Raw genomic sequence first — 113,926 nt, forward strand, 5'->3', positions numbered from 1 at the left:
CCACGCACCGCCCGACTCGGTCGCTACTCAGCCCGTCCGGCGTTTGAGGACGAGGCCCGTTCCGGGCCGAAGCGGGGGTCTGGGGGCGCAGCCCCCAGGGACGGGACGGGAAGGGGCGGCGGGGCGAGAAACCGGGACCGCACCGGAGCACCCGCCCTGGACCACCTACGTAGGCTTTCCCACGTGAACGCACACTTCAGCTTCGCCCCGGCCACCGGCATCGGCTCCCTCCCCGGAGGCGACGCCAGGGAGGCCGCCAAAACCGCCACCGGATCCTTCGACGACTTCCCGTTCCTGCCCGAGCTCCCCGCCCGCGGCCCCGGCGCGGACATGATCGGCCGGACCGCCGGAATGCTCGTCGAGATGTACGCGCGCGTGGAGCCCAGTGGCTGGCGGCTCGGCGACCACCCGGGACGGGACACCAAGCGAGCCCGGTCGTGGCTCGTCCAAGACCTCGACGCACTGGAGGAGTTCACCCAGGGCTACGAGGGACAGGTGAAGGTGCAGGCCGTCGGCCCCTGGACCCTGGCCGCCGCCCTCGAGCTGAGGAACGGCGAGGCCGTCCTCTCCGACCCCGGCGCCTACCGCGACCTCGCGGGCTCGCTCAACGAGGGCCTGCGGGAGCATCTCGCGGACGTGCGACGCCGCGTGCCCGGCGCCCAGATCGTGCTGCAGCTCGACGAACCTTCCCTCGTCGCCGTACTGCGCGGCCAGGTGAGGACGGCCAGCGGCTACCGCACCTACCGCACCCCCGACCGCCAGGTCGTCGAGGCCACGCTCCGGGACGTCATCGGGGTTCACGGCGGCGGCCCGGTCGTGGTCCACTCGTGCGCACCGGACGTCCCGTTCGCCCTGCTGCGCCGGGCCGGTGCGGCGGCGGTCTCCTTCGACTTCTCGCTCCTCACCGAGCGTGACGACGACACGATCGGTGAGGCGGTGGAGGGCGGCACCCGGCTCTTCGCCGGTGTCGTGCCGGGCACGGACGGCACGTTGTCAGACCCTGCCGGTAGCGTCATGGGTGTCAGGACGTTGTGGCGCAGGCTGGGGCTGCATCCGGGGCTTCTCACGGAGGCGGTCACCGTCACGCCGTCGTGCGGACTCGCGGGGGCGTCCCCCGCGTATGCGCGCGAGGCCCTCGCCCACTGCGTCCGGGCGGCGAGATCCCTCGCAGACAACCCAGAGTAACGGGAGGACAACACGGTGGCCGGCGAAAAGCAAGCGGAGACGACGGTGCCCGCCGAGGCACGGGAGAAGCACGCGCAGCTCGCTGAGCAGATCGAGGAGCACCGCTTCCGGTACTACGTGAAGGACGCTCCGGTCGTCAGCGACGCGGAGTTCGACAAGCTCCTGCGCACCCTGGAGGCGCTGGAGGAGGAGCACCCGGAGCTGCGCACGCCGGACTCGCCGACGCAGAAGGTCGCGGGCGCGTACGAGACGGAGTTCACGGCGGTCCAGCACCGCTCCCGCATGCTCTCGCTCGACAACGCCTTCAGCGACGAGGAGCTCGCCGCCTGGGCCGAGCGCGTCGCAAAGGACGTCGGCGCCCCCGACTACCACCTCCTGTGCGAGCTCAAGGTCGACGGGCTCGCCGTCAACCTGACGTATGAGCACGGCCGGCTCACGCGCGCGGCGACCCGCGGCGACGGCCGCACCGGCGAGGACATCACGCCCAACGTCCGTACGATCTCCGAGATCCCGGAGCGTCTGAAGGGCGACCGCGTTCCGGACCTCGTGGAGATCCGCGGCGAGGTCTACTTCCCGATGGAGAAGTTCGAGGAGCTCAACGCCCGCCTGGTCGAGGCCGGCGACAAGCCGTTCGCCAACCCGCGCAACGCGGCGGCCGGTTCACTGCGCCAGAAGGACCCCCGCGTCACCGCCACCCGCCCCCTCCACATGGTCGTGCACGGCATCGGCGCGCTGGAGGGCTTCGGCGGCATGACCCGTCTCTCCCAGGGCTACGACCTCTTGAAGACCTGGGGTCTGCCCACCTCCCGGCACAACAAGGTGGTCGACGACCTCGACGGCGTACGGCAGTTCATCGAGTACTACGGCGAGAACCGGCACTCCGTGGAGCACGAGATCGACGGAGTCGTCGTCAAGCTCGACGAGATCCCGCTGCAGGGACGGCTGGGCTCCACCTCGCGCGCTCCGCGCTGGGCGATCGCATACAAGTACGCGCCGGAAGAGGTGAACACCAAGCTCATCAACATCCGCGTGGGCGTGGGCCGTACGGGCCGCATCACGCCCTACGCACAGGTCGAACCGGTCACGGTCGCGGGCTCCGAGGTCGAGTTCGCGACCCTGCACAACCAGGACGTCGTCAAGGCCAAGGGCGTCCTCATCGGGGACACGGTGGTGCTGCGCAAGGCCGGTGACGTCATCCCGGAAATCCTCGGCCCGGTCGTCGACCTGCGGGACGGCAGTGAGCGCGAGTTCGTGATGCCGAGCGAGTGCCCCGAGTGCGGTACGGCGCTGCGGCCGATGAAGGAGGGCGACGTGGATCTGCGTTGCCCGAACGCCCGTACCTGCCCCGCCCAGTTGCGCGAACGTCTGTTCTACCTCGCAGGCCGCAAGTCGCTGGACATCGAGCACTTCGGTTACGTCGCCGCTGCCGCCCTCACCAAGCCGCTGGAGCCCGCGGAACCGCCGCTGACGGACGAGGGCGACCTGTTCGACCTCACCATCGAGCAGCTGCTGCCCATCAAGGCGTACGTCCTCGACCAGGACAGCGGCCTGCCCAAGCGCGATCCGAAGACCGGCGAGGAGAAGGTCGCCACCGTCTTCGCCAACCAGCAGGGCGAGCCGAAGAAGAACGCGCTCGCCATGCTGGAGAACATCGCGACCGCGAAGCAGCGTCCGCTCGCCCGCATCCTCACCGGCCTGTCGATCCGTCATGTCGGGCCGGTCGCCGCCGAGGCGCTGGCCCGCGAGTTCCGCTCCGTCGATCGCATCGAGCAGGCCTCCGAGGAGGAGCTCGCGGGCACCGACGGCGTCGGCCCGATCATCGCCAAATCACTCAAAGAGTGGTTTTCCGAGGAGTGGCACCAGGAGATCCTCCGCAAGTGGAAGGCCGCCGGCGTCCGGATGGAGGAGGAGGGCTCGGGCGAGGACGAGGGCCCGCGTCCGCTGGAAGGGCTCACTCTCGTCGTGACCGGCACACTCGAGCGCTTCACCCGGGACGGCGCCAAGGAGGCGTTGCAAAGTCGTGGCGCGAAAGTGACCGGTTCTGTTTCGAAGAAGACGTCTTTCGTCGTTGTGGGTGACAATCCAGGTTCGAAGTACGACAAGGCGATGCAGCTCAAGGTGCCCGTTCTGAACGAGGACGGTTTCGACGTCCTGCTGGAACAGGGCCCGGAGGCGGCGGCCGAAGTCGCGCTTCCGGCTCAGGAGTAGCGAGGAGTAGCGGTTGAAGGCCACCCGATCGGCGCATACCAGATGCATACGGGTGGCCGGGGCGCATTCGGGCAACCGTCGACGACCGGTGCCCGTGGAAGCCTTCTGCGGCCTACTGTTGAGATGTGCGCCTGCCGTGCCCAGTTGCGGTCGGGGCATCCCTTTGCTCTTGAAGAGTCTTCAGGAGCGGCGGGAAGGGTTTTCCAACGCGGCACCGCCGAGGGTGGTCGAGGCGGGGGCCGCGTGGCGTGGGCACCGCCGGCTGTGAGAGGGACGGGAATGGAACCGAGCGAGAGCGCCGCCCCGGACTCACGGCTGCGCCTGCGCCGGATGGTCGGCGCATGGCGGGAGATCCGACGGGTCTGGCGGCCCGCGGAGCGTCCGGGCGCGGAGGGGCGTGCCGCCGGACACTACCCGGCCGGACCCTACACGCAGACCGACGGGGAGGGTGCCACGCAGCACACCGGCGAACGCACGTCCGGACTGCGGGACACCGAGGCGGAGCGGCATCTGTCCTGGCCCACGCTGCCCACGGCGGTCGTCGCGGTGGCCGGGTTCGTCCTGGGCGCCGGCTTCTACCGGGCCTTCACCGACGGCCACGCGCTCTTCCCGTCCGGCACCGTCGGCTGGTCGCTGGCCGTGCTGACCGGCATCATCGTCGGCCACCTGGTCGCGCTCGGCCGCGCCCGCTGGTGGGGCGGCACCGGCTCCGGCGCCGCCCTCACCCTCGCCGTCCTGCTGCTGTACGGCTGGGTGCCCGCCGGAATGGTCAGCCTCACCGTCGTCCTGCTGGTCGGCGTGGCCCGCCGCGGCCGCTGGCGCCAGGGCGTCCTGCACGGCGCGGTGGACATCCTCGGCATCGGCGCCGGAGCCTTGCTGCTGGGCGCGTTCGGCCGGGTGCCGTCCGTCGAGCACCCCTGGGACCCCGAGACCTGGACGTTCTACACCGGCCCCGAGGTGGCGCTCGTCGCCGTCGCCTACCTCACCGTCACCCGCACCCTGGGCTGGTATCTGCACGCCCCCCGCTCCGGCGGACTGCCCACCGTCGCGCGCACCGCCCTGGCCAGACAGGGCCTGGTCGCGGTCGCGCTGCTCGGCATAGCACCCCTGGTCTGCGTGGTCGCCACCGCCAAGCCCATCCTGCTGCCGATGTTCGCCATCCCCCTCATCGCCCTCGACTCCACCCTCTGGATAGCCCGGGCCCGGGCGGAGGAACAGCTGCGCGATCCGCTGACCGGGCTTCCCAACCGCCAGTGGCTGCTGGAGCGCATCTGGACGGCCCTGGACGACGCCGAGCGCATCGGCGCCCGCTCCGCGCTCATGCTGATCGACCTGGACCGCTTCCGGTCGGTCAACGACACGCTGGGGCACCTCGCCGGTGACCGGCTGCTGCTCCAGATAGCCGACCGGCTCCGGCTCGCGCTGCCGCGCGGTGCGGAGGCCGCCCGGCTCGGCGGCGACGAGTTCGCCGTCTTACTGCCGGTCGCCGACTCCACGACCTCCGCGACCAGGGTCGCCCGCGGCCTCGTCGCCGCCCTCAGCTCCCCGCTCGACCTCGACGGCCTCACCCTCGTCCTGGAGGCCAGCGCCGGAGTCGCCGTCTTCCCCGATCACGCCCTCGATGCCGAGGGGCTGCTGCGGCGGGCGGACGTGGCGATGTACCAGGCGAAGCGGGACCGTACGGGCGTCGAGGTCTACGAATCCAAGCGGGACTCCAACACCCCGGACCGGCTCGGACTGCTGGGCGATCTGCGCCGGGCCCTGGACGCGCACGAGGTCCAGCTGCACTACCAGCCCAAGGTCCGCTTCGACGGACAGGTGGCCGGGCTCGAGGCCCTGGTCCGCTGGGTGCATCCCGAGCGCGGCAAGGTCCCGCCGGACGAGTTCATCGCCATCGCCGAGTCGTCCGGCCTGATGCCCCACCTCACGGAGTACGTCCTGGACACGGCCCTCGCCCAGGTCGCCGAGTGGCGCTCCCAGGGGCTGTTCGTCCCGGTGGCGGTCAATGTCTCCCCGCGCGACGTGCACACGCCCGGGTTCGCCGGTTCGGTGGCCGCCCGGCTGGCCCGCCACGGAGTCCCCGCGGGAGCGCTCCAACTGGAGATAACGGAACACGTCCTCCTGGAGGACCCGCAGCGCGCCGCCGACACCCTCGCCGCGCTGACCGGCCACGGCGTGAAGATGTCCCTGGACGACTTCGGCACCGGCTACTCCTCGCTGGTGCACCTGCGTCGGCTCCCCGTCAGCGAGCTGAAGATCGACCGCTCCTTCGTCGCCCGGCTGGCCGTCGACACCGAGGACGCGGAGATCGTGCGCTGCACGGTCGACCTCGCGCACTCGCTGGGCCTGCTCGTCGTCGCCGAGGGCGTCGAGGACGACGAGACCTGGGAGCGGCTGCGGGACATGGGCTGTGACGCCGTACAGGGCTGGCTGGTCGCGGCCGCGATGCCGCCGGAGGAGACGACGGCGTGGCTGCGGGCGCGGGGGTCGCGGGGCTGGCAGCGGCCGCGGGCTGCGTTGCCGGCCGCGGAGTGATTTCCGGGACTTTCCCACCCGCCCACCCGTTCAGCCCGGCCGACAGGTGACCCTCCGCCGCGAGGGTTGACAAGCCATCTGCGGCCACAGGAAGTCGGCGGCAGACGGACGTGCGACGAGCGCTCGCGAAACCGTTTAACGGCCACAGCCCCCCGCCCCATAGGATTGGCCCCAAACCACACACTCTCACCCCAGAGGATCGCTGCATGCCTGGCATCACGCGCGAGGAGGTCGCCCACCTCGCCCGGCTGGCGCGTCTGGAGCTGAAGCCCGAAGAGCTCGAGCACTTCGCGGGACAGCTGGACGACATCATCGGCGCGGTCGCCCGCGTCAGTGAGGTCGCCGACCAAGACGTACCGCCGACCTCGCACCCGCTCCCGCTGACGAACGTCATGCGGGCGGACGAGGTCCGTCCGTCGCTCACCCCCGCGCAGGCGCTCTCCGGCGCCCCGGCCCAGGAGCAGCAGCGTTTCAAGGTGCCGCAGATCCTGGGGGAGGACTAACCGCCATGACGGACAACGTCACCATCATCAAGCTCACGGCCGCCGAGACCGCCGCGAAGATCGCCTCCGGCGAACTCACGGCGGTCGAGGTCACCGAGGCCCACCTGGCCCGTATCGAGGCCGTCGACGAGAAGGTGCATGCCTTCCTGCACGTCGACCGCGAGGGCGCTCTCGCCCAGGCCCGCGCCGTCGACGAGAAGCGGGCCAGGGGGGACCAGCTCGGTCCGCTGGCCGGCGTTCCTCTCGCGCTCAAGGACATCTTCACCACCGAGGGCATCCCGACGACCGTCGGCTCCAAGATCCTCGAGGGCTGGATCCCGCCGTACGACGCGACCGTCACCAAGAAGCTGAAGGCCGCCGACGTCGTCATCCTCGGCAAGACCAACATGGACGAGTTCGCCATGGGGTCCAGCACCGAGAACAGCGCGTACGGCCCGACCGGCAACCCCTGGGACCTCACCAAGATCCCCGGCGGCTCCGGCGGCGGTTCCTCCGCCGCGCTCGCCTCCTTCCAGGCGCCCCTCGCCATCGGCACCGACACCGGCGGCTCCATCCGCCAGCCGGCCGCCGTCACCGGCACGGTCGGCGTGAAGCCGACGTACGGGGCGGTCTCCCGCTACGGCATGGTCGCCTTCTCCTCCTCCCTCGACCAGGGCGGACCCTGCGCCCGTACGGTCCTGGACGCGGCCCTCCTGCACGAGGTCATCGCCGGGCACGACCCGCTGGACTCCACGTCCATCGACGCGCCAGTCCCGCCGGTCGTCGAGGCCGCCCGCAAGGGCAGCGTCGAGGGCATGCGTGTCGGTGTCGTCAAGCAGTTCCGCGGCGAGGGCTACCAGGCCGGCGTCATCCAGCGCTTCGACGAGTCCGTCGCGCTGCTGAAGGAGCTGGGCGCCGAGATCGTCGAGCTGGACTGCCCGTCCTTCGACCTCGCCCTGTCGGCGTACTACCTGATCGCGCCGTCCGAGTGTTCGTCCAACCTCGCCCGCTTCGACGGCCTGCGCTACGGCCTGCGCACCGGCGACGACGGCACGCACTCCGCCGAGGAGGTCACCTCCCTCACCCGCGAGGCGGGCTTCGGCCCCGAGGTCAAGCGCCGCATCATGCTCGGCACGTACGCCCTGTCGAGCGGCTACTACGACGCGTACTACGGCAGCGCCCAGAAGGTTCGTACGCTCATCACCCGCGACTTCGAGAAGGCCTTCGAGCAGGTCGACGTGATCGTCTCCCCGACGACGCCGACCACCGCCTTCCCGATCGGCGAGCGTGCCGACGACCCGATGGCGATGTACCTCGCGGACCTGTGCACCATCCCGACCAACCTGGCGGGCAACGCGGCCATGTCGCTGCCCTGCGGTCTCGCCCCGGAGGACAACCTCCCGGTCGGGCTGCAGATCATCGCCCCGGCGCTCAAGGACGACCGTCTGTACAAGGTCGGCGCCGCCGTCGAGGCCGCCTTCGTGGAAAGGTGGGGTCACCCGTTGATCGAGGAGGCACCGTCGCTGTGAGCGCACTGACCAAGGCCAAGGGCTTCAAGAAGTCCAAGTCCGGTACGTACCTGTCCATCGCCGGGACCGCGTTCGGCGCGATCGGTGTCGCCAAGCGGCTCAAGAAAGCCCGCGCCGACAAGGACACCCTGGTCCTGATCGACGCCACCGTGTCCGCCGTCGCCATCGTCACCGGCCTCGCCATCCTCTACCGCGAGCTGAAGCGGCTGGGCGACGACGACGTCCTGCTGGGCTGAGAGGGAAGTTTCACCGTGACCACCACGATCGACCTGGTGTCGTACGAGGACGCGCTGACGTCGTACGACCCCGTCATGGGCCTCGAGGTCCATGTCGAACTCGGCACCAAGACGAAGATGTTCTGCGGCTGTTCGACCGAGCTGGGCGCCGAGCCCAACTCGCAGACCTGCCCCACCTGCCTCGGCATGCCCGGCTCGCTCCCGGTCGTCAACGCGACCGGCGTCGAGTCCGCGATCAGGATCGGTCTCGCGCTGAACTGCGAGATCGCCGAGTGGTGCCGCTTCGCCCGGAAGAACTACTTCTATCCGGACATGCCGAAGAACTTCCAGACCTCCCAGTACGACGAGCCGATCGCCTTCAACGGCTACCTCGACGTGCAGTTGGAGGACGGCGAGACCTTCCGCGTGGAGATCGAGCGCGCCCACATGGAGGAGGACACCGGCAAGTCCATGCACGTCGGTGGCGCGACGGGCCGTATCCACGGCGCCTCGCACTCGCTGCTCGACTACAACCGCGCCGGCATCCCGCTCATCGAGATCGTCACCAAGCCGATCGAAGGCGCGGGCGAGCGCGCTCCCGAGGTGGCGAAGGCGTACGTCCGTGAGCTGCGCGAGGTCATCAAGGCGCTCGGCGTCTCCGAGGCCCGCATGGAGATGGGCCAGATGCGCTGCGACGTGAACCTGTCGCTGCGCCCGCACGGCCGCGAGAAGTTCGGCACGCGTTCCGAGACGAAGAACGTGAACTCGCTGCGGTCCGTGGAGCGCGCGGCCCGCTTCGAGATCCAGCGGCACGCGGCCGTCCTGAACAGCGGCGGCACGATCATCCAGGAGACGCGGCACTTCCACGAGGACACGGGGTCGACGACCTCGGGCCGCGTGAAGGAGGAGGCCGAGGACTACCGGTACTTCCCGGAGCCGGACCTGGTGCCGGTGGCCCCGACGCGCGAGTGGGTCGAGGAGATCCGCACGTCGCTGCCGGAACTGCCGCTGGTCCGCCGCAACCGCCTGCGCGAGGAGTGGGGCATCAGCGCCACCGAGATGCAGGCCATCCTCAATGCCGGCGCGCTGGAGTCGATCGTCGCCACGATCGAGGCCGGTGCCGACGCGGCTCCCGCCCGCAAGTGGTGGATGGGTGAACTCGCCCGCAGCGCCAACGAGTCGGGCAAGTCGCTGGAGGAGCTGGCCATCACGCCGGAGCAGGTCGCCCGGGTCGCCAAGCTGGTGGCCTCCGGCGATCTGAACGACAAGCTGGCCCGCCAGGTCATCGAAGGGGTCCTCGCGGGCGAAGGCACCCCGGACGAGGTCGTCGACAAGCGCGGTCTGAAGGTCGTCTCCGACGAGGGCGCCCTCACCACCGCCGTCGAGGAGGCCATCGCCGGCAACCCGGGCGTCGCGGACAAGATCCGCGGCGGCAAGGTGGCCGCGGCCGGCGCCCTGGTCGGCGCGGTCATGAAGGCCACGCGCGGCCAGGCGGACGCGGCCCGCGTCAAGGAGCTGATCCTTCAGAAGCTGGGCGTCAGCGAGGGCTGAGACTCACAGCAGTAACCCCTGGGGGGATGCATCGGTTGCGATGCGTCCCCCCAGGCGCGTTTTCGAAAGCGGCGTCCTATGAGCTCACATGCGGCGTCCTACGAGCCGTACGAAGCCCAGCGCGCGTCCCTCGTCCACCCCGCAGCATCTCCGCGCACTGGCGCATTCTCGTCGGGCTTGACCCACAGGTCGGCCGCGGTGACCTGGGCGTCGTACTCCCTGGCCAGGAAGACCGAGGTCAAGGCCCGGCCGCAGCCCAGGTCGAGGACGCGGGCGCTGGGACGCAGCGCGTCCAGGTCAAGGGCGGGCGCGAGCAACGCACCTGCTCAGGCCGGCGGCGAGGGGCCGCGAGAACGGGGAACCCGCGGACGCTGACAGCCGGTCGCCGGGCCCCGCATCCGATTTCCCATCCGGACGCGCTAGGCTCGCCCGCCATGAGCGGACGCGGTGATTCCGAGATACACGACGTCGGAGATCCGGCCGAGGGCGCCCGGCGGGCCCGCTGGACGGCGACCGGCACGGGGGCGCTGCTGGCGCTCGCGGGCCTTGCCGTGTCGACACTCCGCCTGACCGGTTCGGCACCCACGCTCGTCCCGGCCGCCTACGCCTTCGGCGCGGTCGTGTGCGCGCTGGCATCCGTCCTCGGGTCCCGCGGGCGCACCCGCCGGGCCCTGTGGCTGCTGATCGCCGGTGTGATGGTGATGGCGCTGGGCGACCAGTTCGACTGAGGTGACAGAGCTCCCGTTACTGTCCTGTGATCTGCCTCGCACTCTTGTGAATAAACGCACGAACGCGGCAAACGATCACTTTGGCCTGCAAGAGTGGTTCTCACATTGCTCATGCGTTCTTTGCGGGCCGTTCACATCGTGCAGTTCCAAAGATGTCTTAAGAACGACTGTTCCCGGTCAAAGATCCACATATAGCCCCCGGGAGCACGTTCGTGGCAGCCCTCGCACGCTGGTGTGTCCGACGACGCCTCGTCGTCGTTCTCCTGTGGCTCCTCGCCCTCGGCGGAGTCGGCACGGCCGCCGTCGTCGCGGGCTCCGCCTACTCGAACGACTACGAGGTTCCCGGCACCGAGTCGGGCCGCGCCACCCAGTTGCTGCGCGACGGGTTCCCGGACCTCGGTGGTGACAGCGACACCGTTGTGTGGCACACCACGTCCGGCACCGTCCGGGCCGCCGACGTCGAACAGGCCATGACCCGCACCCTGGACCGCATCGAGGCCCTGCCCGGCGTGGCCGCCGTGTCCGGCCCGTACGACGACCAGGGCGCCGCCCGGATCAGCGCCGACGGACACACGGCCTACGCCACCGTGACCTTCGACGACCCGGCCGAGAACATCGACCAGGGCGAGGCCCAGGCCGTCGTCGGCGCCGCCCAGGACGCCGAGACCGACGGGCTCCAGGTGGAACTCGGCGGCAGCGCCATCGCGCTCACCGAGTCGTCCGGCGGGCATCTCGCCGAGGTGGTCGGCGTGGCCGTCGCCGCGGTCGTCCTGTTCCTCGCCTTCGGCTCGCTCGCCGCCTCGCTGCTGCCCATCGCCACCGCACTGGTCAGCGTCGGCACCGCGTACGCCGGGATCGTGCTCCTTGGGCACGTCATGACCGTCGCCGACTTCGCGCCCATGCTCGGGATGCTGATCGGGCTCGGCGTGGGCATCGACTACGCGCTGTTCATCGTCACCAGACACCGGCGCGGGCTCAAACGCGGGCTGTCCGTCACGGAGGCGGTCACCAACGCCGTCGCCACCACCGGACGGGCGGTGGTCTTCGCTGGTGCCACCGTTTGCATCGCCCTGCTGGGGATGCTGATCCTCCGGCTCGGCTTCCTCAACGGCGTCGCGATCGCCGCCTCGCTGACCGTGGTCCTGACGGTCGCGGCCTCCGTGACCCTGCTGCCTGCCCTGCTGTCCCTCATCGGCATGCGCGCCCTCAGCCGGCGAGAGCGGCGCCACCTCGCGGAACACGGGCCCCGGCCCGAGCTGCCGACGGGGCTCGCCGCCCGCTGGTCGGCGTTCGTGGAGCGCCACCCCAAGCTGCTCGGCGCGCTCGCCCTGGCCGTGATCACCGTCCTCGCCCTGCCCACCTTCGGGCTCCACCTGGGCACCTCCGACCAGGGCAACAACCCGCAGGCGTCGACCACACGCCAGGCGTACGACCTCCTCGCTGGGGGCACCTCCCGCTCGAGCGCAGCCGAGAGTGGGGGAGGTTTCGGGCCCGGCGTGAACGGCCCGCTCACCCTCGTCACGCACGTCAAGGGAGCCGAGGACAAGCTCGCCCTCGACAACCTCGACGCCACGATCCGCACCACCGAGGGCGTCGCGTCGGTGACACCGGTGACATACGACACCGGCGGCGACACCGCGTACTTCACGATCGTCCCCGAGTCCTCGCCGCAGTCCCAGAAGACCAGCGACCTCGTCGACCGGCTGCGCACCGAGGTCCTGCCGCGCGCCGAGACCGGCACCGCACTCGACATCCAGGTCGGCGGGGTGACGGCTGGCTACGACGACTTCGCCGACGTCATCGTCGGCAAGCTGCCCGTGTTCGTCGGCGTGGTCATCGGCCTGGGCTGTCTGCTGCTTCTGCTCGCCTTCCGTTCCGTCGGCATCCCGCTGAAGGCCGCCGCGATGAATGTCGCCGCGGTCGCCGCCGCCTTCGGCGTCGTCGTCGCGATCTTCCAGTGGGGCTGGGGCAGCGAACTGCTCGGGCTCGGCCGCGCGGGTCCGATCGAGCCGTTCCTCCCCGTGATCATGGTGTCCGTGCTCTTCGGGCTCTCCATGGACTACCAGGTCTTCCTGGTCAGCCGGATGTACGAGGAGTGGCTGGAGACCGGCGACAACCGGCGGGCCGTCCGCGTCGGCCTCGCCGAGACCAGCCGGGTGATCAACTCCGCCGCGGTCATCATGATCTCCGTCTTTCTCGCCTTCGTCCTCAGCGGTGACCGGGTGATCGCCATGTTCGGCATCGCGCTCGCCGCCGCCGTCGCCCTCGACGCCTTCGTGGTCCGCACGCTGCTGGTGCCGGCCCTGATGCACCTGCTCGGTGGGGCCAACTGGTGGCTGCCGCGCTGGCTGGACCGCCGTATGCCCCGCATCAGCATCGAGCCGCCCGAGTGCCGCTCCGCCCATGAAAGGCTGGCCGCCGTGGCGGACGCCGAGATGGCGGACGTACTGGCGAAGGGGCGGGACCAAGAGGATGTACGCGATATCCCTGGGTGACGACGGAGCCGAACTGCGTCCCCTGGAGCCGTGGCACGCCGAGGAGTTCCTGGCGCATCTGGACCGGGGGCGGGGGTTCATCGGGCAGTTCATCGCCTTCGGCTCCAAGGAGACGGACGTGGAGTCCGCGCGAGCCATGCTCCAGCGGTACGCCGACATGCGCGCCGCCGACACCGCGTCCCTGCACGGCCTGTGGCTGAACGGCCAGCTCGTGGGCGGCGTGCTCTTCCTGAACTTCCGCGCGGACACCGGCAACTGCGAGGTCGGCTGCTGGCTGGAGCCCGCCGGCACCGGACGCGGTCTGGTCACCCGGGCGATGCGGGTGCTCATCGACTTCGCGATCGAGCAGCGCGGCATCCACCGCGTCGAGTGGATCGCCGCCGCGGGCAACACGCCCAGCCTGAACGTGGCCCGGCGGCTGGGGATGACCCTCGAGGGAGTGCGGCGGCAGAGCCACCCCTATGGTGGGGTGCGGCACGACCTCGAGGTGTGGTCCATTCTCGCGCCCGAGTGGCGGGACGCACGCGCGCGTACCGCTCACAGCGATCATTAAGAAACCTCTCAGACAGGATCCGTACGGTGCCGGACATGGGAACCAAGACAGCTGACGAGACCGGTGCCAAGACGGGTGCCGAGGCCACGACCGACGAGGAGAAGACGGGCGCGACCGACCTGACCAAGACCGACGCGGCGACGAAGACCGAGGCCGACGCCGAGGTCGACGCCGACACCGACGACCTGGATGAGGAGTTCGAGCCGGTCGTGGCGGAGGGTCCGACGGGCGTGGGACAGGGTGCCGGTGCCGTCGTCTCTGCCGCGCTCGGTCTCGTCTCGCTCACCGGTGGCTGGATCTCCACCGTCGCCGCCGCCCGCGAGACCCTCATCGGCCAGCTGGGGACCTCGTCCACCGCGAGCGTCGCCACGCAGGTCAAGGAGGTGTACGGCGACGCCTGGAAGACCACCGCGATGTGGGGCGGCCTGTTCGCCCTTGCCGCGCTGATCGTCGGTGCCGTGGTCCTGGTCCGGCCCGCCTTCGGGACGCCCGGCAAGCCGCAGGCCGTGTGGATCAAGTCGGTCGCCTGGGGCGGTGTCGCACTCGGCGTCATCGGCCTGCTCCTGGCCGTCCTGAAGTACACCGACGTCCTGCTGGGACTGCCGTCGGCAAGCTGACACACCACGTGACCCGAGGGGTCTTAGGAACGCCGTGAACGTCTTACGGCCCTCCTAAGGCCCCTCACGCACATCTAAGGCCCCGCCCGCCGCCGAAGATGCGGAACTCTCCCGATGTGGCCGACCCACCTGGGAGACGAAGGTTGAGACATCGCAGCAAGCGAAGCCGAAACCGACCTCTCACCAGGGACACAGGGGACACGCCATGTACGAGTACGAGATCTCCCAGCTCCGTTCCGCCGAACTGATCCGCAAGGCCGAGCAAGAGCGCCTGGCCCGTGAGGCCGTCCGCAGCCGCCGCGCCGCCCGCCGCGAGACAGCGGAGCACGCCGCCGAGGGCGAGGTGCATACCGGCCGTCCCCGCAGGCACCGGTTCCCGCGCACGGCGTGAGCGCCGGGGCGGGGGAGGGCCTCCCCGTAAAAACGGGTGCCGCTCTGTCAGACCCGCGTGCGATGCTCAGGCCCGTGGAGACCAGGTCCGTCAGTCCGGTGTTCGTCGGTCGCATCGATGAGCTGGACACGCTGAACGACGCGCTCGCCCGCGCTGCCGCGGGCGAGCCGCAGGCGTTACTGGTCGGAGGCGAGGCCGGCGTCGGCAAGACCCGCCTCGTCGAGGAGTTCGCCACCGCCGCCTGCCGACGCGGAGCCGTCGTCGCACTGGGCGGCTGCGTCGAGATCGGCGCCGACGGACTGCCGTTCGCCCCCTTCTCCACCGCCCTGCGCGCTCTGCGCCGCGAACTGCCCGACGAACTGGCCGCCGCGGCCGCCGGCCAGGAGGAGGAACTCGCCCGGCTGCTGCCCGAACTCGGCGAGGTGGCCCCCGGCCGGCACGACGAGGAGGGCATGGCCCGCCTCTTCGAACTCACCGCCCGCCTCCTGGAGCGCGTCGCCGCCGACCGCACGGTGGTCGTCGCCCTCGAGGACCTGCACTGGGCCGACGCCTCCACCCGCCACCTCCTCGCCTATCTGTTCCGCACCCTGCGCACCGGCCGCCTCGTCGTCCTCGCCACCTATCGCGCCGACGACATCCACCGCCGCCATCCGCTTCGCCCCCTGCTCGCCGAACTCGACCGGCTGCGCACGGTCCGCCGTATCGAACTCGGCCGCTTCAACCGCACAGAGGTCGGCCGTCAGATAGCCGGCATCCTTGCCCACGAACCCGACCCCGCCCAGGTCGACGACATCTTCGAACGCTCCGACGGCAATGCCTTCTTCGTCGAGGAACTCGCCGTCGCCGCCCATGAGGGCTCCTGCACCGGCCTCACCGACTCCCTGCGCGACCTCCTCCTGGTCCGCGTCGAGGGACTGCCCGAGAGCGCCCAGCGGGTGGTCCGGATCGTCGCCGAGGGCGGCTCCACCGTCGAGTACCGGCTGCTCGCCGCCGTCGCCCGGCTCGCCGAGGACGACCTCATCGAGGCGCTCAGGGCCGCCGTCAACGCCAACATCCTGCTTGCCGCACCCGACGGCGACGGCTACCGCTTCCGCCACTCCCTGGTCCGCGAGGCCGTCGCCGACGACCTGCTGCCCGGCGAACGCTCCCGCCTCAACCGCCGCTACGCCGAGGCCCTCGAGGCCGACCCCACGCTCGTCCCCGCCGGCGAACGTGTGATGCGCCTGGCCAGCTACTGGTACCACGCCCACGTCACGGCCAAGGCCCTGCCCGCGGTCCTCGACGCCTCCGTCACCGCCCGCCGCCGGCACGCCTACTCCGAACAACTGCGGCTCCTGGAACGGGCGATGGAGCTGTGGGACTCCACCCCCGAGGACGTCCGCGCCAAGCTGCGCCCCGCCGACTACACCGAGATCTATCCTCCCTGCGGCTGCGATCCGGCCACCACCCCGCTGCGCTACCTCGACCTGATGGCCGAGGCCGCGGTCGCCGGACGGCTGTGCTCGGAACGGGAACGCGCCCTGATGATCACCAAGCGTGCACTGCGGCTGCTGGAGGACGAGGACGACCCGCTGCGCGCCGCCTGGTTCTGGGTGCAGCGCTCCCGCCTCGTCCAGTCGCAGTCCCGCGGCGACGGCTGGGCCGAACTGGCCACCGCCCAGGACCTCGTACGCGGCCTGCCGCCCTCGGAGGTGCACGCCGAGGTCCTCGCCAACGTCGCCAACTGGTCCATGGTGCACGCCCCCGGCCCTGACGCCTTCACGGCCGCCGAACGCGCCGTGGAGTACGCGCGCATGGTCGGCGTCCGCGAGACCGAGATGAACGCCCGTCTCACACTCGGCGGCCTCATGGTCGAGGCCGGGGACGTCGAGGCGGGGCTCGCCGAGATGCGTGAGGTCAAACAGCGGACGGTCGAGTACGGCATCTCCACCATCGCGGGTCGCGCCTATGTGAACCTGCCCGACGCCCTCGAATCCGTCGGTCGCTCCAAGGAAGCCCTGCCGATCCTGGAGGAGGGGCTCGCCTACTCCCAGAAGTTCGGCCTGCTGGACTCCGAGGCCTGGATCTGGGGGAACTTCGCCGAAACCCTGTACTCCCTGGGTCGTTGGGACGACGCCGCCGAAGCGGGCACCAAGGCCGAACGCGTCGGCCAGAGCGCGAAGCCCCGTGGCTTCCACGCCACCCTCCGCGCCGAACTCGCCCTTGCCCGAGGGGACCTGGCCGCCGCCGCGAGCCATCTGGCCGCCGCCCGCAGGCACTTCGGCAACCACGACCGCGCACCCCAGCACGAACTGCCCCTGGTCCGTATCGCGATCGGCATCGCCGCGGGCGAGGGCCGCCTCCTGGACGCCCGCGCCGAACTCGTACGCGCCATGGACGCCGGCTTCCCGCCCGCCACCCAGCGCTACGTCTGGCGGATGCTGCTCAGCGCGGCCGCCGCGGAGGCCGACGCCCGTGGTCTGTCCGCCGCCGACCCCGGCCGCCCCGAGATCCTCGAACGCATTCGCGCGGCGGCCAAGCCCCTGCCCACCCATGTCCCCGTCTGGCAGGCCTACGAACGCTGGGTCCGCGCCGAGCTGCTGCGCGCCGAGGGCCGCACCGATCCGGCGGACTGGTCCGAGGTGGTCGCCGCCCTCGAGGGTCTGGAACGCCCCTACGACCTCGCCCGCACCCGCCACCGCCTGGCCGAGGCCCTGCTGCTGTCGGGGGAGAGCGGCGACGACCGCGACCGTGCCACGGAACTCCTCCGTCTCGCCCACGCCGTCGCCTCCCACCTCGGCGCTCGCCCGCTCGCCCACTCCGTCACACTCCTCGCCCAACGCGCCCGCCTCCCCCTGAACCGGACCCCGGAGCAGCCGCCCGCCTCCGCGGACCCGGCCGAATCCCTCGGCCTCACCGGCCGGGAACGCGACGTCCTGCGCCTGGTCTCCGCCGGCCGCACCAACCGCCAGATAGCCGAGGCACTCTTCATCTCCCCGAAGACGGCCAGCGTCCACGTCTCGAACATCCTGGCCAAGCTCGGCGTCTCCGGCCGCGGCGAGGCCGCGGCGGTGGCGCATCGGCTGGAACTGTTTCCGTCCGAAACGCCCACGATGCGGACGGCGCCCTGAGGCATACGCTGTAAGAGACACCGGCCGAGGGGGACCCCGTGTTCAACGCTTTCGAGGAACTGTTCGCCCCCGGCCGCAAACACACCCGCGACGAGCAGAACCGGCTGGAGCTCACCCGGGAGGACGTCGGCGACGGCGACCCCGGGCGCGGGCCCATAGACCTCACGTCCGGGAAGGTCGTCGTACGCCCGCCGCAGCCGGACGAGGAAGACTCCGCTGCGGAGGAATGACGGTCAGATCACCTGTATCTCCAGGATCCGGTCGTCGCCCTCCTTCGGGTCACCCCGGCCGTCCGTGTTGCTCGTGACCAGCCACAGCTTGTCGCCGCCCGCCGAGACCACGGTGCGCAGCCGGCCGTACTCGCCTTCGAGGAAGGCCTGCGGGTCCGCCGAGGCCTCCGTGCCCTTCAGGGGGATCCGCCACAGGCGCTGGCCCTTGAGGCCCGCCATCCAGAGGGAACCCTCGGCGTAGGCGACCCCGCTCGGAGAAGCGTCGTCCGTGCGCCACTGGGCTATCGGGTTGTGGAACTTGGAATCGCTCGACTTGCCCTCGGCCTCCGGCCAGCCGTAGTTGTCGCCCGGCTTGATCGCGTTCAGCTCGTCCCAGGTGTCCTGGCCGAACTCGGCGGCGAACAGACGCTGTTTGTCGTCCCAGGCCAGGCCCTGCACATTGCGGTGGCCGTACGAGTACACCGGGGAGTCCGGGAACGGGTTGCCCGGGGCCGGTTCGCCCTCCGGGGTCAGGCGCAGGATCTTGCCGCCCAGGGACTTGGTGTCCTGGGACAGGCCCCTGTCCCCGCTCTCGCCCGTGCCCGCGTACAGCATCTTGTCGGGGCCGAAGGCGATCCGGCCGCCGTTGTGGATGTAGCCCTTGGGGATGCCCTTGAAGATCGTGTCGGGCGCGCCCAGCTGCTCGCCGGACGGCTTCTGCTCGTCGTAGAGCATGCGGACGATGCGGTTGTCGGAGGCCGAGGTGAAGTACGCGTAGACCATGTGGTCCGAGGCGTAGTCCGGGGAGAGCGCGAGGCCCATGAGGCCGCCCTCGCCGGCCGGTGAGACGCCCGGGACCTCGCCCAGCTCGGTCTTCCTGCCCGTCTCCTCGTCGACCCGTGTGATCGTGCCCTCGTCGCGGGAGGAGACCAGCAGGTCGCCGGCCGGGAGCGGGGCGAGGCCCCAGGGGGTGTCCAGGCCCTCGGTGACGGTGCGGACCACCTTGACGGAGCCCTTGGCAGGAGGGGTCTGTTCGGCGGCCTGTTCGGTGGGCGACGACCTCGATGCCGTACTGCTCGGTGCGGCGCTGTCACTGCCGTCCGACGATCCCCCTCCGCCGTCGGAGGAGCAGCCGGCCGTCAGCACGAGCGCGGTCGCGGCCAACGCGGCCGACACAGCTCGACGTTGCACGATCATGGTCCCTTCGACGGAGCGGTCTCGCGGCAGGTTCTACTTGTCATACACCGCTCGCGCCTCACAGGTTCCCGATCACCGCAACCCGATGGGCGGACCGCATGCCAAGACCCCGAGCCCACACCCCGAGCCCACACCCCGAGCCCACACCCCGAGTCCACACCCCGAGCCCACACCCGAGCCAAGGCCCCGAGCCCGGGCCACGGGCCTGGGACCCTCTACTCCCAGGATCCCTGCGCCCGCGGCAGTTCCGCCACCTCCGCCAGGTCCTGTGCCGTCAGGCGCAGGGTCGCCGCCCGTGCGTTGTCCGTCACCCAGCGCTCCTGTTTGGTCCCGGGCACCGGAACCGTGTGGTGGCCCTGCGCCAGTACCCACGCCAGGGCCACCTGGGCCGGAGTGACGTCCTCGCCGTGGCGGCGGGCCACCCGGCGCAGGCCGACCACGATCGGCTGGTTGGCGGCCATCATCTCCGCGGTGAAGCGGGGGTGGCGGGCACGTACGTCGTCCGGTTCGAAACCCTCGCCGGGGGTGAGCGTGCCGGTCAGGAAACCGTTGCCGAGCGGCATCGCCGCCAGGAAGCCGATGCCGTGCGCCTCGCACCACGGCAGCAGCACCTGAGTCGCCTCCGGCGACCACACCGACAGCTCGGCCTGTACGGCGCTCACCGGGAAGACCTGCTGCACCCGCCGCAACTGCCGGATCGTGGCGTCGTACAGCCCGGCCCCGGACCGGCGGCCGCCCCGCGCGCCCATCGCGCACAGCCCCAACGACCGTACCTTTCCGGCCCGGACGAGCTCCGCCATCGCGCCCCAGGTCTCCTCGACGGGCACCTCGGGGTCCGCCCGGTGGAGCTGGTAGAGGTCGATGACGTCCGTCTGCAGGCGCCGCAGCGACGCGTCGCAGGCCCTCTTCACATAGCCGGGGCGGCCGTTGGCCACGATGTGCTGCTCGCCCACCAGCAGGCCGACCTTGGTCGACACGAAGGCGTCCTGACGCCGCTCCTTCAGCACCCGCCCCAGCAGCAGCTCGTTGGTGAACGGGCCGTACATGTCGGCGGTGTCCAGGAGCGTCGAGCCGAGGTCCAGGGCCCTGTGCACGGCCCTGACCGATTCGTCGCCGCGCTGCCGCGAACCGCTGTACGCCCAGCTCATCGGCATGCAGCCGAGTCCGACGGCACCCACCGTGAGCGCCGCCGCGCCGATCGTCCTGCGCTCCACCTGCTCGTGACCCTCCCTGTCCTGGTCCCCCAACCTAACCTCTGCGGTCGGTAGTGCCTGACATAGCCTCCTGACCATGACTGCTGACGTGTGGCTGCCCATCCCGCCGGAAGACATCGAAGGGCTCCCCGAGGGCCCGAACTACCGCTTCTGGGACGGTGCTGAGGACTTTCCCGCGGATCCGGCCGACTGTGCGTACTACGTCGTCCCCTACATGAAGCGCATCGAGGTCGGACTGCGGCCGGTGCCCCGCATGAGCTCGGTGCAGGTCGTGCAGACGTTGTCGGCCGGCACCGACGCGATCGAGCCGGGCCTCAAGTACCTGCCCGCGGGCGTGCGGTTGTGCAACGCGCGCGGGGTGCACGAGGCCAGCACCGCAGAGCTCACTCTCACCCTGATCCTCGCCTCGCTGCGCGGTGTGCCCGACTTCGTCCGGGCCCAGGACAAGGGGGAGTGGCGCGGCGGATTCCGGCCCGCGCTCGCGGACAAGACGGTCCTCATCGTGGGGTACGGATCAATCGGATCAGCGATCGAGGACCGGCTCGTTCCCTTCGAGGTCGCGCGGGTGGCGCGCGTCGCGCGCTCCGAGCGCACCACGGCGCGCGGGCCGGTGCATCCGCTCACCGAACTACCCGCCCTGCTCCCCGAGGCGGACGTCGTCGTCCTCTCCACGCCCCTCACCGAAGCCACCCGCCACCTGGTGAACGCCGACTTCCTCGGACGTATGAAGAAGGGCGCGCTGCTGGTCAACGTGGCCCGCGGCCCGGTCGTCGACACCAAGGCGCTGCTCGCCGAGCTGGAGAGCGGCCGTATCACCGCCGCCCTCGATGTCACCGACCCCGAACCGCTGCCCCCGGGCCACCCCCTGTGGCAGGCGCCGGGCGTGCTCATCAGCCCCCACGTCGGCGGACCGACCTCCGCGTTCCTGCCCCGCGCCAAGCGACTGCTGGTGGACCAGTTGAACCGATTCGTGAACCGGGAGCCTTTGCGCAACGTGGTCCTTACGACAGGCCCAACAGGTGTGTGACGCCCCCGAGATGAGCAGCGCGCGCCCGGCCCGCACGCCGGGTGCAACAGGCGCGTAATCCGTTTCCGGCACCCTCCGCAACCCTCCGGACGCGCTAAGTACTCACATCTCCGCTGGTCGTCACGGAGCGTAGAGGAACTATGTCCCTGAGTGACGAGACTGGTGTATCGTCCCGACAGGGGCTGCGCCGCGCACCGTTCGGCGCCGGGGATGGACATTTCAGACTGTGAGGGGGGCGACGGGCAATGCACGGCCTATGGACGAGCGATCCGACGCGGCGGGGCCGCCGACGGCGACCCTGGCACACGGCTGCGCGCAGACGCGGCCACCACGGCGGCCACGGATGTCACCACGGACAGCACGACGGCCATCAGAGCCATCACCCCCGCAGGCACACCAGCCGCAGGAGGCATGCGCACCCAGCGCACCGGGACCCGAGGGACCCTGGAGCGGCGCGGACCGGGAGGGCCCGGTGAGTTCGCCCCCGCCTTCCACGACCACCCTTGACGGGGCGCTGCGGGCACGGCCCGCGCCGGGAGTGACGCCGACCCGCCCACCGGCCCTCGGCGGCGCGTCGAGCCTGGTCCACCAACTCGTCCTGGCCCTGGTGTGCGCGGGATACGCCGTCGGTTCCGCGCTCGGCTGGAGGTCACGTCAAGTCGCGCTGATCATGGGCGACTTCGGGCTGAGCGCCGCAGCCGGCGCCGCAGCCGTGTCCTGCTTCCTCTACGCCCGCAACCGCCGCATCCGCTTTCGACCCGCGTGGCTGCTCTTCGCCCTCTCCTCGGCGATGGCGGCCGTGGGCAACCTGATCTGGGGGTGGTACGAGGTCGTCCTGGAGCGACCCGTGCCCAGCCCCAGCTACGCCGACCTGTTCTTCCTGTGCTTCGCGCCGCCCGCGATCGTCGGACTGCTGGTGCTCGCCAAGCGGCCGGTGACCAAGGCGGGTTGGGTCTGCCTGGGCCTGGACGCATGGCTGATCGGCGGCTCGCTGCTCACGCTCTCCTGGAGCCTTGCCCTCGCCCAGGCGGCCAAGTCCGAGGGGTCCAGCGTGGCGCACACCGCGCTGTCGCTCGCGTACCCGCTGCTCGACATCGCCCTGATCAGCATGGTGCTGGCTTTGCACTTCCGGCGCTCGGCGGTGAACCGTACGGCGATCAACACCGCGATCGGCGCGCTCGCGCTGACCGTGATGTGCGACGCCCTGTTCACCTCACCGCTGTTGCACCACACCTACCGCTCCGGGCAGCTGCTCGACGCGGGCTGGTTCGCCGGCTCGCTGCTGCTCGCCTACGCCCCCTGGGCCACCCCCCGGCACGCAGAGGCGGACACCGTACGCCGGCACCCGGTCCGGCGCCGTACGGACGTGCACACGCGCGTGGTGCGTGAATACCTGCCCGGACAGCGCACCGGCCCGCACCACCCGCCCGCGAGCCCCGCTCAGGGAGGTGATCACAGCCGGTATCCGGCCGCCCGGCCCATCGCCGGTTCACTGGCCGCCCTCACGCCCTACCTCGCCGCCGCGGTCTGCACGCTCGGGATCCTCTACAACGTCCTGAGCGGCCGTAGCGTCGACCGCGTGGTGCTCCTCACCGGCGGCACCGTAGTGCTCGCCCTCGTGGTCCGCCAGGGCATCATGCTGCTCGACAACATCACCCTCACCCAGGAGCTGGCGCAGAAGGAGAACCACTTCCGCTCCCTGGTGCAGGGCTCCAGCGACGTCATCATGATCGCCGCACCGAACGGCATTCTCCGGTACGTCTCCCCGGCCGCCGCCGGCGTCTACGGACGCCCCGCGGAGGAACTGGTGGGAACCGAACTGGCCGGTCTCATTCACCCGGAGGACCTGGGCTGCGTCGTGCACGAGGTGCGCCGCTTCCTCGCCGCCAGCCCGTCGGAGGAACCCACCACGCGCATCGAATGCCGGTTCCGCTCCGGCGACGGCGGCTGGCTCAACGTGGAGTCCACCGTCAACCGACACCACGGCGGCCTCATCTTCAACAGCCGGGACGTGACCGAAAGGGTGCGTCTGCAGGCGCAGCTCCAGCACAACGCCGAGCACGACCCGCTGACCGACCTGCCCAACCGCGCCCTGTTCACCCGGCGGGTCCAGCAGGCCCTGTCCGGCCGCCGCTCCACCGACCGCGGAGCCGCCCTTCGCGGCACGGCGGTCCTCTTCATCGACCTCGACGGCTTCAAGGCGGTCAACGACACGATCGGGCACCAGGCCGGGGACGAACTGCTCGTCCAGGCCGCCCGCAGACTCCAGGACGCCGTCCGGCAGGGGGACACCGCCTCCCGGCTGGGCGGCGACGAGTTCGCGGCCCTGATCGTCGGGGACGGCGCCCGGGACCGTTCCGCCCGGGAGCGACAGATCCTGGAGCTCGCCGACCGCCTCAGGATCACGCTCTCCCAGCCCTACCTCATCGACGGCAATGACGTCCGCGTCAACGCCTCCATCGGCGTCGCCTTCGCCGAGCCGGGCCTCGGCGCGGGAGAGATCCTGCGCAACGCCGACCTGGCCATGTACCGCGCCAAGGCGGGCGGCAAGGGCCGCGTCGAGCTGTACGCCCCACAGATGCAGCAGGACGTCGTACGCAAGGCGGAGCTGGCCACGCGCCTGCGTGCCGCACTGAACGACGGTGAGTTCACCCTGCTGCACCAACCCGTGGTGTGCCTGGAGGACGGCCGGATCACGTCGGTCGCCGCCCAGGCGCGCTGGCGCTCCTCGCAGGGCGTGCTGTTCACGCCCGCCGAGTTCCTGCGAGTGGCCGAGGACAGCGACAAGGCGGCCGAGCTGGGGCGCTGGGTGCTCGACGAGGCCGTGGAACAGGCAGCCGAGCGCGCCAGGAACGGCCTGGCCGTGCCGGTCGCGGTCCGGATGGGCGCGCGCCGGATGCTGGACCGCTCGATGCCGCTCGGCTCGATCGAGGCCCTGCTGACCCGGCACGGGCTGCCGTCCGGCTCGCTGGTGATCGAGCTGTCCGACATCGACCCCCGGGTCCCGCTGGACGAGCTGGAACGCCGCCTGAGCGCCTTGCGCAGGCTCGGCGTCCGGATCGCCCTGGACGGCTTCGGGAGCGGTTACGCGGCCATCACGGCCCTGCGCAGGCTCCCCGTCGACGTACTGAAGCTCGACCGCGGTCTGGTCGAGGGGGTCGTCGAGTCCGCCCGGCTGCACAAGATCACCAGTGGGCTGCTCCGTATCGGTGGCGATCTCGGGCTGCAGTCCGTGGCCGACGGCGTCGACCTGCCCGAGCAGGTCGTGGCGCTGCGCGCGATGGGGTGCACGCACGGCCAGGGCATGGCGTTCTCCGGCCCGCTGGACGAGCACCGGCTGCGCAGAGCGCTCGGATCCGGCCACTGCCCGGTGCCGCACGGACCTGCGGAGTCGGCGTTCGCGGCCGGCGTGAGAGAGCCGCAGGGGCGCCCCGGAGGTGAACGAACCATGGAAAGGGGCGCGGGCGTTTTCACCAGTGGTGTGCCCGCGGTTCTCGGCGGCGGAACGGCCCTGCGCTCACATGATGAGACTCCCGTCCCACCCACTTGACAGTGAGTGTGCACCGGGGGGAGGGTCTGTGCCATGCGCACCCGAATTCTCGTACTTGGAAAGCGCGTCGGCTGACGCTGGTGACCTCCGGACGGACCCGGAACTCCCAGCGACCGCACCCGGCGCGCTCCCCTCGCTTGCCTCACGGCACGAGGGGTTTTTTGTTGCACAGGGACCAGTCGTACAAATGCCGTACACCGCACGAACTTCGCAAAAACCCTCAGCATCGAGAAGAGAATGCCGATGACCGAGCAGGCCACCGGGGCCCATCATCCGCAGCCGCGGCCCCGTTCCGGAGGACACCAGTCCGCGCCCGAGCACGTCACGGGAGCGCAGTCCCTCATCCGCTCTCTCGAGGAGGTCGGCGCCGAGACGGTATTCGGGATTCCCGGCGGTGCGATCCTCCCGGCGTACGACCCGCTGATGGACTCCACCCGCGTGCGCCACGTTCTGGTCCGGCACGAGCAGGGCGCCGGCCACGCGGCCGAGGGCTACGCCCTGGCCACCGGCAAGGTCGGGGTCTGCATGGCGACGTCCGGCCCCGGCGCGACCAACCTGGTCACGCCGATCGCCAACGCCCACATGGACTCCGTGCCGATGGTCGCGATCACCGGCCAGGTCGCCTCCGCGTCGATCGGTACGGACGCCTTCCAGGAGGCGGACATCGTCGGCATCACCATGCCGATCACCAAGCACAACTTCCTGGTCACCAAGGCCGAGGACATCCCGCGGGTGATCGCCCAGGCGTTCCACATCGCCTCCACCGGCCGCCCGGGCCCGGTCCTGGTCGACATCGCCAAGGACGCCCTCCAGGCGCGGACGACCTTCTCCTGGCCGCCGGTCATGGACCTGCCCGGCTACCGGCCGGTGACCAAGCCGCACGCCAAGCAGATCCGTGAAGCCGCCAAGCTGATCACCGCCGCCAAGCGGCCCGTGCTGTACGTCGGCGGCGGCGTGCTGAAGGCCAATGCCACCGCCGAACTGAAGGTCCTCGCAGAACTCACCGGAGCGCCCGTCACCACCACCCTGATGGCGCTCGGCGCATTCCCCGACAGCCACCCGCTGCACGTGGGAATGCCGGGCATGCACGGTGCGGTCACCGCCGTCACCGCGCTGCAGAAGGCCGACCTGATCGTCGCCCTCGGAGCCCGCTTCGACGACCGCGTCACCGGCAAGCTGGACAGCTTCGCCCCGCACGCCAAGATCGTCCACGCCGACATCGACCCGGCGGAGATCGGCAAGAACCGCGCCGCCGACGTGCCGATCGTCGGGGACGCCCGCGAGGTCATCGCGGACCTGGTCCAGGCCGTCCAGAAGGAGCACAGCGAGGGTCACCAGGGCGACTACAGCGCCTGGTGGAAGGACCTCAACCGCTGGCGAGAGACGTACCCGCTGGGCTACGACCAGCCCGACAACGGCTCGCTGTCCCCGCAGCAGGTCATCGAGCGGATCGGCCAACTCGCCCCCGACGGCACGATCTTCGCCGCGGGCGTGGGCCAGCACCAGATGTGGGCCGCGCACTACGTCCAGTACGAGAAGCCGGCGACCTGGCTGAACTCGGGCGGCGCCGGGACGATGGGCTACGCGGTGCCGGCCGCGATGGGCGCCAAGGCGGGAGCCCCGGACCACACGGTCTGGGCGATCGACGGCGACGGCTGCTTCCAGATGACCAATCAGGAGCTGACCACCTGCGCCCTGAACAACATCCCGATCAAGGTCGCCATCATCAACAACGGCGCCCTCGGGATGGTCCGCCAGTGGCAGACCCTCTTCTACAACCAGAGGTACTCCAACACCGTGCTGCACAGCGGCCCGGAGGCGGACGGCAAGCAGCCGAGCGCCGGCACCCGCGTCCCCGACTTCGTGAAGCTGTCGGAGGCCATGGGCTGCTACGCGATCCGCTGCGAGTCCCCGGACGACCTCGACAAGGTCATCGAAGAGGCGAACTCCATCAACGACCGCCCGGTCGTCGTGGACTTCATCGTCCACGAGGACGCGATGGTGTGGCCGATGGTCGCCGCCGGCACCTCGAACGACGAGATCATGGCCGCTCGGGACGTCCGCCCCGACTTCGGCGACAACGAAGACGACTGAGCGAGGAAGACCAAGAGACATGTCCAAGCACACGCTCTCCGTCCTGGTGGAGAACACGCCCGGCATCCTCGCCCGGATCGCCGCCCTGTTCTCCCGCCGCGGCTTCAACATCGACTCGCTCGCCGTCGGCGTCACCGAGCACCCCGAGATCTCCCGGATCACCATCGTGGTGAACGTGATCGAGGAACTGCCGCTCGAGCAGGTCACCAAGCAGCTCAACAAGCTCGTCAACGTGCTGAAGATCGTCGAACTGGAGGCGGGATCCGCCGTTCAGCGGGAACTCGTTCTGGTGAAGGTGCGCGCCGACAACGAGACGCGCTCCCAGATCGTCGAGATCGTCCAGCTGTTCCGCGCCAAGACGGTCGACGTCTCCCCGGAGGCCGTCACCATCGAGGCCACCGGCAGCAGCGACAAGCTGTCCGCGATGCTGAAGATGCTGGAGCCGTACGGCATCAAGGAGCTCGTCCAGTCCGGCACGATCGCGATCGGCCGCGGTTCGCGTTCGATCACCGACCGGTCGCTGCGCGCCCTGGACCGGTCCGCCTAAGAAGAGGGAACGGGCGGTCGGCGACCACCGACCGCCCGTATACCGAGACCCCGAAACTTCACTTCCGCCCGCCGTCATACGGTGGGACGCAACACCTGCACACAAGGAGAGAACCCAAAGTGGCCGAGCTGTTCTACGACGCCGACGCCGACCTGTCCATCATCCAGGGCCGCAAGGTCGCGGTCATCGGTTACGGCAGCCAGGGCCACGCCCACGCGCTGTCGCTCCGTGACTCGGGTGTCGACGTGCGTGTCGGTCTGCACGAGGGCTCCAAGTCCAAGGCGAAGGCCGAGGAGCAGGGCCTGCGCGTGGTGACCCCGGCCGAGGCCGCCGCCGAGGCCGACGTCATCATGATCCTCGTCCCGGACCCGATCCAGGCCCAGGTCTACGAGGAGTCCATCAAGGACAACCTCAAGGACGGCGACGCCCTCTTCTTCGGCCACGGCCTGAACATCCGCTTCGACTTCATCAAGCCGCCGGCCGGCATCGACGTCTGCATGGTCGCCCCCAAGGGCCCGGGCCACCTGGTGCGCCGCCAGTACGAGGAGGGCCGCGGCGTTCCGTGTATCGCGGCCGTCGAGCAGGACGCGACCGGCAGCGCCTTCGCGCTGGCCCTCTCGTACGCCAAGGGCATCGGCGGCACCCGCGCCGGCGTCATCAAGACGACCTTCACCGAGGAGACCGAGACCGACCTGTTCGGTGAGCAGGTCGTCCTGTGCGGTGGTACCGCGGCGCTGGTCAAGGCCGGTTTCGAGACGCTGACCGAGGCGGGCTACCAGCCGGAGATCGCTTACTTCGAGTGCCTGCACGAGCTGAAGCTGATCGTGGACCTCATGTACGAGGGCGGCCTGGACAAGATGCGCTGGTCGGTCTCCGAGACCGCCGAGTGGGGCGACTACGTCACCGGCCCGCGGATCATCACGGACGCCACCAAGGCCGAGATGAAGAAGGTCCTCGCCGAGATCCAGGACGGCACCTTCGCCCGTGAGTGGATGGCCGAGTACCACGGCGGTCTGAAGAAGTACAACGAGTACAAGCAGCAGGACGCCGAGTCCCTGCTGGAGACCACCGGCAAGGAGCTGCGCAAGCTCATGTCGTGGGTGAACGACGACGAGGCGTAAGCCGTAGGGGCGGGGCCGCGGTGCGATGCGCCGCGGCCCCGCCGCCGAACCACCGGTAACCGCTTGTCCACGGCGTCCAGCCACGGACGAGTGATCCTTCAGTGGAGGCGCAAGATGACCTCCGTCGCGGCACTAGACTGCTGCATTACAAACGCGTCGGGCCCACAGCGTCGTGCGTCTTCCACGCGGCTACCCTCCACCGCCTGCGGCCGTCGGGACGGCCGTCCGCATTGGACCTGTGAGGACTCACGTGAGCTCGAAACCTGTCGTACTCATCGCTGAAGAGCTGTCGCCCGCGACCGTCGACGCCCTGGGCCCGGACTTCGAGATCCGGCACGTCAACGGCGCGGACCGGGCCGAGCTGCTGCCCGCCATCGCCGACGTCGACGCGATCCTGATCCGGTCGGCCACCAAGGTCGACGCCGAGGCCATCGCCGCCGCGAACAAGCTGAAGGTCGTCGCACGAGCCGGCGTCGGCCTGGACAACGTCGACGTCTCCGCCGCCACCAAGGCCGGCGTGATGGTCGTCAACGCCCCCACCTCGAACATCGTGACCGCCGCCGAGCTGGCCTGCGGCCTGCTGCTCGCCACCGCGCGCCACATTCCGCAGGCCAACACCGCGCTGAAGAACGGCGAGTGGAAGCGCAGCAAGTACACGGGTGTCGAGCTCGCGGAGAAGACCCTCGGTGTCGTGGGCCTGGGCCGTATCGGCGCGCTCGTCGCCCAGCGGATGTCGGCCTTCGGCATGAAGGTCGTCGCCTACGACCCCTACGTGCAGCCCGCACGGGCCGCGCAGATGGGCGTCAAGGTGCTGTCGCTGGACGAGCTGCTCGAGGTCGCCGACTTCATCACCGTGCACCTGCCGAAGACCCCCGAGACCCTTGGTCTCATCGGCGACGAGGCGCTGCACAAGGTCAAGCCGTCGGTGCGCATCGTGAACGCCGCGCGCGGCGGGATCGTCGACGAGGAGGCGCTGTACTCGGCGCTCAAGGAGGGCCGCGTCGCCGGCGCCGGCCTGGACGTGTACGCGAAGGAGCCGTGCACGGACTCGCCGCTGTTCGAGCTCGACCAGGTCGTCTGCACCCCGCACCTCGGCGCCTCCACCGACGAGGCGCAGGAGAAGGCCGGAATCGCCGTCGCCAGGTCGGTGCGCCTGGCCCTCGCCGGCGAGCTGGTCCCGGACGCGGTGAACGTCCAGGGCGGTGTCATCGCCGAGGACGTCAAGCCTGGCCTGCCTCTCGCCGAGCGCCTCGGCCGTATCTTCACGGCGCTCGCCGGTGAGGTCGCCGTCCGCCTCGACGTCGAGGTGTACGGCGAGATCACCCAGCACGACGTGAAGGTGCTGGAGCTCAGCGCCCTCAAGGGTGTCTTCGAGGACGTCGTCGACGAGACGGTGTCGTACGTCAACGCCCCGCTGTTCGCGCAGGAGCGCGGTGTCGAGGTGCGCCTGACGACCAGCTCCGAGTCGGCCGACCACCGCAACGTGGTGACCGTGCGCGGCACGCTCGGCAGCGGCGAGGAGGTCGCGGTCTCCGGCACGCTGGCCGGCCCCAAGCACCTGCAGAAGCTCGTCGCGGTCGGCGAGTACGACGTGGACCTGGCGCTCGCCGACCACATGGTCGTTCTGCGGTACGAGGACCGTCCGGGCGTCGTCGGCACCGTCGGCCGTGTCTTCGGCGAGGCCGGCATCAACATCGCCGGCATGCAGGTGTCGCGTGCGGTGGCGGGCGGCGAGGCGCTGGCCGTGCTGACCGTGGACGACACGGTGCCGGCCGGGGTTCTGGCCGAGGTCGAGGCGGAGATCGGCGCGACGTCGGCGCGTGCGGTGAACCTCGTCTGAGGTTGCCGCCGCAGCTGGGGGCTCCGCCCCCACACCCGTTCGCCCTGAACGGGCTCGTCCTCAAACGCCGGACGGGCTGGGAACTGAGCGGTTCTCGTACCGGAGAACGCCGGACGGGCTGAGGTTTCTCAGCCCGTCCGGCGTTTTGTGCGTGAGGTTCCTCAGACCGCCATCTTCTCCGGCTCCTGAGCCACCTCCCGCACCCGAACCCGCCGCAGCGTCACCCCCGCCAGCACCGCCGCCCCGGCGAGGGCGACCGTTCCCGCGATCGACGCCGCCTGCATCCCGCTGGTGAACGCCTCTCGGGCCGCCGTCGCCAGGCCCGGCACCCGGTCGGCCGCGGCGAGCGCCCCGCCCAGCGTCTCGCGGGCCGGAGCCGGGGCCGGGGCCGGCATGTCGTGGCGGTAGATCGCCGTACCGATCGCGCCCAGGACGGCCATGCTCAGAGCACCGCCGAACTCGGTGCCGGTCTCCAGGAGCGACGAGGCCGCGCCCGCCTTCTCGACCGGGGCCGTGCTCATGGCCAGGTCGGTCAGCTGGGACATCACGGCGACGGCGCCGGAGGCCAGGACGCCGCAGGCGGCCAGCAGCAGCCAGAGGGAGTCCGTGTCCACCAGGGCCAGCAGCGCGTAGCCGCCCGCGCTGAGCGCGAAGCCCCCGGCGACGAGGTGGGCGCGGCTCACGCCCCGCTGCGCGAGCAGGGCCGTGAGCGGCCCCGCGACGCCGATGAGCACGGAGGGAAGCAGGCTCCACAGCGCGGCCTCCAGAGCGCTCTTGTCGAGGACCGACTGGAGGTACTGCGTGGTGAAGTAGGCCGACCCCATCATCCCGAAGGCGGAGACGAGGTTGAGGACGACCGCCGGGGTGAAGCCGGGTGTGCGGAACAGGGCCGGCGAGATGAGCGGGGAGGCCGTGGTGCGCTGGCGCTGGACGAACAGCGCGGCGAAGAGCAGGCCGACGGTCACCGACATGACGTACCGCACGTTCCAGCCCTCGGACGGGATCTCCTTCAGGCCGTAGATCACGGGCAGGACCGCCGCCATGGAGAGCGGAACGCTCAGCAGGTCGAAGCGTCCGGGGTTCGGGCTCTTCGACTCGGGGAGCAGGAACGGGCCGAGGACCAGGAGCAGCACCATCGCGGGCAGGTTGACCAGGAAGACCGAGCCCCACCAGAAGTGTTCGACGAGCACACCGCTCATCACCGAGCCGAGCGCGATCCCGGCCGTCATCACGCCGGACCACAGACCGACCGCCTTCGCGCGCTGCGTGGGGTCGGTGAACATCGTGCGGACCAGCGCCATCGTCGACGGCATGAGGGTCGCGCCGCCGATGCCGAGGACCGCACGGGCCGCGATCAGGGTCTCGGCGCTGTTCGCGTACGCCGCCACCAGGGAGGCGGTGCCGAAGGCCGCGGCGCCGATCAGCAGCAGCCGACGGCGGCCGATGCGGTCGCCGAGGGAGCCCATCGTCATCAGCAGGCCGGCCAGCACGAAGCCGTAGATGTCGAAAATCCACAGTTGCTGGGTGCCGCTCGGCTCCAGGTCCGCGCTGATCGCCGGGATGGCGAAGTAGAGCACCGAGACGTCCATGGAGACCAGGAGCAGCGGAAGCATCAGCACGGCGAGGGCGGTCCATTCGCGGCGCCCGGCCAGGGAGCCCGCGGAAGTACTCGTCGAGTTCGTCATGCCGAGGACTGTACGAGCGTATTAAACGCTTGTCTAGTACGGCTGTATAAGTCAGACGTCTAGGACGGTTGTATGGATGGGGGTAGGCTGCTGGACATGGGACACCGTGAGGATCTGCTCGAAGGCGCCAAGCGCTGCCTGCTGCAGAAGGGGTTCGCGCGTACGACGGCGCGCGACATCGTGAAGGAGTCGGGGACGAACCTTGCGTCCATCGGCTACCACTACGGGTCGAAGGACGCGTTGCTGGCTCAGGCGTACGTGTCGCTGGTCGAGGGGATGGGCGATGCCTTCGAGGGGGAGGACCCGGCCGGCCTGACCACGGAGCCCGGCTCTTTCGAACGGTTCCAGGAGGTGTGGTCGAACATCATCGCCACCATGCGGGAGCCCGGTTCGCTCTGGCACCTCAGCATGGAGATCGTGGTCATGGGTGACCAGCTGCCCGAGGTGCGCGATCACCTGGCCCTGGCCCAGCGGGAGGCCGCGCGCGGACTCGTCCCGCTGCTCATGGGCGGCCGCGAGGAGGACGTCTCGGACGAGACGGTGGACACCCTCGGCATGTTCTACGTGACCCTGATGACCGGCCTCATCGCGCAGTGGACCTTCGATCCGAAGACCGCACCCGGCGCGGAGCAGCTCGCCGAGGGGCTGCGCCAGGTGATCGCCGGCGTCACGAAGGGCTGACCTGCCCGTCCCGCATCTCCAGGACTCGGTCCGCGAAGTGCCGCACGACCGCCCGGTCGTGGCAGATGAACAGGTAGCCGAGCCCGAGCTCCTGCTGGAGGTCGGCGAGCAGGTTCAACACGCCGGCCCGCACGGACGGGTCGAGGGCCGACACCGGTTCGTCGAGGACCAGCAGGCGTGGCTCGGAGGCGAGTGCGCGGGCGATGCCGGCGCGCTGACACTGGCCGCCGGAGAGTTCGTGCGGGTGGCGGTCGCCGTAGGAGGGGTCGAGGCCGACCCGGTCGAGGAGTTCGGCCACGCGGGCGGGGCCGGCTTCCGCACTCCAGCGGCCCTGGACCTTCAGCGGTTCCGCGACGGCGTCGCGGATGCGGTGGCGGGGGCTGAGGGAGCCGTACGGATCCTGGAAGACGGGCTGCATGCGCGGGCGCAGCGGCCTAAGTTCGCGTTCGGGGAGTCTCGTCAACTCCCTTCCCTCAAAGTGCACTTCGCCGCTGTCCGGGCGGCGCAGCTGGAGCACGGCCAGCGCGGTGGAGGACTTGCCGCAGCCGGAGGGGCCGTTGAGGGCGAGGGTCTCTCCCGTGTGCAGCGTGAAGGAGACGTGGTCCACCGCCGTGACCTGGCCGTAGCGGACGACGAGGTCGCGGACGTCAAGAAGAGGCATGCGGCTTCTCCAGGAACAACTCGACGGATGGGTACGGCACTTCGGCCGACCGGTGGCAGGCGACCAGCCGTTCGCCCACCGGGCGCGGCTCCGGCTCCTCGTGGTGGCAGGTGTCCGCCGCGAGCGGGCAGCGCGGGGCGAAGGCGCAGCCCGGTGGGAGCGCGCCGGGGGCGGGCGGTGTGCCGGGGAGGGTGGGCAGGCGGGAGCCGCCGGGGGCGTACTTGGGGAGGGATGCCATCAGGCCCGCCGTGTAGGGGGCCGACGGTCGGGTCAACACATCCTGGGCCGGGCCGAGTTCGGTCAGGCGTCCGGCGTACATCACCAGCGCGCGGTCCGCGTGCTGGCGTACGACGTCCAGGTCGTGGGTGACCAGGACGAGCGCCGCCCCGAGCGCCTCGCGCTGCTCGCCGAGCACCCGGAGTACCTGGTCCCGGCGCTCCTCGTCGAGGGCGGTGGTCGGTTCGTCGGCGACGAGGACGTCGGGTTCGTTGATGGTCGCCATGGCGATCACCGCGCGCTGTCGCATGCCGCCGGAGAACTCGTGCGGGTAGGCGCGGGCCTTGCGTGCGGCGTCCGGGATGCCGACGCGGTCGAGCGCGGCGACCGCCCGGGCCCGGGCCTCCTTGCGGGACACGCCGGTCACCGACCGTACGGCGGCGGCGAGTTGGTCGCCCACCCGGTGCACGGGGGAGAGGGCGGAGAGGGCGTCCTGCGGGACGAGGGCGATACGGCGGCCTCGCTGGGCCACGAGGTCGGTCTCGCCGCGCAGCCGGATGCTGCCGCCGGCCGTCGCGCCCGGCGGCAGCATGCCAAGGAGCGCGCGGGCGGTGAGGGACTTCCCCGCGCCGGACTCGCCGACGACGGCGAGGACTTCGCGCGGCCGGACGTCGAAGGACAGACCGCGGACGGCCTCGACGCCGTCGAAGGCGATGCGGAGATCACGTACCGAGAGCAGTGGTTCAGGCTGCAACGAGGGCCTCCTTCTTCTTGACGCGCTTCGTCGTGACCCGCCGGGTGCTGCGACGGCCCTGCGCGTACGCCGCTCCGGACACCGCCAGCCCTGCCAGCAGGGCCAGTGCCACCGCCGGGGCGAGGGCCGCCCACGGGGCGCGTTCCACGTAGGCGCGGGACTCGTCGAGGAGCAGACCCCACTCGGGGGCGGGCGGCTGCGCGCCCAGGCCCAGGAAGCCGAGGGAGGCCAGGGCGAGGGCCATGCCGGGCAGCCGGAGGAGGGCGTGCCGGGCGACGGGCGCGGCCACCGACGGGAGGACGTGCCGGGTGAGGATCCACCACGGGGATGCGCCGATGGCCCGTTGGGCGGTGAGGAAGGAGGACGCCCGGACCTCCTGCACCAGCGCCGCCGCGTGTGCGGCCAGCGGCGGCCAGGAGATCAGCGCGACCGCGAGGGCCGCCCCGCCGGTCCCGGGTCCGGCCGCCGCGGCGACCAGGATGCCGACGATCACCGGGGGCAGCGCGTTGGCGATGTCCGCCGCGCCGGCCGCGACGCCGGGCAGGAAGCCGAGCGCCAGCGCGACCAGCAGGCTCAACAGGCAGACGGCCGCCGCCGTGCCGACCGTCGGGGCCGCGCCGTGCCCGAGCCGGGCCAGCACGTCCCGGCCGAGGCCGTCGGTGCCGAGCGGGTGCGACCAGGAGGGCGCGGCCAGGCGGACGGTCGTGTCCACGGTGTACGGGTCGCGCAGCAGGCCCCGGCCGATCGTCACGGTGAGCACTGTGAGCAGGGTCAACGGGATCGCCGGGTGGGTACGGACCGGCCGCACCGGTGGCAGCGACAGCCCGGCGTCACGCAGAGCCGGGCCCAGCAGCCGACGCCGTACGAGCGCCGCCACCGCGCCCGCGACCAGACCGAGCAGCAGCAGGGCCAGGACCGCGCCCTGGAGCAGCGGCAGGTCCTGCGACTTGGCCGCACCGAGCGCCGTACGGCCGATGCCCGGCACCGCGAACACGGTCTCGACGGCGACCGCGCCGCCCGTCAGCCCCACGGCCACCATCCCGAACTGCGGTACAAGCGGCGGCAGTACGCGCTTGAGGGCGGCCGCCGAGATGCTCCTACGGCTGACTCCGGCCCCCCGCCACAGCTCCACCCACCGCTCGTCCAGCACGGCCGGCAGCGCTTCCGCGACCAGCCGGCCGAGCAGACCGCCCGCCGGGACGCCGAGGGCGAACGCGGGCAGCACCATGTACTCGGGTCCCAGCCAGCCGGACGTCGGCAGCCACCCCAGCCACACCCCGCACACCAGCAACGCGACGGTGGCCAGCAGGAACTCCGGCAGCGCCGCCGCCATCGCGGCCCACGCCCCCGCCGACCCGCGCCCCCGCACCAGCACGGGCGCGACCAGCGCGCACGCCAGCAGCAGCGCGATGGCGAAGGCCGCGCCCATCAGCGCGAGCGACACCTGGAGCCCGGACGTCACGGACGGCAGGACGTCGGTGCCGGAGACCCAGGACGTGCCGAGGTCCCCGCGCAGCAGGTCCGACGCCCAGGTCCCCAGCAGGGAAAGGGGACCCGCGTCCAGCCCGAGATCCTGCCGTACGGAGTCCAGGGCCTCCTTGGTCGGCTCCTGCTCGGCGGAGCGGGCGCGCAGGACCGCCAGGGCCGGGTCCCGGCCGGAGAGCCACGGCAGCAGACCGACGGTTGTCAGGACGGCGAGAAGGGAGAGGGCCCGGGTCGCCCCGGCCGCTCTGGTGCGGAGCTTCACTTGACGTGGGTGTCCGCCGTGACCAGCTCCCGCTCGCGGGGGTCGTGGGCGGCGTCGACGACTCCGGCGGCGTCGCCCTGGATCACCCGCTCGTGCAGCATCGGCACGGCCGCGTCGGTGGCGAGCACGGCGGCCTCGGCCGCGATGACGGCCTTGCGCCGGGCCTCGCCGGCCTGGATGCCGCTCGCCTTCGTCAGGGCCTTGTCCACGGTCGCGTTCGCGAGCTGGGAGATGTTGAAGGAGCCGTCGGAGGCGAAGTCGCTGAAGAGGTATGCGGCCGGGTCACCGGAGTCGAGCACGGTGGCCCGGGAGAGGACGAACGCGTCGAACTCGCCTGCCAGCGCGTCGGATTCGATGTTGGCGTACTCGCGGACGTCCAGCTTCACCTTGAAGCCGGCCTTCTGGAGCTGCTGCTGGAGGACGGCCGCGACCTCGGGGAGTTCGGCACGGTCGGTGAAGGTCCCGATGGTGATGGTCTTCCCGGCCGGGGCGCCCGTCTTGGTGCGGGACACCGGCGTGCGCAGTTCGGCCGCCCACGGCAGCGCGGGCCCCAGCAGCCCTTCGGCCACGTCCGCGCGCCCCTCGTACACGCCCTTCACGATCGACTCGGCGTCGATCGCCGCACGGGCGGCGGCGCGCAGTGAGGCGTCCTTGAAGACGCCGTTCTCGGTGTTCAGGTACAGCGTGTTGGTGCGCGGCATCGGGACCTCGGTGATCAGGTCCTCGTCGAGCAGCGCGGCCTGCGACACGGGCACCGCCTCGACGATGTCGACCTCGCCGCTGCGCAGGGCGGCGGCACGAGCGGTGCTGTCCGGCACGAAACTCACGTCGATTCCGGGGGACTTGGCCTTGTCGCCCCAGTAGTCGTTGTAGCGGTCGAGGGCGGCCGACGAGGTGCCGTTGACCTGGGTCAGCTCGAAGGGGCCGGTGCCGGCGCCGACGGGGCTGACGGTCTTTCCGTCGTACGCCTTCGCCGCGAGGATCGACAACTGCGGCGAGCTGAGCCGCTGTGGGACGAGAGGGTCCTCGCCGCCGGTGGTGACGACGACCGTGTCCGCGCCCTCGGCCTTCGCCGTCAGCTCGACGCCGTCGAGGATGCGCGGCTTGGGGGAGGCGCCGACGGCCTCGGTGAGCGAGCGGACGACGTCCTCGGCGGTGAGGTCCGTACCGTCGTGGAAGGTGACGCCGTCTCTGAGGGTGAAGGTCCAACTCTTCCCCGATCGCGTCCACCTGGTCGCCAGCGCGGGCTCGGCGTCACCGTCCTCGTCCAGCGTCACGAGCGTCTCGGCGGTCGACCAGCGCGACAGCTTGAACGCGTCGTCGGAGAGCGGGGACAGCCCCGAACGCGGAGGCTGCATCATCGCGACCCGTATGCGCTTGCCGCCCCCGGCGTCGTCCGTGGCCGACTCCGCACCGGCGAAGCAGCCGGTGAGCAGGGCGGAGGCGGCCGTGAGGGCGGTGGCGGGGAGCAGGCGGTGGGCGGGCAGGCGCACGGGACCCTCCGGGTAAAGGGGTGGTCAAGAGAGAATGCGCCGACCGTAGCATGATGACAATCGTTTTCAATAATTGCTTCCGGTGACCGCGCGCTGGGCGCGGTCGGGGTACCGGCCTCATGGCGCCGGCCTCGGGGTGCGCCGTCAGCTCCCGGTCGCCGCCGTGCCGGGCAGGGTGCCGGAGCAGGTTGCGCGGCCGAAGGTGCCGGTGGCGGTGGCGCTCTGGACGTGCCGGCCGCGGACGGCGACCGTGCAGCGGGCCTGGCCGCCCTTCTCGCCCGCTGGGTCGCACCGCGTCGAAGATGGCGGACGGCAAGACCACCGACTTCGAGTACCTGGGCCTGTCCAGTGAGATCCTGGACGAGAAGGTCGCCGGTGAGCTGACCAAGTCCTACCAATACAGCCCGTGGGGCGAACGCCTGTCGCAGGTCAAGCACAACAGCGACGGCACGACCGAGGACGGCTACTACGGCTACAACGGCCACACCGACGTCGAGACCCTGACGGACAAGAACGGCGACACGAAGGCGACGTACGGCTACACCGCCTACGGCTCCGACGACACGTCCGAGTTCACCGGCATCGACAAGCCGACGCGGCCGACCCCGCCAAGGAGCAGTACAACCGTTCCTAAACACTGAGCGGGAGCGAGTCCTGTTGCCAGGACTGCTGCTCGGTGGCGCTGCCCCGAACGGTGTTGGGCAGGCTGGTCGCCCGCTTTCGCTCCACTACCGGGCGCAGCGCATCTGGTGCGCGGTCCGGGCGGGTGGGGGCGGGTTTCCTCACGCCTGCGGGTGTCCGGTCGGGCCTGGGCGATCCGATGCCCACCACGATCGCTCTGGTCGGAGTGGGGCGGTGTCGTCCGTCGCCGGATCGGATGCCCGAGGGCGCGTCGCCCGACCGCGATGCTCGCCGCATCGTGCCGGGAAATCTTGCGAGTCGGTGTGGTCAGGGGGTTCTGCCAGTGCTGGGCGCCCCAGCGGCTGGTGTAGGCGGGGTCGACCGCGACGACGGCCACGTTCTGTTCGGCGGCCATCGACACCAGCCGGGCCCTGAGCTTCGCGCCGACAGGCGCTGAGGTGGGCCGCTTCGGTGAGCTTCGGGTCTTCGTCTGTCGCAGCGACGTCCGACACAGTCCGGTGCTCGACATCCAATGAAGCCAACTTCGAACTCCCAGGTCCTCGGGGCTGGTGTGAGTCGATGACCTTGCACTCGTGCTGGCCGCGGCCAGTTGTCTGCTCCGAAGATCGTCTGTCAGCGCGTGACTTCGAGGTTCGTGAGGACGAGCAGAGCCCGCAGTAGCGTGGTCGCGTAACGGGGTGACAGCGCAGTTTGGTGAGGATGCGCCAGACACCTCACGGTGCCAACGTGTCAAGCGACGGCGGCGAGTTCGATGGGGAAGGCGGTGCGTTCGTCGAACAACTCGCGCTTTGCGAGGGGCCACGGCTGGTCCGACGACGACAAGGACGACCGGTACATTCGCCCAGAAGGCCGGAACGAGTACATCGGTGTTCTCGTCCACCCGACGGGCACGCAGTGCAAGGTGTACCTCCACATCTGATGACCGTGAAGCTATTCGTGGACGCCCTGGTGATCGCGTCGGCCGCAGTGGCCCTCGCGCTCGCTCCGCGCGTCCTGGCCCGCCGCCCCGACTCGGTCGGGGCGGCGCGCCGCTCCGTGTCCCCGCTCGTAGCGCTGGCGGTCGTGACGGGCCTGGTCTACGTCAACCAGGTGCTGTTCACGGTGTACGTGCTGCGCGTGCACGCCGGGGACCCGTCGTTCATCGCGCGCTACCTGCCGGCCGGGTGGTTCGACCTGGCCTCGGCGAATCCCGGTCTGCGCCGCCTGGCGGACAGCTTCCCGGCGCCGCAGCTCCTGGCCCCGTCCGTGCTGCGCGTACAGGCCTTCCTCGAACTCCCCTTCGTTCTGCTGGCGTTCGCGACGGTGGTGCGCTGGCTCGACGCCGACCTGTACCGGCGGATCGCCCGCTCCACGCTGCTGCCGCTCGCGTCGGTGTCGTACACGGCCGTGTTCTGCCTGGTCGAATGGGACCTGCGCAATCCGTACACGGTCGATGACCTGGTCGTGCGGGCGGCCTCCGCCGTACTCACACCGCTCGTCCTGGCCCGCTGGGCGGCGCGCGACACCGGAGTGTCCCGGACGCCCGCCTCCGTGGGCGGACTGCTGCTGTTCATCGGCTCGCTGGGCACCCTGGGCGTACTGGTCCTGGTCGTGTACGACACCGCGCTGCTGTACAACCTGGGGCGGTTGGACGACCGTCTGCCGCTCGCGGGGGCGGCTGCTGCCGCACTGACCGGCCTCCGCCTGGCCGCGTCCCGCGTGTCACCCCGTTCCGACGCCGGCCTGACGCTGACGTTCGTAGGGCAGGCCCTGCGCCACGGGCTGGCGCTCTTCTTCGTACCGGCGCTGGTGGTGCGCTACGGAGTCATGTTCGGGTCGCCACTACTGGCGGCGGGGGCCGGCCTGCTGATGGCGGCGGTCGCGTGCGGGTGCGCCTGGCGGGAGGCGCCGGCCGAGACGGAGGGCGCCTCCGACTCGGGGCGCCTCCGTGGCAGCCTCCAGCTCGCGGGGCGGCTCGCCTGCGCCCTCATGGCGGGTGCCGGTGCCGCGTACGCCGTCGCCCGGCTGACTCCCCCGTCGTACTACGAGGTCACGCTGCTGTCAGCGACGGCCACGTTTCTGGTGACGGGAGTCGTGGCGTGCGGGCTCATCGATGCCTGGGTGAGCAGCCCTGCGAGAAAGAGCGGTGCGATGAAGTGATCGATCGACTGGTGAAAGTCACCCACTGGGAGCCGCGTCGGGCGGAGGTGTCCTGGGGTGAGACCGAGGAACGTCTCGGTCTGTCGCTACCCGAGGACTACAAGCGCCTCGCCGCGGTCTTCGGCAAGGGGCGCTTCTCCGACTTCCTGCAGATCCTTTCCGTCGCTCCCGGGGGAGCCTTCGACCTCGCCACCACCTGGCAGAGTCTCAGCACCGACGCTCCTGTTGAGGGTGACGACCCGCTGTACGCGCCGTACAGGATGTACCGGCCCGGCCAGGTGGGGCTGATCCCGTGGGGCTTCGGCCATGGCCACACCCGAGTTCATTCACCGGGTGGTGACGGACCCCGAGTTCGAGCCTTTCTCCGTCGCCGCCCTCGTGCCCGAGCCGTTTTTCGCGCCGGCTCCGGAAATCGCGTCTGAGACGTCTGAGACTCACTCACCGATGCCGGCTTCGAGGATTCACGGTCGCCGGCCTGCCGTTCACCTGCAGGGATAGGATTCGGCCACTACGAGCGTCTCGGAAGGTGCAACGATGGCTGAAGGGCCGATCGACCTGATCCGCCTGGTCGGCGGAGGCAACAGCGTCGTCCTTCGGATCACGGGAAGGGAGACGCGGCGAGGGGCGCGCGTGCCCGACGTGCTGACGGGCGAGTTCGTGGTCGACACGCCGTTCATCAGCGGAACCCTCAATGCCTGGGTGTTTTCTGCTGACTTGTCCGAATGGCAGCAATGTCTCGACGCGCTCGACGCCGGGGAACCGGCCGTCACCTGGCGTGAGGCCGGACGAGGCCCCGCCCTCTCCATCGAACGCGACGAGGCCGAAGAGCGACTCTGCGTCACTGTCAGGGACGATGTGTCGACTCTGACAACAGTGACCGTGACGGTACCTTTCGCCGACTCCTGGTTCGACGACGCCTACGACCGCCTCGAACAGGTCTGGAAGACCTGGCCTCCGACCGAGGACCAGTGAATACCGGCACATGCCAGCACATGGCAGGCTGCCGGCGCAGATCGAAGCGCGTCCTCGGCAGCAGCGGCATGCCTACAGCCGTGCCCCCTTCAACGCCATGTGCAGCAGCAGCCGGTCCTCGCCGTCGTCCAGGTCGAGGCCCGTGAGCTGCTCGACCCGCGACAGCCGGTAGTAGAGCGTCTGGCGGTGGATGCCCAGTTCGGCGGCTGTGCGGCCGGCCTGGCCCGCGCAGTCGAGGTAGACCTCGGCGGTGCGGGCGAGTTCACGGTGGGCGGGGGAGAGGAGGGTGCGTACGGCGGGGTCGTGGGCCGTCTCCGGGGGGAGTGCGGTCAGCAGGCGGTACGGGCCGATGGACGACCATCGCGCGACCGGCCCGAACCGGGGCTCCGCCAGGGCCGCCCGGGCCGCGGCCGACGCCTCTCGCCAGGCCGTGCCCAGCTCCACCAGGCCGGCGCGGGCGGGCGCGATACCGGCCGCCACCCCTGTGTCCCCGCGCGCCGCCTGGCCGTGGGCCTGCTCCAGCAGCCGCCCCGCCGCCGAAGTCGCCGGGGTCAGGACGTCCGCCGAGCGTAGCCGTACCAGCAGGGCGAGACAGTGGGCCGCCGTCCCCCACGGCACCGTGCACAGCGCGGTCGCCCCCGGCACAGTACGGACCGAAGGGGCGTCGTCCGGGTCGGCCGAGGGCCAGGGAGCCACGCACACCACCGTGTGGAGGGTCTCCGCGCGAGGGCCGAGGGCCGTGCGGAGTTCGGCGACGGCCATGTCGCGCTGCCAGTCCCGCTCGGCGGTGAGGACCGCCCGCAGCTCCCTGCTCAGATCCGCCCCGTGCTGCGCCTCGTCCGCGAGCAGCGCGCCGATGCGGGTCGTCACCTCCATGGCCGCGGCCAGTTGCCGATCCGTCGGGCCGGGGTCGTCGTCCAGCAGCCAGACGTAGCCGAGGACGACGCCCCGATGACGTACGGGGAGGCAGATCCGCCCCCGGTACACGCCCGCCTCCGGGGTCGGCGGGATGCGGACCGGGCCGGTCGCGCGGGTGATGCCGAAGCCCTCGAACCAGGTCCGGACCGCGGGCGTCGAGCGGCGGGTCAGGATCGAGCGGGTGCGCACCGGGTCCAGTGCGGAGGCGTCGAGCTCGCCCTCGCTGTCGTACGCGCCGAAGGCGATCAGCTCGAAGTCCCGGTTCTCCAGCGTCGCCGGGGCGCCCAGGAGCTCCGAGATCTCGTCGACCAGCTCCTGGTAGTCACCTTTGGAATCGGACGTCACCCAGGCATTCTCGCGTATGACGGCCGCCTCTTCATACATCTGTCTGAGATCTGCGGGACGGATGCGTGACAGCTGTCGATGGCAGACGATCGGAGGGATCCTTAGGTTTCACGGTGGTTCTCCGTGCCGTTCCCGAATCGTCGGGTATCGGCCTCGTCCGGGTTGGTATGTGGAGGTGCCCCGTGCTGGGTCCCGTGATTCTCGCCGCGTCGCGCAGTGACCGGATCCGACGGCTGATCTCCGCGGCCCCGGTGACCAAGCAGGTCGTCGAGCGCTTCATCCCGGGTGAGACCGTCGACGAGATCGTGCCGATCGTCCGGGAGCTGACGGACAGGGGGCTGGAGCTGACGATGGACGTCGTCGGCGAGGACATCACCACGCCCGAGCAGGCCGCCGCCGCGCGCGACGCCTACCTGGAGCTCGTGGACCGGCTGAAGCCGCTGGAGCTCGGCACCCGCGCCGAGATGTCCGTGAAGCTGTCGATGTTCGGCCAGGCTCTGCCGGGCGGGCACGAGCTCGCGCTCGCGAACGTCCGGCCCGTCGTCGAGGCCGCCGCCGCCATCGGTACGACCGTCACGCTCGACGCGGAGGACCACACCACCCTCGACTCGATGTTCGCCATCCACGAGGAGCTGCGGAAGGACTTCCCGCAGACCGGCTGCGTGATCCAGGCCTACCTCTTCCGCACCGAGGCCGACGCCCGCCGCCTCGCCGCCGCGGGCAGCCGCGTACGGCTGGTGAAGGGCGCGTACAAGGAGCCCGCCGAGGTCGCCCACCAGCACAAACACGAGATCGACAAGGCGTACGTCCGGATCCTGAAGGTCCTGATGGAGGGCGAGGGGTATCCGATGATCGGGTCCCACGACCCGCGCCTCATCTCCATCGCCCAGGAACTCGCACACCGCGCCGGCCGCAAGCTCGACGAGTACGAGTTCCAGATGCTGTACGGCATCCGCGGCCACGAGCACCTGCGGCTCGCGGCGGAGGGCCACCGGATGCGCGTCTACACCGCCTACGGCACCGACTGGTACGGCTACTTCATGCGGCGCCTCGCGGAGAAGCCGGCCAACCTGCGCTTCTTCGCCCGCTCGATGATCACCAAGGGGTAAGCGGTAGCTGTCGCCATCCGGGTTCACCCTGGATGGCGGCAGCTACCGCCCATCGGCCGGCTGAGCCGACCCGTTTCCGAAAGGAGTTACGGAAAACGTGACTCCGCCCCCGTGGGGGCTTCTCACTCGCTCGCCGCAGCGAGTTCGTGACGGTCAAGCCCTGACCGCCGCCCAACATACGCATACGACTTCGGCTCTCCCGGGCTGAAGTCAGGGATTCACCCGGAAGAGGTAGCTCATGGACGCTGTGACCCAGGTCCCCACCCCCGTCAACGAGCCGGTGCACGGCTACGCCCCCGGCTCGCCCGAGCGTGCCCGGCTGGAGGCCAAGCTGAAGGAGCTGGCCGAGAACCCGGTCGACCTGCCCTGCACCATCGGCGGGGAGAAGCGGCTCGGCGGCGGTGAGCGTTTCGACGTCGCGCAGCCGCACAACCACAAGGCCGTTCTCGGCACGTACGGCAACGCGACCCAGCAGGACGCCCAGGACGCCGTCGACGCGGCCCTCGCCGCCGCGCCCGCCTGGCGTGCGATGTCCTTCGACGACCGCGCGGCGATCATCCTGCGCGCCGCCGAGCTGCTGGCCGGCCCCTGGCGCGAGACGCTCGCCGCCTCCACCATGCTCGGCCAGTCCAAGACGGCCCAGCAGGCCGAGATCGACTGTCCCTGCGAGCTGGTCGACTTCTGGCGCTTCAACGTCAAGTACGCCCGTGACCTGCTCGCCGAGCAGCCCCCGGCCAACTCCCCGGGCGTCTGGAACCGCCTCGACCACCGCCCGCTGGAGGGCTTCGTCTACGCGATCACGCCGTTCAACTTCACGGCGATCGCGGGCAACCTGCCGACCGCGCCCGCGCTGATGGGCAACGTGGTGGTGTGGAAGCCGAGCCCGACCCAGACCCACGCGGCCGTTCTCCTCATGCAGCTCCTCGAAGAGGCCGGGCTGCCCAAGGGCGTCATCAACCTGGTCACGGGCGACGGCCTCGCCGTCTCCGATGTGGCGCTGAACCATCCGGAGCTCGCCGGTATCCACTTCACCGGCTCGACCAAGACCTTCCAGCACCTGTGGAAGACGGTCGGAAACAACATCGAGAAGTACCGCGGCTACCCGCGCATCGTCGGCGAGACGGGCGGCAAGGACTTCCTCGTCGCCCATCCGAGCGCCGACCGTGCCGTCCTGAAGACCGCCCTGACCCGCGGCGCCTTCGAGTACCAGGGCCAGAAGTGCTCGGCCACCTCGCGTGCGTACATCCCGGCCTCGATCTGGAACTCCGGCTTCAAGGAGGAGTTCGCGGCCGAGGTCGACGGCATCGCCATGGGTGACGTCACCGATCTGACGAACTTCATCGGCGCCGTCATCGACGAGCGTGCCTTCGCCAAGAACAAGGCCGCGATCGACCGGGCCGAGGCGGACCCGTCCTGCACGATCGTCGCCGGCGGTACGTACGACGACTCGGTCGGCTACTTCGTCCGCCCGACGGTCGTCGAGTGCACGGACCCCGAGAACGAGGTCTTCACGACCGAGTACTTCGGCCCGTTCCTCGCGGTGCACGTCTACGAGGACGACCGGTACGACGCGATGCTTCAGCAGATGGAGTCGGTGTCGGCATACGCCCTGACCGGCTCGGTCATCGCGAACGACCGTGCGGCGGCGGCGTACACGATGGACAAGCTCCGCTACGCGGCCGGCAACTTCTACATCAACGACAAGTCGACCGGCGCCGTCGTCGGCCAGCAGCCCTTCGGCGGCGGCCGCGCCTCCGGGACGAACGACAAGGCCGGCGCCCCGCAGAACCTGATGCGCTGGACGCTGACCCGCTCCATCAAGGAGACGCTGGTCCCGCCGACCGACTACACGTACCCGCACATGGGCTGACACCCGCACACGGTTCGGGCCAGGTCGACGATCTGGCCCGTTCGTGTTCCCGCGGCGCGGCAGAATCTGCACCATGAGGGAGACAGTGACCGCCGACGACGGCGTGCGGCTGTGGGCTTCGCGGTCGGGGCAGGGCACCCCCCTGGTGCTGTGCCACGGCGGACCCGGCCTGTGGGACATGTTCGAGGACGTGGCCGGGATGCTCGACGACCAATCCACGGTGGTGCGTTGGGACCAGCGCGGCTGCGGGCGGTCCGAGCGGTGCGACGGGCCTTGGACGAGCGAGCGGTTCGTGGCGGATCTGGACGCCGTACGACGGCACTTCGGGCTGGAGCGGACCGTGCTGCTCGGCCATTCCTGGGGCGCGCAGCTCGCGTTGAGCTACGCGCTGACCCACCCGGAGCACGTCGCCGCGCTGATCTACGTGAGCGGCACCGGCATCGGCCCGGACGCCGACTGGCACCCCGGGTTCAAGGAGAACTTCCTCGCCCGGCTCGGCGAGCAGCCCGAACGGCTCGCCCGCTGGCAGGAGTTGACCGACCTGCCCCGGCTCTCCGAGGACGAGGAACGGGAGCGCGCGGTCCTCCAGTGGTCGATCGAGTTCGAGGACCGCGAGCAGGCGTCGGAGCACGCCATGCAGATGGCCGATCCCTGGTTCCCGATCAACTCCGGGTGCAACAAGGCCCTGAACGCCGAGCGGAAGCAGACGTGGGGCACGCACGAGCTGTACGCCGCCTGTCAGGCCCTCGACGTGCCCGTGCTGATCGTCGACGGTGAGCGGGACATCCGGCCGCGCTCGGCGGTGGACTCGCTGGAGCGGGCGTTGCCGCGGGTACGGCGGGTGAGGTTGCCAGAGGCCGGGCACCTGCCCTGGGTGGAGGACCCGAAGGGCTTCCGGGCGGCGGTGACCGCGATGCTGTGAGCCACGGAATGCAACCGCGACGCTCTGAGCCACGGAATATTCGACCGCGCTGCTCTGAGCCACGGAAGGCCTCAGTCCGGCATCACCAGCACCAGCCCGCCCTTGACCCCCCCGGCCTCGCCCAGCTCGTGTGCCTCGGCCGCCTCCGCGAACGGGAGGGCCGCGTCCACGTGGAGGCGGATGCGGTCGTCCGCCAGCAGAGCGGCGATCTTCGTCAGGCGGTCGGCCGAGGGCTCCGCCTGCACGATGGCGAAGCGCATCCCGCGGGCCTCCACCTCCTCCGGAGCGAGGCCCAGGTCGCCGGGGACGGCGCAGACCAGCAGGCCCTTGGGGCGCAGGGTGCCCAGCGTGCGCGGGCCGTAGGCGCCGCCGACCAGGTCGAGGGCCACCTCGACGTCATGGACGGCGGTGGTGAAGTCGGTGGCGGTGTCGTCGACGAGCTCGTCGGCGCCGAGGTCACGCAGGAAGGCGTGATCATCGGCGCGGGCGGTGCCGATGACGTACGCGCCCTCCGCCTTGGCCAGCTGGACCGCCGCGTGCCCCACCCCGCCCGCCGCCGCGTGGATCAGTACGCGGGTGCCCGGTCCGACCCGGGCGATGTCGATCAGGGCCTGCCAGGCGGTGAGCATCGCCGTCGGCGCGGCGGCGGCACGGACGTGGTCCAGCGTGGATGGCTTCACCGCGAAGTGACCGGCCGGCGCGGTGACATGGAGGGCGTGACCGCCGCCGTCGACCAGGCCGAACACCTCGTCGCCGGCGCGGAGGCCGACGACCTCCGCGCCGACCTCCTCCACCACGCCGGAGACGTCCCTGCCCAGCGTGAACGGCGGCTCTCCGTACACCGGGGCCGACCCCGAACGGGCCTGCCCGTCCTCCGGGCCGACGCCCGCCGCACGCACCCGGACCAGCACCTCGCCGGCGGCGGGCACGGGACGCGGCCGTTCCTCGAGCGTCAGGACCTCCGGTCCGCCGAAGCGGTGCTGGGTCATCACCTGAGTGCGGGGCTGTGCCGTGGTCATGGGTGGCTCCCTCCCGGACGTGCCGCTACGTCGCGCGGACCGGGGCGGCGGATACGGCCGCTCCCGTCCATCGTGTCTCCGCCGGCCGTCCTCCGACACCCGGCGGTCAGCCCGCCGCCGCCCGCACGAGCATTTTCCCGGTGTTCCCGCCGCCCAGCATCAGCAGGAACGCCTCCACGATCCGCCCGAAGCCGTCCACCACCGTCTCGTCGAGCGTGAGCGCCCCGCTGAGGAGATGCGGTACGGCGAACTCGTACAGCTCTTCCTGTACGTCGGCGTAGTCCCGCACCAGGAAGCCCTCCATCCGGAGGCTCTTCTCGACCATGTCGGCGTGATCGAACAGGGCGGCCGTCGTGCCCGGCGCGTTGTACTGCCCGACCGTGCCGATCCGCACCACCCGCCCGCGCTCCCGCAGCGCACCGATCGCGGCGCCGAGGTGCTCGCCTCCGACGTTGTCGACGAAGACGTCGATGCCGTCGGGAGCTGCCTTGGCGAGCAGGTCGGCGACGGGAGCCGTGTGGTAGTCGAAGGCCTCGTCGTACCCGATCCGCTCCGTCAGGTCGGTCACCTTCCGCGCCGACCCCGCGCTGCCGATCAGCCGGCCCGCGCCGAGCAGCCGGGCGAAGCGGCCGGTCGCCGTGCCGACCCCGCCCGCGGCCGCGGAGACGAAGAGGTCGTCACCCTCGCGCAGTCGGGCGATGCGGGTGAGGCCGACGTAGGCGGTGAGGCCCGTACCGCCCAGGACGCTCAAGTACGCGGACAGCGGCACGCCTTCATGCATGGGCAGGCGTCTGACCTCTTCCGGGTGTACGACGGAGTGGGTGCGCCAGCCCTGACGGTGGAGGACGATCTCGCCCTCCGGCAGGGACAGTTCGCGCGAGGCGACGATCCGGCCGAGGGTGCGGCCCTCCAGCGGGGCATTCAACGCGAAGTCGGCGTCCATCATTTCGCGGTGGTAGGGGTCCACCGACCAGTAGAGGTTCTCGACCAGGGCCGTGCCGGGAGCCGGGTACGGCACCGGGGACTCTACGAAGCGGAAGTGGTCGGGGGTTGGGAAGCCGGTCGGGCGGGCGATCTGGTGCACGGTGAGCGCGATGTGGGTCATGGGAGGGGACGGTAAGCAGGAATGGGGGCGGTGGGCAGACGGTTGCGTTCATGGAACGGGCGGATCCATGAGCCGTCCTCATAGCAGCAGGTGGGGGCCTTCGTGAGCACGGTCGATCTCGCGCCGCAGGAGTTGCGGACCCTGGTGGCGGTGGCCGACGAGGGAGGCTTCTCGGCGGCCGCCGCCCGGCTCGGGTCGACCCAGTCCGCCGTCTCGCACGCCGTGCGCGGCGTCGAATGCAAGCTGGGGGTCGTGCTGTTCGAGCGCGGGCGGTACGGCGCCCGGCCCACCGCGGCCGGCGAGCGGGCCGTCGCCCATGCGCGCCGGGTGCTGCGGATGCTGGAGGTGATGGTCACCGAGACTCGAGCGACGGCCCAGGGCGGCGAGATCGGCGGGCCGCTGCGTATCGCCGCCTTCCGCAGCGCGGCCCTGTACCTGTTGCCGCCCGTGCTGGAACGCCTGGCCTCCCGCCATCCCGGTATCGAGGCGACCGTGACCGTCGTACGGGAGGTCGGCCCCGGGACGGCCGGCGAGGTGGCCGAGGGGCGTGCCGACCTCGGGATCGCCACCATCGGCACCAGTTCGCCGATCCCGCCGGAGCTGATCGGAGACGTACTCCTCGAAGAGCCGTACGCGCTCGTGCACCCGGCCGGACACCCGCACCCGCGCTCGCTGCCTCTGGTCGACTGGCAGGAGAACTGCTCCTCCTACACCCGGCAGTGGTGGGCCGCGCAGGACTGGATCCCCACCGCGACCGTCCGCGCCGAGGACGACGGAGCCGTGCTGTCCATGGTGAGCAGCGGTCTCGGCATGGCGATCATGCCCGCGCTCTCGCTCACCGGAGCCCCGCCCACCACCGCGATCACCGACCTCGGGCCGGAGCGGCCCACCCGCCGGGTCGGATACGTCACCACACCGGAACTCGCCGCCACGGCGGCCGTACGGGCACTCGTCCGGGAACTGCGTACGCGTGCGAAACCGCAGCTCAGCGCGGTGTGAGGCAGGGCACTGTCTCAGATAGTAGGAAGTCCGAGTAATTGTGGAGACAGACGCGCGCTCCTCCCTTAACTTTGTAGGAGCCGAACGTCTCGCTCGACCAAGCGAATGGCGGTCGTGAGCCGGGCCCCGTGCAGGCAACCCCTGCGGCACCGCTCCCCGCCCCATCTGGGGGCACCTCCCACGCCCTTAAGGCAGTGGGGGAGTCTCGCAACCCCTTTGTGCACTCCAGCCGTGCACTCCAGGAACTCGAAGGAGTCGATTTCCCATGGCCGAGACGACCGCCCGCCGCCGAGTCCGTCGTATCTCCCGTACGAGCGAGTCCGACCGCAAGAACGCCGCAGCCGCCCTCCAGCGCGCCCTCGACCGCCGCGACAACGGCGGCTCGACCGGCCACTGAGCCGCAGCTTCGGAGAAGACCCATCAGCCGGGAGCCGCACCCGCACGAGGTGCGGCGCGGTCTAAGAGCTCCGAACAAAAGTGGAGCCCGGCTCGCGGCGTCTGGCACGCACGCTCGCCGCGTTGCCGGAAGCTCCTCGTAGCTCCGCTACGAGGAGCTTCCGGCGCCTTGCGATCGCACGCACCAGACGCCGCGAGCTGATCGGACTCCACTTTTGTTCGGAGCTCTAAGCGCCGCGCCGCACCTCGAAATGGTCGATGCGCTCCCCGCTCTGCGCCAGCGCAGACACCTTGAGGCGCGGCCGCGCCCCGCTCTCCGCCTCCACCGAGAGGAAGGAGAAGCCCCGGTAACGCACCCGCGACCACTCCACGATCTCCTCCTCGGACTGCTTCGACTTGGTCCACTGGAACGTCTCGACGGAGTCGCGGTCCTTGACGTGCCCCTCGTAGCTCTCCTGCACGCCCGACGGAAAGCCGTACAGGTCCTTGCCGCCGCCGCCCGCCGTGACATACACGGTCCCGTCCCGCGTGGGGTCAGTGGACCCGCCGATCGGCACCGGCCTGCCGACCTGGCCGCCCTTGATCGCGTCGGTGCGCTCGTAGACGTGGTTGTGCCCGTTGATCACCAGGTCCACCTGATGCCTGGCGAACAGCGGCAGCCACGCGTCGCGGACCCCGCCGTCGGAGGCGTGCGAGGAGGTCGAGTAGGCGCAGTGGTGGAAGAAGACGACGACGAAGTCCACCGAGGCGTCCGCCCGCAGCTCACCCAGCTTCCGGTCCAGCCAGGCCGTCTGCTTCCCGTCCGTGTAGCCGAAATTGGCGGGAATCTCGTACGACACGTCGTTCGCGTCCAGCGCCACGAAGCCGACGTTGCCGTACGTGAACGCGTACACACCCGGGGCCTTGCGCGGGTCGAAGCCGCTGTCCGGGAGGGACCAGCGGGCCAGTTGGCCGCCGTAGCCGTCCGGCGAGTACCAGGCCTCCATGTCGTGGTTGCCGGTCGTCACCATCCACGGCACGGACCTGGTGACCGGCTCGTTCTGCCTGAGGAACAGGTCCCAGAAAGCGGGGTCGTAGCCGTCGGACTTCTCGCCCCGGCCGTTGACGTCCGCGTAGCAGATGTCGCCGGCGTGGAGGTGGAAGGCGGGGTCCTGGCGCAGCAGCACGTGGTCGTTCGCGGCCGCGGCCTTGCTGACGCCCTGGTCGCCGAACGCGGTGAACACGAACCGCTCCGGGCTCGCCGGGGCCGTGCGGAAGGTGCCGATCGTCTTCCGGCGCTCGGGGGATGCCGGGTCGAAGCCCTCGTGGCCGACGCCGTAGTAGTACGTCGTGCCGGGGCGCAGGCCGTCCAGGGCCGCGTGCAGGTAGTACTGGTCGAGCGCCGGCCGCACGCCCGTCACCCCGGGCGTGTGCAGAGCGCGTACCTCGGCCTCGATCCTGCGGCTCAGGTCGTCGGGCCGGGTGCCGATCCGGACGTACGGCTTCCGCACCGCGAGCGGTACCTGCCAGGAGATCCGCATCCGGGTCCTGGGGTCGGCGCCGAAGGAGAGATGGCGGCCGAAGGGGGCGACGACCGAGCTGTGGACCTTGCCGAGGGGGGAGGCGGTCGCCGACGCGGTCGACGTGGCCGCGGCGCCGGAGCCGGAGGAGCAGCCGGTCAGCAGCCCGCCCGCCACCGCGCCCGCCGTCACCAGCGTGCGGCGCCGGGAGAGCTTGGTGCGCAGGTACTCGTGCTGCTCGGCCATGCTCATCCGGCGCGCGAGGTGCGGGGGAATGCCGAAGTCCGGTGTCTCCATGCAGGTGAACTTCCCAGCGAAGGCCAACACCCGCCCCACCTGCGGGTGAACGACAACCGAAGGGTTGACGCCGTCCCCTGAGTGGGTGTCCGTATCGCGGACGGTCCGTGTCATCCCGTGGGACCAGGAGTACGGTGCCGACATGTCTCGCAGCCTCAATCTCGCAGTGATCCCCGGTGACGGCATCGGGCAGGAAGTCGTGGCCGAAGGCCTGAAGGTCCTCTCCGCCGTCCTCCCGCAGGATGTGAAGCTGGAGACCAAGGAGTACGACTTCGGTGCCAAGCGCTACCACGCCACCGGTGAGACCCTCACCGACGCGGACGCCGAGGCCCTCAAGCAGCACGACGCCATCCTGCTCGGCGCGATCGGCGACCCCTCGGTCCCGTCCGGTGTCCTGGAGCGCGGCTTCCTGCTGAAGCTCCGCTTCCTCTTCGACCACCACGTCAACCTGCGTCCGTCGAAGCTGCTGCCGGGTGTCGCCACCCCGCTGGCCGGCGAGCCGGAGATCGACTTCGTCGTGGTCCGCGAGGGCACCGAGGGTCCGTACACCGGCAACGGCGGCACCATCAGGAAGGGCACCCCGCACGAGGTCGCCACCGAGGTCTCCGTGAACACGGCCTTCGGTGTCGAGCGTGTCGTCCGGGACGCCTTCGCCCGGGCGCAGGCCCGCCCGCGCAAGAAGCTGGCGCTGATCCACAAGAACAACGTGCTGACCTTCGCGGGTCACCTGTGGACCAACATCTTCAACAAGGTGGCCGAGGAGTTCCCCGAGGTCACCACCGAGTACATGCACGTGGACGCGGCGACCATCTACCTGGTCACGCAGCCCGAGCGCTTCGACGTGATCGTCACCGACAACCTCTTCGGCGACATCATCACCGACCTCGCCGCGGCCGTCTCCGGCGGCATCGGCGTCGCCGCGAGCGGGAACATCAACCCCTCCGGCGAATTCCCGTCCATGTTCGAGCCCGTCCACGGCTCGGCCCCGGACATCGCCGGCCAGGGCAAGGCCGACCCCACCGCCACGGTCCTGTCCGTCGCCCTGCTCCTGCGCCACCTCGGCTACGAGTCCGAGGCGGCCCGCATCGAGGACGCGGTCTCCGCCGACCTCGCCGAGCGCACCGGCAAGCCCGCCCGCAGCACCTCGGAGATCGGCGACGCGCTCGCCGTACGAGTAGCCGGCTGACCTGCCGCGCTTCTCCACCCCTCGAAGCCGCCGGGTCACTCACCACCCGGCGGCTTTCGCATGCCCCCGCCGAAGTGCCACCATCATCCCCGGGCAGCATTCACGCCGTTTTTCGTCCATGGCCTCCGTCGCGCGATAATCGAACGCGGAGCCGCGGATTGAGGGAATGCTCGGACGTCCTAGCACTGGCCACTGACAGTACGGGCGTGAGCGCGGCCCGTCACCATCCGACCGGTGCTGCATCCCCCGGGGGGCAACCCCGGACCCCGGCAACAGACGCGGGGTAGCCCAGACGTTCGCCAGGAAGCGAAGGACAGCAACTCATGACGACGCCCACGATCGAGCTGAAGCCCTCGGCCTCGCCACTCTCCGACGCGGAGCGCGAGGCGATTCTGGCCAACCCGGGGTTCGGCCGCCACTTCACCGACCACATGGTGATCATCAAGTGGACGGAGGGGCGCGGCTGGCACGACGGCCAGCTCGTCCCGTACGCGCCGCTCTCCCTCGACCCGGCGACCATGGTCCTGCACTACGCGCAGGAGATCTTCGAGGGGCTCAAGGCCTACCGCCAGCCCGACGGCTCCGTCGCCAGCTTCCGCCCCGAGAAGAACGCCAAGCGCTTCCAGTCCTCCGCCCGCCGCCTCGGCATGCCGGAGCTGCCGGCCGAGACGTTCATCGAGGCGTGCGACGCGCTCGTCCGCCAGGACCAGGCCTGGGTCCCGGCGCACGGCGGTGAGGAGTCCCTCTACCTGCGCCCGTTCATGATCGCGACCGAGGTCGGCCTGGGCGTGAAGCCCGCCAACGAGTACCTCTTCCTGGTCATCGCGTCCCCCGCCGGAGCGTACTTCCCGGGCGGCGTGAAGCCGGTCTCCATCTGGCTCTCCGAGGACCGTGTCCGCGCCGTCCCCGGCGGCATGGGCGACGCGAAGACGGGCGGCAACTACGCGGCCTCCCTGCTCGCCCAGGCCGAAGCGGCGAGCAAGGGCTGCGACCAGGTGTGCTACCTCGACGCGGTCGAGCACAAGTGGGTCGAGGAACTCGGCGGCATGAACCTGTACTTCGTGTACGGAGACAAGATCGTCACCCCGTCGCTGACCGGCTCCATCCTGGAGGGCGTCACCCGTGACTCCCTCCTGACCGTCGCCCGCGACCTCGGCTACGAGTCCGAGGAGGGCCGCGTCTCCATCGACCAGTGGCAGCGCGACGCCGAGAACGGCACCCTCACCGAGGTCTTCGCCTGCGGCACGGCGGCCGTGATCACCCCCGTCGGCACGGTCAAGCGCGCCACCGCCGAGTGGAAGCAGTCCGGCGGCGAGCCCGGCGAGGTCACGCTGAGGCTGCGCCAGGCCCTGCTGGACATCCAGCGCGGGACCGCGGAGGACAAGCACGGCTGGATGCACGAGCTCGGCTGAGGCCGGGGGTGGCTCCGCACCGGTCCAACGACCGTCCGAGCGCCGGTAGTCCGTTCGACGCGTATCGCCTCCCCCGCGCGGGTATCTCCTGATTCCGCGGGGGAGCGCGTTCCCTCCCCGGGTGCGGACCGGACCGGGGAGGGGGATGCACGCGTGAACGGACGATCTCCGATTCCGAGGCTGCGCTGGCTGGCACGGACGTTACGCACGCCCCGGCGCCCCCAGAGCCTCACGGTGCTCGTCCTGCTCGCGGCCTGCGCGGCGCTGCTCCTGCGGAGCAGCACGGACATGGACAACTACGGCGATGCCCTCGCCCTCAACCTCGGCACCGACATGGTCGGGGTCGTCATCACCGTCTTCGTGATCGGCCCGCTCATCTCCCGCGCCCAGGAAGGCCGGGTCCGCGAGCACACCCGGCTCGACTACGAGTGGTTCAGCGCCCAGGTCCACGGTGCCACCTCCAACGTCAAGGTGCTCGACACCTTCTCCAACCTCTTCGGCCCGCAGTTCTCCGAGCGCTTCTACCGCGGCGTCAGGGCGGCCACCGCGCACGGCGCCCGCGTCCAGATCCTGCTCCTGGACCCCGACTCCCTCGCGGTCATCCTGCGCGGCCGCGAACTGGGCGAGCGCAGCGCCGACATCCGCCGCGACATCCTGCGCAACCTCCGCACCCTGCACGACTTCGCGCGCCGCCTCGACCAGAACTCCCGCCAGTTCCTCGAAGTGCGGCTGTGCTCCACCTCTCCCGGCGTGACGCTCTACCGCTGGGACGAGCGCTGTTTGGTGTCCTTCCTCACCGTCGGCCGGCTGTCCGGCGAGGGCGTCCAGCTGGAGGTCGCCGCCCGCTCACCGCTCGGCACCTTCGTCGAGCAGCGGTTCGACGAACTGTGGCTGCAGGGCAAGCCGATGGAACGCTTCACCCATCTGCCGGTCACGCTGGTCGACGCGGCCGCCGTGCGTCGGGAGTTCACCTGCCAGTTCGTGTCCGTCGAGGACTGCCTGTACGTCTCCGGCCCCGACCTCGTCACCTATCTGGCCCGCCACCGCCTGGACGAACTCGCCGCCTACAGCGACGGCTTGAGTATCCCGGGCGCGCACCAGGTGTTCGTGGTGGACGACGAGAGCGAGCTGCACGGGCGGCTCATCCAGCACTTCACGGAGAAGTACGATGCGTCGGCGTCCGCGTTCGTCGAGTTGCGGCCGCCGGTCCTGGTCACGGAATAGAGGGCCCTGCCACACCATGAGTTCAGCGCACCACCCAGCTTTCGACAAGAGCCCCCGCTTCCGCGCCTTCACGCCCCGTGACCTGGACGGACTCCTTGGGCGGGTACGTCTGACGCCCGATCAGCGGCTCGATCTGCGGGCCGTGTCGGCGGTCCTGCCGTTCCGCACGAACTCCTACGTCGTCGACGAGCTGATCGACTGGACGGCCGCGCCCGACGACCCGATCTTCCGGCTGACCTTCCCGCAGGCCGGGATGCTGCCCGCGCCGGAACTGCGCCGGATGGCCGGCCTGCTCGCCGAGGATGCCCCCCGCGCCGACGTGCTGCGGGCGGCGCACGAGATCCGGATGCGACTCAATCCGCACCCCTCGGGCCAGCTCGACGCCAACGTCCCCGTGCACGAGGGCCGGCGCCTGACCGGACTCCAGCACAAATACCCGGAGACGGTGCTGATCTTCCCGCGCCCGGGTCAGACCTGCCACGCCTACTGCACGTACTGCTTCCGCTGGCCCCAGTTCGTCGGCGAGGCCGATCTGCGGATCGCCACCGACGACATCGCCGCGACGACCGCCTACCTCCGCGCCCACCCCGAGGTGACCAGCGCGCTGATCACCGGCGGCGACCCGCTGGTGATGAGCACGGAGGTACTGCGCCGCTACGTCGAACCGCTCCTGGAGATCGACTCGATCCGCTCGATCCGCCTCGGCACCAAGTCGCTGGCCTTCTGGCCGTACCGCTTCGTCTCCGACCGCGATGCCGACGACCTGCTCAGGCTGCTGGAGAAAGTCGTCGCGAGCGGCCGCCACCTCGCGTTGATGGCGCACTTCACACACCCGCAGGAGCTGCGCCCGCCCGTCGTGCGGCAGGCGATGCGCCGAGTGCGGGACACCGGTGCGGTGATCCGCTGTCAGGGCCCGCTGGTGGCCGGAATCAACGACAGCGCCGAGGCGTGGGCCGAGCTGTGGGACGAGACGACCACGCTGGGAGCGGTGCCGTACTACCAGTTCGTGGAGCGGGACACCGGCCCGCAGGGTTACTTCGGCGTCCCCCTGGTCCGCTGCCACGAGATCTTCCGCGAGGCATACGCCCGCGTCTCCGGCCTCGCCCGCACGGTCCGCGGCCCGGTCATGTCGGCGATGCCCGGCAAGGTCTGCGTGGACGGAGTCGCCGAGGTGGCCGGCGAGAAGGTCTTCGTCCTGCACCTGATCCAGGCCCGCGCCCCGGACCTGGTCGACCGTCCGTTCTTCGCCGCCTACGACGAGGGCGCGACCTGGTTCACCGACCTGAAGCCCGCGTTCGGCGCCGGCGAGTTCCTGCCGGGGCTGGAGGCGGGGTGATCGGGCGCCCGGCGTTCTGGCCGGCCTTTCCTGGGGCGGCGCCCTTGGACCCCGCTTCGGACCGGACGGCCTCGTCCTCGAAGGCCGGACGTCCCGATGGCCGGTGGGCGCAGGCAGGCCCCGCCCCGCGACCAGGTTGAGCAGCGGCCGTCTCCTCTACCTCTGATCTTGCGCAGTGCTCCGTCCTTTCGGGCGGAGGTGAAGCGCATCCTTGGCCCGGAGGCGCGAAGCGCCGGAGTTCTCTGCGTCTCCGGGGTGACGGTCAGGTGGGTCGCCTCTGGTTCTCGATGTACTGGCGGACGACGGTCTGCGGTGCTCCGCCGCAGCTTCCGGCGAAGTAGGAGCCGGACCAGAAGTGTCCACCCCACAGGTAGCGGCGGATGTGTGCGTCGTACTCCTTGCGCAGGAGCCGGGCGGAGACGCCCTTGAGGCTGTTGACCAGCTTGGAGAGCTGGACCTTGGGCGGGTAGTGCACGAGCAGGTGCACATGGTCCTGCTCGCCGTTGAACTGCTTCACGACTTACAAGGCCGGCCGATACGGCGGCACCCTGGTCAAGGTTCCCGCTGCGAACACCTCCCGCAGGTGTTCCGCGTGCGGCTTCATCACGCCCGGAAGCCGGGAGGACCAGGCCACGTTCGTATGCAAGAACCCGGACTGCGGATGGTCGGGCAACGCCGACCACAACGCGGCCCGGAACATCTTGCACTCGTACCGGATCGGCCACACCGTGGTTGTCCCGGCTGCTGGGAGAGCAGTCGTCAGGCGCACTCGTGGCGTCAAGCCTGCTGCTGCAAAGTAAGCGGGAATCTCCCTCCTGCTTGCGAAGGGGGGAGAGCACTTCAACTGCGCGACCTGAAGACGGGCAGCACCGTCCTCGTCACCCCGGACACCACCGGCGGCACGGCCACGGCCGACGTCGCACCGGGCGGCATCGCGGACGGCGCCCGCCGGATCGCCTTCACCTCGCCCGACGCGACACTCATCGAGGCCGGAGACGTCAACGACGGCTACGACGTCTTCGTCCGCCACCTGCGCTGATCACGCATCTGCTCGCATCCTGAGACGGACGGTGAGCACGGGGACGGTCTGTGCCAGACTGCCTCCGTGCTCTCGTTCGCCACGATTATTGGCAGCAGGCGCGCCGGTCCGCAGTGACCGCCTCGTACGACCAGGTACGGGCGGACACCGTCGTCCTCGACCCGCGCGCAGACCTCTCGCACCCGCGAGAGGTTTTTCGCATTTCTGGCCCACCCGCAGCCGGAGACGAGAGCGCGAGGGACCATGTGGGGACGGTGGAGCCGGTCATTCCGGTACAGACCGAGATCCGACACAGGAGCCTTTGACACCATGACCGAACCCAGCGAACTCGACGATTCCTTCCACGTCTTCGACACCACCCTGCGCGACGGCGCCCAACGGGAGGGCATCAACCTGACCGTCGCGGACAAGCTGGCCATCGCACGGCACCTGGACGACTTCGGCGTGGGCTTCATCGAGGGCGGCTGGCCCGGCGCCAACCCGAGGGACACCGAGTTCTTCGCCCGCGCGCGGCAGGAGATCGACTTCAAGCACGCCCAGCTGGTCGCCTTCGGCGCCACCCGCCGGGCCGGCGGCAAAGCCGCCGAGGACCCCCAGGTCAAGGCGCTCCTCGACTCGGGCGCCGAGGTGATCACCCTGGTGGCCAAGTCCCACGACCGGCACGTGGAACTCGCCCTGCGTACGACGCTGGACGAGAACCTGGAGATGGTCCGCGACACCGTTTCCTTCCTGCGCGAGCAGGGGCGCAAGGTCTTCGTCGACTGCGAGCACTTCTTCGACGGCTACCGCGGAAACCCGGAGTACGCGAAAGCGGTCGTACGAGCCGCCTCCGAGGCCGGCGCCGACGTGGTCATCCTCTGCGACACCAACGGCGGCATGCTCCCGGCGCAGATCCAGGCGGTCGTCTCGACCGTCCTCGCCGACACCGGCGCCCGCCTCGGCATCCACACCCAGGACGACACGGGGTGCGCGGTCGCCAACACCCTGGCCGCGGTGGACGCGGGCGCGACCCACGTCCAGTGCACGGCGAACGGCTACGGCGAGCGGGTCGGCAACGCCAACCTCTTCCCGGTCGTGGCGGCCCTGGAACTCAAGTACGGCAAGAAGGTCCTCCCCGACGGCAAGCTCCGCGAGATGACCCGCATCTCGCACGCCATCGCCGAGGTCGTGAACCTCACCCCCTCCACCCACCAGCCCTACGTCGGCGTCTCGGCCTTCGCCCACAAGGCCGGCCTGCACGCCTCCGCGATCAAGGTCGACCCGGACCTGTACCAGCACATCGACCCCGAGCAGGTCGGCAACACCATGCGGATGCTGGTCTCCGACATGGCGGGCCGCGCGTCGATCGAGCTCAAGGGCAAGGAACTCGGCATCGACCTCGGCGGCGACCGCGTGCTGGTCCAGCGGGTGGTCGACCGGGTCAAGGAGCGCGAGCTCAAGGGCTACACGTACGAGGCGGCCGACGCCTCCTTCGAACTCCTCCTCCGTGCCGAGGTGGAGGGCAGGCCCCTCAAGTACTTCGGTGTCGAGTCCTGGCGCGCGATCGTCGAGGACCGCCCCGACGGCACCCACGCCAACGAGGCCACGGTCAAGCTCTACGCCAAGGGCGAGCGGATCGTCGCCACCGCGGAGGGCAACGGCCCCGTCAACGCCCTCGACCGCGCACTCAGGGTGGCCCTGGAGAAGATCTACCCGCAGCTCGCCAAGCTCGACCTCGTCGACTACAAGGTCCGCATCCTCGAGGGCGTCCACGGCACGTCCTCCACGACCCGCGTGCTCATCTCCACGTCCGACGGTGCGGGGGAGTGGTCCACGGTGGGCGTCGCCAAGAACGTCATCGCGGCGTCCTGGCAGGCTCTGGAGGACGCTTACACGTACGGGTTGCTGCGGGCGGGGGTCGAGCCGGCGGAGTAGGGCGCGGTCTGCCCGTCGCTCATGGTCGGGGGTGGTCCCCCACGCACGCGGTGCCGCGTGGCGGTGGGATCACGACCGTCGAGTGCGGCTCTTGGGCGGCCCCCGGCTCCAGGGCCCAGGCCCGGCGGATGCCGTCGATGACGGGGCGTGGGCTGTAGGGGGAGAGGGCGAGTTCCCGGCGGGCCTCGGCCACCAGGTCGAGGTACCCGTCGGGGCGCTGTGCGGCCTGTGCCCGGCGCGGGTCGAAGTCGGGCCGCCCGAAGACGCACCCGCGTCACCCTCGCCGACTGGGGGCTGACCCGGCGGAGCGGCGACGTGCTGCTCCGCGCGAGCGAACTCGCCACCGCGCCCTGGTCGCGAAGGCGCGGCTCGTCGTCCAGCAGAAGGTGGGACAGGACATCACGGCGGCGGTCGCGAAGCCCTTCGCCGACGCGGACCACCTGCTGCTGATCGGGCGGTACGGGGGAGGCGGTGGAGAAGCTGACGTCGGCGTATCGGGCGGCGGCCTGAGCGCCGCGTTCCCTCCCGTCTGAATGGCCCTTTTTCGTTGGCTTTCGGGTAGCTTCGAAGTATGAAGGTCGTCCTTTCGACCCGAAACTTGGCCGGACTGCTGACCGCGCTGGCGCTCGTCGTCCTGACGGCCCTGACCGTCCTGACGGCGGGCGCTTCGCGCGCCTCGGCGGCCACCGACGTCTCGACGATCGCCGAGGCCCTGCGTGAAGACCCGGTCTACGTCGCCCCGGCCGCCGCCGACCAGCTCTCGTCCTCCGCCGCCGACGCGCTGTCCGAGCAGATCAGGGACGCGGACAAGGCCTTGTTCGTCGCCGTCCTCCCCGCCGACCAGCCGACGGAGAAGCTCTTCACCGAGCTGCGCACCGCCACCGGTGTCACCGGGCTGTACGCGATCCGCGTCGGGGACGCCTTCGACGCCCGAGCCGACTCCTCGGTCCTGCCGACCACGGCCGTGCAGAACCTCGTCAGCAGTGTCGAGGCCGAGAGGGACGCCACGGCCCAGCTGGACGACTTCACCGACCGGGCGCTGGCCAACATGGGTGGCTCGGCCCCGTCCTCCTGGAGCTCCTCCGACAGCGACGGCGGCGTGTCCACCGCCGGGCTGATCACCGTCGGCGCGGTCCTGGTGGCCGGCGGCGGTGGCGCGTACGCGCTCGTACGGCGCAGGCGGCGCCTGCACGAGGAGGAGCAGCGGGCCGCGCTGGAGAGGCTGAGGGTCGTCGTCGACGAGGACATCACCGCCTTCGGCGAGGAGCTCGACCGCCTCGATTTCCACCCCGGGGAACCGGGCGCGGACGACGCCATGCGCGAGGACTACGAGCACGCGCTGGACGCCTACGAGAGGGCGAAGACGTACATGGCCCAGGCGGGCAGGCCCGAGGACGTCCGGGCCGTCACCAAGTCCATCGAGGACGGCCGCTTCTCGCTCGCCAAGCTCGCCGCCCGCCGCGAGGGCCGGCCGGTGCCCGAACGCCGTGCGCCCTGCTTCTTCGACCCGCGCCACGGCCCGTCGGTCGCCGACACGACCTGGACGCCGGTGGACGGTGCCCCGCGCGAGGTCCCGGTCTGCGCGGCGGACCGGACCCGTCTGGCCGACGGCCGTGACCCGGTGATCCGCGAGGTCGACACGGAATACGGCCGCCGCCCGTACTGGGACGCGGGCCCCGCCTACGGCCCCTGGGCCGGCGGCTACTTCGGCGGCGGCATCCTGCCCGGCCTCCTCGTCGGCACGCTGCTCGGCAGCATGATGGCGAGCCCGGTCTACGCCTCCGACTACGGCTCCGGTTACGGCGACTTCGGCGGCGGCGGTTACGAGGGCGGCGACGTCTCCGGCGCGGACTTCGACAGCGGCGACTTCGGCGGCGGTTTCGGCGGCGGGGACTACGGCGGCGGCGACTTCGGCGGCGGCGGGGACTTCGGCGGAGGGTTCTGAACCCGTAGCCCGCCCGCACGACGGCCCGGCCGGCGTTTGAGGACGAGGCCCCTTCAGGGCCGATCGGGGGTCCGGGGGCGCAGCCCCTGGAGACGGGACGGGTGGGGGCGGCGCGGGCGAAGACCCCGAACACGGGCCCGGCACAAGGCGCACCGGACCCGCGGACGTACGGACGAGACGAGCCGCGCGTCAGAGCGAGGCCGCGGCCGAGGCGATCGCGGAGGCGAAGGTGGACACCTCGGTGTACACACCGGGCGCGTTGGGCCGGGCGCAGCCTATGCCCCAGCTGACGATGCCGACCTGGATCCAGGCATTGGCGCTGTCCCGGCGGAACATCGGACCGCCGGAGTCGCCCTGGCAGGTGTCGACCCCGCCGGACGCGTAGCCGGCGCAGATCTCCTCGGCGGCGACGAGACCGCTGTAGCCGCTGTAGGAACGACAGGTGGCGTCACTGACGAACGGCACGCTCGCCTTGAGCATGTACCGCTGCTGGGCCCCGCCCTCGGAGGCCGACCCCCAGCCGGCGACGGTGAAGGTGCCGCTGTTGTACTGGTTGGTCGTGGCGATCTTCAGCGTCGCCAGGTTGATGGGCGAGGCGAGCTTGATGAGCGCCCAGTCCTTGCCGGTGCCGTTGTAGCCGGGGGCCCGGTAGACGTACGTGGAGCGGACCTGGACCCGTCCGGTGGTGGACTGGAGGTCCACGACGCCGGCGGTGGCGGTGATGCTGGTGTTGGCACCGGTCGCGCCCACGCAGTGCGCGGCGGTGAGCACGATCTGCTGGGTGTACAGCGCGCCGCCGCAGCCCATCGAGAGCCGGACCATGAACGGGAACTCGCCCTGCGCGGCGCGGGTTCCGCCGACGACGGGCGCGGGCGCGGCGGTGGCGGCCGAGACGGGCTGAAGGCTGGCGATCGCGAGGGCGGCGGCACCGACGGCCGCGCATCTCTTGAGTGCCGTGAGGAGTCTCTTCAACGTGATGCCTTCCGTGGGGGGTGGACCTGGGGACCGTGCGACACGTGCGACGAAACGCAGAAGTGACGTGTACATGTCATTCTCGGCAACAAGGAACTGCCTATTTGCTGGCATGGTCAGGTCAAATCCGTTGCTGGATTATGTGAACGCCATGAGCGCCGGCACAAGGGGCGCGATTCGGCCACCTCGCCGCCTACCGTGTCCCCATGACCGCCCCCCGAAGCGCCGCCCCAAGCCTTCGTGACCGCGACCGGACACGGGGATGAGACGCCGAGCGCCCGCCCTCCCCGTAGGCCGGAGTGGAAGGCGGGCGCGCTCGGTGGTCAGGCGGCTCGACGAGGAGTCGGGTCAAGTCGCCGACAGGCTCAGGCGTTCTTGATCGCCGAGATGTCGAAGTTCAGCTTGATCTTGTCGGAGACCAGGACGCCGCCCGTCTCCAGTGCCGCGTTCCAGGTCAGGCCCCACTCGGAGCGGATGATCTCGGACTTGCCCTCGAAGCCGACGCGCTCGTTGCCGAAGGGGTCCTTCGCCGAGCCGTTGAACTCGAGGTCGATGGTGATCGGCTTGGTGACGCCGAGGATGCTGAGGTCGCCGGTGATGCGGTAGTCGTCGCCGCCCAGGGCCTGAGCCGAGGTCGAGCGGAAGGTCATCGCCGGGAACTCGTCCGTCTTGAAGAAGTCGGAGCTCTTGAGGTGGCCGTCGCGGTCCGCGGAGCCCGTGTCGATGCTGTCCATCTTGACGTCGATGGAGGCCGTGGACGCGGACGGGTCGCTGCCGTCCAGGTGCAGCGAGCCGCTGAAGTCGAGGAACTTGCCCTTGACGTTCGTGACCATGGCGTGCCGGGCCACGAAGCCGATCGAGGAGTGGGCGGGGTCGATGGTGTAGTCGCCGGTCAGCGCGGCGAGGTCGGCGTTCACGGCGGCGGGCGCCGCGGCGGTCGTGTCGGTGGTGTCCTTGCGGCCGAAGATGCCCATGGCGTGCTCCTGGTGGGATGACGGGCTGATGTTGAATATTCAATCAGCTCAACAGGGACGACCGTAGACCTATTCCGGCGATGCTTCAATGCCCTCGTCGACGTGGCTGCGTCCTCCGGCATCGGCTACGGCCCCGCCACCGTTCCGTACGCTTCCCGCCGCACGGAAACCGGCGAGCTCGCCCGCGGCTTCCGCGCCGCCATGGACCCCGATCGCCGCCCCCCGCCGCGTGCCGCTCAGCCGCCGCGGCCGCACCGCTACTCTCTGCGTGAGTGAGCCGCCCCGCACCGGTCAGCCGCTGGAGATCGCCTGGGACCACCCCGTGGCGGTGTGATCCGCGCGGACGACTCGGTCGAGGTGGTCTCCACAGACCGCCGACTGGGCCTGCGTGTCACCCCGGGGAGGGCATGTGCCACCCATGATTGTGAGGTGACTCTCACCGGATGAGTTTGTACGACCTCTACAAGCCCGACGCCCTCTGAGCAGTCAGAAGGGCTGCATGCCGCCCCGGTTCTGTTCAGGGGTACCAAGGAAACGGTCCGGAGACTGTACGGAGTCGACGGCGAGCTTTTCTTGGTGGGCTTCGTAAGGTCGCTACATGACCGTTTTGGATGAGGCGCCGGGTGAGTCGACGGACCAGTCGACGAGTGAGCCGACGGACCAGTCGACGGGTGAGCCGACCGACGCGCGTGGGCGGGTCGCCGAGCTGCACGGGATTCGTGCGCAGGCACTGGCCGGCCCCGGCGAGAAGGCGACCGCGGCGCAGCACGCCAAGGGCAAGCTGACCGCGCGGGAGCGCATCGAGCTGCTCCTGGACCCCGGCACCTTCCGGGAGGTCGAGCAGCTGCGGCGGCACCGGGCGACCGGCTTCGGCCTGGAGGCGAAGAAGCCGTACACGGACGGTGTGATCACCGGCTGGGGCACGGTGGAGGGCCGTACGGTCTTCGTCTACGCCCACGACTTCCGCATCTTCGGCGGCGCGCTGGGCGAGGCCCACGCCACGAAGATCCACAAGATCATGGACATGGCCATCGCGGCCGGGGCGCCCCTGGTGTCCCTGAACGACGGCGCGGGCGCCCGTATCCAGGAGGGCGTCTCGGCCCTCGCGGGCTACGGCGGCATCTTCCAGCGCAACACCAAGGCGTCCGGGGTCATCCCGCAGATCTCGGTGATGCTCGGCCCGTGCGCGGGCGGCGCGGCCTACAGCCCCGCCCTCACGGACTTCGTGTTCATGGTCCGCGAGACCTCGCAGATGTTCATCACCGGCCCGGACGTCGTCAAGGCCGTCACCGGCGAGGAGATCACCCAGAACGGCCTCGGCGGCGCCGACGTGCACGCCGAGACGTCCGGGGTCTGTCACTTCGCCTACGACGACGAGGAGACGTGCCTCGCCGAGGTGCGCTACCTGCTGTCGATGCTCCCGCAGAACAACCGCGAGAACCCGCCCCGGGTGGAGCCGACCGACGAGGCCGAGCGCCGCGGCGACGTGCTGCTCGACCTGGTCCCGGCCGACGGCAACCGTCCGTACGACATGACCAAGGTCATCGAGGAGATCGTCGACGACGGCGACTACCTCGAGGTCCACGAGCGCTGGGCCCGCAACATCATCTGCGCCCTGGCCCGCCTCGACGGCCAGGTGGTGGGCATCGTCGCCAATCAGCCGCAGTCCCTGGCCGGCGTCCTGGACATCGAGGCGTCGGAAAAAGCTGCACGGTTTGTCCAGATGTGCGACGCTTTCAACATCCCGATCATCACTTTCCTGGATGTCCCCGGGTTCCTCCCGGGCGTCGACCAGGAGCACGGCGGGATCATCCGGCACGGAGCGAAGCTGCTCTACGCCTACTGCAACGCGACCGTGCCGAGGATCTCCCTGATCCTGCGCAAGGCCTACGGAGGTGCGTACATCGTCATGGACAGCCAGTCCATCGGCGCGGACCTCACCTACGCCTGGCCGACCAACGAGATCGCCGTCATGGGCGCGGAAGGCGCGGCCAACGTGATCTTCCGTCGCCAGATCGCCGACGCCGAGGACCCCGAGGCCATGCGGGCCCGCATGGTCAAGGAGTACAAGTCCGAGCTCATGCACCCGTACTACGCGGCGGAGCGCGGTCTGGTCGACGACGTCATCGACCCGGCGGAAACCCGCGAGGTCCTCATCCGCTCCCTGGCGATGCTGCACACCAAGCACGCCGACCTGCCGTCCCGCAAGCACGGCAACCCCCCGCAGTAACCCTGTGGAACCTCCGCGGTACCCCCGCGGAAACCTCTCTCACGGAGACTGACACCCATGAACACCGCTGACATTCGTGTCGAGAAGGGCCACGCCGAGCCCGAGGAGGTCGCCGCCATCACGGCCATCCTCCTGGCCCGCGCAGCGGCCGCCCCTGCCGCCGCCCCGACCCACCGCGGTCGCCCGAAGGCCGCCTGGCGCCGCCTGGAGCGCGAGCCCGGATTCCGCGCCCCGCACAGCTGGCACTGAGCTTGTACGGCAAAGAAGGGCCCCTCTCCAAGAGAGGGGCCCTTCCGCGTGCCCAGGGGCGCGGGGCTGTATCGATAATGCGGCTCCGCCGTGCGGGCGCGAACGGCCACTGACTGCCGGCAGACGGCTTACGACCGTCCGAGCAGCCCAGTGGCCGCACAAACGCCTACCGCAACCGTGCCATCAACGCATGCTCAACGAGCGTGATGAGCGCAGACTTCGCGTCAGCGCGATGGCGGGCGTCCGTCGTGATGATCGGGGTGTCGGGGCCGATCTGGAGGGCCTCGCGGACCTCGTCCGGGTTGTACGGCTGGTTCCCGTCGAAGCCGTTGAGGGCGATCACGAAGGGAAGCCCCGAGTTCTCGAAGTAGTCGACCGCGGGGAAGCAGTCGGCGAGGCGGCGGGTGTCCACCAGGACGATCGCGCCGATCGCGCCGCGCACCAGGTCGTCCCACATGAACCAGAAGCGGTCCTGGCCGGGCGTACCGAAGAGGTACAGGATCAGGTCCTGGTCCAGCGTGATGCGACCGAAGTCCATGGCCACCGTGGTGGTGGTCTTGTCTCCGGTATGGGTGAGGTCGTCGATGCCCGCCGAAGCAGACGTCATCACGGCCTCGGTGCGCAGCGGGTTGATCTCCGAGACGGCGCCGACGAACGTGGTCTTGCCCACGCCGAAGCCGCCAGCCACCACGATTTTCGCGGACGTGGTGGAGCGGGAAGGCCCTCCGCTAGAGCTTGCGAAGTCCACTGAGCACCCTTTCGAGCAGTGTCACGTCTGGCTGGCCGCCGGCGTTCTCGTCGCCGCCGGGTTGATGGATGGCGACCAGGCCCGCCTCCGCCAAGTCGGCGACGAGGATCCTGGCCACGCCGAGAGGGATCGTCAGCAGGGCCGAGATCTCGGCCACCGACTTGATCTCACGGCAGAGGTTGCAGATCCGCTGATGCTCGGGCAGCTGGCCCTGCATCTGGTGCGGCTGCGCGGTGGTGTGCACCAGTGCCTCGATGGCGAGCTGGTAGCGCGGGCGGGTCCGGCCGCCGGTCATGGCGTACGGACGCACCAACGGGTTGTTCGACGCCCCGGCGGGCGCCGGCTCAGGGGCGCGTCGATGCGGCTGCACGGGCTGGATACGCGGCGCCGGCGGCTGGTCGTACGGCGACGGCCCAGGACCCTGGGGCGCGTACGGCTGCTGGCGCCGCTGGCTCGGGGCGGAGGGGAAGTTGTAACGGTTGGGGTTCTGGGAACCGTCGCCCTGACCCTGGCCAGGGCCGTACGACCAGTTACCCGAAGGTGAACCGCCTGGGGGTGTTGCCACTTTCTCTCCTCCTCCGACTGTGCCGGGCACCCATCACTGTGGAGCCGCGTCCCGAAACCTTATGGCCTCGGGACGCCAAAACGCACCGTCTGTCTGTCAGTTGAGCAGGCTCCCCTGGAGCTCCGCACGCAGATCGGGCGTCAGGACCGTACCGGCACGGTCCACCAGAAGCGCCATCTCGTACCCAACGAGGCCGATGTCGGCCTCCGGGTGTGCGAGAACCGCCAGCGACGAACCGTCGGAAATGGACATGATGAACAGGAATCCCCGCTCCATCTCCACAACCGTCTGGTTCACGCTGCCACCCTCGAAGATACGGGAGGCGCCTGCCGTCAGAGACGTCAGGCCGGAGGCGACGGCCGCGAGCTGGTCGGCACGGTCGCGCGGAAAGCCTTCGGACATCGCCAGAAGGAGTCCGTCGGCGGAGACCACCACCGTGTGGGACACCCCCGGGGTGTTGTCCACGAAGTTGGTGATCAACCAGTTCAGGTTCTGCGCCGCCTGGCTCATCGGGCTCACACTAACGCTCCTGGTTGTAGGTGCTGTCAGAACCGAAGCCCTGACCGTTCGTTTCGCTTCCTGCGCTGCGGCCCCGCTGGACACCGCGGCGCAGGTTGCTCAACCTGCCCCGGACGTCCTCGGGAGCGCGGGAGACCTGTGGGCCCCCCTGAGGGGTGGATTCGGCGGCTCCCTCGACCAGGTTGGCCTTGGGCACCCGCCGCGGCAGGCCGGAGGAGGTGACCCCGCCCGCCTTGGGCTTGCGGAGCTGCGAGGCCTGCTGCCAGCGATCGTCGTTCGCCGAACGCCAGTCGCCCTTGCTCTCCGCGGGGGCCGGCGGCTCCTGGCTCGTGTGCCGCGCGCCGCCCGAGCCGTTCGCACCGCTCGGGGTGGGTCCGCGGCGCGGGAGCCCGGCGTCGGTCAGGTCGTGGCTGGCGGAGGAGCTCGGTCCCGGTCGGTCGAAGCCTACGTGGTCCCGCTCACTCACGTCAGCGGCCTGCGCGGATTCCGCTTGCGGAGCGTACTGGTCCGGGTATCCGTTGCGGTAGCCGTCCTGCTGCGGCCAGTCGTCCTGGTAGGACTGCTCCTCGAAGCCCGAGAACGTCTCCGGGGCGGCGGCACGGGCCCGCGCGGGCTCCTCGTGGACCGGCTCCGGATACGTCGGTTCCGGGTAGCCGCCGTTGGACGAGAAGGCGTCGTTCTGCGGCAGGCCGCCGTTCGGCGCGTAGTACCCCTCGTCGTAGGACGGACGCTGCGGCTCCTCGTAAGCGGTCCGCTGCGGGTCCTCGTAGGCCGTCTGCTGCTGCTCCTCGTACGACGGCTGACGCGGCTCCTCGTACGCCGGCTGGTGCTCGTACGACGCCTGCTGCTCCTGGTAGCCGCCCTGGCCGTCGAAGCCCTCGGCGTACCCGGGGGAGTCGGGGGACTCCTCGCCGGGGTTCTGGGACTCCAGTGCCGCGCGGCGCTCCTCGCGCATCAGCGAGCGGCCCACGGGGTCCAGTTCGCGGATGTCGTCCGGGACCTCGGTGTAGCGGCTGTCGTCGAAGCCGAGTTCCGCGGCCGTGCGCATCGGCAGGCCGTTGTTGAAGTCCTCCCCCTGGACCTGGAAGTGCTGCTGCTCCGGCATGATCTGCGAGACGGTGAACTCGTCGCGCTGCTGCTCGCCGCCGCCACCGCCGTGCGTGATCGCGTCGGGGAGCATGACGAGCGAGGTGGTGCCGGCCTGCTCGCCGGAGGGGCGCAGCTGGACGCGGATGCCGTGCCGGTCGGACAGCCGGCCGACCACGAACAGGCCCATGCGCTGGGAGATCGCGGCGTCCACGGTCGGCGGGTTGGCCAGCTTGTGGTTGATGTCCGCGAAGTCCTCGGCGGTGAGGCCGATGCCCTTGTCGTGGATCTCGATCATGATGCGGCCGTCGGGCAGCCGGGTCGCGGTGACGCGGACCTTGGTCTGCGGCGAGGAGAACGTGGTGGCGTTCTCCAGCAGCTCGGCCAGCAGGTGCACGAGGTCGGTCACGGCACGGCCGTGGATCTCGGCCTCCGGAACGCCGGACAGCTCGACGCGCTCGTACTGCTCCACCTCGGAGGAGGCGGCGCGCAGCACGTCGACCAGCGGGACCGGCTGGTCCCAGCGGCGGCCGGGCTCCTCGCCGGCGAGGACCAGGAGGTTCTCGCCGTTGCGGCGCATACGGGTGGCCAGGTGGTCCAGCTTGAAGAGGTTCTCCAGCTGGTCCGGGTCGGCCTCGTTGTTCTCCAGGTCGGTGATCAGGGTCAGCTGGCCCTCGATCAGCGACTGGTTGCGGCGCGACAGGTTGGTGAAGATCGCGTTGATGTTGCCCCGCAGCAGGGCCTGCTCGGCGGCGAGCCGGACGGCCTCGCGGTGGACCTGGTCGAAGGCCCGGGCGACCTCGCCGATCTCGTCCCTGGTGGTGATCGGGATCGGCTGCACACGGGTGTCGACGCGGCCCGGGTCGGTGCGCGAGAGCTGGTCGACCAGCATCGGCAGACGCTGCTCGGCGATACCGAAGGCGGCGTTGCGCAGCTGGCGCATCGCACGGCTCATCTGGCGGGCCACCATGCCGGCCAGGATGAAGGCGAGGAGCAGGGCGATCACGACGGCGGCACCCACGATGAAGGCGTCACGGCGGGCGTCGTCGGCGATGGTGGCGGCCTCGTTCACCGCTGTGTCGGCCAGGTCCGACTCGATCTGCCGGTAGGCGTTGTACTTGAGGGTGTTGACCGCCCACCAGTTGTCGGCGGTGATGCCCTTCTCGGCCAGTGCCTGGCGCTCGCTGGTGTCCGTGGACGTCAGAGTCCCGATGCCCCTGACCATGTCGGTCGGGTTGGACGGCGGCGGCACGTAGTCCGGGTTCTTGGCCTTGGCCTCCTTGGCCATCGTCGCGCCGTCCGTCTTGATCTGCAGCTCGGCCTCGCGGAGCTTCTGCTCGTCCGCCTCGGTGCCGCCGCCGATGTACTCCTCGACGGCGATGCCCTCCAGGTACGCGTACGAGGAGAGGGCGACGCGCTGGGTGGCGAGGTCGGTGGCCTTGGGACCGGGGCTGACCAGCAGGTGCATGCCGATGGAACGCTGCAGCGACAGGGCGGCCTTGGTGAGCTCGATGGCGTAGACGGTCCGGCCGTAGCTCGTGATGTTGCCGGTGCCCAGACCGAGCTCGTTGGCGAACTCCGTCAGGGGGTGCGCGACCTCGGTGTAGCCCTCTTCGGTCTGCACGCCGGTGCGCTTGGTGGTGTACGCGGTCGTACGCAGCGCCTCGAGCTTGGGCTCCTCGTCGCGGAACAGCTTGAGGCGGCGCAGCAGGCCTGCCGTCTGCGGCATGGTCCCGGCCGCGTCGTCGAAGGCGTCGGCGGCCTGGTCCGTCTTCTTGCGGGCGTCGGTGACGACGGCCTTGTTGTTGCCCAGCAGAATCGGGGCGGCGGTGATGTCACGCTCGTTGTAGAGGGCGTCGGCGTAGTTGAGGGACGCCCGCACCAGACGCGCGGTGCTCTCCGCGTCCTCGGCCTCCTGCCAGGTGTCGATCGAGCTCTTCACCTGGAAGCCGCCCATGACGAGGCCGACCACCACGGGTATGAGCAGGATCGCGTTCAGCCGGGTCGGCACCCGCCAGTTGCGCGGGGAGAAACGACCGCCGCTCGCCGGTGGCGCTGCCGCCTGCTCCGAACCGGGCACAGGGGCGGGCGCCGCTCCGCGCGGCGGCGGGGTGAAGTTGCCCCGGGCCGACGGCTCGGGACCGTTCTTGCTTCGCCTCACTCGACCAACAACCTTCCGGCGGTCGGCACCTAACGTTGTGCCGCAGTGTCTCAGAGCCCGGTATGTCATCGACTGGTGAGTACGTCTTTGACTATTGGGCAGTTCAGGCATTCCAGCACGTCGGCCTCCGCAGTTCCAAACAGTGGAGTGCGGGGATTCGAAGTGATGTAAGCCCCAGATAAAACGGTCATAAAGAACGAGCCCCGTCAAAAGACGGGGCCTTCGTGCGCGCAGCGACACCGGCTGACCGCGACGAGTGGCCATACCACCCGATTCCTCTGCCGAAACGTTATGAACACCGGGGCCGGCCGTGTCAAAGGACACAGCCGGCTCCAGAGCGTCTACGACAACTTCCGTATGCCACGGCCGGTTTGAGTGCTACCTCAGCCGTGCCATCAGAGCGTGCTCGACCAGCGTGATCAGCGCGCTCTTCGCATCGGAGCGATGGCGGGCGTCCGTCGTGATGATCGGGGTGTCCGGACCGATCTGCAGAGCCTCCCGGACCTCTTCGGGAGCGTACGGCTGGTGTCCCTCGAAGCCGTTGAGCGCGACGACGAACGGCAGACCGCTGTTCTCGAAGTAGTCGACCGCGGGGAAGCAGTCGGCGAGGCGGCGGGTGTCCACCAGGACGATCGCGCCGATCGCGCCGCGCACCAGGTCGTCCCACATGAACCAGAAGCGGTCCTGGCCGGGCGTACCGAAGAGGTACAGGATCAGGTCCTGGTCCAGCGTGATGCGACCGAAGTCCATGGCCACCGTGGTGGTGGTCTTGCCTCCGGTATGGGTGAGGTCGTCGATGCCCGCCGAAGCAGACGTCATCACGGCCTCGGTGCGCAGCGGGTTGATCTCCGAGACGGCGCCCACGAAGGTGGTCTTGCCGACGCCGAAGCCGCCGGCCACCACGATCTTCGCGGAGGTGGTCGCCCGGCCTCCGTCAGAGCTTGCGAAGTCCACTGAGCACCCTTTCGAGCAGTGTCACGTCCGGCGCGCCGGTGCTCTCGTCGCCACCCGGCTGGTGAATGGCGACGAGTCCGGCCTCCGCGAGGTCCGCGACGAGGATGCGAGCCACGCCCAGCGGCATGGCCAGGAGTGCCGAGACCTCGGCGACCGACTTCACCTCGCGGCACAGGTGGCAGATCCGCTGGTGCTCCGGGAGCAGCCCCATGAGCGCCGCCGGGTCGGCCGTGGTGCTGATCAGAGCCTCGATGGCGAGCTGGTAGCGCGGCCGGGTCCGGCCGCCGGTCATCGCGTACGGCCGTACCAGCGGCTGGTCGCCCTCATCCTCGTACGGCTCCGCGTACGGATCATGAGAGGCGGTGGGCGGGGTCATGAATCCTCCGGGCGGGACAGCGAGTCGGTCTGCTAGCCGTCGGACAGGGGCCGGTGGGGGGATTGTGGCGGCCGGACGGTGATTTGGTGAGGCGGGTGGATCCTGCGGCGGTCAGTGGAGCAGACTGCCTTGGAGCTCGGCGCGCAGGTCGGGCGTGAGCACCGCGCCCGCGCGGTCGACCAGGAGCGCCATCTCGTAGCCGACGAGGCCGATGTCGCAGTCGGGGTGGGCGAGTACGGCCAGGGACGAGCCGTCCGAGACGGACATGAGGAACAGGAATCCCCGCTCCATCTCGACGACCGTCTGTGCCACGCTGCCGCCCTCGAAGATCCGGGAAGCCCCGGCCGTCAGGGACGTCAGACCGGAGGCGACTGCGGCCAACTGGTCGGCGCGGTCGCGCGGGAAGCCTTCGGACATTGCCAGAAGGAGTCCGTCGGCGGACACGACGACGGTGTGGGACACCCCTGGGGTGTTGTCCACGAAGTTGGTGATCAACCAGTTCAGGTTCTGTGCCGCCTGGCTCATCGGGCTCAACTAATGCTCCTGCTGGTGAGTGGGGCTCGGGAAGCTGCCGGTCTGGCCGGTGGTACCGGCCTGTCGACCTTGAGCGATGCCCCGACGGAGATTGGTCAGTCGGCCGCGTACGTCGTCAGGCGCACGCGAGACCTGCGGACCGGCTTGGTGCTGTTGCTGCTGAGCCGTACCCGGGACAAGGTTCGCCCTGGGCACCCGGCGCGGCAGGCCGGAAGTGGTGACGCCGCCCGCGGCCGGCTGCCGTACGCGCTCTGCCTGCCGGACGAGATCGTCGTTCGGAGAGCTGCGCCAGGAGCTGGCGACGGGACGCTGAGGAGCGGCAGGAGCCTGCGGCTGCTGCCGCGGGGCCGCTGTATCGGGAGCGGAGCCGTTGCCCTGCTGCCCGCTTTGCTGACCGTGGAACCAGTTGGTCTCGAGGGTGTCGTACAGCGGCGTACGGCCGTCACCGGGACCCGCGGGCGGCAGCGCCTCCGGCTCCTGGCGGCCGGGCCGCTGTTGGGGACGCGGCGGGACCGGCGGACGCGGAGCACCGAAGTCGGCGCCGCCCTGCGTGCCGTTCGGCTGCGGACGCTCGAACTGGCCGGTGGAGTCGTTGCCGTAGCCCGGCGCGGGGAACTGGCCGGTGGAGCTGCTGTCGTAAGACTGCGGCATCGCGAACTGACCCGTGGCCGACGGACCCGACGGCGCCGCGGGGTTGTTCTGACCGGCGGAGCCGAAGACGTCCGGGCGGACGAAGTGACCGGAGTCCTGGATACCGCTGGAGCCGGGCCGGGGGAACTGACCCGTGTTCTGGGGGCCGTTGTTCCCGCCGGAGGCCGGAGCGCCGGGGCCCTGACGGCCGTCGCCGCGCGGGATCGCCGGCATCTCCGCGGTCGCGCCCGGGCCCTGCCGGTCGTCGATCCGCGGCATCCGGGAGGTCTGCTGTGCCGAGTCCGGCTCGTCATGGCCGCGCGGGGTGTCGAGCGAGGCCCGCGGCACCGACGGCTGCGCGTTCTCGTCGCTCCAGCTGGGCACGCGGGGCTGCGGGTTGTTGCTGCCGGGCAGCTCGGCCCGCGGACCGCCGCGGCCCGGCAGCTGCGGCCGACGGCGCCGGCCCTGCGGCTCGTTGCCCGAGTTCGACGGCTGGGGCGACTGCGGCGGCTGCGGCGGTACGGAGCCACGGCCGTTCCCGAAGGCGTCCTGGCCCTGCGGAGCGTTCGTGCCTGCGGCCTGCAGGCCCTGCGGGGCACCCGGCGCCTGACCGCCGAAACCGGCACCGGCCGGAGCCGCGCGGCCCTGCGGAGGCGTACCCGGACCCTGCGGCCCGCGCGCCCCACCCGGTGCACCACCGGGCCGACCGCCACCGTCACGCCCGGGCAGGGCGGCGCGTGGCCCCTGACCGGGATTGAGCCGGCCACCCGTGGGCGCACCGGCACCGAGAGCACCGCCGCCCTGCTGGCCGGTGCCGCGGCGGGCGGCCGCCACACCGGCGGCGGCCGAGGCGGCACCGCCGACGGCGCCCTGACCGGGCTTGGCCTGGGGCTGCGGCTTCTTGCCGCCCTGGGCGACGTCCACCGGCAGCATGACCAGCGCGGTCGTACCACCGGAGTCGGACGGGCGGAGCTGGATGCGGATGCCGTGGCGCTGCGACAGCCGGCCGACCACGAACAGACCCATGCGGCGGGACACCGACACGTCCACGGTGGGCGGCGAGGCGAGCCGCTCGTTGATCGCGGCGAGGTCCTCGGGGGAGAGGCCGATGCCGGTGTCGTGGATCTCGATCAGTACGCGGCCGTCGGGCAGCGCGTGACCGGTGACCTTGACCTTGGTCTGCGGGGAGGAGAACGAGGTCGCGTTCTCCAGCAGCTCGGCGAGCAGGTGCACGAGGTCGTTGACGACCCGGCCGGCCACTTCGGTGGTCGGTACGGAGGACAGCTCGATGCGCTCGTACTGCTCCACCTCGGACGCGGCGGCGCGGAGCACGTCGACCAGCGGGACCGGGCGGGTCCAGCGGCGGCCGGGCTCTTCACCTGCGAGGACGAGGAGGTTCTCACCGTTACGGCGCATACGCGTCGCGAGGTGGTCGAGCTTGAAGAGCGAGGAGAGCTGGTCCGGGTCGGCCTCGCGGGACTCCAGTTCGGAGATCAGCGACAGCTGGCGCTGGATCAGACCCTGGGAGCGGCGCGAGAGGTTGGTGAACATCGCGTTGACGTTGCCCCGCAGCAGGGCCTGCTCGGCGGCGAGGCGGACCGCCTCGCGGTGCACGTCGTCGAAGGCCGCGGCCACCTGGCCGATCTCGTCCCGGGAGTGCACACCGACCGACTGCACGGACGTGTCGACGTCCTGCGGGTCGGACTCGGACAGCTGCTTGACCAGCTCGGGCAGCCGGTCCTGGGCGACCTTGGTGGCGGTCTCCTGCAGCCGACGCAGCGAGCGGATCATGGACCGGGCGACGACAAAGGCACCGACCAGCGAGACGCCGAGCACGAGCAGGATCAGCGCACCGGAGATGATCGCCTCTTGCTCGGAGGCGTTGCGCAGCTCGCGGGCCTTCTGCTCCATGTCCTCGAGCAGCGTGTGCTCGATGTTGCCCATCTGCTCGATCTTGGTCGAGCTGTCGTCCACCCAGTCCTTGTACGACCGCTTGTCCAGGTCGGCGAGACCCGTCGACGTCCGCAGGGCGCGGCTGGCGTAGGTGTCGGTGGCCTGGATGGTCGGGTTGCCCTGTTCGATGGGCTTGAGGAGCTCGGGCGCGTTGTCGGTGCCGTAGATGCTCCGGAAGCTCGAGAGGTCGGAGTCCTCGCTCTCCAGGGCGCCCTCGGCGTACAGCCGGTCGTTCTCGCTGAGCCTGCCGAACGTGGTGTTGCCGGTGGGCAGCGCCGCCGCGAGGATCGCGCGCTGGATGGACGCGTACTCCTTGGCCGACGAGAACGCCGACAGGGCGCGCGTGCGCTGGATCATCTCGGGGTTGCTGGTGGCCTCCGCCATGTCCTGCGAGAGGTCGAGCAGGTGGGTGACGAGGCGGTGGTAGCCCTCGACGGTCTGGGAGGCGTTGTTCGTGGTCTCGTAGGCGGCGCTGCGGATCTTCTCGAGGCCGCCCAGGTCGCGGACGAGACCGACGAGGCTCTCGCGGACGCCCTGGAGATTGCCGTCCTTGCTGGAAGCGTCGACCTCCTCCGCGGCGTCCCGGAAGGCATCCGCGGCCCGGTCGGTCTTGTCCCGGTAGCCCTTGACCGTGTAGTCGGTCGCGGATGAGCCGTGCGCCAGCGGACCGGCCGACTGGTCGCGCTCCTCCTGGAGCGCCGCGGCCAGCTCGGTGGCCTGCTTGGTCATCTCCGTCAGCAGCTTCATGTTGTCGAGCTGCTGGATGTCGTCCATGGACTGGTTGATGCGCAGCGCGCCGAGCGAGGTGGCGGCGACCACCGGGAGCGCGAGCAGTGACACCAGACGGGTGGAGATGCGCCAGTTGCGCAGGGCTATTCGTGGGCCGGGGCCGCTGGGACCCTTCGGCGGCTTGACGGTCGGCGTGGTCGGAGTGGCGGGGCCGGTCGAGGACGCGCCGGGGCGCCCGGAGCGCTCACCGCCGTCGCCGGACGGGGCCGGACCCGGGTTCTGGGCGTGCTGGGGCGAGGAGCTGCCGGCCGTCGGGCCAGTCCCGCCGTGCGGCTCCGGCTCGGCCGAAGCACTGCCATCCCTCTTGAAACGTCCCTGCACTAGCGTCGCAACCTCTGGACCAGGCGCCCCTCCGCGAACGGAAGGACGGTGTCGGCGTCGTAGGGGGCGTCCTGAAATACGCCCCCCTGGTGGTCGTGAGTGACCGGCGCGCTGGTTCCCCCTATCTCGCCGCCGCTCGGCGCTTGTATGCGCCCCCTGTGCGCCGGCTCGATCCTGCGGCGGTCCGTGGAATTCCAGCACAGTGCAGGATCTCCAACAAGGCCCGTAGGCCATGCCGTGACCTACGTGACACCGCGTGAGTGCCGCGTCACCGGACGTAGAACCTGATCTCACCCATACCGGACGTATGCCCGCGAGTCACCCGGCGGTAAGCGGTGTCCCAGTCGCCATGATCAGGAGCGGAATGATGGCTTCAGGGGGCCAATGTCCGTTTCGTTGGGGTGCGCTGTGGGACCGGTTTGACCGTTTTGCCCATAGGTGAGTGAGGAAACTCACACGCGCCTTATGGGGTCTGTGCGTCCAGGAAGGGAATTGCATGTTTAGCCTGACGCTTTACACGGATGGCAAATCCGACAACCCGCGCCGGTCCAGGGGCCCTTCGGCCCTCACTTCTCCCGGCGCCCGTACAAGACAGGTCTCGTACAACCGTGAAGACGACGATGATGTTCCGCAACACCGCCAACCCGCGGCGCACGACGCTGGCACACCTCGAGGACGCCGACGACCTGCGGACCCCGGAGCAGCCGGAGCACTCCGTCGACCTCCCGACCCAGACCGCCAACCCCCGCCGCACGATCCTGATGGAGGTCCCGGTCCAGGCCGGCTCCGCCCAGGAGTAGATCACCAAGCCCGACATGGATCAAGCCCGACATGGATCAAGGCGCCCGCCTGCAAATGCGCGAGGCGCCCGCCCCTCACCGCGTTAGCCTGGAGCGTCAGACTCCAGCCGGTTCAGTGAGGGGCGCAAGGATCTCGTGCGCATCGCCAGATTCTCCATCGACGGGAACGTCGCCTTCGGTGCGGTCGAGGGTGACAGGCCGGACGAACTCGTCCTCGACATCATCAAGGGCATCCCGTTCGCGGACTTCGAACTCTCCGGTACGAAGGTCCCGCTGAGCAAGGTCAGGCTCTTGCCGCCGGTGCTCCCCAACAAGGTCGTGGCCTTCGGCCGCAACTACGCGGAGCACGCGAGGGAACTCGGCAACGAGGTGCCCGACGCCCCGTTCGCCTTCTTCAAGCCCTCGACCTCCGTGATCGGCCCCGGCGACGACATCCAGTACCCCGGCTTCACGCAGGACCTCCACCACGAGGCCGAACTGGCCGTGGTCATCGGCCGGATGTGCCGCGAGGTCCCGCGCGAGCGCGTCAAGGACGTCATCCTCGGCTACACCTGCGCCAACGACGTCACCGCCCGCGACGTCCAGAAGCGCGAGAAGCAGTGGGCCAGGGCCAAGGGCTTCGACAGCTCCTGCCCGCTGGGCCCCTGGGTGGAGACGGACCTCGACCCGTCCGACCTGACCATCCAGCTCACCGTCAACGGCTCGCAGCGCCAGCTCGGCCGCACCAGCGAGATGATCCACTCCATCGAGGATCTGATCGTCAACATCACCGAGGCCATGACGCTGCTCCCCGGCGACGTGATCCTCACGGGCACCCCGGCAGGCGTCGGGCCGCTCACCGTCGGCGACGAGGTCGCCGTCACCATCGAAGGCATCGGCACTCTCACCAACAAGGTTGTCAAGCGTGGCTAGCGCACCCGTCCCCGCCGTCCGAGTACGGTTCTGCCCGTCGCCCACCGGTAACCCCCACGTGGGCCTGGTCCGCACCGCCCTGTTCAACTGGGCGTTCGCCCGGCACCACGAGGGCAGCGGTGCTCAATTCGTATTCCGTATCGAGGACACCGACGCGGCCCGCGACTCCGAGGAGTCCTACACCCAGCTCCTCGACTCGATGCGCTGGCTGGGCTTCGACTGGGACGAGGGCCCCGAGGTCGGCGGCCCGCACGCGCCCTACCGCCAGTCGCAGCGCATGGACCTCTACAAGGACGTCGCGCACAAGCTCCTGGACGGCGGCCACGCCTACCACTGCTACTGCTCCCAGGAGGAGCTGGACACCCGCCGCGAGGCCGCCCGCGCCGCCGGCAAGCCGTCCGGCTACGACGGCCACTGCCGCGACCTGAGCACCGAGCGGGTCGAGGAGTACGTGGCCCAGGGCCGTACGCCCATCGTCCGCTTCCGCATGCCCGACGAGACGATCACCTTCACGGACCTGGTCCGCGGCGAGATCACGTACCAGCCGGAGAACGTCCCGGACTACGGGATCGTACGAGCCAACGGCGCCCCCCTGTACACGCTCGTGAACCCGGTCGACGACGCGCTGATGGAGATCACGCACGTCCTGCGCGGCGAGGACCTGCTGTCCTCGACCCCGCGGCAGATCGCCCTGTACCAGGCGCTGATCGAACTGGGCGTCGCCAAGCGGATCCCGGCCTTCGGGCACCTGCCGTACGTGATGGGCGAGGGCAACAAGAAGCTCTCCAAGCGCGACCCGCAGGCCTCGCTCAACCTCTACCGCGAGCGCGGCTTCCTCCCCGAGGGCCTCCTCAACTACCTCTCCCTCCTTGGCTGGTCACTCTCCGCCGACCAGGACATCTTCACGATGGACGAGATGATCGCGGCCTTCGACATCGCGGACGTGAACCCCAACCCGGCGCGCTTCGACCTCAAGAAGTGCGAGGCGATCAACGCCGACCACATCCGTCTGCTCGACGCGAAGGACTTCACGGAGCGCTGCCGCCCGTGGCTCCAGGCCCCGTTCTCCCCCTGGGCACCGGAGGACTTCGACGAGGCGAAATGGCAGGCGATCGCCCCGCACGCCCAGACCCGCCTCAAGGTCCTCTCCGAGATCACCGACAACGTCGACTTCCTCTTCCTCTCCGAGCCGGTCTTCGACGAGCCGAGCTGGACGAAGGCCATGAAGGAGGGCTCGGACGCCCTCCTCCGCACGGCCCGCGAGAAGCTCGACGCGGCCGACTGGAACTCCGCCGAGTCCCTGAAGGAAGCGGTCCTGGCCGCCGGCGAGACCCACGGCCTCAAGCTCGGCAAGGCCCAGGCCCCGGTCCGCGTGGCTGTCACCGGCCGCACGGTCGGCCTGCCCCTCTTCGAGTCCCTGCAGGTCCTGGGCAAGGCGAAGACGCTCTCCCGCATCGACGCGGCGCTGGCGAGGCTTGCGGCGTAACCCGTAGGTCCGTGAGGTGCGGCACCCGTGCGGGGCGCCGCACCTTCGTCATTCCGCCGGACGCGCCACCCGGCCCCGGGTTACCGTCGGACCATGAGCATTCGTGCCGTGGTCTGGGACGTCGACGACACTCTCTTCGACTACACCGAGGCCGACCGTGTCGGCATGCGCGTCCATCTCACGGCCGAGGGGCTGCTCGACTCGTACGACAGCGTCGAGCAGGCCATCGTGCGGTGGCGGCAGATCACGGACCAGCAGTGGGCACGGTTCGCGGCGGGGGAGCTGACCTTTCAGGGCCAGCGCCGGGACCGCGTGCGGGTGTTCCTGGGCGAGGAGCTGAGCGACGCCGACGCGGACGCGTGGTTCGAGCGGTACATCGCGCACTACGAGACGGCCTGGACCCTCTTCCCGGACGTTCTGCCGGTACTGGACGCCCTTGCCGCCAGCCATCGCCACGCCGTGCTGTCCAACTCCAGCATCCACGTCCAGGACCGCAAGCTGCGCGTCCTCGGCGTGCACGACCGCTTCGAGGTCATCCTGTGCGCGGCGGAGCTCGGCGTCTCCAAGCCGGAGGCCGGCGCCTTCCTGGCCGCCTGCGACGCCTTGGAGCTGGCCCCGCACCAAGTGGCGTACGTCGGCGACCATCCGGAGATCGACGGGCGGGGCGCAGCCGACGCCGGACTGCTGTCGGTCTGGATCGACCGCGAGGGCGTGCACGCCGTCGGTGACGTCCCCGGCGGGCCGCACCGGATCGCCTCACTGGCCGAACTCCCCGCGATCCTCGGCGCCGATACCCGTTTTGGAGCCCCGTCCACCTTCGGGTAATGTTCTTCCTGCGCCGCCGGGGAGCGGGCCGAAAGGCCAAAACCCGGGGGAGCAAACTAGAACAAGATCCCCACAGGGGCTTGCGTTCCAGTGGCCTATGGTGTAATTGGCAGCACGACTGATTCTGGTTCAGTTAGTCTTGGTTCGAGTCCAGGTAGGCCAGCTCGCAGAGCTCATCTGCATATGCGGAGATCGATTCCGCGAAGCCCCCGTTGTGTAGCGGCCTAGCACGCTGCCCTCTCAAGGCAGTAGCGCCGGTTCGAATCCGGTCGGGGGTACGGATCCTGGTTGTTCCGGGATCGCTAGGGCCCCCGTTGTGTAGCGGCCTAGCACGCCGCCCTCTCAAGGCGGTAGCGCCGGTTCGAATCCGGTCGGGGGTACGGATTGGTCTGAACCACATTGGTCTATGGTGTAATTGGCAACACTACGGTTTCTGGTACCGTCATTCTTGGTTCGAGTCCAGGTAGACCAGCTCGGCCTGCGGAAACGCAGAGTCCATGCCCCCGTTGTGTAGCGGCCTAGCACGCCGCCCTCTCAAGGCGGTAGCGCCGGTTCGAATCCGGTCGGGGGTACGCGACTGAAGGGCCCTCCTTCGGGAGGGCCCTTCAGTGTTTCCCCGGTCGGATCCCGGGTCACTTCCCGCCGAACCGTCGGCCTGACTCCTCCGCCTGAGCCAGCCGTCGCAGGCTCAGCAGCACCGGTTCGTACAGCACGGTCAGCGCCACCGCCGCCTCCACCTGCTCCTCCGGCGTCCCGTAACGCTCCACCAGGTCGAGATCGGTGACGGCCATGCGCTCCACCGCGCGGCCGTACGGCTCCAAGTCCCGGACGGAGCACGGGTAACCGAGCCGGGACAGCGTGGCGATCGCGGTCACCAGCATCCCGTACGCCGGTGCGGCGGAAGCTTCGGACGCGGGGCGGTAGCTCCAGTCGAGCCGGTCCAGCAGAGCATCGGCGGTGCGCCGGCCCACCTCGGTCGCCGGGTCGTCGTCGTCCGGTGCCGGCCCGTGCGGCAGGGCCCACACGGCGCTGCCCAGCCGCTCGTTCCGGTCGAGGTCCCCGTCCTGCAGGGCGGCGAGCACCTCCCGGGCCGAGGCCACCGGGATTCCTCCCACCTGGATCAACGCGCGCACCAGACGCAGGCGCCGCAGATGCCCCTCGTCGTACTCGGCCTGCGTGGCAGTCACGCGGCGGCCGGGGTGCAGCAGTCCTTCGCGCAGGTAGTACTTGATCGTTGCCGTGGAGACACCGCTGCGCGCGCTCAGCTCCGCCAGTCGCATCCGGCTCGCACCCTCTTTCCTCTTGCGCTCCCCATTGGGGAGTGTCACTATCCAAGCATGGATAGCTTCACTATCCAATACGTGCTCGTGAGGAGTGGGGGACGCGATGGGTGCCAAGCCGATCGAAGGACGCACGACGGCGGCGAGCGAGGACGAGGTGGTCGTCTTCCTGATCGGAATGCGGATCAACAGCTTCGCCGCGCCGCGCAGTTGGCTGCCGGTGGCCAGGGCCATGGGCCCGATGGTCGCGGAGCTGTCGCGGGAGAAGGGCAGCGGGCTGCTCGGTTACCAGTTCCTGTTGGGCTTCCCGCGCGTGCTGTACGTGGTGCAGTACTGGGACTCGAAGGAGAAGCTGCTCGCCTACGCGTCGGCGCCGGACAGGAAACACCGGCCGGCGTGGGCCGCCTTCAACCGGCGGCTGCGCGAGGGGAAGGGCAAGGTCGGCTTCTGGCACGAGACATACGTCGTGCCGGCGGGGTCGTACGAGTCGGTCTACGTGAACATGCCCGAGTTCGGCCTCGGGAAGGCCACCGGGGTCGTTCCGGTCGGGCGTCGGGGCGACCGCGCGGCCGACCGTCTCCGGATCTCCTGAGGTGTCGGCTGATCGTCGGTGTGCTGCCGGGGGGCGCCTGCCGCGGCGTTGAGGCGGGCCCTCCCCGGTGACGTCCCGCCGGTCAGCCCGTGCGGCGCAGGGCTTCGGAGAGGCGGGCGGCGGCGTCGATGACCGCCTGAGCGTGCATACGGCCCGGGTGGCGGGTCAGTCGCTCGATGGGGCCGGAGACCGAGACGGCGGCCACCACGCGGTTGGACGGGCCGCGGACGGGCGCGGAGACGGACGCGACGCCCGGCTCGCGCTCGCCGATGGACTGGGCCCAGCCCCGGCGTCGTACGCCCGAGAGTGCGGTGGCGGTGAAGCGGGCGCCCTGCAGGCCGCGGTGCAGACGCTCGGGCTCCTCCCAGGCCATGAGGATCTGGGCGGAGGAGCCGGCCTTCATGGTGAGCGTCGAGCCGACCGGGACCGTGTCCCGAAGGCCGGACAGGCGTTCCGCCGCGGCGACGCAGATGCGCATGTCGCCCTGGCGGCGGTAGAGCTGCGCGCTCTCGCCGGTGATGTCACGCAGGTGCGTGAGTACCGGGCCCGCCGTGGCGAGGAGGCGGTCCTCACCGGCGGCCGCGGCCAGCTCGGCGAGGCGCGGGCCGAGAATGAAGCGACCCTGCATGTCACGCGCCACCATGCGGTGGTGTTCCAGAGCCACGGCCAGCCGGTGGGCCGTGGGTCGTGCCAGTCCGGTCGCCGCGACCAGACCCGCGAGGGTGGCCGGACCGGACTCCAGAGCGCTCAGAACAAGGGCCGCCTTGTCCAGAACGCCGACGCCGCTACTGTTGTCCATGAAACGATACTCGCGTCTCACTCTGTGAAACGCAAGTTCAATTTTCGGTGGAACACGCCACTCTTGAAGACACAGCGGCCCGCAGCACAAGGGGCCCGGCGGCGGATGCCCGAACACAGGGGCCCGGGCGCCGCCTCCTCAAGATCTCTAGTTGGGCCGGCGCACCTTTGCCGGCCGGAGGGAAAGCGATGGGTAGGACACTCGCGGAGAAGGTCTGGGACGACCACGTCGTCCGGCGCGCCGAGGGCGAGCCCGACCTCCTCTTCATCGATCTGCACCTGCTGCACGAGGTGACCAGCCCGCAGGCCTTCGACGGCCTGCGCAAGAGCGGTCGCCAGGTGCGCCGGCTCGACCTGACCATCGCCACCGAGGACCACAACACCCCGACCCTCGACATCGACAAGCCCATCGCCGACCCGGTCTCCCGGATCCAGCTGGAGACGCTGCGCAAGAACTGCGCCGACTTCGGCGTCCGGCTGCACCCGCTGGGCGACGTCGAGCAGGGCGTCGTCCACGTCGTGGGCCCGCAGCTGGGCCTGACCCAGCCGGGCATGACGGTCGTCTGCGGCGACTCCCACACCTCCACGCACGGCGCCTTCGGCGGCCTGGCGTTCGGCATCGGCACCTCCCAGGTCGAGCATGTGCTGGCCACTCAGACGCTGCCCATGGCCCGCCCGAAGACCATGGCCATCACCGTCGACGGTGATCTGCCCGACGGCGTCACCGCCAAGGACCTGATCCTGACGATCATCGCCAAGATCGGTACCGGCGGCGGCCAGGGCTACGTCCTGGAGTACCGCGGCTCCGCCATCGAGCAGCTCTCGATGGAGGCCCGGATGACCATCTGCAACATGTCGATCGAGGCCGGCGCCCGCGCGGGCATGATCGCCCCCGACGAGACCACCTTCGAGTACCTCAAGGGCCGTCCGCACGCCCCCAAGGGCGAGGACTGGGACGCGGCCGTCGCGTACTGGAAGACGCTGAAGACGGACGAGGACGCCGAGTTCGACGCCGAGGTGGTCATCGAGGCCGCCGAGCTGGCGCCGTTCGTCACCTGGGGCACCAACCCCGGCCAGGGCGCACCGCTTTCGGCACAGGTCCCCGATCCCGCTTCGTACGAAGACGCTTCGGAGCGCCTCGCCGCCGAAAAGGCCCTGGAATACATGGGGTTGGAGGCCGGGCAGCCGCTGCGCTCCATCAAGGTGGACACCGTCTTCGTAGGCTCGTGCACCAACGGCCGCATCGAGGACCTGCGCGCCGCCGCCGAACTCGTCAAGGGCCGCAAAGTCGCCGAGGGCGTACGGATGCTGGTCGTCCCGGGCTCCGCGCGGGTCGGTCTGCAGGCCGTCTCCGAGGGCCTGGACGTCGTCTTCAAGGACGCCGGCGCCGAGTGGCGGCACGCGGGCTGCTCGATGTGTCTGGGCATGAACCCCGACCAGCTGGCCCCGGGTGAGCGCTCCGCGTCCACCTCCAACCGTAACTTCGAGGGCCGGCAGGGCAAGGGCGGTCGTACGCACCTGGTGTCGCCGCAGGTCGCAGCCGCTACGGCGGTCCTGGGCCACCTGGCCTCCCCGGCCGACCTGTCCGACGCCGAGACCCGTACGCCCGCTGGAGTCTGAGAGTCATGGAAGCATTCACCACGCACACCGGCCGGGCCGTGCCGCTGCGCCGCAGCAACGTCGACACCGACCAGATCATCCCTGCTCACTGGCTCAAGAAGGTGACCCGGGACGGGTTCGAGGACGGATTGTTCGAGGCCTGGCGCAAGGACCCGTCCTTCATCCTCAACCAGCCCGAGCGCAAGGGTGCGACCGTCCTGATCGCCGGCCCCGACTTCGGCACCGGCTCCTCCCGTGAGCACGCCGTCTGGGCGCTGCAGAACTACGGCTTCAAGGCCGTGATCTCCTCCCGCTTCGCGGACATCTTCCGCGGTAACTCGCTCAAGAACGGCCTGCTCACGGTGATCGTGGAGCAGAAGATCGTGGACGCGCTGCAGGAGCTCACGGAGAAGGACCCCGCGGCCGAGGTGACGGTCGACCTGGAGTCCCGCGAGGTGCGCGCCGAGGGCATCACCGCCGCCTTCGAGCTCGACGAGAACGCCCGTTGGCGGCTGCTGAACGGGCTGGACGACATCTCCATCACGCTGCAGAACGAGCCGGACATCGCCGCCTACGAGGCCAAGCGCCCGTCCTACAAGCCGAGGACGATCCAGGTCTGACCGGAGGTCTGACCGGAGCGATCGCCCGGAGCAACTGAACAGGTCGAGTTTCGGCCACCGCGACACCCCCCCCGCTGTACCCCCGATCGGCCCGATCGGGGGTACAGCTGTGTCTGTACCCGAACGGCCCTGCGCATGCCGACATCCCTGCTCAACTTCCCACGTTACGAGGGCTGTTGCCGGGGTACGCGACTGTTGTGACCGTGGCTCCCACGGGCGCCCGGGAGGCCGTTCGAGGCGGCAGTTGCACCCTGAGCAGGCGACAACTCGCCCCAGATGGCACAATCTGTGCATGGAACACGACGGCCAACTCGAGCCCTATGCGGCAGTCGCGGACCAACTCAAGGAAGCGCACACAAGAGTGCGCGCACTGCAAGTCCCGGAGGGCGTACGGATGGCGCTGACCCGGAAGCTGCTGGTCATTACGGCCGCGGCCAAGCACGATCTCGCCGATGCGACAAGGCGACTGGAGCGGTTCGTGGCGGACCTCGATGCGGGTCGATTCCCCGAAGAGGAACGCTGAACGAGTCCAGGACAGTCGAGTTCGTTGCGGCGCGCGGGTGATAAGCCCGTTTCGTGTTTGATTTGCGGTATATATCTGCCTAACGTGCGAAAAAGCTTGAACACTTTCGTTCTGGCAATGTCTCCGAAGGGGAAGACGTGAACAAGGCGCAGCTCGTAGAAACGATTGCCGACAAGATGGGCGGCCGTCAGCAGGCCGCCGAGGCTGTCGACGCCGTCCTGGACGCCGTCGTCCGCGCGGTCGTCGCGGGTGACCGGGTCTCGGTCACCGGCTTCGGTTCGTTCGAGAAGGTCGACCGTCCGGCCCGTTACGCCCGCAACCCTCAGACGGGAGAGCGGGTCCGGGTCAAGAAGACCTCCGTGCCGCGCTTCCGCGCGGGCCAGGGTTTCAAGGACCTGGTGAGCGGCTCGAAGAAGCTCCCGAAGGGCGACATCGCCGTCAAGAAGGCCCCCAAGGGCAGCCTGACCGGTGGTGCTGCCGCGACGGTCAAGAAGGCCGCCGCGAAGAAGGCCACCACCAAGACGGCCGCCGCGCGGAAGGCCACGCCGACCGCGAAGAAGGCGCCCGCCAAGAAGACCACGACCACGGCGAAGAAGACCACGGCGAAGAAGGTGCCCGCCAAGAAGACCACGGCGACCGCCAAGTCCACTGCCGCGAAGAAGACCACCGCCAAGAAGGCGACGGCCAAGAAGGCCCCGGCGAAAAAGGCCCCGGCCAGGAAGTCGGCGTCTCGCACCACCACCGCCAAGCAGGCCACCGCCCGCAAGAGGTAAGGGCACAGGGGCACTCACGCGCCGGGCCGGACTCCCCAGGGAGCCCGGCCCGCGGCGTGTCCACAGGGCCCTCAGAAAGTGTGGAGCGTGACCAGGGTGGCCCGTCGGGCACCGCCCTCGCCCTCCGTCTCGATACGCACCCGCTGCCCGGGCCGCAGCAGCCTGAGCCCGCCCGCGTCGAACGCCGGCGCGTCGAAGGGCACCGGCGTGCCGTCGTCCAGGAGCACCTGCCCGCTGCGGCTGTCGGGGTCGTACGTGTATGCGGTTGCCTGCATGACGGCAGCCTACTGCCCGGGAATCAACAACCGCGCGGCCGCCGCGGCCGTCCGTGGGCCCACCCCCAGGGCGAGGGCGGCACGCAGGTCGGCGCCGGTGTCCACGTCCTGGCGTACGGAATCCACCGCGTCAAGAGTGAGTTCCGCGGCGCCGGAGGCGCGATGGCGGGCGCGGGAATCCATGCCGAAGGCGGGCAGCAATTCCTCGCCTTCTCGGGCGGTCAGCAGAGTGGTGCCGATTGTGGCGGCGTCCGGGAGAAATGCGCGACGGAATTCCGTGGCCGCGTCGAGGACCCGGGCCAATTCCAGGGGGCGCAGCGCCGGAAGATCGGCGTTCAGGGCCGCCACGGCGCTTTCGGGACGCGTCTCGCGGACGACTGCCGCCGCGTGCGCCAGAGCGGCGTTCAGGCCGCCGCTCGGCTCGTCGGAGACGATCCGGGCGCCCAGCGAGCCCAGCTCCCGACCGGCCAGGGCGTCGTCCGTGACGACCGCCACATCCTTCACCGCGGGGCAGGCCAGCGCCGCCGCCACGGTGTCCTGGGCGAAGGCGAGGGCGAGGCCCGGGCGCAGCCCGTCGGAGGCGGTGTCCGCGAGCCTGCTCTTGGCGCGCGCCAGAGGTTTCAGGGGTATGACCAAGGTCCACTGCACGAGCGTTTCGTCCCTCTCTTGTCGCGGCCATTGTCACTCAGCCGTCACCAGGGCCATCTGGCGGTCGCGGAGCCGGGGCGTACGGTGTTCTCGACAGACCGGCGGCCTGGGGCGACACTTGAGCGGCCCCCAGGCCCTAGAGGAAGGTGTCCGCGTGCCCCGCCGCAGAATCGGGTTCTGGTACCGCTTCGCAGCGGTCCTGTGCAAACCGCCCCTGGTGGTTCTGATCAAGCGGGACTGGCGTGGAATGGAGAACATTCCGGCCGAGGGCGGATTTATCACCGCGGTCAACCATAATTCGCACATCGATCCCTTCGCGTACGCGCACTTCCAGTACAACACCGGCCGTGTTCCGCGATTCCTCGCGAAGGCCGGCCTTTTCCGGAAGGGATTCGTCGGCGCCGCGATGCGCGGCACCGGACAGATCCCCGTCTATCGCGAGAGCACGGACGCGCTCAGCGCCTTCCGTGCCGCGATCGACGCCGTGGAACGCGGTGAATGCGTCGCCTTCTACCCCGAGGGCACCCTCACCCGCGACCCGAACGGCTGGCCCATGACCGCCAAGACCGGTGCCGCCCGGGTGGCCCTGCAGACCAAGTGCCCGGTGATCCCGGTCGCCCAGTGGGGCGCCAACGAGGTGCTGCCGCCGTACGCCAAGAAGCCCAACCTCCTTCCGCGCAAGACCCACCGGGTGCTCGCGGGCCCGCCCGTGGACCTGGCGCGGTTCTACGACAAGGAGATGACCCCGGATCTCCTGAAGGAGGCGACCGAGGTCATCATGGCCGCCATCACCCGCCAGCTGGAGGAGATCCGCGGCGAGAAGGCGCCCTCCACGCCCTACGACCCGCGCCGCGAGCGGGTCGAGCAGCGGCGCCGCACCCGGGCGCAGACGCAGCGGAAGGTCGGACAGGAAGAGGGGCAGGGCACGTGAGCAAGCCGGTCAAGGCAGCGGTCTTCAGCGCCGGTTCGTGGGGCACGGCTTTCGGCATGGTGCTCGCCGACGCGGGGTGCGAGGTCACTCTGTGGGCGCGCCGGGCGGAGGTCGCGGAAGCGATCAACTCCACCCGGACGAACCCCGACTACCTGCCTGGCGTCGAGTTGCCGGAGAGCATGCGGGCCACCACGGACGCGGCCGAGGCCGCTGCCGGCGCCGACTTCACGGTCCTGTCGGTGCCCTCCCAGACGCTGCGCGCCAACCTCGCCGAGTGGGCGCCGCTGCTCGCGCCGGACACGGTCCTCGTGTCGCTGATGAAGGGCGTCGAACTCGGGTCGGCCATGCGGATGAGCGAGGTGATCGAGGACGTCGCCAAGGTGGGGCACAACCGCGTCGCCGTGGTCACCGGGCCCAACCTCGCCCGCGAGATCGCCGCCCGGATGCCGGCCGCGGCCGTGGTCGCGTGCACCGACGAGGCGGTCGCCCAGCGGCTCCAGGCCGCCTGCCACACGCCGTACTTCCGCCCGTACACGAACATGGACGTAGTCGGCTGCGAACTCGGCGGCGCCGTCAAGAACGTGATCGGTCTCGCCGTCGGCATCGCGGACGGCATGGGCTTGGGCGACAACGCCAAGGGCTCGTTGATCACGCGCGGGCTCGCCGAGACCACCCGGCTCGGCCTCGCGATGGGCGCCGACCCGCTGACGTTCTCCGGACTCGCCGGGCTGGGCGACCTGGTGGCGACCTGCTCCTCGCCGCTGTCCCGCAACCACACCTTCGGCACCAACCTCGGCAAGGGCATGACCCTGCAGGAGACCATCGCGGTCACCAAGCAGACCGCCGAGGGCGTCAAGTCCTGTGAGTCCGTGCTGGATCTGGCCCGCCGGCACGGCGTCGACATGCCCATCACCGAGACGGTCGTGGGAATCGTGCACGAGGGCAAGCCCCCGGTGGTCGCCCTCAAGGAGCTGATGTCGCGCAGCGCGAAACCGGAACGACGCTGAGCTACGACGACCAAGTGGTCGCTGACCAATCGGATACCAGCGGGTACCCTCAACGCGATATGAGCACCCAGAACCTCCCCCAGAACCCTGAGCAGCCGCCCCGCAAGCCGCGCGTGGCCGTCGTGTTCGGCGGGCGCAGCTCCGAACACGGGATCTCCATGGTCACCGCCGGCGCCGTACTGCGGGCCATCGACCGGACGAAGTACGACGTCCTGCCGATCGGCATCACCCGGGAAGGGCGCTGGGTTCTCACCGCCGACGAACCCGAACGCATGGCGATCACCGAGCGCCGCACTCCCGATGTCGAGGAGCTCGCCGAGTCGAGCGAGGGCGGCGTGGTGCTCCCGGTCGACCCCGCGAACCGCGAAGTCGTCTACAACGAGCCCGGATCGGTGCCCAAGGCGCTCGGCGAGGTCGACGTCGTCTTCCCGGTGCTGCACGGCCCGTACGGCGAGGACGGCACCCTCCAGGGCCTCCTGGAGCTCTCCGGTGTGCCGTACGTGGGTTCGGGGGTGCTCGCCTCGGCCGTCGGCCAGGACAAGGAGTACATGAAGCGGGTGTTCACCTCCTTCGGGCTCAAGGTCGGCCCGTACGTGGTGATCCGGCCGCGCGAATGGGAGCGCGACGAGTCCGCCGCCCGCAAGAAGATCGTCGACCTGGCCGGCGAGCACGGCTGGCCGCTGTTCGTGAAGCCCGCGCGCGCGGGATCGTCGATCGGCATCACCAAGGTCGACGACCCGGCGGGGCTCGACGAGGCGATCGCCGAGGCCCAGCGGCACGACCCCAAGATCCTCGTGGAGGCCGCGCTGCGCGGTCGCGAGATCGAGTGCGGGGTCCTGGAGTTCGAGGACGGGCCCCGGGCGAGCGTGCCCTCGGAGATCCCGCCGCCGGACGCGCACGCGTACTACGACTTCGAGGCGAAGTACATCGACTCCACACCCGGCGTCGTGCCCGCCCCGCTGACCGACGAGCAGACCTCCGAGGTGCAGCGGCTCGCGGTGGAGGCCTTCGACGCCGCCTCCTGCGAGGGCCTGGTGCGCGCGGACTTCTTCCTCACCGAGGACGGCGAGTTCGTGATCAACGAGATCAACACGATGCCCGGCATGACACCGATCTCGATGTACCCGCAGATGTGGCAGGCGAGCGGGATCAGTTACCCCGAGCTGGTGGACCGGCTGGTGCAGGCGGCGCTGCGCAGGTCCACGGGCCTTCGCTGACCTGGCCCGCCCCGGCCCGTCCTAGTCGGCGATCCCTTCGGGGATCGCCTTCTTGACGGCCGGGGCGAGGTCGACCAGCACTCCGGTGCTGTCCCGTCCCTTCGGGACCGTGACCTCCACATACGCGCTGCGATTGGCCGTGGTGAAGCGGGACGCGCCGTCGTCCTGCTTCTCCATCAGCCAGTCGACGCCGTTCACGCCGCCCGCGATCGCGTCCGGGTCGCCGCCTTCGGCCACCTTGGGGTCGATCATCTTGGGCGGCCGTACGACACCGCAGCGCAGTATGATCGCCGGGCTTCCCCAGCCCGCCGTCAGCGCGGACGCGGGCTCGGGATCCTCGCGGCCCAGCCCGTCCAGTTTCGTCGGCAGCGCCTTGTCCAGGCTCCGGCACAGCTTGGTGACCTTCGTACTCGGACTGGGAACCGCCGCGGAGGCACTGTCGTCTGCTGAGGAGCAGCCCGCGACCGTGATCAGCAGGACGAGCGCGGGCCCGACGGGTGTGTGGTGCCGGTGGCGGAAGAAGTTCACCGGCCAAGGGTAGACGGGGGCTACAGATGGACGACCGGGCAGGTCAGGGTGCGGGTGATGCCGTCCACTTGCTGGACCTTGGCGACCACCATGCGACCGAGGTCGTCGACCGTGTCGGCCTGGGCGCGCACGATCACGTCGTACGGTCCCGTCACGTCCTCGGCCTGGATGATCCCAGGAATCTTGCTGATCGTCTCGGCGACGGTCGACGCCTTGCCGACCTCCGTCTGGATCAGGATGTACGCCTGTACCACGGAACCTCCAGGGCGGCCACGAGGATCATGTGGGGAAAAGGAACGCCACGGTATCGCGTCGCCGCTCGCCGCGGGGAGACCTGCGGAGACCAGGGCTTGCGCGCCGGGGTGCGGGCACGACAGAAGTTGACGGTCTCCTCGACCGTATCGAGGACACTGGTGACGCGCGACCGGGCACGGACAGGTACAGAAGGGGCGTAAGGGCAATGAAGGGCACTGTTGGTGAGCTCGGTGAGTTCGGGCTCATCAGGGAGCTCACCTCCCGTCTCACCACCACCCCGGCGGTCCGGGTCGGCCCCGGCGACGACGCCGCGGTGGTGGCCGCTCCCGACCGCAGGGTCGTGGCGAGCACGGACATACTCCTCGAGGGACGGCACTTCCGCCGCGACTGGTCCACGGCCTACGACGTGGGCCGCAAGGCCGCCGCGCAGAACCTCGCGGACATCGCCGCGATGGGCGCCGTACCGACCGCGCTGCTGCTCGGCCTGGTCGTCCCCGCCGAACTCCCGGTGACCTGGCCGGTCGAGCTGATGGACGGCCTGCGCGACGAGTGCCAGGTCGCGGGCGCGTCCGTGGTCGGCGGTGACGTCGTACGCGGCGACACGATCATGGTGTCGATCACCGCGCTCGGCGACCTGCGCAACCACGAGCCCGTGACGCGAGGAGGCGCCCAACCCGGCGACATCGTCGCCGTGACCGGCTGGCTGGGCTGGTCCGCGGCCGGGTTCGCGGTGCTCTCCCGCGGCTTCCGCTCGCCGCGGGCCTTCGTGGAGGCACACCGGCGTCCCGAACCGCCCTATCACGCGGGGCCGGCCGCCGCAGGGCTCGGCGCCACCGCGATGTGCGACGTGAGCGACGGGCTGATCGCCGACCTCGGACACATCGCCGAGGCAAGCAAGGTCCGTATCGACGTCCGCTCCGGCGCGATCGACATCCCGTCCCAGATGAACGACATCGGGCAGGCCGTCGGCGTCGACCCCATGCAGTGGGTGCTGACCGGGGGAGAGGACCACGCGATCGTCGCGACCTTCCCGCCGGACGTGAAGCTGCCGGCCCGCTGGAAGATCATCGGCGAGGTGCTCAACCCGTCGGCGCTGCCCCAGGTGACGGTCGACGGAGCGCCGTGGACCAGCAAGGGCGGCTGGGACCACTTCGGGGACATCGAGTCATGAGCGCGCCGCCCCGGGTACTGACCGTCGCCGGCTCCGACTCCGGTGGGGGCGCGGGCATCCAGGCCGACCTGAAGACGATGCTCGCGCTCGGCGTGCACGGCATGAGCGTCGTCACGGCGGTCACCGCGCAGAACTCCCTCGGGGTGCAAGGGGCTTGGGAGCTTCCGGTGGAGGCGGTACGGGCGCAGTACCGCAGCGTGGTCGACGACATCGGCGTCCAGGCGGTCAAGACCGGGATGCTGGCCTCGGCCGAACTCGTCGAGGGGGTGGCCGAGTTGATCGGGCAGACCGACGCGCCGGCCGTCGTGGACCCGGTGGGAGTGTCCAAGCACGGTGACCCGCTGCTTGCCGCGTCCGCCCTGGACTCCGTACGGACGAAGCTGCTGCCGGTCGCGACCGTGGCGACGCCGAACCTCGACGAGGTGGCCCAGCTCACGGGTGTCCGGGTCGGGTCGGAATCGCTGATGCGTGAAGCCGCCGCGGCCGTCCTGTCGTACGGACCGCGATGGGTGCTCATCAAGGGCGGTCACCTGCCCGGCGACGCCGTGGACCTGCTCACCGACGGCTCCGAGGAGCACTGGCTGCGCGCGCCGAGGTACGACAACCGGCACACGCACGGCACGGGCTGCACCCTCGCGTCGGCGATCGCGTCGCAGCTCGCGAAGGGGTACTCCGTGCCGGAGGCGGCGGCGGCGGCCAAGGAGTACGTCACCGGCGCGATCGCGGCCGGGTTCGCGCTCGGTGGCGGGATCGGGCCCGTGGACCACGGGTGGCGTTTCAAGGCGGAAGGCGGCGCGTAAACGCTTACGCGAGCGTTTACGCGGGCGGGTGCACCCTTTGGGCATGGGCATGGGCATGCAGAAAGCCGGTCCACACTCGGTGGACCGGCTCTGTGCAGCGAACCAGCAGTGGCCGCGCGCTTAGCTGTGCGTCAGCGCGAGACCTTGCCGGCCTTGATGCACGAGGTGCAAGCGTTCAGGCGCTTCGGCGTCCCGCCGACCACAGTACGCACGCGCTGGATGTTCGGGTTCCAGCGACGGGACGTACGGCGGTGCGAGTGCGAGATGCTGTTGCCGAAGCCCGGCCCCTTGCCGCAGACGTCGCAGTTGGCAGCCACGGGTCACTCCAAAGACTTCAGATGCACTTACGGTGGATCCCGGCATGCCGGGATCGAGATCGTAGGATCAGAGATCTGAGTGGCGGTGCCAGGAGGATGGCCCGATCGGGATCGGGCAACCGGAGCAGCATACAACGACTGCGCCAGTAGAACGAAACTACCATGGCTGCTCAGGGCCTCGCGCCAGGCCCTCTTCCGGTGCACACCCCTCCGAGGTCTACGCTTCCTCCCACGTCAAGCAGCTCAAGGAGGCGCAGGTGGCGCAGGTGCCGCAGACATTCTTCGATGCTCTCGCGGTGCGCACCTGGTGCGGTCTCGCGCTCGGAGCGCTGGGACGGGCGCGCGAGGAGATCGACGCGATCAATGTCTATCCCGTCGCGGACGGGGACACCGGCACGAACATGTATCTGACCGTCGAGTCGGCCGTCGCGGCCGTGGAGGCGGTGTTCGCGGGCCACGAGACGGGCCTGTCGGCCGCCGGGAAACCGGCGCTGGCCGACGCCGCGCGGGCGATGGCGCACGGGGCGCTCATAGGCGCGCGGGGCAACTCCGGGACGATCCTCGCGCAACTGCTCCGGGGCATGGCAAAGGTACTCGCCGCCGACGGTGAGACCGCTCACACCGACGGCCGGGGCCTGACACTCGCCCTGCGGCACGCGGCCGACTCCGCCCGCCAGGCCGTGGCCCGTCCCGTCGAGGGCACGGTCCTCACCGTCGCCTCGGCCTCCGCCGACGCGGCCACCGGAGCCGAGGGCGACTGCGCGGCGGTGGCCCGCGCGGCCTACGAGGGAGCCCGCGCCGCCCTCGCCGCGACCCCCGGCCAGCTGGCCGTCCTGGAACGCGCCGGGGTGGTCGACGCGGGCGGGCGGGGGCTGGTGGCGGTTCTCGGGGCGCTGGTGGAGACGTTCACGGGGGAGGCGCCGGGGGCGGATCCCTGGGGTGCCGCTGCGGAGAAGCACGCGCGCGTGGAGCGCTCACAGGTGCGCGACGACGGCGGGGTGTCCGGGGCGCGGTCCGGTGTCGGCCGGGCGGGCGGCGAGGGCGACGGCGATCGGGAGCACGGGAGAGGCTGGGCGCCCGGCGACGGCGATCGTGAGCACGACGGCCGCTCGGTGCGCGACGACGAGCGGACGCCGTCCCGCGCGCCCGGGGCTGCCGGTCTTCACGAAGGCGGCGAGCGGCGCGGGGCGACCGCTCTCGACGACGACGGCGAGTGTGCGGACGGTGCCTCGGAGGAGGGCGGGCCCGCCTTCGAGGTGATCTACCTCCTGGAGGCCGACGACGCGGCTGTCGCGCGGTTGCGTGAGCGGCTCGACGCCCTCGGGGACTCGCTCGTCGTGGTCGGCGGCGACGGGCTGTGGAACGTCCATGTGCACGTCGACGACGCGGGCGCCGCCGTGGAGGCGGGCGTCGAGGCCGGGCGGCCGTACCGGATCCGGATCACGCACTTCGGGCTCGGCGACGTGCACACCACCGGTGCCGAGCGGCCGGCCCGGGAGCGCGCGCAGCGCGCCGTCGTGGCCGTGGTGCCCGGCGAGGGTCTGGCCGGGCTCTACACCGAGGCGGGGGCGACCACCGTGCTCGCGCGCCCCGGGGAGCCGCCCGCGAGCGGAGAGCTCGTCGAGGCCGTACGGCGGGCCCACGCGCGCGAGGTGGTGCTGCTGCCCAACGACGCGGACCTGCGCCACACCGCGGCCGTGGCCGCCGAGCAGGCCCGCGCGGAGGGCGTCCGCGTGGCGCTCATCCCGACGCGCTCCGCGGTCCAGGGCATCGCCGCGCTCGCCGTGCACGAGCCGGACCGCCGCTTCGACGAGGACGTCGTGACCATGACCTCGGCGGCGGGTGCCACCCGGTACGCGGAGGTCGTCGTAGCGGAACGCCAGTCCTGGACCATGGCCGGCATCTGCCAGGCCGGCGACGTCCTCGGCCTCATCGACGGCGACGTCGCCGTCATCGGGGCGGACGTCACCGTCACCGCCGAAACGGTTCTCGACCGCATGCTCGCGGCCGGCGGCGAACTGGTCACCCTCGTCCTCGGCGACGAGGCCCCGGAGTTCATCGCCGACCATCTCGAGACGCGCGTGCGCGAGTCGTACCTGGCCGTCGACACGGTGGTGTACCGGGGCGGGCGGCAGGGGGCCGTACTCCTCATCGGGGTCGAGTAGGCCCTAGGCGTGCTGTCCGGACAGGTCGGTGACGCGGCCGGCCGGGGCGTGGCACGCACATCTGCCGCGTTGTCGTCGGTTGCCGATGCTCCGCATCAACGCTCTTCTCCGCCTTGCGGCTGCACGCACCACACCCCGCTCACCGGCACTGCTCAGGCGCGGCCGCTTTCCCGCGACTTGATCGGCCGGACAGGACGAAGCACCACTAGTCGGCGGGGTGTTCGTCCGCCTGTGCCGCCGCCTGGTCCTCCACGGCCTGAAGCAGCTGCCGGGCCTCGGTCAGTCGGGCCTTGGCCACCTCGTCCTCGGCCTCCTCGCCGTCGGCGCCGTACGCCGCCAGGACCGCACGCGCGCGTGCCGCAGCCCGGGCGGGGCGGCTCAGGTCGGCCTCCAGCCAGCCCGCGGTGAGTTCGGCGCCGGTCCGGCTGTCCAGGGCGTCGGCCCCGAGGGAGGCGAACAGCACGATGGCTTCTGCCACCTGGGCCAGGGAATCCTCCAGCACGGCCCGGATCGACTCGTCCTCGGCGTCCTCGGCGGCGGAACGGGCCAGCAGGTCGCCGAACTGGCGGCGGGTGTGGCCGAGTTCTGCGACGAGCCGCTGCCGGGCCTCCTCGTCGGCCACCGCCGAGCTCAGCGCCGTCTCGCACTCCTGGACGGCGCTCGCCATCAACGCGCGTGCCTCGTCGGGCCCCTCCTCCGGACGCAGCGCGAGCCACGCGCGGGCGCGCAGGGAGCGGACGAGGCCGTGGACGTTGCCGAGCGACCGCCAAAGATCGCCCGCGCGCGCGTACGCCCGGTCCGCGTCGGAATGCTGCCCGGCGTGTCCGAGGGACTCGGCGGCGAGGTGGGCGAGCGTGGCGTGGTCGTGCTGCTCCGGCCAGTGCCGGGCGATCTCGGCCGCCTGGAGCCGCCGTTCGGCTGCCGCTCGGTGTTCGCCGAGCTCGCTCAGACAGTCGCCGAGCCACCACCGCGTCTGCACGATCGCGCCGTCACCGTGGGTCTCGGCGTTCAGGTCGGGCAGCGCCGACTCCAGCACCTCCGCGGCCTCGGCCCACCGTCCCAGCCGCAGCAGGAACCCGCCGAGCTGCTGCCGGGCCCAGGCGCCGAGCGTCGGACCCTCGCCGGCCTCGTCGGCCCAGTGCGCCGCCTCCAAGGCGTGCTCGGCCGCCTCCGCCGCCAGCCCTCTGCCCCCGACGACCTCGGCCAGCTGGAGGTGCAGCTGGGCCCGTCCGACCGCCTCCAGATGCGGCCCGCCGTGCTCCAGGGCCGCCCGCAGCGCCCGTTCCGTCCCGGCCAGGTCCCCGAGGTGGTGCGCGAGCCCCGCCAACCGGGCCTCGTACTCCACCGCGAACCACGGCAGCCCCGCACCGACGAACGCCGCCGCGGCCCGCGCGAACAGCTCCGCGGCCACCTCCACGTCACCCCTGTGCGCCGCCAGGTCCGCGAGCATCGCCTGCGCTTCGGCAGCCCGCGAAGCGAGCCGTACGTCCTCTCCGGCGCACCCCTCGACCAGCGCCAGCACCTCCCGCGCGGCCACCTCCGCCTCAGCCAGAACCGAATCCACCAAGGCACCGCCGACCGGAGCCGCGGCACGCCGAGCGCCACCGGCCGGAACCGACTCGCCCTGAGGCCGGACGTCCGGGACGGCTTCCTGGGGGGTGCCGCCAGGGATCGTCTCGCCTGGGGAGTCGCCGTCCGGGGTGGCGCCGTGGGGGTTCCGGGGGGCGCCGCCCGCAGTCGCGTCGGCCTGGGAGTCGCCGTCCGCAAGCACGGTGCCCCGAAGGTCGTCGCCCGAGAGCATCTCGCCGCGGGGGCCGTCACCCGGCGCCCCCTGCCTCTGAGGCTCCTCCTGCGGCTCCTCCTGCGGCTCCGCCGGGACCCCGTCGTCCTCCCGGGACTCGACGACCTCCTGCACCCGCCGCATCAGAATCCGCGCCCGTCCCGTCAGCACCGACGCCGTCTGCCGTACGCCGGTGCCACCCTCGGCGTACAGCGCGAGGATTTCGTCGTACGGCTCGGTGACCGCCGTCAGCGCCTCGTTCACGTGGCCCGTGAGCGCGCGTACGTACGCCGCACGCGTGCGTGCCGCCAAGGCCTCCCCGGGGTCGCCCGCCTCGGCGTACAGCTCGGCGGCGTGCTCGAAGAGGTCGACGCCCTCGGGGCCAAGGTCCATCGCCTCGTGGTCGGCGATCTCGGCCCGGTCGCGGGCGTCGAGTTCGACGCCTTGTGCGGCGTGCGCGACGGCCGCCCACGCCTCCACGGCGTTCGGCTGCAGGTTGTCCGACAGGCGTCGCGCCTCGGCGAGCAGCGCCGCCAGATCGGGTTCCTCCGGGGCGACGGGCACCGGCGGTGCCACGGCATGCGACGAGACAGCCCGCGCCGACCGCACGCCCAGCGGCAGCCGTTCCACCAGCGGCCGCTGCGCCATACGCGCGCGTGCCCGCTCGCTGACGTGCCGCGTGCCGTTGCGCTCGTCGAAGCGGGCGGCCAGCGCGAGAGCCTCCCCGCGCGCGTGGGCGGCGAGTTCGCGCGCGCTCCACGCCCGGTCGGCCGGTCCGGGCACCGGCTGGTCGCCGAGCCCGAGCTCGGTCAGGCGGTCCATGAGCAGGGCCACCACGGCCATGAAGTCCAGCTTGCTGCGCGGGTGCCCGTCGTCCGTGAAGTACGCCGGCCGCTCCGCCAGCAGCTCCAGGCCACGCGCCTCGTTGCCGGACAGCGCGCAGAACTCGACGTGGTCCGCGTACGCGCCACGCATGCTCTCCATGGCCCGCACGAGCCGGAAGCCCCGCAGATGGTTGGCGCGTGCCTCGTCCACGCGGCCGAGCCGCAACAGGGGCACCAGGGAGGACGCGAGCACCGTGTGAGGTTCGTGGGCGCACGTGTACTCGCCCTCCAGGACCGGCGCCCACAGCTTCAGGGCCTCCGCCTCCCGCCCGCGCTCCGCCTGCCACCAGCCCTGTCCGTGCAGCTCACAGGCGTGGCAGTCCGCCATGGCGTCCCGGTCGGCGGCCAGCCACGCGGCGTACGCCCGCTCGGCCCGCGCCACGTCCCCGATGTGCGCGGCCACGCTGAACTCGGCGCTGCGCACGGCCCGTTCGGAGTGCCCGGCCAGCCGGTAGCGGTGCTCCATCTCGCCGAGCCACTTCTCGATGGAGGCGAGCGGGATGTGCGGCTGGTCGAGCATGCCGGACGACATCCACTTGAACACCCAGTGCAGCGAGTGCGTCTCGTACTCGTCGAAGTCCTCGGGCCGCTCGTCCCACATGCGCAGCAGCCGCGCGAAGGGTACGAACATCTTGGCCTTCTCGGAGCTGTAGTTGTAGACCTTCAGCTGGTGCCCGAGCGCCTCGATCACCGCGAGCGGGATGTTCAGCTTCTCCGCCGCGGCAAGCAGCTGCTCCGCGCGCGCGTTGCGGGCCGGCCCCTCCGGCTGCTCCGAGTTCTCCGCCATCGCCCGGCGCAGCTCGTCGAAGTCCGTGATCTCACTCATCAGTGACCGTCCTCGCCGTGGGTGGCCCATTCCAGGAGGCCGATGAACGCCCGGTTCAGCAGCGCGGAGTCCGCGGGCCTGAGCGGCCGCTGAGCCATCAGCAGCGCCTGCCCGTACAGGGACTCGGTGGCGGTGCCGATCAGCTCGGGATCGCCCAGGGAACTGATCCGCCGGATCAGCGGGTTGAGGTGGTTGAGCACCAGCCGCGCGCGCGGGGTGCTGCCCCGCAGCGAGCCGAGGATGCCCGCCCACAGGTCGTCAGCCTGCTCCTCGGCCTCCGCCCGGGCCTGCTCGTGCCGCGCCGCCCGGTCGTCCAGGTGCAGCGCGGGCACGGACAGGGGATGGAAGGCGCGCAGGACGACGTCACAGCCCAAGGGGTCGAGTTTGGCCCGCGCGGCCGCCAGGAAGCCCGCCAGGGCCAGTTCCTCGGCCGGATCGACCGCGTCCAGATGCGCGGTCACGGTGTCGGCGTCGAGCTCGGCGACCACCGTCCCCGGCCGCACCGACGGCAGCGCCTCGATCAGCTCACTGTCGTACGTGTAGCCGCCGTTGATCACTCCGACGCCCTGCGCGGACGCGATCGGCGCGACCTGCCGGTACTCCTCGACGGTCCGCGTGAAGTGCACCAGCGGGTGCCGCTGCGCGAACTCCTCCAGGGACAGCCGCCCGTCGGTCGTCTCGAAGGGCAGCCACGGCAGCATCGTGCGCAGCATCTCCCGGTCGTGCCGCGCGAGCGACTTCACACCGAGGTGGTGCACCTCCAGGAAGGCCGCCAGCCGCTCCGGATCACCGGCGGCCAGACCCGTCAGCCAGGACCGGATCCGCTCGCCCAGCGCCTCCCGTACGGCCGCCAGCGTCTCGTCCTCGTACAGCGACTCGCGCGAGGCCGTGGGCCGCAGGCTGTCCGTGTCCAGGACACAGCGCACGAAGAACGCCCAGTCCGGCAGCAGTTGTTCGCCCCGCTCGGTCAGCAGCATGCCCTTCAGGTGCACACGATGACTCGCCCGCTGGGCCGGACTGACCGCCGACGGCAGGACGTACGCCATCCCGCGGATCCCGGCGAGCGGCACGTCCAGCGCGATCGAGTCCAGCGGAGTGAACCCGAACAGGTCGTAGCAGTGCCGCGCCAGGGCCACCCTTCGGGTGGCGGGACTCGGATACGTCCGGTCCCAGGGCGCGGGCAGATCGGTGACCGCCTCGTCGCCCACCCGCACGTCGTACGGCAGCAGCGAGCCGAAGTCCCGCGCCAGGGCGAGGACCCGCTCCTCGGACAGCCACTCCCCGGCGCCCGCTCGCGCCACCAGGTGCACGGTGGTGCCCGGCTGCGGACGGGCCTCGTCCGGCAGCGTCCGCACGGTGTACGAACCGTCGTCGCTCGCCGTCCACTCCACGGGCGGGGCACCCGGCGTGCGCGCGCTGCGACTGACCACCCGGATCCGCTCGGCGACCACGAAACAGGCGAGCAGCCCGATGCCGAACTGCCCGAGGAAGTCGGAGCGGGCCTCCTGCAGCCCGTCGGCACGCTTGGAACTGCGCCCGATGGTGGCGAGCAGGGTGTGCACGTCCGCCTCGGTGAGCCCGACCCCGGAGTCCTCGACACGCAGGGACCCACCCTCGGCGTACAGCCGCACGTGCGCCGGCGCGTCGGGCTGCTCGGCCCGCCGGGCGGTGATCGCGTCCACCGCGTTCTGCAGCAGCTCGCGCAGATAGACCTTGGGGCTGGAGTAGAGGTGATGGGAGAGCAGGTCCACCAGACCGCGCAGGTCGACCTGGAACGTGTGAGGTGACTGAGGTGACGGGGAGGCCGAAGAGGGCTGTGAGGTCTGGGAGTCCATCATCGCTGCGCCGGTGGGGGGACGGACGACGGCGCGGGGTCGGGCGGCCCCGTGTGAGGCGGTGACCGCGGAGGATGGTTTGAGGCGCGCCATCCTAAGCCTCAACCAGCCGTCTGACCAGGGGTTTCCCGAGACGTATACGGCATTGTCAGTGGTGTGGTGTGCAATGGATCTCGTGCCCGCACTGGAAGAACCACTGAAAAAGGTGCTCGGCCCCGCCACCGCGAAGGTGATGGCCGAGCACCTCGGCCTGCTCACCGTCGGCGACCTCCTGCACCACTACCCGCGCAGATACGAGGAGCGGGGCCAGCTCACCCACCTCGCCGACCTCCCGATGGACGAGCACGTCACGGTGGTCGCCCAGGTCGCCGACGCTCGCCTGCACACCTTCGCCTCGGCGAAGGCTCCGCGCGGCAAGGGCCAGCGCCTCGAAGTGACCATCACGGACGGCAGTGGCCGACTCCAACTGGTCTTCTTCGGCCACGGCGTTCACAAACCCCACAAGGAACTCCTGCCGGGCACGCGCGCGTTGTTCGCCGGCAAGGTCTCCGTCTTCAACCGCCGCCTCCAACTGGCCCACCCGGCCTACGAGTTGCTGCGAGGGGACAGCGAGGAGGCGGTCGACGCCTGGGCCGGTGCCCTCATCCCGATCTACCCCGCGACCGCCAAGCTGGAGTCCTGGAAGATCGGCAAGGCGATCCAGACCGTCCTGCCCAGCGCCCAGGAAGCCGTCGATCCGCTCCCGGAGTCGCTGCGTGAGGGCCGCGGCCTGGTCTCCCTCCCCGACGCCCTCCTCAAGATCCACCGCCCGCACACCAAGGCGGACATCGAGGGCGCCCGCTCCCGCCTCAAGTGGGACGAGGCCTTCGTCCTCCAGGTCGCCCTCGCCCGCCGCCGCCACGCGGACGCCCAACTCCCGGCCGTACCCCGCAAACCCGCCCCGGACGGCCTGCTCACGGCCTTCGACGCCCGCTTGCCCTTCACTCTCACCGACGGCCAGCGGAAGGTCACCCGGGAGATCTTCGACGACCTGGCGACGGACCATCCGATGCACCGGCTGCTGCAGGGAGAGGTCGGATCGGGCAAAACGTTGGTGGCCCTCCGAGCCATGCTCGCCGTGGTCGACGCGGGCGGGCAGGCCGCCATGTTGGCCCCCACCGAAGTGCTCGCCCAGCAGCACCACCGGTCGGTGGTCGAGATGATGGGGGAGCTGGCCGAGGGAGGGATGCTGGGCGGCGCCGAGCGGGCCACCAAGGTGGTGCTGCTCACCGGGTCCATGGGCGCGGCCGCCCGCCGCCAGGCACTGCTCGATCTCGTCACCGGTGAGGCCGGGATCGTGATCGGCACGCACGCGTTGATCGAGGACAAGGTGCAGTTCCATGATCTCGGACTGGTCGTGGTGGACGAACAGCACCGGTTCGGCGTCGAGCAGCGCGACGCCCTGCGTGGCAAGGGCAAGCAACCGCCCCACCTGCTCGTCATGACCGCCACGCCCATTCCGCGGACGGTCGCCATGACCGTCTTCGGTGACCTGGAGACCTCGGTCCTCGACCAGCTCCCGGCCGGGCGGTCACCCATCGCGAGCCATGTCGTCCCGGCTGCCGACAAGCCCCACTTCCTGGCGCGGGCCTGGGAGCGGGTGCGCGAGGAGGTCGAGAACGGCCATCAGGCGTACGTCGTCTGCCCCCGGATCGGCGACGAGGAGGACGACCCGAAGAAGGCCATGAAGTCCGCCGAGGACGAGGCCGAGAAGCGCCCCCCGCTCGCCGTCCTGGACGTGGCCGACCAGCTCTCCAAGGGTCCGCTCAGCGGCGTCAAGGTGGAGGTGCTGCACGGCCGTATGCACCCCGACGACAAGGACGCGGTCATGCGCCGCTTCGCCGCCGGGGAGACGGACGTCCTGGTCGCCACCACGGTCATCGAGGTCGGCGTCAACGTGCCCAACGCCACCGCCATGGTGATCATGGACGCCGACCGCTTCGGCGTCTCCCAGCTGCACCAGCTGCGCGGCCGCGTCGGCCGTGGCTCGGCGGCCGGCCTGTGCCTCCTGGTCAGCGAAATGCCGGAGGCGAGCGCGGCCCGCGGGCGGCTGAACGCCGTGGCCGCCACCCTCGACGGCTTCGAGCTCTCCCGCATCGACCTCGAACAGCGCCGCGAGGGCGACGTCCTCGGCCAGGCCCAGTCCGGCACCCGCTCCAGCCTGCGGATGCTCACCGTCATCGAGGACGAGGAGATCATCGCCGAGGCCCGAGAGGAAGCCGTCGCCCTCGTCGCCGCCGACCCGGACCTCACCCGCCTCCCGGGCCTGCGCACAGCCCTGGACGCTCTGTTGGACGAGGAGCGGGAGCAGTACCTCGACAAGGGGTGACCCGGCGCCCCCGGCCCACCGGCTGAGACACTGGAACCCCAGCGAGCTTCACCGACGTACGGACAAGGACCGAGGACATGACCCGCGTGATCGCCGGCCGGGCCGGCGGACGCCGTCTGGCCGTTCCGCCAGGCACCGGCACCCGCCCCACTTCCGACCGCGCGCGCGAGGGCCTCTTCTCCACCTGGCAGTCCCTCCTCGGCGGCCCGCTGGACGGCGAGCGGGTCCTCGACCTGTACGCCGGTTCCGGCGCCGTCGGCCTGGAGGCGCTGTCCCGCGGGGCCGGCCACACCCTGCTCGTCGAGGCCGACGCCCGGGCCGCCCGCATCGTCCGGGAGAACGTGAAGAGCCTGGGCCTGCCCGGCGCCGAGGTCAGAGCGGGCAAGGCCCACCAAGTGATACAGACGCCGCCGGCACAGCCGTACGACCTCGTCTTCCTGGACCCGCCGTACGCCGTCACGGACGACGATCTTCGGGAGATTCTGCTCACACTCCGTACGCAGGGGTGGCTCGAACCCGATGCCCTCGTCACCGTGGAGCGCAGCACCAGAGGCGGCCAATTCAGGTGGCCGGACGGTTTTGACGCGATCCGCTCCCGTCGCTACGGCGAGGGAACGTTTTGGTACGGTCGCGCCGCCTCTACGTGCGAAGACGCACGATGACCGGACCGGAGAGCGAGGGATCTCAAGTGCGCCGCGCCGTCTGTCCCGGGTCGTTCGACCCGATCACCAACGGACATCTCGACATCATTTCCCGCGCCTCCCGTCTGTACGACGAGGTCTATGTCGCGGTAATGATCAACAAGTCCAAGAAGGGCCTGTTCGAGGTCGACGAGCGGATCGACCTGATCCGCCAGGTCACCGCCGAGTACGAGAACGTCCGGATCGAAGCCTTCCACGGCCTCCTCGTCGACTACTGCAAGCAGCGCGACATCCCCGCCATCGTCAAGGGCCTGCGTGCGGTGAGCGACTTCGACTACGAGCTGCAGATGGCCCAGATGAACATCGGCCTGTCGGGCGTGGAGACGCTCTTCGTGCCGACCAACCCGACGTACAGCTTCCTCTCCTCCTCGCTCGTCAAGGAGGTCGCGACCTGGGGCGGAGACGTCTCCCACCTGGTGCCGCCCACGGTCCTCGAGGCCCTCAACGGGCGCCTGCGCAAAGACTGATGGGGCTACAGTCGTCCCGTCCGTCTCCAACACAGCTGTAGAGAGTGGCGAGCACAGGTGGACGTGCAGAAGAAGCTCGACGAGATCGTGACCACGGTCTCCGGTGCCCGGTCGATGCCCATGTCGGCCTCGTGCGTGGTCAACCGCGCCGAACTGCTCTCGATGCTCGAAGAGCTGCGCCAGGCCCTGCCCGGCTCCCTCGCGCAGGCCCAGGAGCTGATCGGCGACCGCGAGCAGCTGGTCGAGCAGGCCCGCCAGGAGGCCGAGCGGATCATCGGGCAGGCGCACGCCGAGCGCGGCTCGCTGATCTCCGACACGGAGGTCGCCCGCCGCTCCCAGGCCGAGGCCGACCGCATCCTCGCCGAGGCCCGCAAGGAGGCCGAGGACGTCCGCGCGGAGGCCGACGACTACGTCGACTCCAAGCTCGCCAACTTCGAGGTCGTCCTCACCAAGACCCTCGGCTCGGTGGGCCGCGGCCGCGAGAAGCTCCTCGGCACCGGACCGGGCGTCGACGAGCAGGGCTACGAGGACGAGGACGCCCCCGAGCGCAGCCACGACCCGGAGACCCTGCGCCGCAGCGCCGACGAGTACGTCGACGTCAAGCTGGGCGCCTTCGAGGCGGTGCTCGCCAAGACCCTGGACGCCGTCGGCCGTGGCCGCCAGAAACTGCACGGCCGTATCGCCAGCGACGACCTCGGGTCCCTCGCCGACGACCTCACGACCGTCCAGCACTCCAGCGACGCCGACTACCTGGCCGACCTCACCGCCCTCGCGGAGGCGGACACCTCGGCAGCCCAGGCCGCCCAGGCCGAGCAGCCCGTACCCCAGCAGTACGAGCAGCAGCCGGCCTACGGCTACCAGCAGCAGACCCCCGACCCCTACGGCTACCAGCAGCAGTACGCCGGTCAGCAGGACCAGTACGGCTACCAGCAGGCCGATCCCTACTCCTACCAGGGCTACGACGGTCAGCAGGGGTCCTACGACCCGCACCGGTCCCAGCAGGGCTACGCCGAGCAGCAGCAGCAGATGCCCGCCCTCGACGAGACCAGCCTCTTCGACACCGGCATGATCAGCGCGGAGCAGCTGCGGGCCTACGAGCAGGGGCGCGGAAACGGCTGATCAGCCCCTCCGGGAAGGGGCGGTGGCCGTGAGCGCAGACCGGATTGGGCCGTGAGCGAAAGGTCCAGTATCCTGGCTCTTCGGTCGCGTGTACGTCCGCGATCAACGCTGCCCGGGAACACCGAAGGGCGGCGACCCCGAGCTCAGAAGATCGAAAGCAGGAATGGCTCTGAACGCCCGCCTCGACCACCGCAACCCTCTCGTGTTCGACACACACGAGCTGGGGCGGCGTCCTGGCGCGCTGCAGCGCCTGACCCGTGAGATCGACGCCCCCAAGGATCTCGGGATCCAGGAGGTCATCGGAGTTCCGGAAGGCGCCCCGATGAAGCTCGAACTCCGCCTCGAGTCGGTCATGGAAGGTGTGCTCGTCACAGGCACCGTCCGCGCCACGGCCAAGGGGGAGTGCGTAAGGTGTCTGGAGCCGCTCGAGCTGGTGCTCGAAGCGGACTTCCAGGAGATGTTCTCGTACCCTGACGCCGACGACCGGGGCCGCCCCAAGGCGGAGCCGGCCGACGACGCCGAGGACGACGAGGACATGCTCTTCATCGAGGACGGCCTGTTCGACCTCGAACCCGTGCTGCGCGATGCGGTGGTGCTCGCACTGCCGATGCAGCCGGTGTGCCGGGAAGACTGCCCAGGACTGTGCGCCCAGTGCGGAGCACGCCTTGCGGACGACCCGGGCCACCACCACGACGCCGTCGACATCCGTTGGGCGGCACTGCAGGGACTCGCCGGTTCACTCGAAGATGGCGAGAAGGACGACACCAGCGACGCCGAAGCGGGCGTCGACGAGAAGCAGGAGAAGTAGCCGTGGCTGTTCCGAAGCGGAAGATGTCGCGCAGCAACACGCGCCACCGCCGGTCGCAGTGGAAGGCTGCGGTCCCCACCCTGGTTGCGTGCGAGCGCTGCCACGAGCCCAAGCTGCAGCACATCGCGTGCCCGGCTTGCGGCACCTATAACAAGCGCCAGGTCCTCGAGGTCTGAGCGGCTGGTGAGAGGCACAGTGTCCACGCCAAAGAAGAACGCTCCTCGCGAGAGCGGGAGTGGCCCGGCGGACAACACGGCCTCGTCCCACACGCTGTTGGAAGGGCGGCTCGGGTACACACTCGAGTCCGCCCTTCTGGTGCGTGCGCTGACCCACCGTTCGTACGCGTACGAGAACGGCGGTCTGCCCACCAACGAGCGGTTGGAGTTCCTCGGGGACTCCGTGCTCGGCCTGGTGGTCACGGACACGCTCTATCGCACCCACCCCGACCTGCCCGAAGGCCAGCTGGCCAAGTTGCGGGCCGCGGTGGTCAACTCGCGTGCGCTGGCGGAGGTCGGCCGTGGGCTCGACCTGGGTTCCTTCATCCGGCTCGGCCGCGGTGAAGAGGGCACGGGCGGGCGGGACAAGGCGTCCATCCTTGCCGACACCCTGGAAGCGGTGATCGGCGCGGTCTATCTCGATCAGGGCCTGGACTCGGCGGCGGAGCTGGTGCACCGCCTGTTCGACCCGCTGATCGAGAAGTCCTCGAATCTCGGAGCCGGCCTGGACTGGAAGACCAGTCTCCAGGAGCTCACCGCGACCGAAGGGCTCGGCGTGCCCGAGTACCTGGTCACGGAGACCGGCCCCGACCACGAGAAGACCTTCACCGCTGCCGCCCGCGTCGGAGGCGTCTCGTACGGCACCGGCACCGGCCGCAGCAAGAAGGAGGCGGAGCAGCAGGCCGCAGAATCCGCCTGGCGGGCCATTCGGGCCGCCGCGGACGAGCGTGCCAAGGGGGCGGTCGAGCTGGCCGCCCAGGACGGCGAAGGTCCGTCGTCCGTCTCCGCCTGACCGAACAAGCGTGATCCGAGCGCCCGCCTTCTTGATCGAGGGCGGGCGCTCGACTCATACCGGATGTGACGGGGGAGCCCCATGCCCGAGTTGCCCGAGGTCGAGGTCGTACGGCGCGGACTGGAGCGGTGGGTCGCTCACCGGACGGTCGCCGAGGCCGAGGTGCTCCACCCACGTGCCGTACGCCGTCACCTCGCCGGCGCCGACGACTTCGCCCACCGTCTCAAGGGCCACCGCATCGGCACGCCCAGCCGCCGCGGCAAGTACCTGTGGCTGCCGCTGGAGGACACCGGTCACGCGATCCTGGCGCACCTCGGCATGAGCGGGCAGCTCCTGGTCCAGCCGCACGCGGCGCCCGACGAGAAGCACCTCAGGATCCGGGTGAGGTTCGCGGACGAGGTCGACACAGAACTCCGCTTCGTCGACCAACGCACCTTCGGCGGCCTGTCGTTGCACGACACCACCCCGGACGGCCTGCCCGACGTCATCGCGCACATCGCCCGCGATCCCCTTGACCCGCTGTTCGACGACGAGGCCTTCCACCAGGCCCTGCGCCGCAAACGCAGCACCATCAAACGGGCGCTGCTCGACCAGTCGTTGATCAGCGGCGTCGGCAACATCTACGCGGACGAGGCACTTTGGCGCGCCCGCCTGCACTACGAGCGCCCGACGGCGAACTTCACGCGCCCGCGGACCGCCGAACTCCTCGGTCACATCCGGGACGTGATGAACGAGGCCCTCGCGGTCGGCGGCACGAGCTTCGACAGCCTCTACGTCAACGTCAACGGGGAGTCGGGGTACTTCGACCGCTCGCTCGACGCGTACGGGCGCGAGGGTCTGCCCTGCAAGCGCTGCGGCACGCCGATGCGTAGGCGCCCCTGGATGAACCGGTCCAGCTACTTCTGCCCGAGGTGTCAGCGGGCGCCGCGCGTCTCGTCGTAACGCTCGCGGGCCGTGAGTACGTCGTCCATCCGCCCCTCCACGAAGTGGATGAGGCTCATCAGCCGGGTGGCGAGCTCGCGGCCGAGCGGGGTCAGTTCGTAGTCCACGCGGGGCGGGTTGGTGGGCTGGGCCTCGCGGTGGACCAGGCCGTCGCGCTCCAGGGCGTGCAGCGTCTGGGAGAGCATCTTCTCGCTCACGCCGTCGATCCGGCGGCGCAGCTCGTTGAAGCGCAACGATCCCTCGTGCAGGGCGCCGAGGGTGAGCGCGCCCCAGCGTCCCGTGACGTGCTCCAGTGTGCCGCGCGAGGGACAGGCCTTGGCGAACACGTCGTACGGGAGGTCCTGCGCCTCCGTGCGCTCCTGCGTGGTGTCCATGTCCCAAGCGTACGCGAACGCAGCGCTAACCGACAGGTTGCACTAACTGGAAGTTAGTGCAACCTGATGCGGAGGAGAGCATCAGAGCTCAGTGGATATCTCAGTAACCGAAGTCCTGGGTCCACCATGGGCCGCCCGACCCGAGGTGCGCACCGACCCCGAGCGTCTTGAAGTCGCAGTTCAGGATGTTGGCCTTGTGGCCGGGGCTGTTCATCCAGGCCTCCATCACCGCGGCCGCGTCCGCCTGTCCGCGGGCTATGTTCTCGCCGCCGAGGTCGGTGATGCCGGCCTTCGCGGCACGGTCCCAGGGGCTCAGGCCGTCCGGGTTGGTGTGGTCGAAGAAGCCGCGCCCGGCCATGTCCTCGCTGAAGGACTGGGCGAGGTCGGCGAGTGCGCTGTTCGCGGCGACCGCGCTGCAGCCCACCTTCGCCCGCTCCTCGTTGACGAGCTTCAGCACCTCGACCGCGGCGGCGGTCTCCGCGGACACCGTCACGGGGGCGCTGTTCTCCTCCGGCGCCTTCGTGGCCGCACGGGAAGGGGTCGTCTTCGGCTTCTTGCTGGGCGTGGCCTTCGGCTTCTTCGACGGTGCCTCGGTCGGCGGGGCCGTCGACGTCGACGTGGAGGGGGATGGCGTGGGCGAGGCGGAGCGGTCGGCGTCGCGGCTGGTCGACGCGTCGTCGTCACGGCTCTCGGCGCTGCCGGAGGTGCCGCCCTGCTCGGTCGCGCTGTTGGTCGGCGAGGCCGCGGCCTCCACCTTGTCGGCGCCGCTGCTGCTGCCCCCGCCGAGCTTGTAGTTCTGCAGACCGGGCACCGCGCCCGTGGCGACCGCGACCGTGCCGAGGGCGACGGCGGCGGAGACGCCGAGCAGACCGGTCTTCACCGGTGTCACGGCCCTCTTGCGGCGGCGGTGCGAGCCGGCACGGCGGGAACCTCCGCCCGGTGTGAAGCCCTCGCCCCGGTAGAGGGCGTAGTCCTCCTCCGTCGCGAAGAGGTAGGCGTCACTCCTCGCGGAGGCGTCCTCGTGCGTCTCGGGGTTCAGGTAGGGCGCGATACCTGAGGTGGGGTGGTTCCCCGGGTACGAGTCGCGGTGTCCATGGCCCTCTGTATAGGAGTCATACGTTTCTGTGACCCCCGTGGCGCGGCCCGTGGCGGCGCGGCCGGCGGCGGAGCGTCGGTGGCGTCCCATGTCCTTGCCTTCCTCGTCCTGGCGGTCGACGCGTCCCCCCGGTCAACCAAGCTCACAAAACTCACACGATCGAGTGAGTTTCATATGAGATTCATTGGGTGGGGACGGTACCGCATGGCGCCAGGGGAGGAAGTGTCCCGAGAGACATTGGCCGGTTAGGTTGCACCCATGAGCGAGGATGTGCGACTGGTCGCCTGGGTGCGTGGACGCGTCCAAGGTGTGGGTTTCCGCTGGTTCACACGGGCCAAGGCCCTGGAGATCGGCGGCCTGAGTGGTTTTGCTCTCAATCTGGGCGACGGACGGGTCCAGGTGGTCGCCGAGGGGCCGCGCGCGGGATGTCAGAGTCTCCTCGACTGGCTCGAGGGCGACGACACGCCCGGCCGCGTCGACGGCGTCACCGAGATCTGGGACACACCTCGCGGGGACTACGACGGCTTCGCCGTCCGCTGACCCGATTCTGTAAAACGGCCCAGGCGGAGGCGGAGGGACATGCCACTGGCAGCTGTCGGAAGCAGAAAGAGCCTGGTGGTTGCCAAGAACCGCTTGTCGTGGCAGGCTCCGCCAGGTAAGGATGATCGCCACGCCCCGAGGGCCCCGCAGGAGTCTCAGCGCCGCCAGTTCCGGCCGCGCAGCACCGGGTTGCCCGCCAATACGGGGCGTGATCGTGTTGACCGTCAAACTTTTTGGTGAGACGCTAAAAGCACCCCGCGCACCCTAGCTGTTTGGCATGGAAGAACGGCAGCACGAACTCAAAATTGTCAAGCACCGCGGGTGCGAATCCCTCACGACCCACACCGCTTCGGTCGGTCACTCAGTGTGGAGGACCATCCATCATGGCAAAGGCGCTTCTCGGTTACGTCGGCGGCTCCGACCCTCGACTCCTCGCCGAGATGCGACGGCTTCAGCAGCGCGTCCAGGACCTGGAATCCGAGCTTGTACGGATCCAGGAAGAGAACGACGCGCTCGCGGCTGCCGCTTCTCACGACAGGATCATGGAGAGCATCGACGCACACCAGGCGGAGCCTGCGCTCACCTGATCACTGCACCGCTACACGACAGCTCACGCAGTGGTTGGGCAGCCTGTATCAACCGCTAAAGTTGTCAGAGTTTGCAAGGGACGCTTCGGCGTCCCTTCTTTCTTTCCCCCGGCGTTTCCTTCCCCCGCGCATCCTTTCACTCTCTTCAACGTCTGGTGTGCCCTGGACGTTCATGGGTGAAACCGTGGGCTCATGGAGTGAGACACCCCCGGAAGGTAGAGTCCAGCGGCGTGCACCTCAAGGCCCTGACCCTCCGTGGCTTCAAGTCGTTCGCCTCCGCGACCACGCTCCGGTTCGAACCGGGCATCACGTGTGTCGTCGGACCCAACGGCTCGGGCAAGTCCAATGTCGTGGACGCGCTCAGCTGGGTCATGGGCGAGCAGGGCGCCAAGTCGCTGCGCGGCGGCAAGATGGAGGACGTCATCTTCGCCGGCACCACCGGCCGCCCGCCGCTGGGCCGCGCCGAGGTGTCCCTGACCATCGACAACTCCGACGGGGCGCTGCCCATCGAGTACGCCGAGGTCACCATCACGCGGATCATGTTCCGTAACGGCGGCAGCGAGTACCAGATCAACGGCGACACCTGCCGTCTCCTTGACATCCAGGAACTTCTGTCCGACTCCGGCATCGGCCGCGAGATGCACGTCATCGTCGGCCAGGGCCAGCTCGACTCCGTCCTGCACGCCGATCCCATGGGCCGCCGCGCCTTCATCGAGGAGGCGGCGGGCGTCCTCAAGCACCGCAAGCGCAAGGAGAAGGCGCTGCGGAAGCTGGACGCGATGCAGGCCAATCTCGCGCGCGTACAGGACCTGACCGATGAGCTGCGCCGGCAGTTGAAGCCCCTGGGACGCCAGGCCGCGGTCGCCCGCCGGGCAGCCGTGATCCAGGCGGACCTGCGCGATGCCCGCCTCCGTCTGCTGGCCGACGATCTCGTACGGCTGCGGGAGGCGCTGCAGGCCGAGGTCGCGGACGAGGCCGCCCTCAAGGAGCGCAAGGAATCCGCCGAACTTGAGCTGAAGAAGGCGCTTCAGCGGGAGGCGCTCCTGGAGGACGAGGTACGGCAGCTCACGCCGCGCCTCCAGCGCGCACAGCAGAGCTGGTACGAACTCTCCCAGCTCGCCGAGCGGGTGCGCGGCACGATCTCACTGGCCGACGCGCGCGTGAAGAGCGCGACCTCGGTGCCTCCCGAGGAGCGGCGCGGCCGTGACCCCGAGGACATGGAGCGCGAGGCCGCCCGGATCCGTGAGCAGGAGGCCGAGCTCGAAGCGGCCCTGGAGGCGGCCGAGCACGCCCTGGAGGACACGGTCGCGCACCGCGCCGAGCTGGAACGCGAACTGGCCCATGAAGAACGCCGCCTGAAGGATGTCGCCCGCGCGATCGCCGACCGCCGCGAGGGCCTGGCCCGTCTGAACGGCCAGGTCAACGCCGCCCGTTCGCGCGCCGCCTCCGCCCAGGCCGAGATCGACCGCCTGGCCGCCGCGAGGGACGAGGCGCAGGAGCGGGCGGTCGCCGCGCAGGAGGAGTACGAGACTCTGAAGGCCGAGGTCGACGGCCTCGACGCCGGCGACGCGGAACTCGCCGAGCAGCACGAGACGGCGAAGGAGCAGCTCGCCGAGGCGGAGGCCGCGCTGACCGCGGCCCGCGAAGCGGCCACGGCGGCGGAGCGCAGACGGGCCGCGACCCAGGCCCGCCACGAAGCGCTGGCGCTCGGCCTGCGCCGCAAAGACGGCACGGGCGCGCTGCTCGGCGCAAAGGACCGCCTCACCGGCCTGCTCGGCCCGGCCGCCGAACTGCTGACCGTGACGCCGGGCCACGAGGTCGCCCTGGCCGCCGCCTTCGGCGCCGCCGCCGACGCCATCGCGGTGACCACCCCCTCCTCGGCCGCCGACGCGATCCGCCTCCTGCGCAAACAGGACGCCGGACGAGCGGCCCTGCTGCTGGCGGGGGCACGGGAGGACACGGACGCGGCTGCCCACAGGTCCAGAAGCGGCGCGCAGACGCGTCCGGTGGCGGCGGCACCCACGAACGCCGGTGGGGAGCCGGTCGGCGCGGGGGCATGGCCCGCGGCCCCGGACGCCGCCTCGG

Annotated in this window: 99 protein-coding genes, 5 tRNA genes and 6 pseudogenes (1 of these 110 cut by a window edge); 73 read left to right on the forward strand and 37 right to left on the reverse strand. The window is 70.5% G+C overall.

The genetic code is table 11. The features are described 5' to 3' along the window. The first annotated feature begins 183 nt into the window (after window positions 1–183). The 7 genes from ACFYO2_RS20110 (at window position 184) to gatB (ending at window position 9,705) form a co-directional block, all read left to right on the forward strand. Complete coding sequence (locus tag ACFYO2_RS20110; RefSeq protein WP_388350549.1) at window positions 184–1,185, forward strand: methionine synthase; 1,002 nt, start codon at window positions 184–186, stop codon at window positions 1,183–1,185. Window positions 1,186–1,200: 15 nt separating this feature from the next. Next, window positions 1,201–3,393 carry an NAD-dependent DNA ligase LigA gene (gene ligA, locus ACFYO2_RS20115; protein ID WP_388350551.1) on the forward strand — a complete coding sequence of 731 codons (2,193 nt, stop codon included), beginning with the start codon at window positions 1,201–1,203 and terminating at the stop codon, window positions 3,391–3,393. A 279-nt stretch (window positions 3,394–3,672) separates the two neighbouring features. Next, the gene (locus ACFYO2_RS20120; protein ID WP_388350553.1) at window positions 3,673–5,928 is read left to right on the forward strand and encodes a putative bifunctional diguanylate cyclase/phosphodiesterase; all 2,256 of its coding nucleotides are present in this window, start codon (window positions 3,673–3,675) and stop codon (window positions 5,926–5,928) included. Between the two features lie 206 nt (window positions 5,929–6,134). Further along, window positions 6,135–6,431 (forward strand): Asp-tRNA(Asn)/Glu-tRNA(Gln) amidotransferase subunit GatC, encoded by a 297-nt coding sequence (gene gatC / locus ACFYO2_RS20125; RefSeq protein ID WP_067164579.1) that lies wholly within the window; start codon window positions 6,135–6,137, stop codon window positions 6,429–6,431. A 5-nt stretch (window positions 6,432–6,436) separates the two neighbouring features. Next, window positions 6,437–7,939, forward strand: a complete 1,503-nt coding sequence (gene gatA / locus ACFYO2_RS20130; RefSeq protein ID WP_388350556.1) for an Asp-tRNA(Asn)/Glu-tRNA(Gln) amidotransferase subunit GatA — start codon at window positions 6,437–6,439, stop codon at window positions 7,937–7,939. Continuing rightward, window positions 7,936–8,175: a hypothetical protein gene (locus ACFYO2_RS20135; RefSeq protein ID WP_053747884.1), complete on the forward strand. Its 240-nt coding sequence runs from the start codon at window positions 7,936–7,938 to the stop codon at window positions 8,173–8,175. Before gatA ends, ACFYO2_RS20135 begins: the two co-directional genes overlap by 4 nt. Before the next feature lie 15 nt (window positions 8,176–8,190). Then, complete coding sequence (gene gatB / locus ACFYO2_RS20140) at window positions 8,191–9,705, forward strand: Asp-tRNA(Asn)/Glu-tRNA(Gln) amidotransferase subunit GatB (RefSeq protein ID WP_388350559.1); 1,515 nt, start codon at window positions 8,191–8,193, stop codon at window positions 9,703–9,705. A gap of 161 nt (window positions 9,706–9,866) precedes the next feature. Here gatB and ACFYO2_RS20145 read toward each other — a convergent pair. Continuing rightward, window positions 9,867–10,019, reverse strand: a pseudogene (locus ACFYO2_RS20145) (SAM-dependent methyltransferase); the annotation flags it as partial. A gap of 120 nt (window positions 10,020–10,139) precedes the next feature. Here ACFYO2_RS20145 and ACFYO2_RS20150 point away from each other — a divergent pair. The 7 genes from ACFYO2_RS20150 (at window position 10,140) to ACFYO2_RS20180 (ending at window position 17,829) form a co-directional block, all read left to right on the forward strand. Further along, complete coding sequence (locus ACFYO2_RS20150; protein ID WP_388350562.1) at window positions 10,140–10,433, forward strand: hypothetical protein; 294 nt, start codon at window positions 10,140–10,142, stop codon at window positions 10,431–10,433. 212 nt (window positions 10,434–10,645) lie between these two features. Next, on the forward strand, window positions 10,646–12,928 hold the full coding sequence (locus ACFYO2_RS20155) for an MMPL family transporter (protein WP_388350565.1): 2,283 nt from the start codon (window positions 10,646–10,648) through the stop codon (window positions 12,926–12,928). Next, window positions 12,906–13,481 (forward strand): GNAT family N-acetyltransferase, encoded by a 576-nt coding sequence (locus ACFYO2_RS20160; protein ID WP_388350568.1) that lies wholly within the window; start codon window positions 12,906–12,908, stop codon window positions 13,479–13,481. The genes ACFYO2_RS20155 and ACFYO2_RS20160 overlap by 23 nt, the downstream gene beginning before the upstream one ends. Window positions 13,482–13,516: 35 nt before the next feature. Then, entirely contained in the window at window positions 13,517–14,098 is a 582-nt protein-coding gene (locus ACFYO2_RS20165; RefSeq protein WP_388350571.1) for a hypothetical protein, read from the forward strand. A gap of 205 nt (window positions 14,099–14,303) precedes the next feature. Beyond that, window positions 14,304–14,489 carry a hypothetical protein gene (locus ACFYO2_RS20170; RefSeq protein ID WP_388350574.1) on the forward strand — a complete coding sequence of 62 codons (186 nt, stop codon included), beginning with the start codon at window positions 14,304–14,306 and terminating at the stop codon, window positions 14,487–14,489. Window positions 14,490–14,551: 62 nt separating this feature from the next. Continuing rightward, a complete protein-coding gene (locus tag ACFYO2_RS20175; RefSeq protein WP_388350576.1) occupies window positions 14,552–17,599 on the forward strand; it encodes an AAA family ATPase in 3,048 nt (1,015 codons plus the stop codon). A gap of 38 nt (window positions 17,600–17,637) precedes the next feature. Then, the gene (locus tag ACFYO2_RS20180; RefSeq protein WP_388350579.1) at window positions 17,638–17,829 is read left to right on the forward strand and encodes a DUF6191 domain-containing protein; all 192 of its coding nucleotides are present in this window, start codon (window positions 17,638–17,640) and stop codon (window positions 17,827–17,829) included. Between the two features lie 3 nt (window positions 17,830–17,832). Here ACFYO2_RS20180 and ACFYO2_RS20185 read toward each other — a convergent pair whose 3' ends face one another. Continuing rightward, a complete protein-coding gene (locus ACFYO2_RS20185; RefSeq protein ID WP_388350582.1) occupies window positions 17,833–19,005 on the reverse strand; it encodes a PQQ-dependent sugar dehydrogenase in 1,173 nt (390 codons plus the stop codon). 215 nt (window positions 19,006–19,220) lie between these two features. Further along, complete coding sequence (locus ACFYO2_RS20190; protein ID WP_388350583.1) at window positions 19,221–20,219, reverse strand: aldo/keto reductase; 999 nt, start codon at window positions 20,217–20,219, stop codon at window positions 19,221–19,223. A gap of 76 nt (window positions 20,220–20,295) precedes the next feature. Between ACFYO2_RS20190 and ACFYO2_RS20195 the strand changes: the two genes are divergently transcribed. From ACFYO2_RS20195 to serA, 6 genes are all read left to right on the forward strand, one after another. Further along, window positions 20,296–21,246: a 2-hydroxyacid dehydrogenase gene (locus tag ACFYO2_RS20195; protein WP_388350588.1), complete on the forward strand. Its 951-nt coding sequence runs from the start codon at window positions 20,296–20,298 to the stop codon at window positions 21,244–21,246. Window positions 21,247–21,718: 472 nt separating this feature from the next. After that, window positions 21,719–24,796, forward strand: a complete 3,078-nt coding sequence (locus ACFYO2_RS20200; RefSeq protein WP_388350594.1) for a putative bifunctional diguanylate cyclase/phosphodiesterase — start codon at window positions 21,719–21,721, stop codon at window positions 24,794–24,796. A gap of 237 nt (window positions 24,797–25,033) precedes the next feature. Then, window positions 25,034–26,890 carry an acetolactate synthase large subunit gene (locus tag ACFYO2_RS20205; protein ID WP_388350596.1) on the forward strand — a complete coding sequence of 619 codons (1,857 nt, stop codon included), beginning with the start codon at window positions 25,034–25,036 and terminating at the stop codon, window positions 26,888–26,890. A gap of 19 nt (window positions 26,891–26,909) precedes the next feature. Further along, the gene (ilvN, locus tag ACFYO2_RS20210; RefSeq protein ID WP_217234733.1) at window positions 26,910–27,437 is read left to right on the forward strand and encodes an acetolactate synthase small subunit; all 528 of its coding nucleotides are present in this window, start codon (window positions 26,910–26,912) and stop codon (window positions 27,435–27,437) included. A gap of 119 nt (window positions 27,438–27,556) precedes the next feature. Then, entirely contained in the window at window positions 27,557–28,558 is a 1,002-nt protein-coding gene (gene ilvC, locus ACFYO2_RS20215) for a ketol-acid reductoisomerase (protein ID WP_388350598.1), read from the forward strand. A 250-nt stretch (window positions 28,559–28,808) separates the two neighbouring features. Beyond that, window positions 28,809–30,398, forward strand: coding sequence for a phosphoglycerate dehydrogenase (serA, locus tag ACFYO2_RS20220; protein WP_388350599.1), 1,590 nt, complete (start codon window positions 28,809–28,811; stop codon window positions 30,396–30,398). A gap of 161 nt (window positions 30,399–30,559) precedes the next feature. Here the strand turns inward: serA and ACFYO2_RS20225 are convergent, their stop codons facing one another. Further along, window positions 30,560–32,083 carry an MFS transporter gene (locus ACFYO2_RS20225; RefSeq protein WP_388350602.1) on the reverse strand — a complete coding sequence of 508 codons (1,524 nt, stop codon included), beginning with the start codon at window positions 32,081–32,083 and terminating at the stop codon, window positions 30,560–30,562. A gap of 96 nt (window positions 32,084–32,179) precedes the next feature. Between ACFYO2_RS20225 and ACFYO2_RS20230 the strand changes: the two genes are divergently transcribed. Further along, on the forward strand, window positions 32,180–32,764 hold the full coding sequence (locus ACFYO2_RS20230; RefSeq protein ID WP_388350604.1) for a TetR/AcrR family transcriptional regulator: 585 nt from the start codon (window positions 32,180–32,182) through the stop codon (window positions 32,762–32,764). Here the strand turns inward: ACFYO2_RS20230 and ACFYO2_RS20235 are convergent. The 4 genes from ACFYO2_RS20235 to ACFYO2_RS20250 are packed head-to-tail and all read right to left on the reverse strand — an operon-like array spanning window position 32,751 to window position 37,635. Continuing rightward, complete coding sequence (locus tag ACFYO2_RS20235) at window positions 32,751–33,425, reverse strand: ATP-binding cassette domain-containing protein (protein ID WP_388350607.1); 675 nt, start codon at window positions 33,423–33,425, stop codon at window positions 32,751–32,753. The genes ACFYO2_RS20230 and ACFYO2_RS20235 overlap by 14 nt on opposite strands. Next, a complete protein-coding gene (locus ACFYO2_RS20240) occupies window positions 33,412–34,395 on the reverse strand; it encodes an ABC transporter ATP-binding protein (protein ID WP_388350609.1) in 984 nt (327 codons plus the stop codon). Before ACFYO2_RS20240 ends, ACFYO2_RS20235 begins: the two co-directional genes overlap by 14 nt. Next, window positions 34,385–36,142: an ABC transporter permease subunit gene (locus ACFYO2_RS20245; protein ID WP_388350612.1), complete on the reverse strand. Its 1,758-nt coding sequence runs from the start codon at window positions 36,140–36,142 to the stop codon at window positions 34,385–34,387. The genes ACFYO2_RS20240 and ACFYO2_RS20245 overlap by 11 nt, the downstream gene beginning before the upstream one ends. Further along, window positions 36,139–37,635, reverse strand: coding sequence for an ABC transporter substrate-binding protein (locus tag ACFYO2_RS20250; protein ID WP_388350614.1), 1,497 nt, complete (start codon window positions 37,633–37,635; stop codon window positions 36,139–36,141). Before ACFYO2_RS20250 ends, ACFYO2_RS20245 begins: the two co-directional genes overlap by 4 nt. Window positions 37,636–37,913: 278 nt before the next feature. On the opposite strand from ACFYO2_RS20250, the pseudogene ACFYO2_RS20255 reads away from it, so the two are divergent. Further along, window positions 37,914–38,260 (forward strand): annotated as a pseudogene (locus ACFYO2_RS20255) (hypothetical protein); the annotation flags it as partial. 5 nt (window positions 38,261–38,265) lie between these two features. On the opposite strand, the pseudogene ACFYO2_RS20260 reads toward ACFYO2_RS20255, so the two are convergent. Continuing rightward, window positions 38,266–38,698, reverse strand: a pseudogene (locus ACFYO2_RS20260) (IS200/IS605 family accessory protein TnpB-related protein); the annotation flags it as partial. Between the two features lie 497 nt (window positions 38,699–39,195). On the opposite strand from ACFYO2_RS20260, the gene ACFYO2_RS20265 reads away from it, so the two are divergent. The 3 genes from ACFYO2_RS20265 (at window position 39,196) to ACFYO2_RS20275 (ending at window position 41,388) form a co-directional block, all read left to right on the forward strand. Then, window positions 39,196–40,416, forward strand: coding sequence for a hypothetical protein (locus ACFYO2_RS20265; protein ID WP_388350616.1), 1,221 nt, complete (start codon window positions 39,196–39,198; stop codon window positions 40,414–40,416). Next, the gene (locus ACFYO2_RS20270; RefSeq protein ID WP_388350619.1) at window positions 40,413–40,838 is read left to right on the forward strand and encodes a hypothetical protein; all 426 of its coding nucleotides are present in this window, start codon (window positions 40,413–40,415) and stop codon (window positions 40,836–40,838) included. Before ACFYO2_RS20265 ends, ACFYO2_RS20270 begins: the two co-directional genes overlap by 4 nt. Window positions 40,839–40,950: 112 nt before the next feature. Beyond that, complete coding sequence (locus ACFYO2_RS20275) at window positions 40,951–41,388, forward strand: DUF5959 family protein (RefSeq protein ID WP_388350621.1); 438 nt, start codon at window positions 40,951–40,953, stop codon at window positions 41,386–41,388. Window positions 41,389–41,460: 72 nt separating this feature from the next. On the opposite strand, the gene ACFYO2_RS20280 is transcribed toward ACFYO2_RS20275, so the two are convergent. Beyond that, window positions 41,461–42,669: a PucR family transcriptional regulator gene (locus ACFYO2_RS20280; RefSeq protein WP_388351276.1), complete on the reverse strand. Its 1,209-nt coding sequence runs from the start codon at window positions 42,667–42,669 to the stop codon at window positions 41,461–41,463. Between the two features lie 164 nt (window positions 42,670–42,833). Between ACFYO2_RS20280 and ACFYO2_RS20285 the strand changes: the two genes are divergently transcribed. The 3 genes from ACFYO2_RS20285 to ACFYO2_RS20295 all read left to right on the forward strand — a co-directional run bounded on the left by ACFYO2_RS20285 (window position 42,834) and on the right by ACFYO2_RS20295 (window position 46,552). Continuing rightward, a complete protein-coding gene (locus tag ACFYO2_RS20285) occupies window positions 42,834–43,760 on the forward strand; it encodes a proline dehydrogenase family protein (RefSeq protein ID WP_388350624.1) in 927 nt (308 codons plus the stop codon). A 238-nt stretch (window positions 43,761–43,998) separates the two neighbouring features. Then, a complete protein-coding gene (pruA, locus tag ACFYO2_RS20290) occupies window positions 43,999–45,630 on the forward strand; it encodes an L-glutamate gamma-semialdehyde dehydrogenase (RefSeq protein ID WP_388350627.1) in 1,632 nt (543 codons plus the stop codon). 73 nt (window positions 45,631–45,703) lie between these two features. Further along, window positions 45,704–46,552, forward strand: a complete 849-nt coding sequence (locus tag ACFYO2_RS20295) for an alpha/beta fold hydrolase (RefSeq protein ID WP_388350630.1) — start codon at window positions 45,704–45,706, stop codon at window positions 46,550–46,552. Between the two features lie 71 nt (window positions 46,553–46,623). On the opposite strand, the gene ACFYO2_RS20300 is transcribed toward ACFYO2_RS20295, so the two are convergent. Both ACFYO2_RS20300 and ACFYO2_RS20305 read right to left on the reverse strand, forming a co-directional pair. Beyond that, window positions 46,624–47,571, reverse strand: a complete 948-nt coding sequence (locus ACFYO2_RS20300) for an NADP-dependent oxidoreductase (protein WP_388350633.1) — start codon at window positions 47,569–47,571, stop codon at window positions 46,624–46,626. Between the two features lie 106 nt (window positions 47,572–47,677). Further along, a complete protein-coding gene (locus ACFYO2_RS20305; RefSeq protein WP_388350635.1) occupies window positions 47,678–48,676 on the reverse strand; it encodes an NADP-dependent oxidoreductase in 999 nt (332 codons plus the stop codon). A 102-nt stretch (window positions 48,677–48,778) separates the two neighbouring features. Here ACFYO2_RS20305 and ACFYO2_RS20310 point away from each other — a divergent pair, with 102 nt between their 5' ends. Then, on the forward strand, window positions 48,779–49,675 hold the full coding sequence (locus ACFYO2_RS20310) for a LysR family transcriptional regulator (RefSeq protein WP_388350637.1): 897 nt from the start codon (window positions 48,779–48,781) through the stop codon (window positions 49,673–49,675). 265 nt (window positions 49,676–49,940) lie between these two features. Further along, on the forward strand, window positions 49,941–50,072 hold the full coding sequence (locus ACFYO2_RS20315) for a hypothetical protein (protein ID WP_107091473.1): 132 nt from the start codon (window positions 49,941–49,943) through the stop codon (window positions 50,070–50,072). A gap of 226 nt (window positions 50,073–50,298) precedes the next feature. Here the strand turns inward: ACFYO2_RS20315 and ACFYO2_RS20320 are convergent, their stop codons facing one another. Continuing rightward, window positions 50,299–51,867, reverse strand: a complete 1,569-nt coding sequence (locus ACFYO2_RS20320) for a purple acid phosphatase family protein (RefSeq protein WP_388350640.1) — start codon at window positions 51,865–51,867, stop codon at window positions 50,299–50,301. A 142-nt stretch (window positions 51,868–52,009) separates the two neighbouring features. Here ACFYO2_RS20320 and ACFYO2_RS20325 point away from each other — a divergent pair, with 142 nt between their 5' ends. The 4 genes from ACFYO2_RS20325 to ACFYO2_RS20340 all read left to right on the forward strand — a co-directional run bounded on the left by ACFYO2_RS20325 (window position 52,010) and on the right by ACFYO2_RS20340 (window position 57,025). After that, window positions 52,010–53,053 (forward strand): 3-isopropylmalate dehydrogenase, encoded by a 1,044-nt coding sequence (locus tag ACFYO2_RS20325; protein ID WP_388350643.1) that lies wholly within the window; start codon window positions 52,010–52,012, stop codon window positions 53,051–53,053. A gap of 323 nt (window positions 53,054–53,376) precedes the next feature. Continuing rightward, window positions 53,377–54,465 (forward strand): branched-chain amino acid aminotransferase, encoded by a 1,089-nt coding sequence (locus tag ACFYO2_RS20330; protein WP_388350646.1) that lies wholly within the window; start codon window positions 53,377–53,379, stop codon window positions 54,463–54,465. A gap of 153 nt (window positions 54,466–54,618) precedes the next feature. Beyond that, the gene (locus ACFYO2_RS20335) at window positions 54,619–55,689 is read left to right on the forward strand and encodes a hypothetical protein (protein WP_388350649.1); all 1,071 of its coding nucleotides are present in this window, start codon (window positions 54,619–54,621) and stop codon (window positions 55,687–55,689) included. A 16-nt stretch (window positions 55,690–55,705) separates the two neighbouring features. Further along, window positions 55,706–57,025, forward strand: coding sequence for a KamA family radical SAM protein (locus ACFYO2_RS20340; RefSeq protein WP_388350651.1), 1,320 nt, complete (start codon window positions 55,706–55,708; stop codon window positions 57,023–57,025). Between the two features lie 262 nt (window positions 57,026–57,287). Here ACFYO2_RS20340 and tnpA read toward each other — a convergent pair. Next, a pseudogene (tnpA, locus tag ACFYO2_RS20345) lies at window positions 57,288–57,536 on the reverse strand (IS200/IS605 family transposase); the annotation flags it as partial. Between the two features lie 7 nt (window positions 57,537–57,543). Here tnpA and ACFYO2_RS20350 point away from each other — a divergent pair. Next, a pseudogene (locus tag ACFYO2_RS20350) lies at window positions 57,544–57,825 on the forward strand (zinc ribbon domain-containing protein); the annotation flags it as partial. Window positions 57,826–57,865: 40 nt separating this feature from the next. Here ACFYO2_RS20350 and ACFYO2_RS20355 read toward each other — a convergent pair. Further along, window positions 57,866–58,009, reverse strand: a complete 144-nt coding sequence (locus ACFYO2_RS20355; protein WP_388350654.1) for a hypothetical protein — start codon at window positions 58,007–58,009, stop codon at window positions 57,866–57,868. A 364-nt stretch (window positions 58,010–58,373) separates the two neighbouring features. Here ACFYO2_RS20355 and cimA point away from each other — a divergent pair, with 364 nt between their 5' ends. Then, window positions 58,374–59,978 (forward strand): citramalate synthase, encoded by a 1,605-nt coding sequence (gene cimA / locus ACFYO2_RS20360; protein WP_388350657.1) that lies wholly within the window; start codon window positions 58,374–58,376, stop codon window positions 59,976–59,978. Between the two features lie 19 nt (window positions 59,979–59,997). Here cimA and ACFYO2_RS20365 read toward each other — a convergent pair whose 3' ends face one another. Further along, window positions 59,998–60,171 carry a hypothetical protein gene (locus tag ACFYO2_RS20365; RefSeq protein WP_388350660.1) on the reverse strand — a complete coding sequence of 58 codons (174 nt, stop codon included), beginning with the start codon at window positions 60,169–60,171 and terminating at the stop codon, window positions 59,998–60,000. A 193-nt stretch (window positions 60,172–60,364) separates the two neighbouring features. Between ACFYO2_RS20365 and ACFYO2_RS20370 the strand changes: the two genes are divergently transcribed. Next, complete coding sequence (locus ACFYO2_RS20370) at window positions 60,365–60,511, forward strand: hypothetical protein (protein ID WP_388351297.1); 147 nt, start codon at window positions 60,365–60,367, stop codon at window positions 60,509–60,511. Between the two features lie 38 nt (window positions 60,512–60,549). Beyond that, window positions 60,550–61,923: a hypothetical protein gene (locus ACFYO2_RS20375; RefSeq protein WP_388350663.1), complete on the forward strand. Its 1,374-nt coding sequence runs from the start codon at window positions 60,550–60,552 to the stop codon at window positions 61,921–61,923. 189 nt (window positions 61,924–62,112) lie between these two features. On the opposite strand, the gene ACFYO2_RS20380 is transcribed toward ACFYO2_RS20375, so the two are convergent. Beyond that, window positions 62,113–62,895 (reverse strand): serine protease, encoded by a 783-nt coding sequence (locus ACFYO2_RS20380; RefSeq protein WP_388350666.1) that lies wholly within the window; start codon window positions 62,893–62,895, stop codon window positions 62,113–62,115. A 365-nt stretch (window positions 62,896–63,260) separates the two neighbouring features. Continuing rightward, on the reverse strand, window positions 63,261–63,869 hold the full coding sequence (locus tag ACFYO2_RS20385; protein WP_388350669.1) for a YceI family protein: 609 nt from the start codon (window positions 63,867–63,869) through the stop codon (window positions 63,261–63,263). Between the two features lie 102 nt (window positions 63,870–63,971). Between ACFYO2_RS20385 and ACFYO2_RS20390 the strand changes: the two genes are divergently transcribed. The 4 genes and pseudogenes from ACFYO2_RS20390 to ACFYO2_RS20405 all read left to right on the forward strand — a co-directional run bounded on the left by ACFYO2_RS20390 (window position 63,972) and on the right by ACFYO2_RS20405 (window position 66,348). Continuing rightward, on the forward strand, window positions 63,972–64,145 hold the full coding sequence (locus ACFYO2_RS20390; RefSeq protein WP_388351300.1) for a hypothetical protein: 174 nt from the start codon (window positions 63,972–63,974) through the stop codon (window positions 64,143–64,145). Continuing rightward, window positions 64,105–64,316 (forward strand): annotated as a pseudogene (locus ACFYO2_RS20395) (hypothetical protein); the annotation flags it as partial. The gene ACFYO2_RS20390 and the pseudogene ACFYO2_RS20395, both read left to right, overlap by 41 nt. A gap of 151 nt (window positions 64,317–64,467) precedes the next feature. Beyond that, complete coding sequence (locus ACFYO2_RS20400) at window positions 64,468–66,099, forward strand: acyl-CoA carboxylase subunit beta (protein ID WP_388350672.1); 1,632 nt, start codon at window positions 64,468–64,470, stop codon at window positions 66,097–66,099. Window positions 66,100–66,156: 57 nt separating this feature from the next. Further along, a complete protein-coding gene (locus ACFYO2_RS20405; RefSeq protein WP_388350675.1) occupies window positions 66,157–66,348 on the forward strand; it encodes an acyl-CoA carboxylase subunit epsilon in 192 nt (63 codons plus the stop codon). A 166-nt stretch (window positions 66,349–66,514) separates the two neighbouring features. Here the strand turns inward: ACFYO2_RS20405 and ACFYO2_RS20410 are convergent, their stop codons facing one another. The 8 genes from ACFYO2_RS20410 to ACFYO2_RS20445 all read right to left on the reverse strand — a co-directional run bounded on the left by ACFYO2_RS20410 (window position 66,515) and on the right by ACFYO2_RS20445 (window position 76,984). Next, window positions 66,515–67,096 carry an ATP/GTP-binding protein gene (locus ACFYO2_RS20410; protein ID WP_026248371.1) on the reverse strand — a complete coding sequence of 194 codons (582 nt, stop codon included), beginning with the start codon at window positions 67,094–67,096 and terminating at the stop codon, window positions 66,515–66,517. Then, the gene (locus ACFYO2_RS20415) at window positions 67,077–67,661 is read right to left on the reverse strand and encodes a DUF742 domain-containing protein (protein WP_388350678.1); all 585 of its coding nucleotides are present in this window, start codon (window positions 67,659–67,661) and stop codon (window positions 67,077–67,079) included. The genes ACFYO2_RS20410 and ACFYO2_RS20415 overlap by 20 nt, the downstream gene beginning before the upstream one ends. Window positions 67,662–67,757: 96 nt before the next feature. Then, the gene (locus ACFYO2_RS20420) at window positions 67,758–68,171 is read right to left on the reverse strand and encodes a roadblock/LC7 domain-containing protein (protein WP_033321188.1); all 414 of its coding nucleotides are present in this window, start codon (window positions 68,169–68,171) and stop codon (window positions 67,758–67,760) included. A gap of 10 nt (window positions 68,172–68,181) precedes the next feature. Then, entirely contained in the window at window positions 68,182–71,427 is a 3,246-nt protein-coding gene (locus ACFYO2_RS20425; RefSeq protein WP_388350681.1) for a nitrate- and nitrite sensing domain-containing protein, read from the reverse strand. A 378-nt stretch (window positions 71,428–71,805) separates the two neighbouring features. Continuing rightward, window positions 71,806–72,381: an ATP/GTP-binding protein gene (locus tag ACFYO2_RS20430; RefSeq protein ID WP_046258886.1), complete on the reverse strand. Its 576-nt coding sequence runs from the start codon at window positions 72,379–72,381 to the stop codon at window positions 71,806–71,808. Next, a complete protein-coding gene (locus ACFYO2_RS20435; RefSeq protein ID WP_030611532.1) occupies window positions 72,362–72,757 on the reverse strand; it encodes a DUF742 domain-containing protein in 396 nt (131 codons plus the stop codon). Before ACFYO2_RS20435 ends, ACFYO2_RS20430 begins: the two co-directional genes overlap by 20 nt. A gap of 111 nt (window positions 72,758–72,868) precedes the next feature. Then, window positions 72,869–73,282: a roadblock/LC7 domain-containing protein gene (locus tag ACFYO2_RS20440; protein WP_030611534.1), complete on the reverse strand. Its 414-nt coding sequence runs from the start codon at window positions 73,280–73,282 to the stop codon at window positions 72,869–72,871. A 9-nt stretch (window positions 73,283–73,291) separates the two neighbouring features. Beyond that, a complete protein-coding gene (locus tag ACFYO2_RS20445) occupies window positions 73,292–76,984 on the reverse strand; it encodes a nitrate- and nitrite sensing domain-containing protein (protein WP_388350685.1) in 3,693 nt (1,230 codons plus the stop codon). Window positions 76,985–77,592: 608 nt separating this feature from the next. On the opposite strand from ACFYO2_RS20445, the gene ACFYO2_RS20450 reads away from it, so the two are divergent. The 9 genes from ACFYO2_RS20450 (at window position 77,593) to ACFYO2_RS20490 (ending at window position 81,579) form a co-directional block, all read left to right on the forward strand. Then, the gene (locus tag ACFYO2_RS20450) at window positions 77,593–77,784 is read left to right on the forward strand and encodes a hypothetical protein (RefSeq protein ID WP_388350688.1); all 192 of its coding nucleotides are present in this window, start codon (window positions 77,593–77,595) and stop codon (window positions 77,782–77,784) included. A 135-nt stretch (window positions 77,785–77,919) separates the two neighbouring features. Beyond that, window positions 77,920–78,696: a fumarylacetoacetate hydrolase family protein gene (locus ACFYO2_RS20455; RefSeq protein ID WP_388350689.1), complete on the forward strand. Its 777-nt coding sequence runs from the start codon at window positions 77,920–77,922 to the stop codon at window positions 78,694–78,696. Further along, entirely contained in the window at window positions 78,689–80,182 is a 1,494-nt protein-coding gene (gltX, locus tag ACFYO2_RS20460; RefSeq protein ID WP_388350692.1) for a glutamate--tRNA ligase, read from the forward strand. The genes ACFYO2_RS20455 and gltX overlap by 8 nt, the downstream gene beginning before the upstream one ends. Before the next feature lie 93 nt (window positions 80,183–80,275). Continuing rightward, entirely contained in the window at window positions 80,276–81,007 is a 732-nt protein-coding gene (locus ACFYO2_RS20465; RefSeq protein WP_388350695.1) for an HAD family hydrolase, read from the forward strand. 91 nt (window positions 81,008–81,098) lie between these two features. Beyond that, window positions 81,099–81,170 (forward strand) — tRNA-Gln (locus ACFYO2_RS20470). A 42-nt stretch (window positions 81,171–81,212) separates the two neighbouring features. After that, window positions 81,213–81,285 (forward strand) — tRNA-Glu (locus ACFYO2_RS20475). A 29-nt stretch (window positions 81,286–81,314) separates the two neighbouring features. Continuing rightward, a tRNA-Glu gene (locus tag ACFYO2_RS20480) sits at window positions 81,315–81,387 on the forward strand. Between the two features lie 20 nt (window positions 81,388–81,407). Continuing rightward, window positions 81,408–81,479 (forward strand) — tRNA-Gln (locus tag ACFYO2_RS20485). A 27-nt stretch (window positions 81,480–81,506) separates the two neighbouring features. Next, window positions 81,507–81,579, forward strand: a tRNA-Glu gene (locus ACFYO2_RS20490). A gap of 60 nt (window positions 81,580–81,639) precedes the next feature. Here the strand turns inward: ACFYO2_RS20490 and ACFYO2_RS20495 are convergent. Continuing rightward, window positions 81,640–82,287: a MerR family transcriptional regulator gene (locus ACFYO2_RS20495; RefSeq protein WP_388351280.1), complete on the reverse strand. Its 648-nt coding sequence runs from the start codon at window positions 82,285–82,287 to the stop codon at window positions 81,640–81,642. Between the two features lie 106 nt (window positions 82,288–82,393). Between ACFYO2_RS20495 and ACFYO2_RS20500 the strand changes: the two genes are divergently transcribed. Further along, window positions 82,394–82,879 (forward strand): DUF4188 domain-containing protein, encoded by a 486-nt coding sequence (locus ACFYO2_RS20500; RefSeq protein ID WP_388350697.1) that lies wholly within the window; start codon window positions 82,394–82,396, stop codon window positions 82,877–82,879. 82 nt (window positions 82,880–82,961) lie between these two features. Here ACFYO2_RS20500 and ndgR read toward each other — a convergent pair whose 3' ends face one another. Next, window positions 82,962–83,678, reverse strand: coding sequence for an IclR family transcriptional regulator NdgR (ndgR, locus tag ACFYO2_RS20505; RefSeq protein ID WP_007384919.1), 717 nt, complete (start codon window positions 83,676–83,678; stop codon window positions 82,962–82,964). Between the two features lie 188 nt (window positions 83,679–83,866). On the opposite strand from ndgR, the gene leuC reads away from it, so the two are divergent. The 4 genes from leuC (at window position 83,867) to ACFYO2_RS20525 (ending at window position 87,192) form a co-directional block, all read left to right on the forward strand. Continuing rightward, entirely contained in the window at window positions 83,867–85,297 is a 1,431-nt protein-coding gene (leuC, locus tag ACFYO2_RS20510) for a 3-isopropylmalate dehydratase large subunit (RefSeq protein WP_388350700.1), read from the forward strand. A 5-nt stretch (window positions 85,298–85,302) separates the two neighbouring features. Further along, window positions 85,303–85,896 carry a 3-isopropylmalate dehydratase small subunit gene (gene leuD / locus ACFYO2_RS20515; protein WP_388350702.1) on the forward strand — a complete coding sequence of 198 codons (594 nt, stop codon included), beginning with the start codon at window positions 85,303–85,305 and terminating at the stop codon, window positions 85,894–85,896. Window positions 85,897–86,188: 292 nt separating this feature from the next. Next, window positions 86,189–86,419 carry a hypothetical protein gene (locus ACFYO2_RS20520; RefSeq protein WP_388350705.1) on the forward strand — a complete coding sequence of 77 codons (231 nt, stop codon included), beginning with the start codon at window positions 86,189–86,191 and terminating at the stop codon, window positions 86,417–86,419. 137 nt (window positions 86,420–86,556) lie between these two features. Further along, the gene (locus ACFYO2_RS20525) at window positions 86,557–87,192 is read left to right on the forward strand and encodes an HU family DNA-binding protein (RefSeq protein WP_388350708.1); all 636 of its coding nucleotides are present in this window, start codon (window positions 86,557–86,559) and stop codon (window positions 87,190–87,192) included. Window positions 87,193–87,263: 71 nt separating this feature from the next. On the opposite strand, the gene ACFYO2_RS20530 is transcribed toward ACFYO2_RS20525, so the two are convergent. Next, the gene (locus ACFYO2_RS20530; RefSeq protein WP_388350711.1) at window positions 87,264–87,467 is read right to left on the reverse strand and encodes a hypothetical protein; all 204 of its coding nucleotides are present in this window, start codon (window positions 87,465–87,467) and stop codon (window positions 87,264–87,266) included. 9 nt (window positions 87,468–87,476) lie between these two features. Further along, window positions 87,477–88,115: a 2-phospho-L-lactate guanylyltransferase gene (gene cofC / locus ACFYO2_RS20535; protein ID WP_388350713.1), complete on the reverse strand. Its 639-nt coding sequence runs from the start codon at window positions 88,113–88,115 to the stop codon at window positions 87,477–87,479. Between the two features lie 154 nt (window positions 88,116–88,269). Between cofC and ACFYO2_RS20540 the strand changes: the two genes are divergently transcribed. The 3 genes from ACFYO2_RS20540 to ACFYO2_RS20550 are packed head-to-tail and all read left to right on the forward strand — an operon-like array spanning window position 88,270 to window position 91,270. Beyond that, a complete protein-coding gene (locus ACFYO2_RS20540) occupies window positions 88,270–89,046 on the forward strand; it encodes a lysophospholipid acyltransferase family protein (RefSeq protein ID WP_388350716.1) in 777 nt (258 codons plus the stop codon). Next, window positions 89,043–90,053 carry an NAD(P)H-dependent glycerol-3-phosphate dehydrogenase gene (locus ACFYO2_RS20545; RefSeq protein WP_388350719.1) on the forward strand — a complete coding sequence of 337 codons (1,011 nt, stop codon included), beginning with the start codon at window positions 89,043–89,045 and terminating at the stop codon, window positions 90,051–90,053. The genes ACFYO2_RS20540 and ACFYO2_RS20545 overlap by 4 nt, the downstream gene beginning before the upstream one ends. A 59-nt stretch (window positions 90,054–90,112) precedes the next feature. Continuing rightward, window positions 90,113–91,270, forward strand: a complete 1,158-nt coding sequence (locus ACFYO2_RS20550; RefSeq protein WP_388350721.1) for a D-alanine--D-alanine ligase family protein — start codon at window positions 90,113–90,115, stop codon at window positions 91,268–91,270. A gap of 21 nt (window positions 91,271–91,291) precedes the next feature. On the opposite strand, the gene ACFYO2_RS20555 is transcribed toward ACFYO2_RS20550, so the two are convergent. Both ACFYO2_RS20555 and ACFYO2_RS20560 read right to left on the reverse strand, forming a co-directional pair. Then, window positions 91,292–91,798, reverse strand: a complete 507-nt coding sequence (locus ACFYO2_RS20555) for a DUF3515 domain-containing protein (protein ID WP_388350723.1) — start codon at window positions 91,796–91,798, stop codon at window positions 91,292–91,294. Between the two features lie 20 nt (window positions 91,799–91,818). Beyond that, on the reverse strand, window positions 91,819–92,052 hold the full coding sequence (locus ACFYO2_RS20560; RefSeq protein ID WP_020138723.1) for an Lrp/AsnC family transcriptional regulator: 234 nt from the start codon (window positions 92,050–92,052) through the stop codon (window positions 91,819–91,821). A 206-nt stretch (window positions 92,053–92,258) separates the two neighbouring features. On the opposite strand from ACFYO2_RS20560, the gene ACFYO2_RS20565 reads away from it, so the two are divergent. Together ACFYO2_RS20565 and thiD are read left to right on the forward strand one after the other, a co-directional pair. After that, a complete protein-coding gene (locus tag ACFYO2_RS20565) occupies window positions 92,259–93,224 on the forward strand; it encodes a thiamine-phosphate kinase (protein ID WP_388350726.1) in 966 nt (321 codons plus the stop codon). Then, complete coding sequence (thiD, locus tag ACFYO2_RS20570) at window positions 93,221–94,024, forward strand: bifunctional hydroxymethylpyrimidine kinase/phosphomethylpyrimidine kinase (protein ID WP_388350729.1); 804 nt, start codon at window positions 93,221–93,223, stop codon at window positions 94,022–94,024. The genes ACFYO2_RS20565 and thiD overlap by 4 nt, the downstream gene beginning before the upstream one ends. Before the next feature lie 131 nt (window positions 94,025–94,155). Here thiD and rpmB read toward each other — a convergent pair whose 3' ends face one another. Then, window positions 94,156–94,341 carry a 50S ribosomal protein L28 gene (rpmB, locus tag ACFYO2_RS20575; protein WP_217234690.1) on the reverse strand — a complete coding sequence of 62 codons (186 nt, stop codon included), beginning with the start codon at window positions 94,339–94,341 and terminating at the stop codon, window positions 94,156–94,158. A 257-nt stretch (window positions 94,342–94,598) separates the two neighbouring features. Here rpmB and ACFYO2_RS20580 point away from each other — a divergent pair, with 257 nt between their 5' ends. Then, complete coding sequence (locus ACFYO2_RS20580) at window positions 94,599–96,506, forward strand: DAK2 domain-containing protein (RefSeq protein WP_388350731.1); 1,908 nt, start codon at window positions 94,599–94,601, stop codon at window positions 96,504–96,506. Between the two features lie 205 nt (window positions 96,507–96,711). Here the strand turns inward: ACFYO2_RS20580 and ACFYO2_RS20585 are convergent, their stop codons facing one another. Both ACFYO2_RS20585 and ACFYO2_RS20590 read right to left on the reverse strand, forming a co-directional pair. Next, on the reverse strand, window positions 96,712–99,996 hold the full coding sequence (locus ACFYO2_RS20585) for a tetratricopeptide repeat protein (protein ID WP_388350734.1): 3,285 nt from the start codon (window positions 99,994–99,996) through the stop codon (window positions 96,712–96,714). Beyond that, window positions 99,996–101,831 carry an HSP90 family protein gene (locus ACFYO2_RS20590; protein WP_388351283.1) on the reverse strand — a complete coding sequence of 612 codons (1,836 nt, stop codon included), beginning with the start codon at window positions 101,829–101,831 and terminating at the stop codon, window positions 99,996–99,998. Before ACFYO2_RS20590 ends, ACFYO2_RS20585 begins: the two co-directional genes overlap by 1 nt. 166 nt (window positions 101,832–101,997) lie before the next feature. Between ACFYO2_RS20590 and recG the strand changes: the two genes are divergently transcribed. The 8 genes from recG to mutM all read left to right on the forward strand — a co-directional run bounded on the left by recG (window position 101,998) and on the right by mutM (window position 109,244). Further along, window positions 101,998–104,199, forward strand: a complete 2,202-nt coding sequence (gene recG / locus ACFYO2_RS20595; protein ID WP_388350737.1) for an ATP-dependent DNA helicase RecG — start codon at window positions 101,998–102,000, stop codon at window positions 104,197–104,199. Window positions 104,200–104,276: 77 nt separating this feature from the next. Further along, complete coding sequence (rsmD, locus tag ACFYO2_RS20600) at window positions 104,277–104,861, forward strand: 16S rRNA (guanine(966)-N(2))-methyltransferase RsmD (RefSeq protein ID WP_388350740.1); 585 nt, start codon at window positions 104,277–104,279, stop codon at window positions 104,859–104,861. A 26-nt stretch (window positions 104,862–104,887) separates the two neighbouring features. Continuing rightward, window positions 104,888–105,367 (forward strand): pantetheine-phosphate adenylyltransferase, encoded by a 480-nt coding sequence (coaD, locus tag ACFYO2_RS20605; protein ID WP_388350743.1) that lies wholly within the window; start codon window positions 104,888–104,890, stop codon window positions 105,365–105,367. Window positions 105,368–105,424: 57 nt separating this feature from the next. Further along, window positions 105,425–106,486 carry an ATP synthase F0 subunit B gene (locus ACFYO2_RS20610; RefSeq protein ID WP_388350746.1) on the forward strand — a complete coding sequence of 354 codons (1,062 nt, stop codon included), beginning with the start codon at window positions 105,425–105,427 and terminating at the stop codon, window positions 106,484–106,486. A gap of 163 nt (window positions 106,487–106,649) precedes the next feature. Beyond that, complete coding sequence (locus ACFYO2_RS20615) at window positions 106,650–107,294, forward strand: YceD family protein (RefSeq protein WP_388350748.1); 645 nt, start codon at window positions 106,650–106,652, stop codon at window positions 107,292–107,294. A gap of 2 nt (window positions 107,295–107,296) precedes the next feature. Further along, window positions 107,297–107,470 (forward strand): 50S ribosomal protein L32, encoded by a 174-nt coding sequence (gene rpmF / locus ACFYO2_RS20620; RefSeq protein ID WP_006139588.1) that lies wholly within the window; start codon window positions 107,297–107,299, stop codon window positions 107,468–107,470. A 19-nt stretch (window positions 107,471–107,489) separates the two neighbouring features. Continuing rightward, the gene (gene rnc, locus ACFYO2_RS20625) at window positions 107,490–108,302 is read left to right on the forward strand and encodes a ribonuclease III (RefSeq protein WP_388350752.1); all 813 of its coding nucleotides are present in this window, start codon (window positions 107,490–107,492) and stop codon (window positions 108,300–108,302) included. 81 nt (window positions 108,303–108,383) lie between these two features. Then, a complete protein-coding gene (gene mutM / locus ACFYO2_RS20630) occupies window positions 108,384–109,244 on the forward strand; it encodes a bifunctional DNA-formamidopyrimidine glycosylase/DNA-(apurinic or apyrimidinic site) lyase (protein WP_388350755.1) in 861 nt (286 codons plus the stop codon). On the opposite strand, the gene ACFYO2_RS20635 is transcribed toward mutM, so the two are convergent. Together ACFYO2_RS20635 and ACFYO2_RS20640 are read right to left on the reverse strand one after the other, a co-directional pair. Next, window positions 109,217–109,618, reverse strand: a complete 402-nt coding sequence (locus tag ACFYO2_RS20635; protein ID WP_388350758.1) for a winged helix-turn-helix transcriptional regulator — start codon at window positions 109,616–109,618, stop codon at window positions 109,217–109,219. The genes mutM and ACFYO2_RS20635 overlap by 28 nt on opposite strands. A 100-nt stretch (window positions 109,619–109,718) precedes the next feature. Beyond that, window positions 109,719–110,804 (reverse strand): CAP domain-containing protein, encoded by a 1,086-nt coding sequence (locus ACFYO2_RS20640; protein WP_388350761.1) that lies wholly within the window; start codon window positions 110,802–110,804, stop codon window positions 109,719–109,721. Window positions 110,805–110,972: 168 nt separating this feature from the next. On the opposite strand from ACFYO2_RS20640, the gene ACFYO2_RS20645 reads away from it, so the two are divergent. From ACFYO2_RS20645 to ACFYO2_RS20655, 3 genes are all read left to right on the forward strand, one after another. After that, the gene (locus ACFYO2_RS20645; protein ID WP_388350764.1) at window positions 110,973–111,254 is read left to right on the forward strand and encodes an acylphosphatase; all 282 of its coding nucleotides are present in this window, start codon (window positions 110,973–110,975) and stop codon (window positions 111,252–111,254) included. 383 nt (window positions 111,255–111,637) lie between these two features. Next, window positions 111,638–111,841, forward strand: coding sequence for a hypothetical protein (locus ACFYO2_RS20650; RefSeq protein ID WP_217234679.1), 204 nt, complete (start codon window positions 111,638–111,640; stop codon window positions 111,839–111,841). A gap of 230 nt (window positions 111,842–112,071) precedes the next feature. Then, on the forward strand, window positions 112,072–113,926 hold the 5' end (the start) of the coding sequence (locus ACFYO2_RS20655; RefSeq protein ID WP_388350766.1) for an AAA family ATPase. It continues 1,934 nt past the right edge of the window; only the first 1,855 of its 3,789 coding nucleotides appear in the window; the start codon lies at window positions 112,072–112,074; its stop codon lies off the right edge, out of view.

The organism is Streptomyces sp. NPDC006602 (assembly GCF_042870385.1).
Taxonomy (GTDB): domain Bacteria; phylum Actinomycetota; class Actinomycetes; order Streptomycetales; family Streptomycetaceae; genus Streptomyces.

Excerpts from the sequence above, each read along its gene's own strand:
- ACFYO2_RS20265 (WP_388350616.1), top strand. The coding sequence starts at position 39,196 with ATGACCGTGAAGCTATTCGTGGACGCCCTGGTGATCGCGTCGGCCGCA.
- ACFYO2_RS20300 (WP_388350633.1), bottom strand. The coding sequence starts at position 47,571 with ATGACCACGGCACAGCCCCGCACTCAGGTGATGACCCAGCACCGCTTC.
- ACFYO2_RS20520 (WP_388350705.1), top strand. The coding sequence starts at position 86,189 with ATGGAACACGACGGCCAACTCGAGCCCTATGCGGCAGTCGCGGACCAA.
- thiD (WP_388350729.1), top strand. The coding sequence starts at position 93,221 with ATGAGCGCGCCGCCCCGGGTACTGACCGTCGCCGGCTCCGACTCCGGT.
- ACFYO2_RS20440 (WP_030611534.1), bottom strand. The coding sequence starts at position 73,282 with ATGAGCCAGGCGGCACAGAACCTGAACTGGTTGATCACCAACTTCGTG.
- recG (WP_388350737.1), top strand. The coding sequence starts at position 101,998 with ATGGATCTCGTGCCCGCACTGGAAGAACCACTGAAAAAGGTGCTCGGC.
- ACFYO2_RS20435 (WP_030611532.1), bottom strand. The coding sequence starts at position 72,757 with ATGACCCCGCCCACCGCCTCTCATGATCCGTACGCGGAGCCGTACGAG.
- ndgR (WP_007384919.1), bottom strand. The coding sequence starts at position 83,678 with ATGGACAACAGTAGCGGCGTCGGCGTTCTGGACAAGGCGGCCCTTGTT.
- ACFYO2_RS20635 (WP_388350758.1), bottom strand. The coding sequence starts at position 109,618 with ATGGACACCACGCAGGAGCGCACGGAGGCGCAGGACCTCCCGTACGAC.
- mutM (WP_388350755.1), top strand. The coding sequence starts at position 108,384 with ATGCCCGAGTTGCCCGAGGTCGAGGTCGTACGGCGCGGACTGGAGCGG.
- rsmD (WP_388350740.1), top strand. The coding sequence starts at position 104,277 with ATGACCCGCGTGATCGCCGGCCGGGCCGGCGGACGCCGTCTGGCCGTT.
- ACFYO2_RS20330 (WP_388350646.1), top strand. The coding sequence starts at position 53,377 with ATGACGACGCCCACGATCGAGCTGAAGCCCTCGGCCTCGCCACTCTCC.
- ACFYO2_RS20530 (WP_388350711.1), bottom strand. The coding sequence starts at position 87,467 with ATGCAGGCAACCGCATACACGTACGACCCCGACAGCCGCAGCGGGCAG.
- ACFYO2_RS20565 (WP_388350726.1), top strand. The coding sequence starts at position 92,259 with ATGAAGGGCACTGTTGGTGAGCTCGGTGAGTTCGGGCTCATCAGGGAG.
- ACFYO2_RS20185 (WP_388350582.1), bottom strand. The coding sequence starts at position 19,005 with ATGATCGTGCAACGTCGAGCTGTGTCGGCCGCGTTGGCCGCGACCGCG.
- ACFYO2_RS20315 (WP_107091473.1), top strand. The coding sequence starts at position 49,941 with ATGGCCGAGACGACCGCCCGCCGCCGAGTCCGTCGTATCTCCCGTACG.
- leuD (WP_388350702.1), top strand. The coding sequence starts at position 85,303 with ATGGAAGCATTCACCACGCACACCGGCCGGGCCGTGCCGCTGCGCCGC.
- ACFYO2_RS20465 (WP_388350695.1), top strand. The coding sequence starts at position 80,276 with ATGAGCATTCGTGCCGTGGTCTGGGACGTCGACGACACTCTCTTCGAC.
- ilvN (WP_217234733.1), top strand. The coding sequence starts at position 26,910 with ATGTCCAAGCACACGCTCTCCGTCCTGGTGGAGAACACGCCCGGCATC.
- ACFYO2_RS20640 (WP_388350761.1), bottom strand. The coding sequence starts at position 110,804 with ATGGGACGCCACCGACGCTCCGCCGCCGGCCGCGCCGCCACGGGCCGC.
- leuC (WP_388350700.1), top strand. The coding sequence starts at position 83,867 with ATGGGTAGGACACTCGCGGAGAAGGTCTGGGACGACCACGTCGTCCGG.
- ACFYO2_RS20385 (WP_388350669.1), bottom strand. The coding sequence starts at position 63,869 with ATGGGCATCTTCGGCCGCAAGGACACCACCGACACGACCGCCGCGGCG.
- ACFYO2_RS20615 (WP_388350748.1), top strand. The coding sequence starts at position 106,650 with ATGGCTCTGAACGCCCGCCTCGACCACCGCAACCCTCTCGTGTTCGAC.
- ACFYO2_RS20325 (WP_388350643.1), top strand. The coding sequence starts at position 52,010 with ATGTCTCGCAGCCTCAATCTCGCAGTGATCCCCGGTGACGGCATCGGG.
- ACFYO2_RS20355 (WP_388350654.1), bottom strand. The coding sequence starts at position 58,009 with ATGAGTGTCGCGTCGGGCGAGGTGAAGGCGATCCGGCGGGCGCCGTCC.
- ACFYO2_RS20550 (WP_388350721.1), top strand. The coding sequence starts at position 90,113 with ATGAGCACCCAGAACCTCCCCCAGAACCCTGAGCAGCCGCCCCGCAAG.
- gatC (WP_067164579.1), top strand. The coding sequence starts at position 6,135 with ATGCCTGGCATCACGCGCGAGGAGGTCGCCCACCTCGCCCGGCTGGCG.
- ACFYO2_RS20500 (WP_388350697.1), top strand. The coding sequence starts at position 82,394 with ATGGGTGCCAAGCCGATCGAAGGACGCACGACGGCGGCGAGCGAGGAC.
- ACFYO2_RS20165 (WP_388350571.1), top strand. The coding sequence starts at position 13,517 with ATGGGAACCAAGACAGCTGACGAGACCGGTGCCAAGACGGGTGCCGAG.
- ACFYO2_RS20400 (WP_388350672.1), top strand. The coding sequence starts at position 64,468 with ATGACCGTTTTGGATGAGGCGCCGGGTGAGTCGACGGACCAGTCGACG.
- ACFYO2_RS20585 (WP_388350734.1), bottom strand. The coding sequence starts at position 99,996 with ATGAGTGAGATCACGGACTTCGACGAGCTGCGCCGGGCGATGGCGGAG.
- ACFYO2_RS20405 (WP_388350675.1), top strand. The coding sequence starts at position 66,157 with ATGAACACCGCTGACATTCGTGTCGAGAAGGGCCACGCCGAGCCCGAG.
- ACFYO2_RS20590 (WP_388351283.1), bottom strand. The coding sequence starts at position 101,831 with ATGGACTCCCAGACCTCACAGCCCTCTTCGGCCTCCCCGTCACCTCAG.
- ACFYO2_RS20235 (WP_388350607.1), bottom strand. The coding sequence starts at position 33,425 with ATGCCTCTTCTTGACGTCCGCGACCTCGTCGTCCGCTACGGCCAGGTC.
- ACFYO2_RS20295 (WP_388350630.1), top strand. The coding sequence starts at position 45,704 with ATGAGGGAGACAGTGACCGCCGACGACGGCGTGCGGCTGTGGGCTTCG.
- ACFYO2_RS20495 (WP_388351280.1), bottom strand. The coding sequence starts at position 82,287 with ATGCGACTGGCGGAGCTGAGCGCGCGCAGCGGTGTCTCCACGGCAACG.
- ACFYO2_RS20160 (WP_388350568.1), top strand. The coding sequence starts at position 12,906 with ATGTACGCGATATCCCTGGGTGACGACGGAGCCGAACTGCGTCCCCTG.
- ACFYO2_RS20225 (WP_388350602.1), bottom strand. The coding sequence starts at position 32,083 with ATGACGAACTCGACGAGTACTTCCGCGGGCTCCCTGGCCGGGCGCCGC.
- pruA (WP_388350627.1), top strand. The coding sequence starts at position 43,999 with ATGGACGCTGTGACCCAGGTCCCCACCCCCGTCAACGAGCCGGTGCAC.
- ACFYO2_RS20420 (WP_033321188.1), bottom strand. The coding sequence starts at position 68,171 with ATGAGCCAGGCGGCGCAGAACCTGAACTGGTTGATCACCAACTTCGTG.
- ACFYO2_RS20340 (WP_388350651.1), top strand. The coding sequence starts at position 55,706 with ATGAGTTCAGCGCACCACCCAGCTTTCGACAAGAGCCCCCGCTTCCGC.
- ACFYO2_RS20230 (WP_388350604.1), top strand. The coding sequence starts at position 32,180 with ATGGGACACCGTGAGGATCTGCTCGAAGGCGCCAAGCGCTGCCTGCTG.
- ACFYO2_RS20305 (WP_388350635.1), bottom strand. The coding sequence starts at position 48,676 with ATGACCCACATCGCGCTCACCGTGCACCAGATCGCCCGCCCGACCGGC.
- ACFYO2_RS20205 (WP_388350596.1), top strand. The coding sequence starts at position 25,034 with ATGCCGATGACCGAGCAGGCCACCGGGGCCCATCATCCGCAGCCGCGG.
- ACFYO2_RS20645 (WP_388350764.1), top strand. The coding sequence starts at position 110,973 with ATGAGCGAGGATGTGCGACTGGTCGCCTGGGTGCGTGGACGCGTCCAA.
- gatA (WP_388350556.1), top strand. The coding sequence starts at position 6,437 with ATGACGGACAACGTCACCATCATCAAGCTCACGGCCGCCGAGACCGCC.
- ACFYO2_RS20170 (WP_388350574.1), top strand. The coding sequence starts at position 14,304 with ATGTACGAGTACGAGATCTCCCAGCTCCGTTCCGCCGAACTGATCCGC.
- ACFYO2_RS20375 (WP_388350663.1), top strand. The coding sequence starts at position 60,550 with ATGAAGGTCGTCCTTTCGACCCGAAACTTGGCCGGACTGCTGACCGCG.
- ACFYO2_RS20150 (WP_388350562.1), top strand. The coding sequence starts at position 10,140 with ATGAGCGGACGCGGTGATTCCGAGATACACGACGTCGGAGATCCGGCC.
- ACFYO2_RS20320 (WP_388350640.1), bottom strand. The coding sequence starts at position 51,867 with ATGGAGACACCGGACTTCGGCATTCCCCCGCACCTCGCGCGCCGGATG.
- ACFYO2_RS20275 (WP_388350621.1), top strand. The coding sequence starts at position 40,951 with ATGGCTGAAGGGCCGATCGACCTGATCCGCCTGGTCGGCGGAGGCAAC.
- ACFYO2_RS20175 (WP_388350576.1), top strand. The coding sequence starts at position 14,552 with ATGCTCAGGCCCGTGGAGACCAGGTCCGTCAGTCCGGTGTTCGTCGGT.
- ACFYO2_RS20650 (WP_217234679.1), top strand. The coding sequence starts at position 111,638 with ATGGCAAAGGCGCTTCTCGGTTACGTCGGCGGCTCCGACCCTCGACTC.
- cimA (WP_388350657.1), top strand. The coding sequence starts at position 58,374 with ATGACCGAACCCAGCGAACTCGACGATTCCTTCCACGTCTTCGACACC.
- ACFYO2_RS20195 (WP_388350588.1), top strand. The coding sequence starts at position 20,296 with ATGACTGCTGACGTGTGGCTGCCCATCCCGCCGGAAGACATCGAAGGG.
- ACFYO2_RS20120 (WP_388350553.1), top strand. The coding sequence starts at position 3,673 with ATGGAACCGAGCGAGAGCGCCGCCCCGGACTCACGGCTGCGCCTGCGC.